The organism is Nocardia cyriacigeorgica (assembly GCF_005863245.1).
Classification (GTDB): Bacteria; Actinomycetota; Actinomycetes; order Mycobacteriales; family Mycobacteriaceae; genus Nocardia; species Nocardia cyriacigeorgica_C.
The window spans coordinates 230,687-346,029 of sequence record NZ_VBUT01000007.1; the positions used below are offsets into that span (position 1 = coordinate 230,687).

Here is a 115,343-nt window from a genome sequence, read left to right on the forward strand (position 1 = left end):
TATCCCCGGCCTGCATGTGCTGCCGATCTACGGCGGTCAGAGCTACGGCGTGCAGCTGTCGGGCCTGCGGCGCGGCGCGCATGTCGTGGTCGGCACGCCCGGGCGCGTGATCGATCATCTGGAAAAGGGCACGCTCGACCTGTCGCAGCTGCAATACCTGGTGCTCGACGAGGCCGACGAGATGCTGAAGATGGGCTTCCAGGAGGACGTCGAGCGCATCCTCGCCGACACTCCCGCCGATAAGCAGGTGGCGCTGTTCTCGGCCACCATGCCCGCGGCGATCCGCAAGATCTCCAAGCAGTACCTCAACGATCCGGTCGAGATCACCGTCAAGGCCAAGACCTCCACCAACGTCAACATCACCCAGCGCTGGGTGCAGGTGTCGCATCAGCGCAAACTCGACGCATTGACCCGCATCCTCGAGGTCGAGTCGTTCGAGGCGATGATCATCTTCGTGCGCACCAAGCAGGCCACCGAGGAGCTGGCCGAGAAGCTGCGCGCCCGCGGTTTCTCCGCCGCCGCCATCAACGGCGATATCGCCCAGGCCCAGCGCGAGCGCACCATCGGCCAGCTCAAGGCAGGCACGCTCGACATCCTCGTCGCCACCGACGTCGCCGCCCGCGGCCTCGACGTGGAACGCATCTCGCATGTGGTCAACTACGACATCCCGCACGACACCGAGTCCTATGTGCACCGCATCGGCCGCACCGGCCGCGCGGGCCGCTCCGGTGAGGCGCTGCTGTTCGTCGCCCCGCGCGAGCGGCATCTGCTCAAGGCCATCGAGCGCGCCACCCGGCACCCGCTCACCGAGATGCAGCTGCCGAGCGTCGACGACGTCAACGCCCAGCGTGTCTCGAAGTTCGGTGACGCCATCACCGAGAACCTCAACTCCGCCAATCTCGCGCTGTTCCGCAAGCTGATCGAGGAGTACGAGCGCGAGCACAACATCCCGCTGGTCGATATCGCGGCCGCGCTGGCCGTCGGCTCCTACGACGGCGACAACTTCTTCATGGAGCCCGAACCGGAGCCGGTGGAGCGGCCGCAGCGCGAACGGTCGCCGCGCCGCTTCGACGACGAGCGTCCCGGCGGCTCCGGCGGACGGCACCGGGCCACCGGCGCGGAACTGGCCACCTACCGGATCAGCGTCGGTAAACGGCATCGGGTGGTGCCGGGCGCGATCGTCGGCGCGATCGCCAACGAGGGCGGCCTGCGGCGCAGCGATTTCGGCCATATCAGCATCCGCCCCGACCACAGCCTGGTGGAGCTGCCGGCGAATCTGCCGCAGGAGACGCTGGAAGCGTTGCGGCGCACCAGGATCAGCGGCCAGCTCATTCAGTTGCAGCTCGATCAGGGCCCGCCGGGACAGCGTTCTTTCACCCGCGGCCCGCGCCGCGATCGCGACCCGGGCAAGCGCTACGAGCGGCGCAAGCCCCGGTCCTGACGCCACGCCGAGCCGGGCAGGCTTCGGCGCGACGCGGACACGCTGGCTAAGGTGTTGCCGTCCGGTCCGCGAGGAAGCGCTGACCGGTGCCGGAGTCCGGGCACAGGAGGGCCGCGTTTGTTCGTGTTCGGTGATCGTGTCGTCAGCACCGCCGCAGACCTCGCCCGCGCCGCGCGGTGCGAATTCGCGATGCTGCACGCCCTCGACGCCGATCTGGGCAGCGCGAGTGCCGAGCCGCTCGGGCGCCCGCCGGGCTCGGCCGACGAGGACCTGCGAGCCGAGCGGGCACGGCTGCTCGCGCAGCTGCGGCACCGGCACGGCGATGAGCTCGTCCAGATCGGCGGCTTCGCCGGGCACACCGATCTGGATCGCGCGGACGCCGATAGTGTCGCCGCACTGACCGCCGCGCACGCCGAAACCCTTGCCGCACTGGAGGCCAGGGCACCGGTCATCGCGGACGCGGTCTTCTTCGACGGCGAATTCGCCTGCCGCGCCGACTTCCTGATTCGCGCCGAGCACCGTGTTCGGTATCGCTGCCACACCATCACCGGCGACGACTTCTCGATCACCTCGGCGCTGGAACTCGCCGGCTGCGCGGCGGCCATCGAGTCGGCCGGTATTCCCGTCGACCCGCTCATCGCGCACACCCACCGCGGCCGGACCCGGACTCTGCCGCTGGCCGAACTGCTTCCGGTGTACCGCGCGCGCCGCGACCGAGTCCGCCACATCGTGGAAGAGCAACTCGGCGAACTGCTGCCCGCCCAGTGGGGCGACCCGCGCTACCTGGCCTGCGGTCGCTGCGCGGTGTGTGTGGATGCGCTCACCGCCGCCCGCGATCTGCTGCTGGTGGCCGGGATGAGCGGCACCGCGCGGGCCCGGCTGCGCGAAGCCGGGATCGGCACCATCGACCGGCTGGCCACGACGACGGGACCGCTGCCATCTCTGCCCGAGGTGGGACCGCGCACCCTGCTTCGACTGCGCAGGCAGGCCGAGATCCAGCTGCGCCGAGACGATTCCGGCCGCCCCGCCTACACCGTCATCGATCCGACAGCGCTCGGCGCGCTGCCGATCCGCAGCCCCGGCGATCTCGCACTCACCGTCGACACCGCACCCGTCGGCGAAGGTGACGCGACCGGCCGGCGCCCCGACCTGGCGAATCAACTGCACGTCGAGCTGGCCGACGCCGACGGCGTCCAATTGTCGCTCCTGATTCCGGCGGAACTCGACAGTGCCGACGCCCAGACCCGGGCACAGCAGCGCGCCGCGCTCGACGAAGTGCTCGATGCCATCGCACAGCGACGCCGCACCCATCCCGAGCTGCACGTATTCCACTACACCTCCACGGCCCGCTCGGCGCTGCTGTGCGCAGGCGGCCGGTTCGGCACGGGTGAAGACCTCATCGATGAGCTGCTGCGCGGCGGCGTCTTCGTCGACCTGTATCCGATCGTGCGCAGCGCCTTGCTGATCGGCGTCGATTCGTATGCGCCGGACCGGCTGCGCTCGCTGCTGCCGGATGCGGAGCCCGCCCCGGATGCCGACCACGAGTGCGTCACCGTGCTGCGGTTGCGCGACTGGCTGCTCGACCGAGCCGCCGAACAACACATCGCACCGACCGCGGGTGCGGCCGAGCGCCACCGGAGCGTCTCGGCGGAACCGCTCGCCCGGCCGACTCCCTTGGAAGCCGCGCTCGCCGAATTCGCCGAGCGCGTCCCGCCGGCCGCGCACACCACCGCGAGCGCGGTCGCGACACCTGCTGTTGCGGCAAGGCCCGGCGAGCATGTCCCGACGGCTACCACCTCACCCACACGGGCACGCGCTGCGGCGGGAACTCCGAACGACACCGAAACAGCCATGCCGGTCGGCGGCAACGGCGGTGCGGCAGCGGCCGGTTCCCCCGGCTTCGCGGCCGCCGAGAACATCGGCACCGAGGCCATCGAGAACACCGCCGCCGCTGCCGTCGTCAACACCAGCTCCGCGGCCGGCGAGAACATCGGCACCGCGGCCATCGAGAACACCGCCGCCACGGCCATCGTCGACACCAGCTCCGCGGCCGTCGTGAACACTGGCACCGCTGCCATAGTCAACACCAGCTCCGCGGCCATCGAGAACACCGCTGCCGTCGTCGACACCAGCTCCGCGGCTGTCGAGAGCACTGGCTCAGCGACCGCCGTGAACACTGGTACCGCTGCCATCGTCGACACCGGCACCGCGGCTGTCGAGTACACCGCTGACACGTCGGGCGCGGTGCCCGACCTGCGGCGCGGTTCAGCCGAGTACGAGGCGCTGGCGACCGGCTCGGCAGGGCAGCGGACGGACGCCGAATCCGGTGCACGCCAAGTCGCTTCGCTGATGGCGGCGGCGCTGGGATACCGGCGGCGGGAACGACAGCCGCTGTGGTGGGCGCATGCCGACCGGCTCACCCATCCGGTGGACGAATGGCCGGAGGCGCCTGGCGTACTCGTCGCCGATTGGGGCACCGTCGACACCAAATGGCATATCGGCCCGCGCGGGGACAGCATGCGCCGGTTCATCACACTGACCGGGCGGATGGGCGCGGGCAGCGGGCTGGCGCCGGGCACGACGGTCTACACCTTCTACGACCGCCCGGTGGCCGAGGGCATGGTCGCGGCCGCCGGGCACCGCGCGACGGCGACCGCCACGGTGCTCGGCTGCTCGGTGGACGCCGAATTCGACGACACCGTCCGGCTCGAGGAGCGCCTGCCCGCGGGCTGCGCTCCGTTCGACGATCTGCCCGCCGCCATCGCCCCCGGCCTGCCCGCACCCGACGACCACGTCGACGCCGCGATCGAACACCACGCCCAGCAGCTGCTGATGACATTGCCGCAGATCCCGGCGGGCGCGATCTTCGACATCATCGCCCGTCGCCCGCCCCGGCTGCACGGCGGTGGGCCGCTGCCCCGGGTGCACGGTGATTACGCCGCCGCCATCACCGCGGCGGTGCGGGAACTCGACGATTCCTACGTGGCGGTGCAGGGCCCGCCCGGCACCGGGAAGACGGCGACCGCGGCCCGGGTGATCGAGCGCATGGTCGCCCGATATCGGTGGCGGGTCGGTGTGGTGGCGCCGACGCCGGCGATCGTGGAGAACCTGCTGGACGCGGTGGTCGAGGTCGGCGTGCTGCCGCAGTTGGTGGCCAAGAAGGATGTCACGATCCCGGCGCCCGAATGGGCGGTCATCGACGCCGGCCGGTACCGGCGTTTCCTGGACAACGCGATCAACGGCTGCGTGATCGGCGGCGCCCCGGCCGATTTCGCCGACCCGCAGCTGGTGCCGTATCAGGGCCTGGATCTGCTGGTGATCGCCGACGCCGGACGGTTCCCGCTGGCGGATGCGGTCGCGGCCGCGGTGAGCGCGCGCAACCTGCTGGTGATCGGCGATCCGGTGCCCGCACCGTCGTCCACCACGAGTGTGCCGTTCGCATCCGCCGAGCGCGCAGGCGCCGCCCATCCGGAACCGGTCGGCGAATCGGTGCTCGCCCGGCTGACCGACGGCCGCGACACCCTGCCCACCGAGCGCGGCTATTTCCTGGACCGCACCTGGCGAATGCATCCTCGCGTGGCCAAACCGATCTCGCGGCTCTACTACGACGGCAGGTTGCGGGCCAGCGACACCGTCACGCTGGCGCGCCGCCTCGCCGATACCGAACCCGGCATCGACACCGTCCTGGTGGACCACCATGGCAATGCGACCGAATCGGTGGCCGAGGCCCGCGAAGTGGTGCGCCGGGTGCGCACGTTGCTCGGCCTGACGTGGACGATCGGCGCGACCACCCGGCGGCTGCATCCGCATGACATCTTCGTCGTCACCCCGTATCGCGCTCAGGTGGCGCGGATCTCGACGCTGCTGGCCCGGGCGAAGATCGACGATGTGCTGGTGGGCACGCCGGAGTTGTTCCGCGGCCGGGAGGCGGCCGTCGTCATCGTGTCATTGGCGACGTCGAGTCCGGCCGATGCGCCGCACGGGTTGTCGACGCTGTTCTCGCGCGCGCTCGTCCAGGGCGCGCTGTGCCGGGCGCTGTGGAAGGCCATCATCGTCCGCTCGCCGCTGCTGACCGAGTACCTGCCGAGCACACCGGCGGAATTGACCGAGTTGTCGCGTTTTCTGCGTCTGGGCTGAGCCGGCGCGCGGCGCCGGAATTCACCGGCGGATACCGGTTGGGAGTACCCGTATATCGGCGCGGCGTTCGCTCGCACCCCGCTCGGCAACCGGTCGGCGAAATGGTGGCAATGCCCGATCAATTATTCAAACCAGTCGGTTTCGTATTGCGACGGTCGAATTGCCGACTACTACAGCCGGTAATTCTCGACCTTATTTCGCGGTATATGCCCCGCTCAGCCGAAGCATTTTCCTTCGCCACGATAGGTCGGCACGGCGGTGCGCCTACCATCGCCGTCGACCAGGTGCAGGCGGTCGAACCGCTCACACAACTCGCCCGCTTTGGCGTGGCGCATCCACACCCGGTCGCCGATGCGCAGATGGTCCGCGCCGGTCAGCGGAGTCTGCACTTCGCCCGCACCCTCGGTGCCGATCAGCCGTAAACCGATGGGCCACACCGGCTTCGGCACCCGCGACGCACCGGCCGGGCCGGAGGCGATATAACCGCCGCCGAAGAGCGTGGCGATCCGGTCGGTGGGCTTACGCACCACCGGCAGCGCGAAGAACAGCGACGGCGTGGCGCGGAACGCGCGATAGTCGTCGAACAGCGTCGGCGCGTAGAGCCCGGACCCGGCGGTCACCTCGGTGACGACGGCGTCGGCCGTGCTGACCTCGATCGATCCGGTGCCACCGCTGTTGACGATCCGCAGCGGCCCGGCCACCGACCGCACCGCCTCCACCACCGCGCCACGCCGACGGCCGATCTCGGCGGCCGAGGCCTTCTTCACCAGCCGCACCGCGATATTGCTGTCGGGCAGGCCCGCGATCTGCGCCTCGTAGGTCATCACGCCGACGACCTCGAAGCCGCGTCGCCGGGCCGTCTCGGTCAGCGCGGCGGCCTGCTCGGGACTGCGGATCGGTGAGCGCCGCACCCCCAGATGCAGCGGTCCGATGCGCAGGGAGGCATCGACATCGAGACAAACTCGTGGATGCACGTTCTCGCTGCCGACCGCCGCCCGGATGAGTTCGAGCTGGTCGGCATGGTCGATCATCAAGGTGATGGCATCGTGCAGCATCGGGTCGGCGCCGAGTTCGGCCAGCGCGGCGCGGTCGGTCACGGGATAGCCGAGCAGCACATCGCGCGCGCCGAGCCGGACCAGCCAGATGGCCTCGGCCAGCGAATACGACATGATTCCGGCGAATCCACCGTCGGCGGTCAGCCCGGTGCCGAGCACCTCTTCGAGGACCGCGCGGCAGCGCACGGACTTACTGGCGACGCGGATGGGAACACCAGCGGCACGGCGCACCAGATCGGCGGCATTGGCTCGCAGGGCGGTCAGGTCGAGGGCGGCGAGGGGCGGCTCGAGGTCGGCGGTGGCAGCGTGCAGCCCCGCGATCGGCGACGTTTCGGTCACCCACCCACTCAACCATGCAACTGGTCAGGCGTCCAGTACCGTGCGGAGACGGTTTACGCGTCCGCGGCGCGGGTGGCCAGGCTCGAGACCAGATCGTCGAGCACCACCAGGATCGTCTCGTCGTCGCGGTCGGCCAGCCAGCGCAGCACCGCGCCTTGCAGCACCGAGACGACGTAGGCGGCGATGGCCTCGACGGGCTCGAGCCACTGCGCGCCGGCATGCCTGGCACACAACTCCAGGAAGACGACGGCCTCGGCATCCATGTCACGGAACAGGGTGGCACCGGCGGCGGAATCGGTGTCGGTCTCGCCGTCCCAATGCTCACGCAAGCGCTGGACGGCCTCTTCGTAGGCCCGCAGCTGCTTGGCCGGGGTGGCCTTCACCAACGGCCAGTACGCGCTGAAACCGGCGTGCAGCAGCACTCGCAGTGCGCGCACACCGTGCATATCGAGCGAAGCAGCCGCATTCTCGACTGCCTCGCAGACGGTCGGCCGCAATCGGGCCTCCACCAATTCTCCACGTGCGATCAACGACGACTCCCTCGGCGAACAACTCTCGCGCACCTCGTCGGCCGCGATTCACCACCTGGCGGGCACTTGTCGGGAAAGTGCAGCCCATCCAGGCAGCGTTCATCAATGGTAGAAGGTTTTCAGGGTTTAAGAACTAGTTCCATGGGTAAATTCAGACTAAAAGATTGTTTTGTTACCTAAACGGAACGCTGTCGAACTCTTCCGCACTGCGCTGGAATCGCTTCCGCGAACATCACTCTCGCCCCTCCCCGTGTACGGCACAAAGCATCGATCAGCGTACGACATGATCGACTCCGCGACCTTCGCGCTGTGGCCGATCACACAGTCGGACCTCGCAAAACGGACATCTGGCCGCGCGCGTCCCCCGACCGTTAGCCTGGGCAAGTGACTCTCTCGCCCCTGGCCGGCCACCTGCGGATCCCCGGCACCTTCAACTTCCGCGACCTCGGCGGCCTGCCCACCGCGGGCGGCGGCACCATCCGGCCCGGTGTCCTGCTGCGCTCGGCCCAGCTCAGCAGCCTGGACGAGGCCGGCCACGCGGTGCTGCGCGAACTCGGCGTGCGCGCGGTGCACGATCTGCGCGGCCAGCCGGAAATCGCCAAACACGGCGCCGACCAGCTGCCCGACGGCATCCGCCTCACCGTCACCCCGTTCGACTCCGATATGGGCGAGGCGCCGCCGCACGATCCGGCGACGGGCGCGGCCATGGCGCACATGATCGAGGTCTACCGGATGTTCCCGGCGCGTCCGGAGGCACACGCGGCCATCGTCGCCCTCGCCGAATCGATCGTGCGCGGCGACGGCGCCGTCCTCGTGCACTGCGCGGCGGGCAAGGACCGCACCGGCTGGGCCGTCGCGACGTTGCTGCGCGCGGTGGGCGTCGGCGAGCAGGACGTGCTGGCCGACTATCTGCTCAGCAACTCCGCGGTCCCGGTGCTGAAGGCGATGCTGACCGAGAACCTCGGCGCGGATCACGTCTTCTCCGACGATCTGCTCGGCGTGCGGGAGGAGTACCTGCGCAGCGGGCTGGACGCGGTGCGCGACCTGCACGGCGATATCGAGCGGTACCTGGACGCCATCGGCCTGACCGCCGAACTGCGCGCACGCCTGCGCGAACGCCTGGTCGACTGATCGGCTCGGTTACGCGCTGCGCCGCACCAGGCCGTCGGCACCGATGGTGACCTGATCGCCGGTGTGGAACCAAGTGCCGGTGAACCGGTCCGCGGTGGCCTTCGGATCATTCCAGTAGCGGCGGGTGACGTTCGGCCCACGGCACAGCAGTTCGCCGTGACCGTGCCCGGCGCGCGGACCCCACAGCGCCAATTCGGTGCCGCCGAAAGGCAATCCGAGCACCGCCGGATCGGCGGGCGAATCGTCGACGGCGAGCCCGATGCCGCTGGTCTCGGTGGCGCCCCACACCGCCCACTGGCGCGCGTCGGGGAACACCGCGCGCACCTCGTCGGCATCGAGCCCGGCCGTCGCGCGCTCGGCGCGATGGCCCGCGGTGCTGATGCGCGCCACCCCTTCGGTACGCAGGCCGTCCGCACGGTCGGCGGCCAGCTCCGGCAGCAGGGCGCCGAGGATGCGCGGGGTCGCCGCGATCATGTCGATGCGTTCGGCGGCAAGGGTTTCGGCGAGTCTGCCGGTATCGGGTGCGAGCACCACTGTGCCGCCGACGGCGAAGGTGGGCAGCAACTGGTCGACGCAGCCGCTGGCGTGCGCCAAGGGCAGCAGCACCAGGTTGCGTAAACCGTCGGTGGGCAGGTCGAGGGCGGCTACCACCGAACGGATCGCCGAGAGCAGGTTCTCGTTGGTGAGCTCGACCCCCTTGGGCAGCATCGGGCCCGGGGCGGTGCCGCTGGTGTAACAGAGCAGGGCGAGATCGTCGAGCGCGGCGCCGTCATCGATGAAGGCCGCGCCATCGGGGAATTCGGCCTCGGCGGCACCGCCGGACCTGGTCGAACCGCAGCCGCGGCCACCGGAACCGAGCACGAAATCGGCGCCGCTGTCGGCGATCACGCGCTCGGCGACAGCGGCGGGCAGCCCGTCGTGCACCAGCACCGGCACGGCGCCGCTGAGCAGTGCGCCGAGGAATGCCTGCACCCAGCGCGCGCCGACCGGCAGATGGACCGCGACCCGGTCGCCGTAACCGATGCCGTGCTCCTGGAGTCCGCCCGCGATCCGCGAGGCCGAATGCCACAGCTCGCGGTAGGTCAGCCGGGGCCCGCCCACCTCGACCACGGCCTCGCGATTGGTGAAGGCATGCACCTGGAGGTCGAGCAGTTCGGTGAGGGCGGGGGTGAGGTTGCCGTAGCGCAGCACGCCATCGGCGCCGCGGGCCAGCGGATCGCCTGCCCGCTCCCCGGCCGGATACTCGACCAGCAGACCGGCCGCGGCGTCGTCGTCCACACTCGGCCCGATGAGCCTCGTCGTACCGTCTCTCATCGGACCTCCGCGTGCTTCGAACCGTCAGGCACTGTGACTATATGACGCAGATCACAAATTCGCGGTCGGAGTCGGCGAATGTTTCCGTGTCGTCATCCACAAACGCCCGGGAGCTGGGCGGATCAGCGTCCGGTATAGGTCGCCTTACCCGGACCGAGCTCCAGGAAGCTGCGGACGGCTCCCCGCAGGTCCTCGGTGGCGAACAGCTCGCCGGACACCTCGGGAGTCACCGAATCGGCATGCGCCACACCGCCCGAACGCCAGGCCTCGACGATCTTCTTGGTCGCGGCGTGCGCACGGGTCGGGCCCTGCGCCAGCCGGTGCACCAACGCCGTGGCGGCGGCGTCGAGATCCACGTGCACCGCGTTCACCACACCCCATTCGGCCATGGTCGCCGCGTCGTAGAGGTCGCCGGTCATCACCAGCTCACGGGCCCGGCCCGAGCCGGCGCGCTCGGCCAGCCGCTGCGGGCCGCCCATCGACGGCGTCAAACCGACCACGATCTCCACCAGGCCGAACTTCGCCTTGGGCGCGGCCAGGATCAGGTCGCAGGCCAGCGCGATCTCGAACGCGGCGGTGAGGGTGAGCCCGTGCGCGGCGAACACCACCGGGCACGGCAGCGCCTCGAGCGGATGGCAGATCCGGGCGAACAGATCACGCCAGAGCTCGGCGCCCTGCTCGACGGTCAGGCCCTCGAAGGTATGCACGTCGACCCCACCGGAGACGACCTTGCCTTCCGCCCGCAGCAGCAGCGCGCGCGGCGGGTTCGCGGTCAAGTCGGCGATATCGGCGACGAGGGCATCGAACATGGCCTGGTCGAACAGATTCAGCGGCGGACTCGCCAGGGTCAGTGTCGCGACCTCGGCGCCGTCGCCGACGATCTCGCGTTCCAGTCTGGTGGGTTTGGTGTCACTCATTCGGCCAGAGTAAAGCCCTCGCCTCGCCCCGGATCTGCGAGACTGTCGGTGTGACCAAGGCGGAATCGGAGGCAGGCAGCTACGTCGAGCCGGGCGAGTTCAAGCGCGACACCAACTACATCACCACCCGGATCACCGCGGACGGCCGAGACGGCTATCCGGTGACGCCGGATCGATACCGCCTGGTCGCTGCGCGCGCCTGCCCCTGGGCCAATCGCACCCTCATCGTGCGCCGCCTGCTCGGGCTCGAACAGGTCATTTCGCTCGGGCTGTGCGGACCCACCCACGACAAGCTCAGCTGGACCTTCGATCTCGACCCCGGCGAGGTCGATCCGGTGCTCGGCATCCACCGCCTGCGCGACGCCTACCTGGCCCGCTTCCCCGACTATCCGCGCGGCATCACCGTGCCCGCCATCGTCGACGTGCCGACCGGCCAGGTGGTCACCAACGACTACGCCCAGATCACCCTCGATTTCTCCACCGAGTGGACCGAATTCCACCGGCCCGGCGCACCGCAGCTGTATCCGCCGCAGCTGCGCGCCGAAATCGACGAGGTGAACCGCCGGGTGTTCACCGAAGTGAACAACGGGGTCTACCGCTGCGGATTCGCCGGCGCCCAGGACGCCTACGACGCCGCCTACGACCGGCTCTTCATCGCCCTCGACTGGCTCAGCGACCGGCTCGCCGGACAGCGCTACCTGGTCGGCGACACCATCACCGAGGCCGACGTGCGGCTGTTCACCACGCTGGTCCGGTTCGACGCCGTCTACCACGGCCATTTCAAATGCAACCGCAGCAAACTCACCGAGGTGCCGGTGCTGTGGGCCTACGCCCGCGACCTCTACCAGACCCCCGGATTCGGCGACACCATCGATTTCGGGCAGATCAAAACCCACTACTACGTGGTGCACACCGACATCAATCCCACCCGCATCGTGCCGAAGGGGCCCGATCTGTCGAATTGGCTGACCCCACACGGCCGCGAAGCGCTGGGCGGCAGGCCCTTCGGCGACGGCACCCCGCCGCCCCCGCCACCGCTGAGCGAGCGCGTACCCGCACTGCTCGAGCCGCAGTAGGCCGGGCTTCTCCCGATCGCGGTGGTGACCCGGCCCACCGTGCGGATCCGCGCGCGGTGGGGTCGGAACCTTATACAGCGGGTAATCCGTTGTCAGGACGAGCTGACGGCGCAGGTGCCCTACAGTTGCGCAGCAGAGGCCGAAGAGGAGGATGAGGCCGTGTTCACCAAGGCGTTCGAGAAAGCGGTGGTCGAGCTACTCGATACCGGATCCCGCCTGCAAGCCCCCGCGGTCGCCAAGTACGTGGCGCGGCTGCGGCGCGCGCATCCGGACGAGAGCCCGGCGCAGATCATCGAGCGGCTGGAAAAGCAGTACCTGCTCGCGGTCACCGGCAGCGGCAGCGCGGTCGGCGCGACCGCCGCGGTACCGGGCGTCGGCACGGTCGCCGCACTGGCCGCGGTCAGCGCCGAAACCACCTTCTTCATGGAGGCCTCCGCGGTGTTCACCCTCGCGGTCGCCTCGGTGCACGGCGTGCGACCGCAGGACAAGGAGCAGCGGCGGGCGCTGGTGCTCGCGGTCGTGCTCGGCGACACCGGCATGGAGATCGTGCAGAAGAGCATCGGCCATTCCGCCAAGAACTGGGGCACGGCATTCGCGACCCGCATCCCGGGGCTATCCGGCATGAACGATTCGCTGCTCAAGCGGTTCATCGTCCGGTTCATCACCAAACGCGCCGCCCTGATGGCGGGCAAGGTGCTGCCCGCGGGTATCGGCGCGGTGATCGGCGGCGCGGGCAACCGCACCCTCGGCAAGGCCACGATCAACAACGCGCGCAAGGCCTTCGGTCCCGCACCGGCCCGCTTCCCGGCCGATCAGCCGCTGATCATCGACGCCGATCCGCTCACCGCGCTGGAATCCGCGCCGATGGCCTCCGCCTACCCGCCGCCCCCGGCCGCCTCCCGGTGAGCGCCGCACGACCGCAGGCCTTCGCCGTCCGCGGATTGACCAAGCGCTACGACCTGACCGAGGCCGTGCGCGAGGTGAGCTTCACCGTCGCGCCCGGCACCGTCGCGGCGCTGGTCGGCCCGGAAGACGCGGGCAAGACGACGGTGGTCGGCGTGCTGCTCGGGCTGCTCGAACCCACCGCCGGTGCGGTGCAGGCGGGCGGATTCGACGTCGATAACCGGCCCGACTACGCCCCCGTGGTCGGCGGCGTGCTCGACCCGCGTGGGCTCCATCCGGGCCGCACCATCCGCGATCACCTGCGGATCTACGCCGCCGCGGCCGGTCTGCCGGACCGGCGGGTGCGCGAGGTTCTGGATGTGACCGGGCTGAGCGACTTCGCGGGTACCAAACCCGACGGGCTCAGCCCAGGACGTCAGCTGCGCGCGGCGATCGCGACCGCGTTGCTACCGAATCCGCAACTGCTGGTTCTCGACGATCCGACCCTCGAACTCGACAGCGTCGAGCACGCCTGGCTGACCGACTTCCTGCGCGGCTACGCGGGTCGTGGCGGGAGCGCGCTGGTCACCGCGCGCAGCCTGGCCGCGGTGCTGCCGTTCACCGACAACATCGTCGTGCTGAGCGAGGGCTCGGTGGTGTACCAGGGCAGCCCGTCGCGGTTGCGGCGCAACAACCCCGACCGGCTGGTGGTGGCGACGTCGTCGGCGATCGCGCTGGCAACGGCGCTGGCGGTGGCCGGATACACCGACGCCGTCATCCGCCAGGACGGCAGGCTCGCCGTCGCCGAGGCGAGCCAGGACCAGATCCTGGCGGTGGCCGGTGCGGCGGGCGTGCGCGTCGACAGCATCGTCGCCGATCTCATCCACCCCGACCGGGTGCTGGCCTCGCTCACCGCCGCGTCCCGGCATCGGCCGGTGGTCACCGGCACCGCGGCCCCGCCGCACCCCGCTCGACCTCCGCAACCGTCTCCGATGCCGTACGGGATTCCACGATGATCGACGTCCTGCCCGCGGACCTGCTGCCTGCGCTCAACTCCGAACTACGCAAGACCGCGACGCTGCGCTGGCCGCGGCTGCTCGCCGCGCTGGTGGTGGCCATTGCCGTGGTGACCAGTTCGGTCACCGCGATCCTGTCCGGCCCGGCCGACCCCGAGGGCGAACCGGCCACCGGCGCCGCCACCATCGGGCTGTACCTGGCGTTGATCGCGGTCGTGCTGGCGGTCGGCGGGTACGGCGCGGCCGCCGCCGGTGGCGAATTCCGCCACGACACCATGGCCATCACCGCCATGTTCACGCCGGACCGCGATCGACTGGTCGGCGCCAAAATGCTCATCACGGCGGCTTTCGCGCTGGCGGCGGCGGTGGCGGTCGAGCTCGTCGCGCTCGGCTGCCTGTTCGCGTTCGGCAACGGGAAATTCGAGATCACCGCGCAATTGTTCGCGGTGCTCGGCGGCGGGCTGGTCGCGGCCGTGTGCTGGTCGGTGATCGGCACGGGCGTGGGGCTGTGGCTGCGCTCGCCCGGCACCGGCGTCGCGCTGGTGGTCGGCTGGCTGCTGGTGATCGAGCCGCTGATCTGGCTGGTCACCACCGGTCTCGGCATCGCAGGAGTGGCGACACTGCTGCCCGGATCGTCGACGGTGAGCACCCTGATGGTCGGCTCGTTCGCCGGCGCCGACCTGCTCGCGCCGACACCGGCCGCGATCGTGGTACTGCTGCTGTGGACCATCGGCGTCGGCGGGCTCGGCTGGTGGTCGGTGCGTTCGCGCGACCTGTGATGCTGGCTGTTCCGCCTCTCCGGGTTTCTTGGCCAGACTTAGTCGCGACTCCCGTTGCGTTGGCGGCCGGCGGGATGGGCTGTGGTCGGCTCTTGGGCGTACCCGGTGAGTTACCCGGATCGTGCGAGATCAGGTGTTGCGTTGGCATCGGTCGACTGCTGAGCTCCCGTTGGTAGGGACGATGGGTCGGGGAACAAATTTCCTGTCGGTGGGTGTCGTTATGGTCGATGGCACGAAGTGAGGGGTGGCTGACGGGGGGCTTGTTGTGGATGGATCGGCGCGGGTGAGCACAGAAGTCGTCGGGGGATCAGAGGGCGCGGGGCAGGCTCCCGGCTGGATTCGGCGGCTGTGGTGGGAGAGCACGCGGCATCGGCGGACCGTTCTCGGGATCACGGCTGCGGTGCTGGCGGGGGCTGCTGCCGAGATCGTCGCGCCGCTGCTGACCAAACGCGCCGTCGATGCGGCGGGCATCGGCGATACCGGGGTGATCGGGACCGTTGCCGCGCTGCTGGTGTTGCTCGCCCTCGGCCGGTTCCTCGCCTCCTTCGGGCGGCGGCTGCTCGCCGGACGGCTGTCGCTGGATGTCCAGCATGCGCTGCGGGTGAACCTGCTCGGCTCACTGCAACGGCTCGACGGTGCGGGGCAGGACGCGATCCGGACCGGGCAGGTGGTGTCGCGGTCCATCACCGACCTGCAATTGGTGCAGGGATTGCTGGCGATGGCGCCGCTGTCGGGGATGTCGCTGCTGCAATTCGTGCTCGCCGCGGCGGTGATGATGTGGCTGTCGCCGCTGCTGGCCACCGTGGCGCTGCTGGTGGTGCCCGCCATCGCGGTGGTGGTGTACCGGATCCGGCCCAAGCTGTACGCCGCCACCTGGTCGGCGCAGCAACGCGCGGCCGACCTCGCCCAGCACGTCGAGGAAACGGTCACCGGCGTCCGGGTGGTGAAGGGCTTCGGCCAGGAAGCGCGGATGGTCGACCGGCTGGAACGGCACGGTCGCAGGCTTTTCGCCGAACGCATGCGCGCCGCGGCCATCAACTCCCGCTTCGCGCCGACCCTGGCGGCCATCCCCCAGGCGGGCCTGGTCGGTGTGGTCGCCCTCGGCGGCGTGCTGGCCATGCGCGGCAGCATCGGCCTCGGTACTTTTCTGGCGTTCACCGCCTACGTCGCCACCATGACCACCACCGCACGCACCATGGCCTCGGTGGTGATCATGGCCCAGCTGACCAGGGCCGCCGCCGAACGGGTCTACCAGGTCATCGACGCCGCACCCACCGTCGCCGATCCGGAGCACCCGCGGGACCTGCCCGACGGTCCGCTCGGCGTCGAGATCGACGCGGTCACCTTCGGGTTCGACCCGGACCGGCCGGTACTGCGCGACCTCGAGCTCACCGTCCGGCCGGGCGAAACAGTGGCGATCATCGGGCCCGCCGGCTCCGGCAAGACCACCCTGTCGCTGCTGCTGCCCCGCTTCTACGCACCGGACTCCGGCGCGATCCGGTTGTTCTCCGCACCGGACACGGCAGCGTCCGAAGCCGTGATCGACGCCGGCGCTCCCGTCCTGGACCACGTGCCGACGGCGAAGGGCGCCGACCGCCACACCGGACCGCCCACGCCGACCGGCCATCCCGCGCGGGCGGGCACCGGCCGCGAGGGGCCCACCGCCCTCGCCCACCAGCGCGGTGACGGCCGAAGCGACCGCCCGACAGCTGGATCGACGACCGGCGCGTCGGGCCGCATCCGCCCGGCCGATCTGCCACCGGGCAACCGTGTCGACATCGCCCAGCTCAGGGCAAGTGACCTGCGCGCTGCTATCGGTGTGGTCTTCGACGACCCGTTCCTGTTCTCCGACACGATCGCCGCGAACATCGCCCTGGGTAGCCCCGAGGCCACCGACGCCGAGATCCGGCACGCGGCGAAAATGGCCGCGGCCGACGAATTCATCGGCGAACTGCCCGACGGCTACGACACCGTGGTGGGCGAACGCGGGCTCACCCTGTCCGGCGGGCAGCGCCAGCGCATCGCCCTGGCGCGGGCACTGCTGGCCCGCCCGCGCATCCTGGTCCTCGACGACGCCACCTCCGCCGTCGACGCCGTCACCGAGGCGGCCATCTTCGACGCACTGCCCGATCGCGGCGAGCGCACCACGATCATCCTGGCGCACCGCGAATCGACCCTCGCACACGCCGACCGGGTGATCCGGCTACCCGCCCCGGCCCACGCCCTGCCGGTCGCCGAGCCGCTGATTCCGGAACCGCCCCGCCGGACGCCGCGCGGCGCGGGCCGGGCCGCGGCCGCCGACCTGAGCGAGACGCCGGAACTGCGGCGGACCATCGAACGGCTGCCACCGGCCACCGAAGAACCCCGGCTGGACGCCGAACGCCTACGGCAACCCGATCCAGGTTTCCGGCTGATCCGATTGTTGTGGCCGGTGCGCGCCCTGGTGCTGACGGTCATGATCTTGCTGGCGGTGGAGGCGCTGATCGGGATCGGATTCCCGCCGATCGTCCGCTACGCCATCGACGCCGGTGTCGGCGGCGACGATATGAGCGCGCTGGCGCGCGCGGCGCTCCTCGGAACGGTGCTGGTGCTGGCGGGCTGGATCGTGGCCTCAGCGACCACCATCCTCACCGCCCGCACCGGTGAGCGCGTGCTCTACGGGCTACGGGTGCGCAGCTACGCCCACCTCCAGCGGCTGGGCCTGGACTACTACGAGCGAGAACTGTCCGGCCGGATCATGACCCGGATGACCACGGACGTGGACGCCCTGTCGACTTTCCTGCAAACCGGCGTCTCGACCGCGCTGGTGAGCGCGCTCTCGCTGGTGGCCATCGCGGTGGCACTGCTGGTCATCGACACCTCGCTGGCGCTGGTGGTGCTGCTCGGCGTGCTACCGCCACTGGTGATCGCGACGGTGATCTTCCGGCGGGTCTCCTCCGCGGCCTACACCATCTCGCGCGAACACGTCTCCACCGTCAACGCCGACTTCCAAGAGAACATCAGCGGGCTGCGCGCGGTGCAGGCCTACCGGCACGAACCGCTCGCGGCGCGGCGCTTCGCCGAATACTCCGAGCGCTACCGGCACAGCCGGATGCGCGCCCAGCGGGCGATCGCGCTGTACTTCGCGTTCATCTCGGCCTGGTCGGACCTGGCGCTGGCCATGGTGGTGTTCGTCGGCGCCCGCGAAATCGCCGGCGGCACCACCAGCGCGGGCACCCTCGTCGCGTTCGTGCTCTACCTGGAACTGCTGTTCGGGCCGGTGCAGCACCTGTCCCAGGTCTTCGACGGATATCAGCAGGCCAAGGTGGGTCTGCGCCGGATCGGCGCGCTGCTGCGCACCGAATCCTCCATCGCCCCAGACTCCCCCGATGCCGTACCCATCACCGACCGGCTCGACGGCGCCGTCCGCCTGGACCGGGTGCGCTTCGGCTACCCGGGCACGGACAACCTCGCCCTCGACGATGTCTGCCTCGACATCCCGGCCGGCTCCACACTGGCGCTGGTCGGCGCCACCGGCGCCGGCAAATCGACCATCGTCAAACTGCTGGCCCGCCTCTACGACCTACCGGCCGACGGCGCGGGGTCGGTCCGCGTCGACGAGGTCGACCTGCGCGACTACCGGCTCGCCGACTACCGAGCCCGCCTCGGCATCGTCCCGCAAGAACCTCACCTGTTCACCGGCGACGTCGCCAGCAACATTGCATTCGGGAAACCATCGGCGACCGCCCAACAGATCGCCGATGCCGCCGCGGCGGTGGGCGCGACCGCGATGATCGACTCACTCCCGCTCGGCATGGCCCAGCCGGTGGGAGAACGCGGCCGCGGCCTGTCGGCCGGACAGCGGCAGCTGATCGCGCTCGCCCGCGCCGAACTGGTCGACCCCGACCTCCTGCTACTGGACGAGGCGACGGCCACCCTCGACCCCGATGCCGAGCAATCAGTGCTGGTAGCGACGAAATCGCTGGCTCGCGACCGAACCACGGTGGTGGTCGCGCACCGGCTGGCGACGGCCGCACGCGCCGATCGGATCGCCGTCGTCGACCACGGCAGGATCGTGGAAATCGGCGCGCACGAGGAATTGCTGGCCGCGGATGGGGCGTATGCCCGACTCTGGGCAGCGGCCGGAGAACGGGAGGGAATATTCTCAGCGGAAGACAGGTCGTCACCATCGAGGAGCGGCCTGTCCGCCGGTCGGTAGCACCGCCGATTCGGGGCTGGGCCTATCCTCGACAGAGGGCGCATCGGCGCGTATCCGCCGATCCCCGTGCCGGGCACGTCACAAACGTCGCAGCGCGAAGAACGAAATGAGGCGAACACCTGCTGTGAGCAGCTCAACTTCCCAGTTCGGACAGAACCAGTGGCTAGTCGACGAGATGTATCAGAAGTTCAAGAACGATCCATCATCGGTCGACGCAAGTTGGCACGAGTTCCTCGCCGATTACACCCCCGACGCGTCCGGTGAGTCTCAGGCCGGTCAGCCGACGCCAGCGCAGGCACCCGCCCCGGCACCCGCGCAGGCAGCGACGGCCGCGCCGGTGAACTCGGCTCCGGCTCCCGCGCCAACGGCCGCCGCGCCCAAGGCTGCCGCCGCACCGCAGGCTCCGGCTCCGGCGCCGAAGCCCGCGGCCACGGCTCCGGCCGCCGCCGCGCCCGCCCCGCAGCAGGCGCGCGCCCCCAAGACCACCCCGGCGCCGACGTCCAACGCCGCGCCGACCGGCGGACCCAAGGCTGCCGCCCCGGCAGCCGACCAGACGAAGGTGCTGCGTGGTGCGGCAGCCGCGGTCGCCAAGAACATGTCCGCCTCGCTCAGCATCCCCACCGCGACCAGCGTCCGGGCCATCCCGGCCAAGCTGATGATCGACAACCGGCTGGTCATCAACAACCATCTGGCGCGCACCCGCGGTGGCAAGATCTCCTTCACCCACCTGCTCGGGTACGCCATCGTGCAGGCGGTCAAGGCGTTCCCGAACATGAACCGGCACTTCGCCGAGATCGACGGGAAGCCGCACTCGGTCACCCCCGCGCACACCAACCTCGGCCTCGCCATCGACCTGCCGGGCAAGGACGGCAACCGTTCGCTGGTCGTGGCCGCGATCAAGGGCTGCGAGGAGATGACCTTCGCGCAGTTCCACACCGCCTACGAAGACATCGTGCGCCGCGCCCGCGAGGGCAAGCTGACCGCCGAGGACTTCAGCGGCGTCACCATCTCGCTCACCAACCCCGGCACCATCGGCACCGTGCACTCGGTGCCGCGACTGATGTCGGGCCAGGGCGCGATCATCGGTGCGGGTGCCATGGAGTACCCGGCCGAGTTCCAGGGCATGAGCGATGAGCGCATCGCCGAGATCGGCGTCGGCAAGCTGATGACGCTGACCTCGACCTACGACCACCGCATCATCCAGGGCGCGGAATCCGGCGACTTCCTGCGCACCATCCACCAGCTGCTGATCTCCGACGAGTTCTACGACGAGATCTTCCACGGCCTCGGTGTGCCGTACGAGCCGGTGCGCTGGCGCAAGGACGTCAAGGAACGCGGCGTCGACAAGAGCACCCGCGTGCTCGAGATGATCGCCGCCTACCGCAACCGCGGCCACCTGATGGCCGACACCGACCCGCTGCGCCTGGTCAAGGACAAGTTCCGCAGCCACCCCGACCTCGACGTCACCCAGCACGGGCTGACCCTGTGGGACCTCGACCGCGAGTTCAACGTCGGCGGCTTCCACGGCCAGGAGCGGATGAAGCTGCGCGATGTGCTGTCGGTGCTGCGCGACTCCTACTGCCGCCACGTCGGCGTCGAGTACACCCACATCCTGGAGACCGACCAGCTCGAGTGGATCCAGGAGCGGGTCGAGCAGAAGCACGTCAAGCCGACCGTCGCCCAGCAGAAGTACATCCTGAACCGGCTGAACGCGGCCGAGGCATTCGAGACGTTCCTGCAGACCAAGTATGTCGGCCAGAAGCGGTTCTCGCTGGAAGGCGCCGAATCGGTCATCCCGATGATGGACGCGGTGATCGACCAGTGCGCCGAGCACAGCCTCGACGAGGTCGTCATCGGTATGCCGCACCGTGGCCGGCTCAACGTGCTGGCCAATATCGTCGGCAAGCCGTACTCGAAGATCTTCACCGAGTTCGAGGGCAACATGAACCCGGCGGCCACCCACGGCTCCGGCGACGTGAAGTACCACCTCGGTGCGCGCGGCACCTACCTGCAGATGTTCGGCGACAACGAGATCGAGGTCTCGCTCACCGCGAACCCCTCGCACCTCGAGGCCGTCGACCCGGTGCTCGAGGGCCTGGTCCGCGCCAAGCAGGACCTGCTGGACAAGGGCGACGGCCCCGAAGGCTTCTCGGTCATGCCGCTGATGCTGCACGGTGACGCCGCGTTCGCCGGCCAGGGCGTGGTCGCCGAGACGCTGAACCTGTCGGGTCTGCGCGGTTACCGCGTGGGCGGCACCATCCACATCGTGGTGAACAACCAGATCGGCTTCACCACCGCGCCGGAGAACAGCCGCTCCACCGAATACTCCACCGACATCGCGAAGTTCATCGGTGCGCCGATCTTCCACGTCAACGGTGACGACCCGGAGGCTTGCGACTGGGTCGCGCGCCTGGCGGTCGACTTCCGGCAGAAGTTCCGCAAGGACGTGGTCATCGACCTGATCTGCTACCGCCGTCGCGGCCACAACGAGGGCGACGACCCGTCGATGACCCAGCCGTACATGTACGACGTCATCGACACCAAGCGCTCGGTGCGCAAGAGCTACACCGAGAGCCTGATCGGCCGTGGCGATATCTCCATGAAAGAGGCCGAGGACGCGCTGCGCGACTACCAGGGCCAGCTGGAGCGCGTGTTCAACGAGGTCCGCGAACTGGAGAAATACTCGCCGGAGCCCAGCGAATCGGTCGAGGACGATCAGAAGGTGCCCGCGACGGTGCAGACCGCCGTGGACAAGTCGGTGCTGCAACGCATCGGCGACGCGTTCCTCAATGTGCCCGAGGGCTTCAACGTGCACCCGCGCGTCAAGCCGGTGCTGGAGAAGCGGCGCGAGATGGCCTACGAAGGCAAGGTCGACTGGGCCTTCGCCGAGCTGCTGGCCTTCGGCACGCTCATCGACGAGGGTCGCGCGGTCCGGTTGACCGGTCAGGACTCCCGTCGTGGCACGTTCACCCAGCGTCACGCGGTGATCATCGACCGCAAGACCGCCGAGGAGTACACCCCGCTGCACAACATCGGGTCCGCCAACCCGGGGTGGTTCGCCGTGCACGACTCGGCGCTGAGCGAATTCGCGGCCGTCGGCTTCGAATACGGCTACTCGCTGGGCAACCCGGACGCGCTGGTGCTGTGGGAGGCGCAGTTCGGTGACTTCGTCAACGGCGCGCAGTCCATCATCGACGAGTTCATCTCCTCCGGTGAGGCCAAGTGGGGTCAGCTGTCGGAGGTCGTGCTGCTGCTGCCGCACGGTCACGAGGGTCAGGGCCCGGACCACACCTCCGGTCGTATCGAACGCTTCCTGCAGCTGTGCGCGGAGGGTTCGATGACGGTGGCGGTGCCGTCCACCCCGGCGAACTACTTCCACCTGCTGCGCCGCCACGCCCTCGACGGCATCCGCCGTCCGCTGATCGTCTTCACCCCGAAGTCGATGCTGCGCAACAAGGCCGTGGTCAGCGATCTGAAGGACTTCACCGAGAGCAAGTTCCACTCGGTGTTCGACGAGCCCACCTACGAGCAGGGCATCGGCGATCGCGGCAAGGTCAAGCGGATCCTGCTGACCAGCGGCAAGCTCTACTACGAGCTGGCCGCAGCCAAGGCCAAGCAGAAGCGCGAGGATGTCGCCATCGTGCGCATCGAGCAGCTCTACCCGATGCCGAAGTTCCGCCTGAACGAGGCGCTGGCCGGTTACCCGAATGCCACCGACATCGCGTGGGTGCAGGAGGAGCCGGCCAACCAGGGTGCCTGGCCGTTCTTCGGCCTGAACCTGCCCGAGCTGCTGCCGGAGCGTTTCGGCAAGCTGCGCCGGATCTCGCGGCGTGCCATGTCGGCGCCGTCCTCGGGTTCGAGCAAGGTGCACGCGGTCGAGCAGGCCGAGATCATCGCCGAGGCGTTCGAGCCGATCGCCTGATCACCGGTCCGTCACCGACGCCGGGTCCGGAATCGCTCTCTCACCGAGTGATTCGGGCCCGGCGTCGGGCGTTTTCCGTCGGGATTCGCAGGTACGTGCCGCCCGGCCCGGACCTCGTGCCCGTCTCGACCGTGGTCGGCGGGTCGTGCCGGCACCGAAGCCGCCCATTCGCCCGTCCGAACCGTAGCCGTGCGGTTGGATGGGTTGGTGCTGCTCGATCTTCAACTGGATGCGCGCCCGGACCGATCGGGCGAACGCGCCCGCGCGCTCGTCGACGCCGGTGCCGCCGGCTTGTTCACCTTCGAGGGCCCACACGATGTCATGCTGCCGCTGGCCGCTGTGGCCGGACAGGTCGAGACCGATCTGATGACGAATGTCGCGATCGCCATCCCGCGCAGCCCGATGCATCTGGCGCATGCGGCCTGGGATCTACAGCTGATGTCGCGTGGGCGTTTCCGCCTCGGTCTCGGGTCACAGATCCGGCCGCATATCGAGAACCGTTACGGCGCAACGTGGTCGGCGCCCGCCGCGCGGATGCGCGAGATCGTGCTCGCCGTCCGTGCCATCCTGAACTCCTGGCAGGACGGCACCCGGCTCGACTTCCGCGGCGAACACACCCGCCACACCCTCATGCCGAAGACCTTCGTCCCCGGCCCGAATCCCTACGGTCCGCCGCCGGTGTTGCTCGGCGCCCTCGGCCCGCTGATGACCCGCACCGCCGCCGAGGTCGCCGACGGTCTGCTGGTCATGCCGTTCAATACGCACCGCCACTTCCGCGAACGCACCCTGCCTGCCGTCGCCGAGGGCCTGAAACGCGCGGGCCGCACCGAGTTTCCGATCTACCCGCAAGCCATCGTCGCCATGGGCCGCACCGACGAGGAATTGGCCGCCGCCTCCCGCGGCGTGCGCGGCCTACTCGCCTTCTACGGTTCCACCCCCGCCTATCGCCCCGTCCTCGACGTCGAAGGCTGGGGTGAGCTCCAACCCGAACTCAACGCCCTCTCCAAATCCGGCGACATCATGCAGATGTTCGACCGCATCTCCGACGACATGCTCGACACATTGGCAGTCCGCGGCACGCCGGAATCCTGTGCCGAAGAGATCTTGCGCCGTTTCGGCGATGTCGCGGAACGCGTGTGCTGCTACTTTCCCGGCTACGACCCGCCCATCGCCCACGTCAGCGCTCTCGCGCACGCGCTACGACGGGCGGAATCCGGACCGGAATCGGTGTCCGGATCCACCCGGCGGTGATCGCGAACCGGCTTACGCCGCAGGCAGGTAGCAGGTAGGTGGCGAGGTCTCATGCGAGCCGGTGACGCCCCCGCTGAGCGCGCACAGCAGCGCCTTCAGCAGCGGGGTGGCCGAACCGGAACTCGACCCCGTCGACTCCGAGACGGGAGCAGCCGAACCGGGCCGAACCGACGGCTCGGCCGCGGACTGCCCGGCGGCACCCGCCAGCACGACCACGGAAACCGCGGCCACGGCGGCGGAATTGACGATGATGCGCATTCTTCGACAGGTCCTTTCACCAAAGGCCTCCACCGTCCGCCGTGCTGACAGGCGGATCGGTGCTCCTGTGCGGAGTACGAGACCGGACCCAAGCTAATCGCGACCGGCCCACCGCGAACGCCCCAGCTTCTACTGGCAGGGTTTCCCCGGGCGGGTACCTGGCCGCCTCAGGACCGCAACGCCGCGGCGAGGGCGGGGTTGACGGCCATGGACAACGCCAGCAGCGATTCGACCAGCAGCTCGATCAGCTCGTCGCGGGTGATCGTCTCGTTGCGCAGCCACGACAGCGTCGATTCCTCGGTGAAGGCGATCCAGCCGCGCACCGCCAGCACCAAGCGGGGGTGGTCGCGTTCCTCGGGGGACATCGGAACCTGGGTGAGGATGATGTCGACGATGGCGTTGCGGGTTTGTTCGACCAGAGCGACGAGGTCGGGGCTGGAGCTGGCGGGGCCGCGCAGCAGCGCCAGGTACGAGGTGCGGTTCTCGCTGACGTAGTCGATGTAGCGGCTCACCGAATCGCGGAGCATGTCGAACAGGCCGAGGTCGGGGTCCGGGGCGACGCGCATCAGGAGTTCGGCGTTGGCGTGGCGTACGACCTCGAGCTGGAAGTCCTGCTTGGTGGGGAAATAGTGGAAGAGCAGACCACGCGAAATGCCTGCCTGAGCGGCGATTTCGCTGACCGAAATATCCTCGATGGCGCGCTCGCCCAGCATCTTGACGCCGAGCTCGATCAACTGCGCGCGCCGCTGGTCCGGGCTCAGCCGGACACGCTTGGCGGTTTCTCCCGGACTCGTGCTCACGCGACCATCCTACTGAACAAGGGTCAATACTATTGACTACGATTCAACAGAGCTGTTGACTGCTACTCAATAGGGCTCTAGTCTGAGTATATGAGTCGCAAGGTTACAGACAAAGCTGTCGCTAACCAGCCCACCCGCCATCTGCGGACGATCATCATCGGCAGCGGTTTCGCCGGCCTCGGCCTGGCCATCCGGCTGAGCCAACAGGGACGCCAGGATTTCCTGGTCCTGGAACGCGGCAACGACGTGGGCGGCACCTGGCGCGACAACACCTACCCGGGCGCCGCGTGCGATGTGCCCTCGCACCTGTACTCGTACTCCTTCGCGCTCAACCCGAACTGGTCGCGCTCGTTCTCCCGGCAGGGCGAGATCCAGGCCTACATCCAGGGCGTGGCCAAGAAGTACAACGTGCTCGACAAGCACATCTTCGACTGCGATGTCACCGGCGCTCGCTGGAACAACGACACCGCGCGCTGGGAGATCACCTCCTCGCAGGGCAACTTCACCGCCGACACCGTGGTCTCCGCGGTGGGCGCGCTGTGTGAGCCGAACCTGCCCGACATCAAGGGCATCAACAGCTTCGAGGGCGAGATCTTCCACTCCGCCCGCTGGAACCACGACGCCGACCTGACCGGCAAGCGCGTCGCCATCATCGGCACCGGCGCCTCGGCGATCCAGATCGTGCCCGCCATCGCGCCGAAGGTCGGCCACCTCGACGTCTACCAGCGCACCGCGCCGTGGCTGCTGCCCCGGCTGGACCGGCCGTATCTGAAGGCCGAGCAGTTGGCGTTCAAGTACATCCCCGGCGTGCAGAAGCTGTCCAGGGCCGCGATCTACGCCGCGCGCGAGACCCAGGTCGTCGGCTTGGCCAAGTTCCCCGCGCTGATGCAGGGCTTCGAGCTGCTGGCCAAGGCCAAGCTGCGCTACGAGATCCGCGATCCCGAGCTGCGTGCCAAGGTCACCCCGGACTTCCGGATCGGCTGCAAGCGCATGCTGATCTCCAACGACTACTACCCGGCGCTGGACCGCGACAACGTCGACGTGGTCACCGACGGTATCGCCGAGATCCGGCCGAACTCGATCGTCACCAAGGACGGCACCGAACGCGAGATCGACGCGCTGATCGTGGCCACCGGCTTCCACGTCACCGATTCGCCGACCTACGAGACCATTTTCGGCCGCGACGGCCGCAGCCTGACCGAGGTCTTCGACGAGATCGGCCAGCAGGGCTACAAGGGCTCCTCGATCGCGAACTTCCCGAATATGTTCTTCCTGCTCGGCCCGAATGTCGGGCTCGGTCACACCTCGATGGTGTACATGATCGAATCGCAGATCAACTACGTCGCCGACGCGCTGGCCACCTTCGACAAGCGGGATCTGCGTACCGTGGAGGTGCGCCGCGAGGTGCAGGACCGCTACAACGCCGAGTTGCAGAAGAAGCTGGCCAAGAGCGTCTGGATGACCGGCGGCTGCTCCAGCTGGTACCTGGACAAGCACGGCAACAACACCACGCTGTGGCCCGACTTCACCTTCGAATTCCGTAGGCTGACCAAGCAATTCGACGTCGAGGCCTACAACACGACGACCGACGACAACTCCACTCGCCCCGACCTGAAAGTGGTGGCAGCCCAGTGAGCAAGGACGCTTACTTCCGTAACAAGGTATGTGTGATCACCGGTGCCGGTTCCGGTATCGGACGTGCGCTGGCCCTCGATCTGGCCCGCCGCGGCGCCAAGCTGGCGCTGTCGGACATCGACACCGACGGGCTCGCCGAGACCGTCCGCCTGGTCGAACAGCTGGGCGCGCAGGTGAAGTCGGACCGGCTCAATGTGGCCGAGCGTGAAGCGGTGCTGCTCTACGCCGACGCGGTCAAGGAGCATTTCGGCGTCGTGCACCAGGTGTACAACAACGCCGGTATCGCCCACCACGGCGATGTGGTCAAGACCGAGTTCAAGGACTTCGACCGGGTCATGGACGTCGACTTCTGGGGTGTCGTCAACGGCACCAAGGCGTTCCTGCCGTACCTGATCGAGTCCGGCGAGGGCCACGTGGTGAACGTGTCCAGCCTGTTCGGCCTGATCTCGGTGCCCGGCCAGAGTGCCTACAACGCGGCGAAGTTCGCCGTCCGTGGCTTCACCGAGGCGCTGCGCCAGGAGATGATCGTGGCCAAGACGCCGGTCGAGGTGACCTGTGTGCATCCCGGCGGCATCAAGACCGCCGTGGCCCGCAACGCCACCTACGCCGAGGGCATCGACGGCAAGAACGCCAGCACGATGTTCGACAAGTACCTCGCCATTCACTCCCCGGAAATGGCCGCCAAGACCATCACCGAGGGTGTGCGCCGCAAGCACGGCCGGGTGCTGATCGGCTGGGAAGCGAAGTTCCTCGACCTGTACGTGCGGGTCCTGGCCTCGGGCTACCAGCGCATCTCGGCCACGGTCGAGCGCCGGTTCCTGCCCTGAACCGGGGACAACGATGCGTGATATCGCCATTCCGCTCCCGGTGGCGCGTACGATCCTGAGCCCGGTCTATCGGGCCACGCTCAACGATCGGCTGCCCTGGAAACTGCAACGACTCCTGCTGGACGCCGGATCGCGCTTGCAGCCCGCACCCGCGGGCACCCGGATCGAACGGATCCAGCTCGCCGGGCGGCCCGCGGACCGCTTCACCACGGCCACCCCCGGTGACGGCGCCGTGCTCTACCTGCACGGCGGCGGCTACGCGGTCGGTTCGCTGGCCACTCACCGGTCGCTGACGGCCCGGCTGGCACATGAAACCGAGTGCGCGGTCTACTCGCTGGACTACCGGCTCGCGCCCGAGCATCCGTTCCCGGCCGGCCTCGACGACGCCGAGGCCGCGTTCCTGGAACTCGTCGACGCGCACGGCTACTCCCCCGGCCAGATCGCCATCTCCGGCGATTCGGCCGGCGGCGGACTGGCCATGGCCACCGCCCAGCGGCTGATCGCGCGGCACGGCTACACCCCGGCCGCGCTCGGGCTGATCGCACCGTGGACCGATCCGAACGAAATCCCGGAACGGCACCGCGATCTGGTGATCAGCAAGCCGTGGTCGCGCGCCTGCGCGGCGGCCTATCTGGGCGGCGGCGACAACAACGATCCGGGCTATGCACCGCTGCTCGGTGAGCTGCGCGGGCTGCCGCCGACCTACGTCCAGGTCGACGTCAGCGAGCTGCTGCACCCGCAGTGCGTGCGGTTGGCGGCGGCGCTGCGGGAAGCCGGCGTCACGGTCGCCTTCACCGAGAGCCGCGGCCTCTGGCATGTGGCACAGCTGCAGGCCGCGCTGGTCGGTCCGGCCTCGGCCGTGCTGCGCGAAATGGCGGAGTTCTTGGCCGAAGCCATACGCCCGGCGCATATCCGCGATCTAGGATGATCCCGCTTCGGTCCGTATCCGCTCGTCATCGAGCGGATACGGACCTATTTGCGGTGGTCGACGTCACGGCCGCGGTGCAGGTGCCGTAAATTACTGATGAGTTAACCCACGTGGAAGGGCCATGATGCGAGAGTTCGAAGCCCCGGCTTCCTACACCATCCCGGAAGACGCCAACAATTCCGATAATGTGTTCCGCCATGCGGAGCAGTCGCCGAACGCGGTGCTGTTCCAGGTGCCGAACGGCAGCGGCGGCCTGCGGGATGTGACCGCGACGGAATTCGCGAAGACCGTCACCGGGGTGGCCAAGGGCATCATCGCCTCCGGCATCGAACTCGGTGACCGCGTCGCCATCATGTCGGCCACCCGCTACGAGTGGGCCGTGCTCGACTTCGCGATCTGGGCGGCCGGTGCGTGCACCGTCGCCATCTACGACAGCTCGGCCGCCGAGCAGGCCAAGTGGATCCTGCAGGATTCGGCCACCAAGCTGCTGGTTGTCGAGAACGACAAGCACCGCGCCACCATCGACGAGATCGAATCCGGTTCGCTGCCGGAGCTGAAGGAGATCTCCCAGATCGACAAGGGCGCCATCGACGAGCTGATCAGCCGCGGCGCCGACCTCGACGACCAGGTGGTGCACGAGCGTCGCGCGCAGGTCGGCGCGTCCTCGCCGGCCACCCTGATCTACACCTCGGGCACCACCGGCCGCCCCAAGGGCGTCATGCTCACCCACGCGAACCTGTGGGCGGAGTCGAAGTCCGACCGCATCGCGCTGGGCAAGTTCATCGTCGAGGGCAAGAAGACCCTGCTGTTCCTGCCGCTGGCGCACGTGTTCGCCCGCGCGGTGGCACTGGCCGCCTTCGACGCGAAGGTGATCGTCGCGCACACCTCGGACTGGACCACCCTGGTCGACCAGTTCGCCAGCTTCAAGCCGCACTTCATCCTCTCGGTGCCGCGCGTGTTCGAGAAGGTGTTCAACAGCGCCAAGCAGAAGGCGCACGACGGCGGCAAGGGCAAGATCTTCGACGCGGCCGCCGAGACCGCCATCGCCTACAGCGAGGGCCTCGACTCCGGTGGTCCCGACCTGGTCACCAAGATCAAGCACTTCGTCTTCGACAAGCTGGTCTACAGCAAGCTGCGGGTGGCCCTCGGCGGTCAGTGTGAGGCCGCGGTCTCCGGCGGCGGCCCGCTGGGTGCGCGCCTGGGCCACTTCTTCCGTGGCGTCGGCGTCACCATCTACGAGGGCTACGGCCTGACCGAGACCACCGCGGCCATCACGGTGAACACCCCCGAGCACATCCGCGTCGGCTCGGTCGGGCGCCCGATCGAGGGCCATGCGGCCAAGATCGCCGAGGACGGCGAGCTGCTGCTCAAGGGTTCGGTCGTGTTCGACGGCTACTGGGGCAACGCCGAGGCCACCGAGGAGGCCTTCGAGGACGGCTGGTTCAAGACCGGCGACCTCGGCGCCATCGACGCCGACGGCTTCGTCACCATCACCGGCCGCAAGAAGGAAATCATCGTCACCGCGGGCGGCAAGAACGTCTCCCCCGCGCTGCTCGAGGATTCGCTGCGCGCGCATCCGCTGATCAGCCAGGTGATGGTGGTCGGTGACGGCCAGCCGTTCGTCGGCGCGCTGATCACCCTCGATCCCGAGGCGCTGCCGGGCTGGAAGGAACGCAACGGCGTTGCCGCCGACACTCCGATCGAGAAGCTGGTGGAGAACCCGGCGCTGGTCGCCGAGATCGACGCGGCGGTCGCCGAGACCAACAAGAAGGTCTCCAAGGCCGAGCAGATCAAGAAGACCCGCATCCTGACCGTCGACTGGACCCAGGAGACCGGCGAGCTGACCCCGAAGATGTCGCTCAAGCGCGCCGTGGTGATGAAGCAGTACGCCTCCGAGGTCGAGAAGATCTACAGCTGACTCCTTCTGACACACAACAGGCGCCGGCAGCTTTCGCTGCCGGCGCCTTTGTCGTAGCTACTCGAATCCGATTCAGGGAGTGAGTGATTCGGCCTTGGCCCGTTCGGTGGGCGGCTGCGGCGGGGCGGCGACGCCCGGTCGCAGGAACAGCACCGAGGCAAGCACACCGATCAGCAGGATCGCCGCGGGCAGGTAGGTCGAATCCGCCAGCGCCGAGCTGAACGCCTCCTTGACCGGTTCCGGGATCGGGCCCGCGGTGCCTTCACCGGCGGGCGCGTCGCCCAGCCCGTTGGCCGCCATGCGTGCCGCGATCAGCGCGCTGATCGCCGCGCTACCGAGCACCGCGCCCACCTGACGGGTGGTGTTGTAGATGCCGGCGCCCGCGCCGGCCTTCTGCACGGGCAGGTTGTGCGTCGCGGTGGTGGCCAGCGGCGCCCAGATGAACGCGTTGGCGAAACCGGCCAGACCAGCGGCGACCAGGAACCAGATGATGTCGGAATCCGGGGTCATCAGCTGCGCGAACCAGGCCACCGAGATCGCGAACAAGGTGAAGCCGATGGTCGGCACCACCCGCGGATGCAGCCGACCCGCGAACTTGCCGACGAACGGCGCCATCACGCCGGTGATGATCGCCATCGGCGCGAACACCAGCGCCGATTCCGTCGGTGACATCTCCCGGACGGCTTGCAGATAGAAGTAGGACGGCACCATCACCGCCGTCGTCGCCGCGCCCATGGCGGCGATGGCCAGGTTGGACAGGCCGAAGTTGCGGTCGCGGAACAGGCTCAACGGCACCAGCGGTTCACCGGTATTGCGCGCCTGATTGACGATGAACAGCGCGAGCACCACCACGCCCGCGCCGATCAGCAGCCAGATCCGCAGCGACCAGTCGTAGGTGTTGCCTTCCTGGATGCCGAACACCAGCAGCGCCATGCCGATGCCGCTGAGCACCACACCGGGGATGTCGAACTTGTGCGCATGCGTCTCCAGCGCCGGCACCAGCTTCCAGGCCAGCACGAACGCGACGATGCCGACCGGAACGTTGACGAAGAAGATCCACTCCCAGCCGAGGTTGTCGACCAGCACTCCGCCGAGGATCGGCCCGACCAGCGTGGCCAGGCCCGCCACACCGCCCCACAGGCCCATGGCCGCGCCGCGCTTGTCCGGCGGGAAGGTGCGGGTGATGACGGCCATGGTCTGCGGCGTCATCAGCGCCGCGCCCAGACCCTGCACCGCGCGGGCCGCGATCAGCATCTCGATGGTCCCCGACAGCCCGCACCACAGCGAGGCGAGGGTGAACACCGACAGGCCGATCAGATAGATGTTCTTGGGCCCGAAGCGGTCGCCGAGGCGCCCGGTGATCAGCAGCGGCACCGCGTAGGTCAGCAGGTAGGCGCTGGTCACCCAGATGACCTGGGAGATGTCGGCGTGCAGGCTGTCGAGGATGGCCGGGTTGGCGACCGCGACGATCGTGACATCCAGCAGGATCATGAAGAACCCGACGACCAGCGCCGACAGCGCTAACCACGGATTACGTTGAGTGGACATCGGTTTCGTTCCTAACTCGGATGTGGATGACGAGCGACGGCGTTGTCGGAGTCGGTGTGGATGGTTCAGGAGGCGGTCGGCTCGTCGATGTCGCCGGCCTCGGGCAGCCATGGCTGGAAATCGCAGGCCTCGGCACGTTCGCCGGTGACGGGATCGAATTCCTCCCACGGCAGTGCGCCGCTGTCGAGTTCGCCGACCAGCTGCTCGACCCATTCGATCTCGGTGCGCAGCGTGGCCCGCAGGTACGGCAGCACGATCCAGTAGCGGCGTGGCACCTGTTTGCGTTCGGCGGCGGCGATCATCGTCTCGATCTCGGCCGATTGCCCGGCGAGGTGGTCGATGCGTTCCCGCAGCAAGGCCAGGACCTCGGGTTTGGGCAGGTTGTGCGCCTCACCGAGGGCGACCGGGAACAGTGGATACTCCGGCAGCGGCGTGCGCAGCAGCTCAGCGACCCGGGCGCGCAGGGTCGCGCGCCCCTCGGCGGTGATCCGGTAGGTGGTGCGTTCGGGCCGGTTGCCGGCCCGGTCGATCCCCTCGGCGCGCACCAGTTCCTGCTCGGCCAGCCGGGTGACCACGTGGTAGAGCGAGCCGGGCCGCACCTTGACCAGTTTGTCCTCATGCCGCAGGACCAGCATTTGGTACATCTCGTACGGGTGCATGGGCCGCTCTTCGAGCAGGGCGAGCACAGCGATGGCCAGCGGGGTGACCGTTGCGCCGACGCGCTGCCCCATGGTGTCCCCTTTCCGGGCGTGCGCCCATGACTCGCGGGATTCCGGCGAGCGTCACGCACCCTATCGGCGAGCAACGACATATTCCGTGTGAAATATTCCAGCTGGAATATACGGCGCGGAAGTCAGAGGAAGCAAGGGGCGAACCCTAGCGAGACCACACGATGGCGCGCGGTGGCTGCCCCGGGCCCGGTCCGATGCGCTGGGCGGTCGAGGCGACGACGGTCGAAGCCGAGGGCGCGGCGCAGGCGGCGCGGCAGGGGACCTATCCGTCAGAGACCGTGGTCGTCGAGCCAGGTGCGGGCCAGCTCAGCGGGGCTGGCCTGCTCATCGCGTACCGCGGCGATCATCGCGGTCAATCGGTCGGTGGTGAGCTCACCGGCGACGTAGTTCAGCTTCTCCCACTCGCGATCGTCCAGCGCGCCCTTGCGCACCACAGCGACCGGGTTTTCCGAGCGCAGGGCGTTGTCGTCGTCGGACAGCACGCGCAGGCCCTCGGTCGCACGGGGTGCGAGTTCGACGGGACCAGCCAGCAGCCCGATCTGGATCCTGCCTTCTATCAGCGCTTTTCGCAGTTCGTCAGGATCGGCGAAGGTCTGGGTCGACGCGAAGTCGCAGCCATCGATCCGCAGCGCGGGCGGCGGCGCGCTCAGCAGGCCCGGCACCGGCGCCACACCCGCGGACGACGACGGGCAGCGCGGCGTGAGGTCCGCGACGGACTCGATCGGCGCGTTCGCGTTCACCAGCACACCCGCGCGCAGATCCGCACCATCGGCGGCGTCGGTGACGACCAGCCCCTCCGGCAGCGATCGATTCAGCTCGCGGGTCACCTCATCGGTGTTCCACGCCGTCGCGTTGCTCGCCAGCTCGCCCAGCAACGCGCCGTTGTGCTCGCCGACCAACGTCACCGTGCCCGCGTCGAGGGCCGCCATCCGGTCCGCGCGACTACCGAGGCCGGGTGCGACCACGACACGAGCGCCGGTGCGGGCCAGCGCCTGGGCGTAGATCTCGGCCAGCAGCACCGACTCCGCGCTGTCGCCCGCGCCGACCACCAGCGGTTCGGGCGCGGAATCATCGCCGCAGGACACCGCCACCGTCGCCAGTGCGACGACCACGATCCGGGCCAGCACCCGCAGCGGCGCGGCAAGCACCATCGGCGCGACACCAACTTTCCGAAGCCGAGGACTGGCCCACATCGACGGCGTCGGCGGGCACTATGGTCAGTGGAGAATGTACCGGTGGCCACCGGGCACCGGGATCGCGCACTGCCGGCCTGCGGAAGGACCCACGTGACACCGACTCCCGCCCCCGACGGCGCCCGGGTGGGGCGCACCGCCCTGCGGCTCACGCGCACCGCCGCCCGCCTCGTGTTCGCCGCCGCCGCACTGGCCGCCGCGATGATCGTGTCGTCGTGCGGTAACTCCGATCCGCTGGCAGGCCAGGGCAGCTGCGAGGGCGACACGCTCATCGCCGGCTCGGCGAACTTCCCCGAATCCGAGACCCTGGCGAACGTGTACGCGGAGACGTTGCGGGTCAACGGGTTCAGTGTGGATACCAAGCTGAACATCGGCAGCCGCGAGGCCTATATCCCGGCTCTGCGCCAGTGCGCCATCTCGCTCATCCCGGAATACACCGGCAACCTGCTGCAATACCTGGAGCCCGACAGCACGGCCACCCAGCCCGCCGAGATCGATCGCGAACTGAACACCGCCATCGGCACCGATCTGGCGCTCGGCGCGCCTGCCCCCGGCCAGAATTCCGACGCCGTGGTGGTCACCCGCGCGACCGCCGAGCGGTGGAACCTGCGCACCATCGCGGATCTGGCACCGCATTCGGCCGAGGTGAAGTTCGGCGCGCCCGCCGAATTCCAGGAGCGTCCGGTCGGGCTGCCCGGTCTGAAGCAGAACTACGGCCTCGATATCAGCCCCGGCAATTTCGTGCCGATCGCCGACGGCGGCGGCCCGGCCACCGTGCGCGCCCTGGTGGACGGCCAGGTCACCGCGGCCAATATCTTCACCACCTCGCCCGCCATCGCCGCCAACGACCTGGTGGTGCTGGAGGATCCGAAGTCGAATTTCCCGGCGCAGAACGTGATTCCGCTGGTGAACGCGGCCGAGCGCACCGACGCGCTGATCGCGGTGCTGAACGCGGTCTCGGCCAAACTGACGACCGACCAGTTGATCGCGCTCAACGAGTCGGTCTCCGGTGACACCAAGACCGAGCCCGCCGCCGCGGCGAAGAATTGGGTCGTGGCCCAGGGCCTGAACCGGCCGATCGGATAGCCGCCGGTGTCCGATATCGAGTTCCGATCCGTCAGCAAGACCTATCCCGGCGGCACTCACGCGGTCAGCGATCTGGACCTGCACATTCCGTCCGGCACCTTCACCGTGTTCGTCGGGCCGTCCGGGTGCGGCAAGACCACGTCGATGCGGATGATCAACCGGATGATCACCCCCAGCGCGGGCAGTATCACCATCGACGGGCGCGATATCGCGACCGTCGACCCGGTGAAACTGCGGCTCGGCATCGGGTACGTCATCCAGAGCGGCGGGCTGCTGCCGCACCGCACCGTCCTCGACAATGTCGCCACCGTCCCGGTGCTGCGCGGCGACTCCCGCCGGGCCGCTCGCGCCGCAGCGCTGGAGGTGCTCGACCGGGTCGGCCTCGATCGCGGGCTGGCCTCGCGGTATCCGGCACAGCTGTCGGGCGGGCAGCAGCAGCGGGTGGGCGTCGCGCGGGCCTTGGCGGCGGACCCGCCGATTCTGCTGATGGATGAGCCGTTCAGCGCCGTCGACCCGGTCGTGCGCGCCGAATTGCAGGTCGAAATGCAAAGGCTGCAAGCGCAATTGCGCAAGACCATCGTGTTCGTCACCCACGACATCGACGAGGCCATCACCCTCGGCGATCGGGTCGCGGTCTTCGGTCGCGGCGCCGTGCTCCAGCAATACGATCCGCCGCAGCGGGTACTGGCGCAGCCTGCCACCGATTTCGTCGCCGACTTCGTCGGACGCGACCGCGGCTATCGCGGACTGTCCTTCCGTGCCGCCGATACCGTGCCGCTGCACGAGATCCGCACCGTGACCGAAGCCGAGATCAGCGGGCTACGGCTGGCGCCGGGCGAATGGGCGCTACTCACCGACGCCGACGGACGGCCCGGCGGCTGGATCGATATCACCGGCGTGGAATCGGTGCGCGCGGGAAAGTCACCGGCCGACAGCATCTCCGCGGGCGGTTCGCTGTTCACCCCGTCCGGTGATCTGCGCCAGGCGCTGGACGCGGCGATCTCCTCACCCTCGGGAATCGGGGTGGCCGTGGACGATTCGGGTGCGGTGCGCGGCGGCATCCTCGCCACCGAGGTAGTGGCACAACTGGCCGAGCAGCGCGCCGCCGAGGACGCCGCCCGCAACCGCGCCTTCCTGGACGAGGAGCGGGTGCGGTGACGGCGCGGACCCGCCGATGAGGTACCTCGTCGACAACTTCGGTGAAATCATGGGTTTCACCCGCACCCACCTGTATCTGGCGCTGCTGCCGCTGCTGATCGGCCTGGTCATCGCGATCCCGGTCGGCGCGCTGGTACGGCGGGTGCGATGGTTGCGCCGGGCGACGGTGACCGTGGCAGGGCTGGCGTATACGGTGCCGTCGCTGGCCTTGTTCGTGATCATTCCGCCGCTGGCCGGGATTTCCACGATCGATCCGCTCAACGTCGTCATCGCGCTCGCGGTGTATTCGACGGCGCTGCTGGTGATCGCGGTGCCCGCGGCGCTGGATTCGGTGCCGGCCCATATCGTCGACGCGGCCGAGGCGGTGGGGTTCAGCCCGCTGCGGCGCACGCTGACCGTCGAGATGCCGCTGGCCGTCCCGGTGTTCGTCTCCAGCCTGCGGGTCGTGGTGGTCACCAATATCGCCATGGTGTCGGTGGGAGCGCTGATCGGAGCCGGTGGTCTCGGCAAGCTGTTCACGCAGGGCTACCAGCGTGACTATCCGGACGAGATCGTCGCGGGCATCATCGTGACGCTGGTGCTCGCGCTGATCTTCGACCGCCTGGTGTACGCGCTCGGCCGCTGGGCCACACCGTGGCTGCGCGCGGACTCCCGGCGCGCACACCGGAAAGGCGCTGCCGCATGAACCTTTTCCTGGACGCCTGGGCCTATTTCACCGATGGCGCGAACTGGGGCGGGCCCACCGGCATCGAACACCGTCTCGCCGAACACCTCTGGTACAGCTTCCTGGCAGTAGCGTTGTCGGCGGTGATCGCGGTGCCGGTGGGCCTGGTCATCGGGCATACCCGGCGGGGTTCGGCACTGGTGGTCGGGTTCGCCAATGCCATGCGGGCGCTGCCGACGCTCGGCCTGCTCACCTTCATGGTGCTGCTGCTCGGCCTCGGCCTGATCCCGCCGCTGCTGGCGCTGATCACCGTCGGGATCCCGCCACTGCTGGCTGGGGCATATGCCGGGGTCGCCAATGTCGCCGACGATGTGGTCGACGCCTCCCGCGCCATGGGAATGACCGAACGCCAGATCCTGCTGCGGGTGGAAGTCCCGAATGCCCTGCCCATCCTGATCACCGGCCTGCGCGGCGCCACCCTCCAGGTGGTCGCCACCGCCACCATCGCCGCCTACGTCAACCTGGGCGGACTCGGCCGCTACATCTTCGACGGCATCGGCCTCTACCGCTACGACCGCGTGCTGGTGGGCGCGGTGCTGGTCGCGCTGCTCGCCATGGTCCTCGACGGGCTGCTGGCCTTCACCGCTTGGGCGACCACACCGGGCACACATCGCCTGCGGCGCGGCCGGAACCTCCGCACGTCGTAAGCCGGCACGCATTCACAACCAGTGGTTGCGGTGGAAAATCACATACAAGCTGCCGCAGACGGACAGAATCACCGCCCATACCGCCGGATATCCCCACACCGTCTTCAACTCCGGCATGTGCTCGAAATTCATGCCGTAGATACCGGCGATCATCGTCGGCACCGCCGCGATGGCGACCCACGCGGAAATCTTGCGCATATCGGTGTTCTGCTGCACGGCGATCTTGGCCAGCGCGGCATTGATCAGCGAGCCGAGCGATTCGTCGAAATCGACGATGCGGTCGGAAACGGTGGTGTGATGGTCGGCCACATCGCGGAAATACCGCCGGATCTCCTTCGGCAGCGGCAGATCGGTGTTCTGGCTGAGGATCTGCAAGGGCACACCCAACGGGCTGACCGCTCGCCGCAGCTCCACCACCTCACGTTTGAGCTGATAGATCGACTCGACGCCGACCCGGCTGCGCGGGGTGAAGACCTCTTCTTCCATCTCGTCGATATCGTCTTCGATCGACTGCACCACTTCGAGATAGTTGTCGACGACGTAATCGGCGATGGCGTGCAGAACCGCCCCCGGCCCCAGCCGCAGCCGGTCCGGATCGGCCTCCAATTCCCGGCGCAGGGCGGCGAGACCGGAATGCTCGCCGTGCCGCACCGCGACCACGAAATCGGGTCCGGTGAAAATCATCAGCTCGCCGGTCTCGACGATTTCGCTGACCGAATTCATATCGTGTTCGTGATAGGCGACCGGGCGCAGCACCAGCACCAATGTGTCGTCGTAGCGTTCGAGCTTGGGCCGCTGGTGGGCGTGCACGGCGTCTTCGACGGCCAGGGCGTGCAATCCGAAGGTGTGCGCGATATCGGTCATCTGCGCCTCGTCGGGATCGTGCACACCCAGCCAGACGAAGCCTTCCCCCCTGCCGCGCACCTCCGCCAAGGCCGCCTCATGTGTGAAATGCCCTGGCAGCCGCACACCGTCGACGTACACCGCGCAGTCCACGATCGCCCGTGCGGTCGGAACCGGGATGCGTGGCAGCGGAGCCGGGGTCTTGGCCGGACCACGAAAGTACGGCAGTGGCGGAATAGATGGCACCGGTCGATGCTACGTCCGCGACGGGACGGGCACGGCGCACCGGCCGGACATGGGCACAGCCCGCCGATCACGCACTGACACACTGGAGGGCGTGCGCATCGACCTGCATACCCATTCGACCGCGTCCGACGGCACCGACACCCCGGCCGAGCTGGTACGGAACGCGGCGGCCGCCGGCCTCGACGTCGTCGCGATCACCGATCACGACACGACCGCGGGCTGGGCCGAGGCCGTGGCGGCGCGGCCCGACGGGCTGACCCTGATCCGCGGCATGGAGATGTCGTGCGTGGGTCTCGGTGAGGACGGCTGGCCCGTGCCGGTGCACCTGCTGGCCTACCTGTTCGATCCGTCCGATCGTGGTTTCGCCGATGAGCGTGAGCGGCTACGGGCCGAGCGGGTGGAGCGGCTGCGCGCGATGGCCGAGCGGATGGCCGCCGACGGACTGCCCGTCGACCCCGACGAGGTGCTGGCCTCGGCGGGTCCGTCGGCGGGACGGCCGCATCTGGCCAGGGCACTGGTCGCCGCGGGCGTGGTGCCGACCGTCGACGCCGCCTTTACCGATCTACTGGCCCCGCACGGGCGCTATTACGCCGAGAAGGCCGACACCCCGCTGCGCCGGGCGGTGGAGATGATCGCGGCCGCGGGCGGGGTCAGCGTGCTCGCGCACACCAGGGCGCGCAAGCGCGGCAGGTTGCTGGCGATCGACACTATTCGCGAACTGGCCGAACTCGGCCTCGGCGGTCTCGAGGTCGATCACCCGGACCACAGCGCGGCCGACCGCGCCCTGCTGACCGAACTGTCCGCCGAACTGGGGCTGCTCACCACCGGCTCCTCGGACTATCACGGCAGCAACAAGACCATCCGGCTCGGCGAGTTCACCACCGATCCCGCCCAGCTCGAGGTTCTGGTCGGGAAGGCGACCGGGGTGCCGGTGATCGGCTCGTGAAACTCGCGCGCGGAATCAGCGGCCTGATCGCCGCGGGCACCTTCGCGCTCGCCGTCGTGGTGGTCGCCGCGGCGATCATCGGTGCGCGACGGGGCTTTCCCGGACCGGGCGGTGAATCGGTGGCCTGGCATGTGGTGTCGGCGGCGATCGTCGTTGCGGCACAGGTGTATTCGGATCGGCATAGGGGTTTGGCCGCGTTTTCCGGATCGCTGGTCGTTTTCGCGACAGCCGGTGTGTTGCTGTGGACACAGTGGTGGAGCTGATAGTGCGGAATCGGTTGCGGGTGAGTGAAATGTGGCCGAATATTTGATCTCGTGAGTGAGTGGGAAACCGACGTTCTGATTCTCGGCGGTGGTCCCGCCGGAATCTGGGCGGCCCTCTCCGCCGCCGCGGCCGGTGCGCGCGTGATCCTCGCCGACAAGGCGCGCTGCGGTGCCGCCGGTCCGAGCGCCGTCGGCCTCACCTCGCTGTGGAATATCGCACCGGGCCCGGCCCGCGCCGAAACCGTGCGGCGCGTGCTCGGCCACGGCGGCTGGCTGGGCGATCCGGAAACCATTCACCGGGTACTCGCCGAAACCCATGAGCGCATCGCCCAGCTCGCCGACCGGGGACATCGATTCTCCGGCGGGCCGCTCCCGGGACGGATCTGGCTCGACGGCGCGCAGTATCTGCGCCGCTTGCGCCGGGCAGCGCTCGAAGCCGGTGTGCGCGTACTCGATCATCACCCGGCCACCCAGCTGCTGGTGGACAGCGAAGGAATCGTCTCCGGCGCAGCGGGTATGCAGCGGCACAACAAGTTTCGGCCCTGGACGGTACGCGCGTCGGCGGTGGTGGTCGCCACCGGCGGATGCGCGTTCGGGTCCGGACGCGCCGGAACCGACGTCGACACCGGCGACGGACTGCTGTTCGCCGTCGAAGCCGGGGTCGAACTGTCGGGAATGGAATTCTCCAGCGCCTACGGTCTCGCACCGGCCACGCCGGTGAGCGCCGCCGATCGCGGGATGGTTTTCGCCGAACTGCACGACGAGAACGGTGCCGTCATCGACGGCCATCGCGGCGCCGCCTTCGCCGCACTCGCCGAGGGGCGCCGGATCTACGGGATCCCCGCGGCGCTCTCACCCGGACAACGCCGCCGCCTGCGCCGCCACGGCACCGTCGACCCCGAGAAAGGCATCGCCCTGCGCGCGGTCCTGGAGGGCACCGTGCGCGGCACCGGCGGCCTGCACCTCTCCGGCCGCGACTGCGCCACCACCATCCCGGGACTGTTCGCGGCGGGCGACGTCACCAGCCGCGAAGCCGTCACCGGTGCGGTGAGCGGTTTCGGCGGCAGCTGGGCGATCGCCTCGGGCACCTGGTCGGGCGCCGGGGCCGCCCGGTTCGCCCGCGGACGGCCGGTGCCGGACCGGCTCGCGCTCACACCCGCCGGAACAGGGCAGGCAGCGGGCCTGAGCCCTGTGGCCCGGATCGACCCGCGCGCGGTGCTCGGCCTGGTGCAGGAGCACACCCTGCCGCTGCGGCGCAGCTACCGGCGCAGCGCCGGCAGCCTGCGCGACAGCATCGCCGAACTCGATGCCATGTGGCCCGGTGCCCTCTTCGACCTCGGCGGCGCCGGAGCCGAACGGCTGCGCGCCAGGGAAGCCGCGGCCATGCTCGCGGTCGCGCGCTGGACGAAATACAGTGCGCTGGCCAGGACCGAAAGCCGCGGCATCCACCGGCGCACCGACTTCCCCGAGACCGACGCCGGGTGGCGGGTGCGCTTGCGCTCGGGCGGCCTCGATACCGTCTGGGTGCGCACGACGGCACGCAATCCGATCGAGCAGACGACCGCACCGATACAGCCCGGGCAACCCCGGCGTCCGGCTCGGCCCGGACGCACCCGCCGGCGGATCACCGGATTCGATCCGGCCGCACCCGGCTCCAGCTGATGGCGCTACGGGGCCTCGAGCGGCGGGCCTCGACCGTATTTCTCACCGCGCGAGCGGCCGTGACATAGGACAGCTCACGGCATCGGTACCGGCCGGAGCGAGTTTCCGCTTACGTCGGGGTAATTCCGGCGGCATACCCTCGGATGATGGTGCACGATCACGACTGGACCCACCGGTTTGGCAAGTGGTCGGGCAGGCTGGCAGAATGTTGCGGATCCCCGACCCACGCCACCGCCGGGTACGGGAATCACGGTGATCACCGCCTCACGACGCACCGTCGTGTCCGGAGGATCGAACCGCATGATCTGTCCGGGCCCACCCGTCCGGCTTCCGCTCCACGGATCAGTGCCGCGCCACGTCGACAGGGCTGTCGAGAAGTCGAAACGTACCGGTCAGCGCACCCGATGAGCGATACGAAGCACCTAGTACCAAAAAACCCGACGGTAACCGTCCCCCGGTTGTGACCGATCCCAGCAGGAGTGAAATCGTGTCATCTGTGACTGACGCACCGAACGCCACTGCCAGCAAGAATGCCGCCGCCGACCTCGCGGCGATCACCCACGAGGAGATCTTCGCGGGCCACCTCGGCGGCAAGCTCTCGGTAGAGCTGAGTGCGCCCCTGGAAACCCAGCGCGACCTGTCGATCGCTTACACCCCCGGTGTCGCGCAGGTCAGCCGCGCCATCGCAGAGGACGAATCGCTCGCCAAGCGCTACACCTGGACCGACCGGCTGGTCGTCGTCGTCAGCGACGGCACCGCGGTGCTCGGCCTCGGTGACATCGGCCCGCGCGCGTCGCTGCCGGTGATGGAGGGCAAGGCCGCGCTGTTCAAGAAGTTCGCCGGGCTGGACTCGATTCCGATCGTGCTGGACACCAAGGACGTCGACGAGATCGTCGAGACCCTGATCCGGCTGCGTCCGAGCTTCGGCGCAGTCAACCTGGAAGACATCTCCGCGCCGCGCTGCTTCGAGATCGAAAAGCGCGTCATCGAGGCGCTCGACTGCCCCGTCATGCACGACGACCAGCACGGCACCGCCATCGTGGTGCTCGCCGCCCTCAACGGCGCGGCCAAGGTGCAGGGTCGCAGCACCTCCGGGCTGAAGGTCGTGGTGTCCGGTGCCGGCGCCGCGGGCGTGGCGTGCACCAACATCCTGCTCGCCGCGGGCGTCGCCGACGTCACCGTGCTCGACTCCAAGGGCATCGTCAGCCGGGACCGCACCGACCTCAACGACGTCAAGGCCGATCTGGCCCAGCGCACCAACCCGCGCGGCCTGACCGGCAGCGCCGCCGACGCGCTCACCGGCGCCGACGTCTTCCTCGGCCTGTCCGCGGGCAAGATCGGCGAAGACCTCATCGCCTCCATGGCACCGGAGTCGATCGTGTTCGCCATGTCCAACCCGGACCCGGAGATCCACCCCGAGGTCGCCGCGAAGTACGCCGCCATCGTGGCCACCGGCCGCAGCGACTTCCCGAATCAGATCAACAACGTGCTCGCCTTCCCCGGTGTCTTCAAGGGCGCCCTGGACGCGGGCGCCCGCCGGATCACCGAGGGCATGAAGATCGCCGCCGCCGACGCCATCCTCGCCGTCGTCTCCGACGAACTGGCCGTCGACAAGATCGTGCCGAGCCCGCTCGACCCGCGCGTCGCCCCGGCCGTCGCCGAGGCCGTCGCCGCCGCCGCGCGCGCGGAGGGCGTGGCGTAGCAGCATCCCGCAACAACAGCGAGGGCGCCTGTTCCGCACGGAACAGGCGCCCTCGCTGTTGACTTCGACCGTGCCTACAACGAGGCCGCGCCGCGGTTCGGGTCGCGCACGTCGATTCCGGCTTCCGCCCACGCATCTCGCAACGCCTGCGCACCACGCACGCGCACCCAGGCCGCTTCGGTGGCGGTGACGGGGACGACGTCGAGGTAGCGGACCGGCTCGGCCGGATCGGGCAGGGGGATGTCGGGGATGTCGCTGGGGCCGAGCAGAACCGCGGTGAACGGCGAGTTGGTCCACATCGGCTCGCCCAGGTCCAGCAGCGCATCCTCTTGCAGCACAACGCCTTCCACCGCGGGCGCGGCGGCGAGGACGCCGAGGGTGCGAGCCAGGCCGGACGCCGCGCCGAGGCCGGCGTGCAGGGTGAGGATCAGTTCCGCGCGTGGGCCTTTCACCGGATCGGCCAGCAGTTCGGACGGGTCGCCCATCGGATGACGGGAACCGCCGAGCGTGGCGTAGTGCACGAACTCGTCGCCGGGAACGATGCGCAGGATCTCGATCGGTTCGAGCCCGAGGAAGGTCACCGAGGCGGCGTCCACCGCGGACGCGTCGACGCCGAAATGTTTCAGCACGCCGGCGCGCACCGTGCTCACCACGTCCATGCGGTCAGATCGCCAACCGCGCGAGCATGTCCCTGGCCTGCTCGGCCGTCTTGGGATCGCACAGCACGTCGTAGCGGCCCGCGACCAACTGCATGGTGGACGCGAAATCGCGCTGGCCCTTGGTCGCCGCGTACGGGATGGAGGTGGAGATGACGCCGAAGATGATGCCGCCGACCAGACCGACCAGCAGCGGGCCGAGCGCCCCGCCGGTGGTGAACAGGCTCAGCAGCAGACCGAGGAACAGGCCCAGCCACGCACCCGAGACCACACCCCCGCCGATGACCTTGCCCCAATTCAAGCGGTAGAGCACCCGTTCGACCTGCATGAGGTCGACGCCGACGATCGTCACGTCCTGCACCGGGAACTGATTGTCGGCCAGATAGTCGACGGCGCGCTGCGCCTCGGCATAGGTCGGATACGACCCCACCGGCCAGCCCGACGGCGGCGTCGGCAGACCCTGCCTGCCGCGATTCGCGTTCCCCAAGGGATTCGTCATAGGTCCATTCTGCTATTCCATCGAGCCCCGCGCCGTGCTATATACCGCGCGTCACTTTTCCGGTGGGGTGAAACGGGTGGTGCGCGACATGCCCGCGGCCCGGCCCTTGTCGGCGATCACCTGCGCCATCTTGGCGCTGGCCTCATCGATCATCTCCTCGCCGAGCATGACGGCACCGCGCGCCCCACCCTCGGCGGAGGTGTGGAAGGCGTAGGCCTCCAGGATCAATTCGGCGCGGTCGTAATCGGCCTGACGCGGGCTGAAGATCTCGTTGCAGGCCTCGACCTGGCTCGGATGCAACACCCATTTGCCGTCGAAGCCGAGCGCCGCGGTGCGGGCGGCGGCGCGGCGGAATCCGTCGACGTCGCGCACCTGCAGGTACGGCCCGTCGATGGCCTGGAGGCCGTGGGCGCGCGCGGTGAGCAGGATCGTCATCAGGATGTGGTGGTAGGCGTCGCCGGTGTCGTAGCCCTCGGGCTGCTCCCCCACCACCAGGGTGCGCATATTGATGCTGGCCATGAAATCGGCCGGACCGAACACCAGGGCCTGCACGCGCGGGCTCGCGGTGGCGATCTCGTCGATATTGCGCAGCCCGAGCGCGTTCTCCAGCTGCGGTTCGATGCCGATCCGGCCCGGCTCGAGCCCGTTGGTCTGCTCCAGTTGGCTCAGCAGCAGATCCAGTGCCCGCACCTGGCCGGCGTCGGTCACCTTGGGCAGCAGGATCGCATCGATCGCGGTGCCCGCACCGTCGACCACGCTGATCACATCCTGATAGGTCCACGGCGTGGTCCAGTCGTTGACCCGCACCACCCGCAGCTGCGACCCCCACCCGGAATCATTCAGCGCGGCAATGATGTTGGCGCGGGCGGCGGCTTTGGCGGGCGGGGCGACGGCGTCTTCCAGATCGAGGAACACCTCGTCGACCGGCAGCCCCTTGGCCTTCTCGATCATCTTCGGGTTGCTGCCCGGCACAGCCAGAACGGAACGGCGTGGCTTCATCAACACTCCTGTCGTCGGCCGAATTCGGCCCGCAGTGTCATTAGTCTGGCAGTCATGGCAGCTACCAGGGTCTACGTCGCCAGGCTGGCCGGCCTGGCGGTGCTGGGACCGGACGGCGAGTCTATCGGCCGCATCCGCGACGTGGTCGTGGCAGTCCGCTACGACCGCCAACAGCCGCGGGTACACGGCCTGGTCGTCGAATTGCCGACCAGGCGGCGGATCTTCGTGCCGATGCTGCGGGTGACCTCGATCGAACCGGGCAACGTCACCCTCAATACCGGCACCGTCAGCCTGCGCCGCTTCGCCCAGCGGCCCGGCGAACTGCTGGCATTGGCGCAGATCGTGGATTCGGCGGTGCGCGTGCACGACCCGGACCTGCCCGAGCTGGCCGGCGTGGATGTGTTCGTGGTCGATCTCGGCCTGGAACAGACCAGGACCCGGGATTGGCGGGTATCCCGGGTCGCGGTGCGCGGGCACCGGCGGCTGGGCCGCAGGCGCACGGTGCACGTGGTGGACTGGGTGCACGTCAGCGGGCTGACGCCGTACGAGATCGGCAGGCCGGGCCAGGAGGTCACCAGTCTGCTCGAACAGTTCGAGGGATTGCGCGCCGCCGACGTCGCGCATCTGCTGCGGGAACTGCCCGAGAAACGCCGCCTCGAGGTCGCGGTGGCGCTCGACGACGAACGCCTCGCCGACGTCGTCCAGGAGCTACCCGATGACGATCAGGTCGATCTGCTCGGCCATCTCGAGGTGCGCCGGGCCGCCGACGTGCTCGAGGCGATGGACCCCGACGATGCCGCCGACCTGCTCGGCGAGTTGCCCGAGAACGAGGCCGAGTCGTTGCTGGCGCTGATGGACCCGGAGGAATCCGAGCCGGTGCGCAGGCTGCTGGCCCATTCCCCGGATACCGCGGGCGGCCTGATGACACCGCGCCCGGTGGTGCTGACCCCGGCCACGACGGTGGCCGAGGCGCTGGCCCGGGTGCGCAATCCGGATCTGACGCCGGCCCTGGCCTCGATGGTGTTCGTGGTCCGCCCGCCGACCTCCACCCCGACCGGCCGCTATATGGGCTGTGTCCATCTGCAACAGCTACTGCGCGAACCGCCGGCACACCTGGTCGGCGGCCTGCTCGACACGGATCTGGCCACGCTGCGGCCGCAGGCGCCGCTGGCCGCGGTCACCCGCTACTTCGCCACCTACAACCTGGTCTGCGGGCCGGTGGTGGACGAGGAGGATCATCTGCTCGGCGCCGTCACCGTCGACGACGTCCTCGATCACCTGCTGCCGGAGGACTGGCGCGAAGACGAGGAGCTACACGAAGGGGTGACCGGCCGTGACTGACAAGACTCCCGCTGGACGCGTCCTGAGCCCGGCACGACAGCGGCTGGAGACACCGGTCGGGTCGCGATTCCGGTTCGACTGGGATGCCGAGGCGCTGGCCCGCACCAGCGAGCGGATCGCACGGTTCCTCGGCACCGGCCGCTATCTGGCCATCCAGACGGTGATCGTGATCGTCTGGATCCTGCTGAACGTCTTCGTGGTGACGCTGCGCTGGGACCCGTACCCGTTCATCCTGCTCAATCTGGCCTTCTCCACCCAGGCCGCCTATGCCGCGCCGCTGATCCTGCTGGCGCAGAACCGGCAGGACAATCGCGACCGGGTCTCGCTCGAGGAAGACCGGATGCGGGCCGCGCAGACCAAGGCCGATACCGAATTCCTGGCCCGCGAGCTGGCCGCGCTGCGCCTGGCCGTCGGCGAGGTCGCAACGCGGGACTACTTGCGCCGGGAACTCGACGAGATGCGGGATGTGCTGGACCGACTCGCCGAGGCCACTCTGCCGGAGCACGAATCTCGCTCAGACAAGACCGGAAAGGTCACGCGCAAGAAAAGCTCCGGTAGAAAGCCGGGAACGGCCCCGGTTTCACCACCCCCTTCCGATGATTGACCGGAAATACGCAACACTCTTCTGACCGATGGGTAACCTGGATCACGTTGTCCAGAGCGAGCCGGCCCGGATGTCCGGGACGGTCGCCTCCCGCGACGTAGAGGATTGGTGCGGCCGAATGCGAATATCTGCCCCGATAACCGTCTCGGCACTCGTCGTCGCCGGCTTGGTCGCTACCGGATCCGCCACCCATACCACCACCTCCACCACCCCGCCGAAAGCACCGGAAGCCCTGCTCGCGGCATCCTCGCGCAATACCGACACGGTCGGCGACGACACGTCCTCGAAGCTGTCCCAGACGATCGGGCTGCTCCCCGTGGCGCCCGAGCCACCTCGCAAGCTGCGCGCGATGACCCCGCCCGCCGACGGGGCACCGCCGCCCTTCGGTGGCACGGTCCCACTTCAGAGCATCTCGCTGCCCATCGGCGGCGGCACCCTCGGCATCCCCGAGGTGGTGCTCGCCGCCTACCGCAATGCCGAACTGGCCCTGGAGTCGTCGATGCCCGGTTGCGGGCTGTCCTGGAATCTGCTCGCCGGCATCGGCCGGATCGAATCCGGCCACGCGGGCAACGGCCGCACCGACGCCGCGGGCACCTCGGTGACGCCCATCTTCGGCCCGGCGCTGGACGGCACCCTGCCCGGCAACGAGATCATCAAGGCCGCCGACGGCGGCTACGTGCGTGCCATCGGCCCGATGCAGTTCCTGCCGGGCACCTGGAGCCTGTATGCCGCCGACGGCAACGGTGACGGCGTGTCGGACCCGCACAACGTCTTCGACGCCACCCTGGCCGCGGGCAAATACCTCTGCTCCGGCGGGTTGAACCTGCGCGATCCGGCCCAGGAACTACGCGCGGTCCTGCGCTACAACAACTCGATGTCGTATGCGGCCAACGTGCTGAGCTGGTCGGCGGCCTACCGCACCGGCGGCACCCCGGCCCCGGTCACCATCTCCCCCGAACTGATCCCGCCGGGCAGCGCGCCGATCGAGATGGGTCCGGACATGACCGCCGTCGACACCACAACGGCGACCACCACTCCCGAAGCTCCGCCGCCGGGAACCCAGACCGTCCCGCCCACCACACCGCAGGGCGAGCCGATGATCATCATTCCCGGCCTGCCGCCCATCCCGTGCGGCATCTTCTGCCCGCCGCCTCCGCCGCCGGCCCCCGGCCAGGTGGTTCCCGCGCCGATGCCCAAGCCCGGCGCGCCCGCCGAACCGGCGCCTGCCGCACCGCCTGCCGATCCGGCCCAGCCAGGTCAGCCAGGTCAGCCCGCGCCCGCCCAGCAGGCGCCGGGCGATCCGGCTCAGCCCGCGCCGGCGGATCCGAACGCGCAGCCTCCCGTCCAACCGTCCACGACCCCGGAGGCGGGTCCGCCGCCCGCTCCCACCGCCACGCCGACACCGCAGCCGGCGGTGACGCTGCCGTTCGGCATCGTGGTCCCACTTCCCGCTCCCCCGCAGTGATTTCAAACGGAAACACAGATCACGAAGCAGTAACAAAAAGGTCTCGGATGCTGTAGCCTTCCTTCGTAGGTCACGAAGGGCTCACGGCTGGGACAACGGCTCGTAACGGAGTCGGCGCCTCGACCGTGGGCTCGGCTCATTGAGTCGATGGAGGGTCACAGCACCGTGGGGCGTCACCGCAAACAACCGCCGCCTACCGTTCGGCGAAGCTCCGTACTCGCATTGACCGGGCTCGTTCCCGCCGGATTGGTCGCCGTCAACACCGCATCGGCCGTCGGCACCGATCCCACCGCCGCCTCGATCCAGGCGCACCTCCCCGGCGAGGAGGGCGCCGACGCCACCGCGAGCTTCGCGGCCGACGCGCAGACCGTCGTCGACCTGGAAAGCCTCACCCACGCGATGGCCAAGCAGTCGCGCGCGGTCCCGCCGACGGTGAAAACCGTTGCGCTGCCCGAAGATCGGGTACCCGCCGACCTACCCGCCGCGCAGATGGGCATCCCCGGCATCGCGCACGCCGCCTACGTGGCCGCCGAACAGGCCCTCGCCGTCGAGAACCCCACCTGCCATATGCCGTGGACGGTGCTCGCGGGCATCGGCCGCGTCGAATCGACCCACATCTACAACGGCAAGGCCGACGCCGACGGCAACGCCCTCGACCCGGTCTACGGCCCCGTACTCGACGGCAGCCTCGCGGGCAACAACGTCATCCACGACTCCGACGGCGGCGCCCTCGACGGCCTCGACGGCTACGACCGCGCCGTCGGCCCCATGCAGTTCCTGCCCGAGACCTGGACCCACTACGCCGCCGACGGCAACGGCGACGGCATCGCCGACCCGCAGAACTACTACGACGCCACCTTGACGGCGGGCAAATACCTCTGTGACGGCGGCCTGGACATGCGCGATCTGGCCCAGCAGTCCAAGGCGATCCTGCGCTACAACAACTCCATGGCCTACGTCGCCAACGTCATGGCATGGGCCAATTCCTACGGCACCGGCATCGCACCACAGCCCGCACAGCTGCCCCGTATCTGAGACGCCTAAAATCGGCGGCATGCCAGTGGTAACGGAAGCGGACGTGCGGGGCGCCCTCGCAAAGGTCGACGACCCGGAAATTCGCAAACCGATCACCGAACTGGGCATGGTGAAAAGCGTCAGCATCGGCGCCGACAGCGATGTCCATATCGAGGTCTACCTGACGACGGCGGGCTGCCCGCTGCGCACCGAGATCACCCAGCGGGTGACCAAGGCGGTCGCCGACGTGCCCGGCGTCGGCGCGGTCACCGTCGACCTGGATGTGATGAACGATGAGCAGCGCACCGAACTGCGCAAGCAGTTGCGCGGCGACTCCGCCGAACCGGTCATCCCCTTCGCCCAGCCCGGCTCGCTGACCCGGGTGTACGCGGTGGCCTCCGGTAAGGGCGGGGTCGGAAAGTCCAGTGTCACCGTCAATCTCGCCGCCGCCATGGCCGCGCGCGGGCTCTCCGTCGGTGTGCTCGACGCCGACATCTACGGCCACTCCATTCCGCGCATGCTCGGCACCGACGCCCGGCCCACCCAGGTCGAGCGGATGATCATGCCGCCCATCGCGCACGACGTGAAGATGATCTCCATCGCCCAGTTCACCCAGGGCAATACGCCGGTGGTGTGGCGCGGCCCGATGCTGCACCGCGCGCTGCAGCAGTTCCTGGCCGACGTGTTCTGGGGCGATCTGGACGTGCTGCTGCTCGATCTGCCGCCCGGCACCGGCGACGTGGCGATCTCGATCGCCCAGCTGATCCCGAACGCCGAGATCCTGGTCGTCACCACCCCGCAGCCGGCCGCCGCCGAGGTGGCCGAGCGCGCGGGCGCGATCGCCTTGCAGACCCGTCAGCGGATCGCGGGCGTGGTGGAGAACATGTCCTGGCTGGATCTGCCCGACGGCACCCGGATGGACCTCTACGGCTCCGGCGGCGGCCAGGCGGTGGCCGAGCGCCTCACCCGCGCCGTCGGCGCCGACGTGCCGCTGCTCGGCCAGATCCCGATCGAGCAGTCGCTGCGCGAGGCGGGCGACGAAGGCACCCCGATCGTGCTGCGCGATCCGGAGAACCCGGCCGCGGTGGCGCTGCGCGAGGTCGCCGACAAGCTCGCGGTGCGCAGGCGCGGACTGGCGGGTATGTCGCTGGGCATCGACACCACACGCCACCTGTAGGAGACCAGCCGTGGCGTCGTATCGAATCCGACAGTGACAACTGATTTCGCACCGACATGGGTAACTCGCCGGGTACGGGCTAACCCAGCCACTCAGCGACCGCCGGCCGCCGACGCCGCTGGTGCCGCGCCTGAGTCCGGCCAAAAAACGCGGAGAGGCGGAACAGCCTGTCGGTCCCACCCCATAAGCTCAACCCATGCTCACGCTGCTGTTGTATGTGCTGATCGTCGGGTTGGTGGCCGCGGTGCTGTTCCTGCTCGCGGGGGCGGTCTTCGGGCGGTCGGAGGAGCTGGGGCCGCTACCGGAGGGCACCACCGCGACGGTGCTGCCGGTCGAGGGGATTTCCGGCGCCGACGTGCGATCGCTGCGGTTCCAGCAGGTGCTGCGCGGCTACAAGGCCGGTGAGGTGGATTGGGCGCTGGCCCGGCTCGCCGCCCGGATCGACGAACTCCAGGGGCAGCTGGCCCAGGCGCGCGCCGAGGCCGCCGGTGGGCACGCGGGGGCGTCCGCACAGCCCGGCCCGGTCCAGCCGCCCGTCGGCCCGGACCCGCGATGACGGCCGTCGAGCCGGTCCGCTGTCCGTGGTCGCTGGAATCGCAGCTCTACCGCGACTACCACGACACCGAGTGGGGCCGTCCGCTGCACGGTGACGACGCGATGTTCGAACGGCTGTGCCTCGAGGCCTTCCAATCGGGTCTGGCCTGGATCACCATCCTGCGCAAACGCCCGGCGTTCCGGGCCGCCTTCGCGGGGTTCGCCATCGAGAAGGTGGCCCGTTTCGACGACACCGACCGCGAACGCCTGCTCGCCGACGCCGGCATCGTGCGCAACCGCGCCAAGATCGACGCGGCCATCGCCAATGCCAAGGTGGCGCGCGACCTCGATACCAGCCTGAGTGAGCTGATCTGGTCGTTCGCTCCGCCCCCGCGCCCGCGTCCGCGCACCCTGGCCGACGTGCCCGCCGTCACACCCGAATCCACCGCTCTGGCAAAGGAATTGAAGCGTCGCGGATTCAGATTCGTCGGCCCGACCACGGCCTACGCACTCATGCAGGCGACCGGCCTGGTCGACGATCACCTGGCCGATTGCTGGGTCGGCGGCGACCCGGCCTAGACCTACCGAGCGGTCACATTTCGAACTCAGGTATCCGTCCGCTCCGGCGATAAGGAAGAATAGACCGAGTGCAGCTCGCCACATGCCGGCGAGCTGCCCAGTTGGCGACAACTGGAGTTCCAAGCAAGTGCGCAGCACACCGCGCAGATCTGGAGGGAGCAGAGGATGGCGGCCATGAAGCCCCGCACCGGGGACGGTCCCCTCGAGGCAACCAAGGAAGGGCGTGGGATCGTCATGCGGGTTCCACTCGAGGGTGGCGGGCGTCTGGTCGTAGAGCTCACGCCGGATGAAGCCGCAGCGCTCGGTGACGAACTGAAGAGTGTCACCAGCTAGTCACCCGACTACGCACTCGGCACTGACGCTGGTGACGAGTGCGCTGGCCTGCCCGGAATGTCAGGCCGGATTGGCGATGTCGGAGCGGTCGCTGCGCTGCGGCGCAGGGCACAGCTTCGATATCGCCAAGCAGGGCTATATCACCCTGTTGACCGGTGCCTCGACCAAGATGACCGGCGATAGCGCGGACATGCTCGACGCCAGAGCGGCTTTCCAGGGCGGCGGGCATTTCGCGCCCATCGCCGATGCCACCGTCGCGGCCGTCGCCGGGGACGGGCCCGCCGCGCACCCCGGCGCGTCCGCGCTCGTACTGGAGATCGGCGCGGGCACCGGCTACTACCTGGCCCGGGTACTCGACGCGCTGCCGCATGCGCTCGGCATCGCACTCGACGTGGCCAAACCCGCCGGACGACGCAGCGCCCGAGCCCATCCACGGGCCGCGGCGGTGGTCGCCGACGCCTGGCGCGGACTGCCGCTGGGTGAGGGCACCGTCGACGCCGCGCTGTCGGTGTTCGCCCCGCGCAATCCCGGCGAGGCGGCGCGGGTGCTGCACCCGGACGGCAGATTCGTCGTCGTCACCCCCACCGACCGGCATCTGGCCGAGCTGATCGAACCGCTCGGCATGGTGAGCGTCGACCCGGACAAGCAGGATCGGCTCACCGCCACCATGTCCGGGCATTTCGCGCTGTGTGCCCGCGATGCGGTCGAGTACCCGATGAAGCTCTCGCGCGCCGACATCGCGCACGTGGTCGCCATGGGTCCGTCGGCTCATCACACCGATGCCGTCGAGTCCCGTCTCGCGGCGCTGCCGGACACCATGGAGGTCACCGCCTCGGTGCTGGTGGACACCTATCGGCCCACCGCGACCTGACCGCTCAGGGTTTGCGGACGTGGTCGTAGACCTCGAGGGTCTGCGCGGCGATCCGCGACCAATCGAATTCGGCCACCGCCCTGGCCCGGCCGGCCGCCCCGTATTCGGCCGCGAGTACCGGATCGGCGGCCAGCTCGTTCACCGCCTCGGCCAGGCCTCGCTCGTAGTCGCCGGGCGCTGCCGGGTCGTAGTGCAGCAGCCGTCCGGTGTTGCGGTCGGCGACCACCTCGGGGATGCCGCCCACATCGGAGGCGACGACGGCGGTGCCACAGGCCATGGCCTCCAGGTTCACGATGCCGAGCGGCTCGTACACCGACGGGCAGACGAAGACCGTCGCGGCGGCGAGCACCTGCCGGATCTGCTCGGTGGGCAACATGTCCTGCACCCAGAACACATTGCCGCGGCGACGGCTCAACTCGTCCACCGCTGCGGCGACCTCGGCGGCCAGCTCCGGCGTATCGGCGGCACCGGCGCACAACACCACCTGGATCTCCGGATCGAAATCGCGGGCGGCGGCCAGCAGATGCGCGACGCCCTTCTGCCGGGTGATCCGCCCGACGAAGGCCGCGATCGGCCGGTCCGTGCGCACCCCCAGCTCCCACAGGAAGGGGTCGGCGCCCGGCTCGGGTGGGCCGGGACGCCAGACCGAGGCGTCGATGCCGTTGTGCACCACATGCACCCGCGCGGGATCCACGGCCGGGTAGGCGTCGAGCACATCGCGGCGCATGCCCGCGCTGACGGCGATGATGGCGTCGGCGTGTTCGACGGCATTGCGTTCCGACCACGACGACAGCCGGTAGCCGCCGCCGAGCTGCTCGGCCTTCCACGGCCGCCGCGGTTCCAGCGAATGCGCGGTCAGCACGTGCGGAATGCCGTACAGGGCCGACGACAGATGCCCGGCCAGGCCGGTGTACCAGGTGTGCGAATGCACCACGTCGACCGCGCCGGTGGCGTCGGCCATCCGCAACTGGGCCGACATCATCTGGATGGCCGGATTGGCGGCGTAGAGGTGGGTGTCGGGCTGATGCACCACCGCGTCGTCGCGCGGGACGCCCATGCAGTGCACGGTGACGTCGGCGAGGGCGCGCAGCTCGGCCACCAGCTCGGTGACGTGCACGCCCGCACCGCCGTAGACCTCCGGCGGGTATTCGCGGGTCAGCATGGCGACCCGCAGCCGATCGGCCGGCCCCGTCATCGCCGCCGCGTGCGCGAAACTCACGGATTCAACGTAGACGCTCGGCCCGGCCCGGGCCACTCGCACGCCGCCCCACCTCCCGGCGTGAGGTTCGGTAGTTTGACAGTGTGAGGAGCCAGCCGCACGTACTCGGAATCGTGCTCGCCGGTGGCGAGGGCAAGCGACTCTTTCCACTCACCGCCGACCGCGCCAAGCCGGCGGTCCCGTTCGGCGGTGCCTACCGCCTCATCGACTTCGTCCTCAGCAACCTCGTCAACGCCGGATATCTGCGGCTGTGCGTGCTCACCCAGTACAAATCGCATTCGCTGGACCGGCATATCTCGCAGACCTGGCGGCTGTCGGGTTTCGCGGGCGAATACATCACGCCGGTGCCCGCGCAGCAGCGGCTGGGACCGCGCTGGTACACCGGCAGCGCCGACGCGATCATGCAGTCGCTGAACCTGATCTACGACGAGGACCCCGATTACATCGTGGTTTTCGGCGCCGACCACGTCTACCGGATGGACCCCGAGCAGATGGTGGCCCATCACATCGAGTCCGGCGCCGGGGTGACGGTGGCCGGTATCCGGGTGCCGCGCAGCCAGGCCAGTGCCTTCGGCTGTATCGATTCCGACGAGTCCGGGCGCATCACCCAGTTCCTGGAAAAGCCCGCCCATCCACCCGGCACCCCGGACGATCCGAATTCGACCTTCGCGTCGATGGGAAATTACGTGTTCACCACCAGGGTGCTGGTCGATTCGATCCGCGCCGATGCCGACAATTCCGATTCCGACCACGATATGGGCGGCGACATCATCCCGAAGCTGGTCGCCGCCGGTCAGGCCGCCGTCTACGATTTCGCCGACAACGACGTCCCCGGCGCCACCGACCGCGACCGCGGCTACTGGCGCGATGTCGGCACCATCGACGCCTTCTACGAGGCGCATATGGACCTGGTGTCGGTGCATCCGGTGTTCAACCTCTACAACAAGCACTGGCCGATCCGCGGCGCCGCGGAGAATCTGCCGCCCGCCAAGTTCGCCCAGGGCGGGCTGGCGCAGGAATCCATCGTCGGCGCCGGCTCCATCCTGTCCGCCGCCACAGTGCGCAATTCGGTGCTCAGTGCCAATGTGGTGGTCGACGACGGCGCCACCGTCGAGGGCAGCGTGCTGATGCCCGGGGTCCGCATCGGCAAGGGCGCGGTGGTGCGGCGCGCGATCCTGGACAAGAACGTGGTGGTCTCCGAGGGCGAGATCATCGGCGTCGATCTCGACCGCGACCGCGACCGCTTCGCCATCAGCAACGGCGGCGTCGTCACCGTCGGCAAGGGCACCTGGGTCTGACCCCGGGCAGTGGCCCCCTGGCGTCGTTTCCAGGGGGCCACTGCTGCCGGTTCAGCGCAGGTCGCGCCCGCGCCAGCCGACCAGACCCAGGGCCAGCAGAACCACCGCCATCAGGGTCACCACCAGCACCGGGGTCGCGGTGAACTCCGATCCCGGCACCTTCGGGGCATGGCTGAACGGTTCGAGATCGCGCAGCCATTGGGGTGCGCCCGACACCGAGCCCAGCAGGAAGACCGCGATCGCCGCCGTCAGCACACCCCACGCCACCGGCGTCCAGCGCGGCGCGAGCCCGAACAGGGCAACGGTGATCGCGACGAACAACCAGATCGCGGGCAGCTGCACCAGCGCGGCGGCCAGCACACCGGGCAACTTGCCGCCGATATCGTCGGCCGCCAGGCCGTATACCAGCCCGCCGAGCAGGCCCGCGGTCAGCATGGCCAGCACCGGGCCGCCGAGCGCGAACAGCAGATGCGACAGCGCCCACCGGACCCGGCCGACGGCGCCGGTGACGACGGTTTCGGCGTGCCCGCTGGTCTCCTCACCGAACATGCGCAGCGTCGCCGAGATGGCGTAGGCCGAGCCCGCGACACCGAGCATGGTGAACGCGTAGGTGACCATGGAGTCCTCGAGCGATTCGGTGCCGCCCATCCGGGTGATCAGATCGCGAATGGTCTCGTTGGAGCCGAGTTCGTCGCCGATGCCGTGCACCACGCTGCCGATCAGCAGCCCGTACAGGCCCAAGCCGATCGTCCAGGCCAGCAAGGTGCCTCGTTGCAGGCGCCAGGCCAGCCCCAGCGGACCGGACAGCCCGGCACCGGCAGCGGGCGGGCCGAGCCGTTCGGCGATCAGCCCCGCACCCACGTCGCGGCGCATCAGCAGCAGATAGGCCGCGCCGACGCACACCAGCACGGTCACCAGGTGCAGCGCAAGGACCCACCAGCGGTCCCCGGCGAAGGCCCGCACCTGCAACGACCAGCCCTGCGGCGAGAGCCAGGTCAACGGGCTCACCGGCCCGTTCCCGGCCTGGGCGTCGCCCACCGCGCGCAACGTGTAGGCGAGCGCCAGCACACCGAACGCGATGCCGCGCGCCAGCCGGGCGCTGGTGGACAGCTGCGCGGCGACCGCGGCCACCGCCGCGAACACCATGCCGGAGCCGGCCAGCGCCGCCCCGAACGCCAGCGATCCGCCGGCCGGGACGTCGGTGGCGGCCAGGCTCAGCGCGCCGATCACGCCGGTGGCCAGCGCGCCGCCGAGTCCGAGCACCAGCGCCGCGGTGAGACCGGCGAAGCGCCCCACCGAGGTGGAGGCGACCAGCTCCGTACGCCCGGTCTCCTCCTCGGCCCTGGTGTGCCGGATGACGGTGAGGATGGTCGCCACCGCGACCAGGGTGAAGAACATCCCCGCTTTCCAGATGCCGACCGCGCCGATGCTGGTGTTGTAGATCGGCCCGTACATGGCCAGCTGCGAGGGGCTGGCCAGGATGGAGTCGGCGAAGGAGGCGCGGTCGGCCTCGGTCGGATAGACGGTTTCGATACTCGCGACGTAGACGCTGCCCAATGGCACCGACAGCAGTAATACCCAGGCGGGCAACACGATTCGGTCGCGGCGCAGCGCCAGGAGGAGCATCCGGCCGGTGCCGGCGAAACCGGACGCGGTGCGGTAGCGGGTGGCGGCGCGATGCTCGCCTGTCCTCGGAAGCGTTGCGGTGGTCATTTGCGCACCTGCACCAGCTCGGAGCCGGACGCGGCGTCATCGGATGCTGCGTCTTCGCCGTTGACCGAATAGTGCCGCATGAACAGCTCTTCCAGCGTCGGCGGCTGGCTCACCAGACTGCGCACCCCGGTATCGCCGAGGATGCGGATCAGTTCACCCAGATGCTCGCTGTCCACCTGGCAGCGCAGCGTGCGGTCGTCCAGCTGCACATCTTCCACACCCGGCAGCGCACTGAGATCGCCTGGGTCACCGGTCAATTCGGCGGTGATGGAGGTGCGGCTAAGGTGCCGCATCGAGTCCAGCGTTCCGCTCTCCACGGTGCGGCCGGAACGGATGATGGTCACCCGCTCACACAGCACCTCTACTTCCGACAGGATGTGGCTCGACAGCAGGACCGTGACACCGCGTTCGGCCGCCTCCGCCACACAGTCACGGAACACCTGCTCCATCAACGGATCCAGGCCCGAGGTCGGTTCATCGAGTAGCAGCAGTTCCGCATTCGACGAAAACGCCGACACCAGTGCGACTTTCTGCCGGTTGCCCTTCGAATAGGTGCGGGCCTTCTTACGCGGATCGAGTTCGAAGCGCTCGATCAGCTCCGCCCGTCGCGCGGGATCGATGCCGCCGCGCATCCGGGCCAGCAGATCGATGGTCTCACCGCCCGACAGTGACGGCCACAGCGTGACATCGCCTGGCACATAAGCGATCCGGCGATGCAGCTCGACCGCGTCCACCCACGGGTCGCGACGCAGTAGCCGCACTTCGCCGGAGGTGCGCGCCAGCACACCGAGCAGAATGCGGATGGTGGTGGATTTGCCCGCACCGTTGGGGCCGAGGAAGCCGTGCACCTCGCCCTGGTTCACGTCCAGGTCAAGGCCGTCGAGGGCGCGGACCTGACCGAAGTGTTTGTGCAGATCCCGGACGTGGATTGCCGATGTCATGGGAACTCCTTCTGCGGAGATCTAGGTATCTGGACTCGGTTGATCGAGAAGGGCGTCGAGCATCATCGGGCTGGTCAGCAGCCCGTTGGTGAACAGCTCGACACCGGGGAGAAGCATCTGGTCGGCGTAGGCGCGCAAGGCCTTGCCGAAATCGAGTGGGCCGTCGTGCTCGGCGGCATACAGTTGCAGGAACAGCATCAGGCCGCCGCCGTTGTTCAATGCCAGATAGCGAGCCGTGGCGCGCAGATCGCGCGGTGCGCGGATCGTGCCCGCAGCGATGCCCGCGCGCAGATACTGCTCGACATCGGACACCATGTGCTCGAACAACGTGCCCGCCAGTGCGCCGCCCGCTTGAAAACTGCGCACGATATAGGCGATGACCGGTGCGAAGCTCTCGATCTCGGCGAGCTGGCCGAGGATGTTCGACGGCGACGGATGCTCGACCGAATCCAGCTTGGAATCGCGGATGACCTTGCGTACGTAATCGTCACATTCCTCGCGCAACCCGTCTTTCGACCCGAAATGGTGATTGACGAGGCCCGGCGAGACGCCGGCGGCGGTGGCGATGGCGCGGACTCCGACGTTGAACCCCTGCTCACCGAAGACGGTGATGGCGGCGTCGCGGATGCGCGCACGAGTGCTCAGATCCGGGGCGGATCCTTCCGGTACGGCTGATCGGTTAAACACATGTTCAATATACTAAACACTCGTTCAACCGGTCGTCAATGGGTCAGCCGCGGGAAGCGCAGAGCAGCCCGTCACCCACCGGAATCAACACGCTGGTCAGGTTCGGATCCTCCGCGATGGCCCTGGTCGCCGCGCGCACGGCCTGCGTGGCGGCGTCACGTTGCGCGGGATCGGGCACCCGGCCGCCCAACAGCGCGTTGTGCAGCAGGATCGCGCCGCCGTCACGTAACAACCGCACCCCTTCGGCGACGTACTGCGGATGCTCGATCGGCGCGGCATCGATGAACACCAGGTCATAGGCGCCGTCGGCCAGGCGCGGGAGCACATCCAGGGCGCGGCCGTTGATCAGCCGGGTGCGCGCGAGCGGAATATCGGCGGCGCGGAACGCCTCTTTGGCCGCACGCTGGTGCTCCGGCTCGGAATCGATCGTGGTCAGCGTGCCGTCCTCGCGCATGCCGTCCAGCAGCCACAGGCCACTGATCCCCGCGCCGGTCCCCACCTCGACGACGGCGCGCGCGCCGAGCATCTGGGCGTACATGCTCAGCAACGCACCCACCGACGGAGCCACCGGGGCGGCGCCCAGCTCGGTGGCCCGTTCACGGGCGCTGACGAGGATCTCGTCCTCCACGACGGATTCCTCCACGTAGGCGAGATTTCGCTCCAGATTCGATGCCACGCCCATGAGGCTATGCCAAACCGTGACCAGCGGGCCGAAACATTCTCAGGTGTCCCTCAGGATCTCCATACACAGGCCATATCGCGACAGGAAAGAGTAGGCAGCACGCAAGACCAGCCGACCGGCAGGCATCAGAGCCAGAGCACCGGGTCGGGAACAACCGGGCACCTTCTATCGGTTGTACCCGACAGCGACGGTCCGTGGACCCGGACCGCTGCTCGAACTCCGACGCCTCGGTCCCGAGTAGGAGGTATTTCCCATCCACATGGTCGATGCGGCGCGCGAGTACGCCACCCTGCCCGAGCTGCCGATGCAGCGTGAAATCACCGCACTGGAACTCGCCGAGGTGGCCGAGGACGAACTGACCGGCACCGCGGCCTTCGATGCCACCGGTGACCGTTCGGTCATGCCCACCTGGGACGAGCTGGTCCGCGAACACGCCGACCGGGTCTACCGGCTGGCCTACCGTCTCTCCGGCGACGCCCAGGACGCCGAGGATCTCACCCAGGAGACCTTCATCCGGGTCTTCCGCTCACTGTCGAACTATCAACCGGGCACCTTCGAGGGCTGGCTGCACCGCATCACCACCAACCTGTTCCTCGACATGGTCCGCCGCCGCAGCCGCATCCGGATGGAAGCGCTGCCCGAGGACTACGACCGGGTGCCCGCCCAGGGCCCTGGACCCGAGCAGGTCTACCACGACGCCCGCCTCGACCCCGACCTGCAATCGGCGCTGGACGCGCTGGCGCCGGAGTTCCGCGCCGCGGTCGTGCTGTGCGATATCGAGGGGCTGTCCTACGAGGAGATCGGCGCCACGCTCGGGGTGAAACTGGGCACCGTCCGCAGCCGGATCCATCGCGGCCGTCAGGCACTGCGCGAGCACCTTGCGCATAATGGAACTCAGGACCGGTTCGCCGACGCGGCGACCAAGTCCTGAACCAGCAAGAACGGGTGATCTCCGGCCGTGGCGCCGCGCCCGGCCGTGATCGAGTCGGTTGGAAGGATGAGCACCGAATGGTTGGCGACTCCGGTACGTCAGGTCGTTCACCGCGTTTCCGTTCCACCGAGCATCTGGCGAGCGAGGCCGTCGCCGCCTATGTGGACGGCGAACTGCGGATGAACGCCTATCTGCGTGCCGCGCAGCACATTTCCGTCTGCCCCGAATGCGCGGCCGAGGTCGAAGCCCAGCAGCAGGCGCGCATCGCGCTGCGCCGGGCCGCCCAGATCTCCATCCCGCACGGACTGCACGACAGCCTCACCCGCATTCCGCTCGGCGAACTTCCCGGCACCGATCGTTCCGCCACAGCGGCGCACAAGTCCCGTGACGAGGCCGTTTCCGGTTTCCTCGGTGCGTCTTTCGCGGCGAGCTTCGACAGTAGGCGGTGGACGACGTGGTGGCGCAAGTAGAGTTTGGCGCGTGACCACCGAATCGACGAACACCGGATCGGCCGACACCTCGGATTCGGCGGCCAACAGGGGGAACCTGCGGCCGCCGGACGCGCCCGTGCTCGGGCCGCGCCCGGTATACCGCCCGCACGTGGATACCCACACCGCTCGCGCCTTCCGCCGCCCCAACGGGCAGGCCGGATCCTTCGCACCGCGCCCCGGCTCGGCCACCGCCGCCCAGGGCCCCGACCAGGTGCAGAACCGGCCGCCGGACGCCGTGCTGGCCGAGGCGTTCGGCCGGCCGGAAGGTTCCGACGAACTCCTCCAGCGTGATCCCGACGCCGTCACCGGCGAGACCGAGGTCGCAGGCCCCGCCGATCCGTGGCGCGACCCGGAATCGGGGGCCCGCCTCGGTGCGCCCGCCCTGCCCACCCCCGCGGCCCAGACGCACGCCGAAGCCACCAAGCTGTCGGCGCGCGAGGTGCTGTTCGGTTCCCGGGTGGCGCCGCGCGCGCTGGCGCTGCTGGCGGCCATCGCCTTGGTCATCGGCCTGGTCGGCGGCCTCGTCGGCCGGTTGACCGCGGAGACCGCCTCCACTCTGACCTCGCGCAAGGTCGCCCTCGAGCAGACCGGAGATCCGGAGCAGTCGCACGGCCAGATCGCTCAGGTCGCCGATGCGGTGCTGCCTTCGGTGGTCTCGATCCGCACCACCGTCGGCGACAACGGCGCGACCGGTTCGGGCGTGGTCATCGACGGCAACGGCTATATCGCCACCAACAACCACGTCATCTCCATGGCCGCCCAAGACGGTTCCGGCAACGCCAAGATCCAGGTGATGTTCTCCGACGGCACCCGTGTGCCCGCGAACATCGTCGGCCGCGACACCAAAACCGACCTCGCGGTCCTGAAGGTCGATGTGAAAAATCTCACTGTCGCGCAGCTCGGCAAGTCCGAGGACGTCCGCGTCGGCGATGCCGTGCTCGCCATCGGTTCCCCACTGGGACTGAGCAAAACGGTGACCTCCGGCATCGTCAGCGCGCTGCATCGTCCGGTGAAGCTCGAGGGCGAGGGCAGCGACACCAAGGCCGTCATCGACGCGGTGCAGACCGACGCCTCGATCAACCCGGGTAACTCCGGTGGCGCGCTGGTGGACATGGAGGGCCGGGTCATCGGCATCAACACCGCCATCCGCAGCGAGACCGGCGGTTCGGTCGGCCTCGGCTTCGCCGTCCCGGTGGACGTGGTCACCGACGTCGCGCAGACCCTGATCCGCGACGGCGTCAAGCACCATCCGGTGATCGGCCTGAGCGCCCGCACCAAGGCCGTCGCCAACGAGGCGATGAGCGGCGCCGAGGTGGCCGATGTGGCGCCGGGCGGGCCCGCCGCCCGGGCAGGGATCGTGGAGGGCGACGTGATCGTCAAGGTCGGCGATCGTGAGGTCACCAACCCGGACGAGCTGGTCGTGGCTGTTCAGCGCAACAAGATCGGTGAGACGGTGACGGTGCGGTTGATCCGGGAAGGCCGGCAGGTGGACGTTCCGGTCACCCTGGAATCCGACTGATCCGGCGGCCCCGGCGCGCGGTAGCCTGGTCTGGTGTTCAGCAACATCGGGTGGAGCGAGATGGTGATCCTCCTCGTGGCCGCCCTCGTCATCCTCGGACCGGAGCGTCTGCCCGGTGCCGTGCGCTGGACCACGCGCAGCCTGCGGCAGGTGCGCGATTACGCCAGTGGCGCGACCGCGCAGTTGAAGCAGGAGCTCGGCCCCGAATTCGAGGACTTGCGTAAGCCGCTCGCCGATCTGAACGAGCTGCGCGGCATGACCCCCAAGTCGATGGTGACCAAACACCTTCTGAACGGCGACGATTCGCTGTTCAGCGATATCGGCAAGGCCATGCCGGACAAGCAGGATCTCTACGGCACCAATAGCGGTATGCCGGGTTACCCAGTGCCGAAGCCGGAGAAACCGTTGGAGCGCAACGAACGTCCGCCGATCGACACCGACGCCACCTGATCTGTCAAGCGAACTAGACACCCGTCCGGCTTACGCTGTCTACACTTCGCACATGTCGGCCGATGACGTGGCGCGGGTGTTCGCGATCGAGGACAAGGTCGAGCGCCTCAAGGCAGCCACTGACGGTGTCGCGGCGGCGCAGCAGACCATCAACGAGCTCACGCGGATTCGTCGCGCGGTTATTCGTGAGTTACATGCCGAGGGCTGGACGTTCGCCAGAATCGGTGCGGCAGCCGGACTTTCCCGGGCCCGCATCCATCAGGTGAGCACGCAGGGCCCGGCGCCGGAAGGCTTGTTCTTCGGGCACGGCGCGCTCACCGTCCTCACGCCCCGGGTGCGGACCGGTCGGTTGATCGGCGCCCCCGATCCGGCCGCGGCGCCGCGATTGGCGGATCTGCTGCGGGAACTGGGATTCGCGGTCACCGTCGAACAATTCCCGCCCGGACATCCGATCGACCTCAACCGCGACGGGCTGATCGTGCTCGGCGGGCCCGAACTCTCGCCGAGCCTGCGTCAGCTCATCGCCGCCGATCCCCGGCTGCGGCGCTCGGTGGCCCGTGCCGGTGACGGTCGTCGCGGCATCGAGGATCGGGCCGCGCGGCGGGTGTACCGGCCCTCCGGCCCCGACCCGCACGACATCGCCTATCTGGCCCGGCTACCGCGCCCCGACGGGCAGGGCTCGATCCTGGTGATCGACGGCCTGCACCCGCCCGGCTCGCTCGGCGCGGTCCGCCTGCTGGCGACCCGGCTCGCCGGGCTGCACGAACGCGCGGGCACCCGACGGTTCTCGGTGCTGATCGCGGTGCGTTTCGACCGCGCGAGCGGTGAACCGCTGGAGGCCGAACTGCTGACGCCGGTGTATCGCCATGAGCCGGCCGAGGTGCGGCCCCCGGTGCTGCGCACCCGGCGTTGAAGCCCCGTCGCTTTCCGAACCCGGCGCGACGGTGAAGCCTTCCCGCCGCTGATCCCGGCACGACGGCGAATCGGGCCCGCCGCCGCGACGGCTGGGCGCCCGGCGACACCTGTGGTTGAACGCTCACCCTCGAACTCACTTCTCACCGCCACATGCTTAGATAGCCAGGAAGTAACCGTTGCACGGCGCCGACCCTGCTCGGTCCCGGTTTTCCGGCAATCACATGACGCGGAGGCACAGGTGAATGTGATGACGATCATTGCGATCGCACTGATCGCAATCGGATTGCTGGTGACCGTCGTCATCTTCATCCGCAAGCCCGCCGAGCACCGCCGCGCCCACGTCACGGTGGCCGAACTCCAGGCCAGGCTCGCCGACGAATCCGGGCCGGAGCACGCCCGCGCGGAGGAGCCGGAGGCTGCCGAGGAGTCCGGCGCGGCGGCAACGGATTCCGAGCCGGACGCGCAGGATGAGCGTGATCCGACAACCACGGATGCGATCGGGCAGCCCCGCACGGACGAGGAGACGGCCGACGCGGACCAGCAGGCGCGAGCCGACGCCGCCGAGCAGGAACCGGTCGACACCGGCCGGCGGGCGCTGGGCGATACGGCACCGGTCCAGCAGCCGGCCTCTGAGCAGCCGGCCACAGAACCGTCGGCCGACGACCACCACCTGTCCGATACGCAACCTGCCGAAGACAAGGCCCACAAGCCCGACGCAGACTGAGGCGACATAGGCCGCCCTCAGCTGGTCGGGCACCGCGTTCGGTCAACCCGGACCGGCAGGGCGCACCGGCCGGTCGCGGCCCCGGCCGAGCGGCGGCCCGATGCACCCCTCAGGCCGCGACGCTCTCCGGCCGCACCGTGTTCATCGGCGGACGGTCGGTCAGGCACACCTCGGTGCTGTGGGCGGTGAACTCGTCGCCGATCAGCGGGAACTGGGTCAGCGCCGCGCCGGAATCGCGGACGCCGCTGCGGCCGAGGACGGTGCCGAGGATCTGCCTGCTCATCACGCCGAGGTCGGCCAGCGGGCGGTTGCGGTGGGTGCGCACGCCCAGGTTGACCTGGCCGATGGCGTCGAGGCCGAGCCGGTCGTAGGTGTCGAGCAGCAGACCGATCTCCACGCCGTAGCCGGGGGCGAACGGCACCGAGGTGAGCAATTCCCTGGTGCCTGCGTACTCGCCGCCGAGCGGTTGCAGGACCTCCGACAGGTCGGGCCGAAGGGCCGCCAGCAGCGGACGGGCCACCAATTCGGTGACGCGGCCGCCGCCGTGCGCCTCGACCGCGTCGCCGTGGCGCAGCGGTCTGCGGTAGTAGGCCTTGACCAGGTGCAGGTCGTCCACTGTCAGCAGCGGGCCGAGCAGTTTGGGCACGAAGGCCGGGTCGGGGTCGATCAGATCCGAGTCCACGAAGGCCACCAGGTCGCCGCTGGTCACCGCCAGCGAACGCCACAGCACCTCGCCCTTGCCCGGGACCGGATCGAGTTCGGGGACGGCTTGTTCCCGGCTGACCACCCTGGCACCGGCGGCGCGGGCCCGCTCCGCGGTGGCGTCGGTGGATCCGGAATCGAGCACCACCAGTTCGTCCACCAGGCTGCCGAGCAGCGGCCGGATGCTGGCCACCACCGCGGCGACGGTGTCCTGCTCGTTCAGGGCGGGCAGCACCACCGAGACGGTGCGGCCGGCCTTGGCGGCGACGAGTTCGTCGACCGGCCAGTCCGGGGTATCCCAGGTATTCGTCATCGCCCAGCTGGGCTCACGGTGTTGGATGTTCATACCAGACCTCGCAGGGTTCGTGCGGGGGGCCGGATACCCTGTATCGCGGCGATCATGTCCACTACGCGCCGGGTCGCGGCGACTTCGTGGACGCGGAAGACTCGAGCGCCTGCCGCCGCCGACCATGCCGTTGCTGCCAATGTGCCCTCCAGCCGCTCGGTGAGATCGACACCAAGAGTCTCTCCGATGAAATCCTTGTTGGAGAGCGCCATCAAGACCGGCCATCCGGTATTTACAAGATCGTCGGCTGCGCGCAACAGTTCGAGCCCGTGGTAGGTGTTCTTGCCGAAATCGTGGGTGGGGTCGATCAGGATCGAGTCGCGCCGCACCCCGGCGGCCAGCGCCGCCTCCGCCGCCCGCACCACCGTCGCGGTGACCTCGGCGACCACATCGGTGTAGCGGACCCGATGCGGCCGGGTGCGCGGCACCGCGCCGCCGGTATGGCTGCACACGATGCCCGCACCCAGTTCGGCGGCGACGGCGACCAGATCGGGGTCGGCGCCCGCCCAGGTGTCGTTGATCAGATCGGCGCCCTCCCCGATCGCCTTGCGTCCCACCTCGGCACGCCAGGTGTCGACACTGATCAGCAGATCCGGGTACGCGGCGCGGATGGCGGCGACGAACGGGACCACCCTGCGGGTTTCCTCGGCGGCGTCGACCACCTCACCGGGCCCGGCTTTCACACCGCCGATATCGACCAGGTCGGCGCCCTCGTCGACCGCGCGGGCGACGGCGTCCATGGCGGCGGCATCGGTGAAGGTGGCGCCCCGGTCGTAGAACGAGTCGGGGGTGCGGTTCACGATCGCCATGACCAGCGCCCGATCCGTCGCCACCGGGCGTCCGCACAGGGTCGGCGACGGCGCGTCGGGGCGGAACATGGGGTCGACTGTACCGACTCGTGTAATAGCCGCTGCCGGGCGAGGACCCCGGTCAGCCTCGCGGCGCGCGCCCGGCCGCCACTTCCGCGGCGTATCCCGGGTAGGCCGGGATATAGCCGTCGGCGCGGCCGGCGAGGACGAACAGGTCGGTGTCATCGTCGGGCGAATACCCTTGTTTGCGCAGTTCTACCTTGCGGCTTTTGAACGTCGAGGTGGTCTCGAGTTCGTCCACTACCCGGATGAACAGCGGCACCGCGTAGCCGGGTAGCCGCTCATACACCAGTGCGGCCAGCGCTTTTCCGTCGAATTCGGCGCCGGGCGCGAGCGTCACCGCCGCCATCCCGGCCTTGCCGTCGGCGCCGGGAACGTCCACGCCGAACACTACGGCCTGGGAGATCGCCGCCGAGGCGCTCAACGCCGCCTCGACCTCGGTGGTGGCCACGTTCTCGCCCTTCCAGCGGAAGGTGTCGCCGAGCCGGTCGACGAAGGCGATGTGGAACCAGCCTTGATCGCGCACCAGATCGCCGGTGTCGAACCAGACATCGCCCTGACGGAAGCCGTCGCGCACGAGTTTGGCCTCTGAGGCCGCCTGGTCTGTATAGCCGTCGAACGGCGCGCGGCCGGTGACCTTGGCCAGCAGCAGTCCGACACCGCCCGAGCGCACCCGGCGCAGTCGCCCGTCCGGGCCGCGTTTCGGCTTTCCGGTGTCTTCGTCGTATTCGACGATGGCGTAGGGCAGCGGCCCGAAACCGGCGGTGCGATCGACCCCGAAGGCGTTGACGAAGGCGATATTGGCTTCGCTGGCGCCGTAGAACTCCACGATCCGCCCGATGCCGAAGCGGCGCCGAAACTCGTCCCACAACTCGGGCCGCAAGCCGTTGCCGACGGCCAGGCGCACGCGGTGGGTACGGTCGGTCGGCCTGGCCGGCTGGTTGAGCAGATACCGGCACAGTTCGCCGATGTAGATGAAGGCGGTAGCGCGTTCCCGGATCACCTCGTCCCAGAACCGGGACGCCGAGAACTGCCGCCCCAGCGCGAAGGTCGCACCGGCCGCCAGCACCGACGACAACGCCACCGTGAGCGCGTTGTTGTGATACAGCGGCAGGCAGCAGTACATGGTGTCGTCGCCGCGCAACCGGACCCCGAGCCCACCGAGCCCGGACAGGCTCTTGGTCCAGCGCAGATGCGTCATCACGCTGGCCTTGGGCAGGCCGGTGGTGCCCGAGGTGAAGATCAGGAACGCCCGTTCGCGCGCGGTCACCTCGGCGCAGGCCCGCGGATCCGACGGATCACCGAGCTGCGCTTCGGCGTGCAGATCCTTGGCGTAGAGCACATTTGCGGGCGGCTCGGCCAGCGAATCGAGCGCCTCCTGGCATTCCTCACCGACCACGTTCAGCACACTGCCGAGCAGCCCGAAGCTGTGCGCGAGCACCTGATCGCGCTGATGGTGGTTGAGCAGGCCGACGGTGGCGCCGAGCTTGACCGTGGCCAGCACCGTGAACAGGGTTTCCGGGCGGTTGGTCATCAGCACGCCGACCACGTCACCGCGGCCGACACCGCGCGCGGCCAGCACGCTCGCGTAGCGGTTCACCAGCGAATTCGCTGCGCCGTAGGTGTATTCGTCGCCCTCGAAGCGCAGGAACGCCCGATGCGGATGCCGGTGCGCCGCCCGCTGGAAATACAGGCCGACCGACGCCTTGTCATCGGGGCCGACCAGCATGCCGAGGGCGTTGCGCACCATGCCTGGCGCGTCCAACGCCATCCCGGGCAGGCTCTTGGCCAGGTCGAACACGCTGACGGTGGCGTCGTTGCTCACGGCGATCAGTACTCCTCGATCGGATGCTGCTGTGCGGCAGTGGGATTGCGCACCGGTTCCGGCGCGGTGCCCGATGGGCGCAGCGCCGCGAAGGCTTCGTCGAAATCGGTGACCACGCGCACCCGATCCAAAGCCGGCTGCGGCACGAAACCGCGGGCATGCAGTTCGTCCACCCAGGCGAACAGCCCGCGGTAGTGCCCGTCCGGATCCAGTACGACGACCGGTTTGTCGTGCACGCCGAGATAGGCGCCGGTCCAGGTCTCGAAGAACTCCTCGAGGGTGCCGATGCCGCCGGGCAGGGTGAGGAAGGCGTCGGCGCGATCCTCCATCACCTGCTTGCGTTGGCGCATGGTGTCGGTGACGACGAGTTCGTCGGCGTCCACATCGGCCACCTCGCGGTGCACCAGATGCTTCGGGATGACGCCGATGGTGTTCGCACCGCCGGCGCGCGCGGCCGTGGCCACCGCGCCCATCATCGACACGTGGCCGCCGCCGGAAACCAATTGCCAGCCGCGCCGGGCGATTTCGGTGCCGACCCGCGCCGCCAATTCCAGCTGAGCGCGGTCGATGGTGCTGGCCGAACAGTAGACGCAGACGGCGTAGGCGCGCCCGGCATCGCTCACCACTTGTCCTCCGTGCCCATCGTTTCCAGATTCTCCCGCTCGGCGGTCGCCTGCTCCAGGATGCGCACCACGTCCTCGACGCTGTCGGTGACATACAGCAGGTCCACATCGCCCGGCGAGATCTTGCCCGCCCCCAGCAGCGAATCGCGGATCCAGTCCACCAGCCCGCCCCAGAACCTGGTGCCGAACAAGATGATCGGGAACCGGGTGATCTTGCGGGTCTGCACCAGCGTCAGCGCCTCGAACAGTTCGTCCATGGTGCCGAAACCGCCCGGCAGGCAGATGAACGCCTGCGAGTACTTGACGAACATGGTCTTGCGGACGAAGAAGTAGCGGAAATTGATGCCGAGATCGACCCATTCGTTGAGCCCCTGCTCGAACGGCAACTCGATGCCGAGGCCGATCGAATAACCACCCGCCTCACACGCACCCCGGTTGGCGGCCTCCATCGCACCCGGCCCGCCGCCGGTGATCACCGCGAACCCGGCGTGCGCCAACGCCGAACCGATGGCGCGGGCGGCCTCGTACTCGGGATGATCGACCGGCGTCCGCGCCGAACCGAACACCGACACCGCGCGCGGCACCTCGGCCAGCGCCCCGAAACCCTCCACGAATTCGGCCTGGATGCGCAGCACCCGCCACGGGTCGGTATGCACCCATTCGCTGTCACCGCGCCGGTCCAGCAGATTCCGGTCGGCGGTGCCGACGCCGGGCTTGCGATCCCGGCGGAACATGATCGGCCCGCGGAATCTGGCTGTCGACTTCGGCTTGCTGTTGGTGGGTTCGGCGGCGTCGGTGGACATGCCAGCCAAACTACCGGGCCGCGACCTGCGGTTGCGGCCGGATCGGTTTTCCCGGCGCCGGCCATCGCGCGGTTGCCCGCAGTTCACTCGCAGGCCATCGCGGACAGCGGTTTTCAGCTGGACGAGCCGGTGAGGTAGCTCCGCAGCATCGCCGTGACCTGGGTGATCTGGGCCAGCGGGACCCGTTCGTCGCGCTTGTGGGCCAGGTTCGGGTCGCCGGGGCCGAAGTTCACCGCCGGGACGCCGCGGGCGGCGAAACGGGAGACGTCGGTCCAGCCGTACTTGGCGCGCACCCCGGCCGCGCCGTGCGCGTGCACCGTGGTGATCAGGTCCTTGGCGGCGGGTGCGGTGAGGCCGGGCAGGGCGCCGGGGGCCGCGTCGGTGACCTGGAAGTCGAGGTCGAGACCGGCGAACACCTCGCGGACGTGCTCGGTGGCCTGGGCGACGCTGCGGTCGGGCGCGAAGCGGAAGTTCACGTCCACCTCGGCCGCGTCGGGCACCACATTGCCCGCCACCCCACCGGCCACCCGTACCGCCGAGAGGCCCTCGCGGTACACGCAGCCGTCGATATCGACCTCACGCGCGCGATACTCCGACAGCCGCTGCAAGACCGGCGCCAGCCGGTGGATGGCGTTGTCGCCGAGCCAGGCCCGCGCCGAATGCGCCCTGGTGCCGGAGGTGGTGAGCCGGACCCGCAAGGTGCCCTGGCAGCCGGCCTCGATCCAGCCGCCGGACGGTTCGCCGAGGATCGCCAGATCCCCGTCCAGCCATTCCGGGCGTTCCCGTTCGATCCGGGCCAGGCCGTTGAACTCGGCGGCGATCTCCTCGCAGTCGTAGAAGATCAGCGTCAGGTCGTGCGCGGGTTCGGCTATGGTCGCGGCCAGATGCAGGAACACCGCGTCACCGGACTTCATGTCGACGGTGCCGCAGCCGTACATCACCGGCTCGCCGTCTTCGGTGTCCATCCGGCTCGGCACGTTGTCGGCGATCGGCACGGTATCCAGATGCCCGGCCAGCACCACCCGGGTCGGCAGCCCGCGATCGGTGCGCGCCAGCACCACATTGCCGTCGCGCACGATCTCGAAACCGCTGGTCTGGGTCCGCAACGCGGTCTCTACCGCGTCGGTGACGGCCAGCTCGTCCCTTGACACACTCGGGATATCGACGAGGGCGGCGGTGAGGGCAATCGGGTCGGCGCGCAGATCGAGGGTCACCGGTCCAGCGTAGTCAGCGGCCACCGGGCGGCCGGGAACGCCGCGGGCACCGGCCGTGATCTGCGCGGCAGCCGGTGACGTGGCTGCACCACCGGTCGCGGGCGGTCGGTAGGCTCTGCTGACGTGAGCATTCAGGGAGCAACTGCAGTCGGTATCGCCAATGTGACCGCGGACGGCACCGTCCTCGACACCTGGTTCCCGAATCCCCAGCTGGGTGCATTCGCCGAAACCGCGACCAAGCGGCTCGACGAGGTGCCTACGGAGTTCGCCGCGCTGGTCGGTCCCGACGAGGCCCGCGGCGTCGAGGTGATCGCGGTGCAGACCACCATCGCCGACCTGTCCGCCGCGCCCGTGGACGCCCACGACGTCTACCTGCGGCTGCATCTGCTCTCGCACCGGCTGGTTCGCCCGCACGAGGTGAGCCTGGAAGGCCAGTTCGGCCTGCTCAGCAATGTCGTGTGGACCAACCACGGCCCCGCCGCCGTGGAGGGCTTCGAAACCACCCGCGCCAAGCTGCGCGCCCGCGGTCCGGTGACCGTCTACAGCGTCGACAAGTTCCCGCGCATGGTCGACTACGTAGTGCCCTCCGGTGTGCGCATCGGTGACGCCGACCGCGTGCGCCTCGGCGCGCACCTGGCCTCGGGCACCACCGTCATGCACGAAGGCTTCGTCAACTTCAACGCGGGCACCCTCGGCGCCTCCATGGTCGAAGGCCGCATCTCCGCCGGCGTCGTGGTGGGCGACGGCTCCGATATCGGTGGCGGCGCCTCGACCATGGGCACCCTCTCCGGCGGCGGCACCACCGTCATCTCCATCGGTGAGCGCTCCCTGCTCGGCGCCAACTCCGGCCTCGGCATCCCGCTCGGCGACGACTGTGTCCTCGAGGCGGGCCTCTACCTCACCGCGGGCACCAAGGTCACCACGCCCGACGGGACCACCGTCAAAGCCGCCCAGCTGAGCGGCCAGAACAACCTGCTGTTCCGCCGCAACTCCGTCACCGGCGCCGTCGAGGTGGTGCACCGCAAGGGCACCGGCATCGAACTCAACGCGGATCTGCACGCCAACGACTGATCGCCGTCGCGGGGGTAGCCGGTACCAGGCGCCTGCCGAGGGCACCGGCATTGCCGGCCACACCCGCTGAGGGCGACGGGATGGTCCGCCCCCGCTCGGCCAACGATTGAACACCCAGTTCGGGTGGGTTACCGTGCCCCCATGCACGCACTCCGGCCCGGTGCCGACTTCGCCGGGTACCGGATCGAGCGGGTGCTCGGTGTGGGCGGGATGGGCAGTGTGTACGCGGCGCGGCATCCGCGGCTGCCCCGGCTGGTGGCGTTGAAGCTGCTGCATTCGTCGTTCGCCGAGGATCCGGTGTTCCGGGGGCGGTTCGAGCGCGAGGCCGAGCTCGCCGGGCGGCTGGATCATCCGAATATCGTGACGATCCACGATCGCGGCCGGGAAGGGTTGCAGCTGTGGATCAGCATGCAGTACGTCGAGGGCACCGACGCCGAGACGGCCTTGCGCACCGGGCAGATGCCGCCGCTGCGGGCACTGTATGTGGCGGCCGCGACCGCCGACGCGCTCGATTACGCGCATCGTCAGGGCATGCTGCACCGGGATGTGAAGCCCGCCAACATCCTGATCCGCAGCGAGGCGAACACCCAGGAACGGGTGCTGCTCACCGATTTCGGCATCGCGAAGGCCCGCGACGAGTCCACCTCGCTCACCCAGACCGGCACCCTGCTCGCCACCCTGCGCTACGCCTCGCCGGAGCAGTTGGAGGGCAAGCCGCTGGATCCGCGCTCGGATCAGTATTCGCTGGGCTGCACGCTGTTTCATCTGCTGGCCGGGCAGCCGCCGTATCCCACCGAGAGCGCGGCGGCGTTGATCAGCGCGCATCTGGTGCAGCCGGTGCCGCGGATCAGCGCGGTGCGGCCCGATCTGCCGCCCGCACTCGATGACGTCTTCGCCCGCGCGCTGGCCAAGGATCCGCAGCAGCGGTTCGGCAGTTGCGCGGAGATGGTGGAGGCGGCGCGGCGGGCGTTCACCGAGCCGGCGTCCGCACCGCCGCCGGCCGCGCCATCGTCCGCGCCGAATCGCCGGACGCGGTGGGTGCTCGCGGTGGCGGCACTGGCAGTGGTGGCCACGGCCGTGACGGCCACTGTCGTCGCCGCCCGATCCGGCGAGGAGGACCCGACTCCGCCGACGACCACCGTCGCCCAGCCGACCACCACCGGCGCCGCATCGACCACCGCACCGCCCGACCCCTGGGGGGCGGGCCGCGAGACCGTCGCCCTGTTCCCGGACCTGCTGCCCTCCGGCCCCGACAGCGCCGGATTCCGCGAGCTGCGCTGCAGTTTCGCCACCAAGAACCCGAATGCGGTGTGGACGTACGGCTTCAACTGCCTCGACGCCGACAAGCTCGAACTGCAGGTCCTCACCCACGACGACGCCGCCACCGTCGACTCCTACATCGCCACCCTGCCCGCGGGCACCACCGAGCAGTTGCGTTCGCGCTACGGACAACCGCTGATCGTGCGAAAGTTCAATAGTTCGACCGGTCCGTGGGTGCTGGTCCAGTTCGCGGAGGGTCCGCGCGCCGCCATCACCTTTCAGGTCTTCCGGAAAGGCCGCACGCACCAGGAGGTGATCGACGAATGGGTGCGTACCGCTCCGTTCTGATCCGGCTCGCCGCGGCGGGCGCGCTCGCGACGCTGACGGCTTGTTCGACCGTCACCGGAACGCCGGTTGCCGCCGAGATCGACGTGCGCACCCTCGATGTCGGCGATTATTCGATCGAGCCGCTCGACGTGAACGGGGCGCGGTTGCCCTCCGACGGCCCGATCCTGGAAGGTCTGCGGATGGCGGGCGCGATCGCGGTGCCGCACGAGATCGACGCGGACCTCGTGCACAACTGGGGCACCGATGTGATCGACAGCCCCAAGAAGGCCGCCGACGCCTCCGCCATCTCCAACGTCAACCTGCCCACGCTGGAACGGCACGGGTTCCTGGTGGCCTTCGATATCGCCGAGGCCGACGAGCCGTTCCCCACCGAGGTCCGCCCGACCGAGACCGATGCCACCGTCACCCGAGTGGTGCTCATGCGCTTTCCGGACGCGGCCCGCGCGAGCACGGCGGCGCGTGAACTGGAGAGCACCGACTTCGCGGTGAGCCCCGACAACCGCCCGGTCACCGTACCGGGACACGCGGCGGCGCACGCACATTGGCGCCCCGGCATCAAGACCGTGAGCGCCCTGATGGCGCACGACGAGATCGTCATCAGCGTCTTCCTGCAGCATCCGACACCCGATCTGGACGCGATGACGGCCCGCCTGCGCGAGATCTTCGACGCTCAGCTGCCCCTGCTCGACGAGTTCGAGCCCACCCCGCCCGGCGAATTCGCCGATCTGCCCCGCGATCCCGACGGCATGCTGCGCCGCACGCTCACGCCAGGGCCCCGCGATCAACGCGTCCCGATTTCCGCGCTCGACTACTCCGCCTGGAGCGGCCGCGCCGTCATCCATTTCCGGCCGGCCGACGCACCGGAGCTGCGCGCGGCCTGGGATGCCGGCGGCGTCGACGTGGTAGCCCAGTCGGGCTCGACGACGGTCTTCCGCTTCCGCGACAACGCGGCGGCGAATGCGTTCGGCACCGCCTGGTCGGACAACCAGAGCGCGAACACCGAAACCATCGACCCACCCGCCGACGTCCCCGGCACCCGCTGCGTCCAACGCCCCGCCACCACCGACGAACCCGCCGTAGCCCGCTGCTACCTCACCTACCGCCGCTACGCCGCCTTCGTCACCGGCGACGACCCCACCGACGTCCGCCAACAGGCGGCAGCCCAATACGCCCTGCTGGTCAACACTCAGTAGAGATCGAGCGACCTCAGGCGACCCGCCAACTCCGATCACCGAGCGTGACGACGACATCGACAGTCCCGCCCAGCGCGGATACATACGCCCGGATTGTGTCGATGCCGGAGACCTCGCCGCTCTCGATCTTCGACACCCGTGCCTGGGACAGCCCGAGCAGTTCCGCCAACTCCACCTGAGTCAGGCCTGCGGCCTGCCGCATTTCCGCCAGTTGGTGGCCGCGAACATAGGCTTCCCTGCGGTCACGAGCCCGGGCTTTGCCTTCGGTGCGCTCGGCCTCTGTACGAGAATCCAGAGCGCGTGCCTTGGCTTTCGTGTCGGACCATTTCACGAATTCCGAGCTCATCGTTCCTCCATTGCCGCTAGGTGCTCAGCAAACCGCTTGTCGGCTAATCGGATCGCCTCGCGGTACCAGCCTTGCCAATTGCCGGATTTGTCGCCCGCCACGAGCACGATCGCCTGCCGCGCCGGATCGAAGGCGAACAACATCCGAACCTCACTCGACCCGGTCGACGGTGGCCGCAGTTCTTTCATGTTGTGAAACTCGCTGCCTTTGATCCGATCGACCAGCGGCCGACCTGCCGCCGGCCCTTCGGCCGCTAGCTGGTCTAGCGCATCCTCGATCAAATCGCCCGTCTCCGGGTCGCTCACGCATACTGCCAGGTACCACGACTCCACCTCCGAATGAAGCACGACCTCCCAGTTCACGCCGCAACTATAACGTAATTGTCATATCACCCGCCGCGCTACACAAGGGCTCTACCCGGACGACCCTCAGCCGAGCTGCTTCTTCTGCACCTTGCCCATCGCGTTGCGGGGCAGGGTGTCGACGAGGCGGACTTCGCGGGGGCGTTTGTGGATGGAAAGTTGCTGGGCCACATGGTCGATCAGGTCGGATTCCGTGGGCAGGTCCATACCGGCGCGTGGCACGACGAAGGCGACGATGCGCTGGCCGAGGTCGGGGTCGGGGAGGCCGACGACGGCGGCTTCGGCGACGGCGGGGTGGCCGAGGAGGGTGGTTTCGACTTCGCCGGCGCCGACGCGGAAGCCGCCGGATTTGATGAGGTCGACCGATTCGCGGCCGACGATGCGGTGGAAGCCGTCCGGGTCGATGACGGCGACGTCGCCGGTGCAGAACCAACCGTCGTCGGTCCAGCAGTCGGAAGTCGCATCCGGCCGGTTGAGATACCCGTCGAACAGCATCGGCCCGCGCACCTGCAACCCGCCGATGCTCTCACCGTCGTGCGCAACGGGCGCACCGGATTCGTCGCGCAGCCGGGTTTCCACACCGCGCACGGGCAGGCCGACCCAGCCGGGGCGGCGTTCGCCGTCGGCGCGGGTGGACAGGGTGATCATGGTTTCGCTCATGCCGTAGCGCTCGACGGGCGCGTGGCCGGTGAGTTCGGCGAGGCGTTCGAAGACCGGCACGGGCAGTGGTGCGCTGCCGGACACGAGCAGGCGCGCGTCGGCCAACCGCCTGGCGGCGTCGGGGTTTTCGGCGATGCGGGACCAGACGGTCGGCACACCGAAGTACAGCGTGCCGGGCGCCTCGGCGTAGGCCTCGGGGGTGGGTTTGCCGGTGTGGATCAGCGGGCTGCCGACGCGCAGCGCACCGAGCACACCGAGGATCAGACCGTGCACGTGGAACAGCGGGAGTCCGTGCACCAGAACGTCGTCGGCGGTCCAGGACCACGCCTCGGCGAGCGCGTCGAGCCCGGCGGCGATGGCGCCGCGGCTGAGCATCACGCCCTTGGGCAGGCCGGTGGTGCCGGAGGTGTAGAGCACGAAAGCCGTTGTCGCCGGGTCGGGTTCGGGATAGGTGTGCCACGACCTGGCATGCAGCCGGACCGGGACCACCGGCAGGTCGGTGCCCTCCGGGGCCTCACCCAGCCAGGCCTGCGCCCCGGAATCGGCCAGGATGTGGGCGGATTCGGCCGCCCCGGCGTCCGGTGGCACGGGCACGACGGTCACCCCGGCGATCAGGCAGCCGACCACGGCGAGCACGGTGGTCGCGGTCGGCCGCGCCAGCACCGCCACCCGATCGGCGCGGGCGATGCGCTCGGCCACCGACGTGGCGGCGCCGAGCAGATCGCTGCGCGAGAACCGCGTTCCGTCGATGGTGATGGCATCAGGAATATCGGCACCCGCCGCGACGGCGAGCGGATCCAGGGAGCGGAGCAGCAGCGGCGGACCGTAGGGCATTCGCTCACGCTACCGCGACGCGGGCGATGGGCCAGGAGCAGGCAGCGAGCGCCACCACGCAGGACGCGCCGCCGCGCGACCGGCCGCGCACCGTTGACACCCGCGATGACGCGGTGAGAAAGTAGTTGTACAACCTTCTCAACGGTGAGATGGGGTCCACGATGACCAGCACTTCCCACGCGAGCACCGCCTCACGCACCGGCGAATTCGATATCCGCCGGCATATCGACGGTTCCGCCGCGCTCTTCGGCGCCGCCGCCAACGTCATCATGCAGCTGAGCCATCCGGCCGTCGGCTACGGCGTGCTGGAGAGCCCGGTGGACAGCGGAAAGATCCTGCTGCATCCGGTCAAACGCACCCGCACCACCCTCACCTATCTGGCGGTGGCCATGCTCGGCAGCGAGGACGAACGCGCCGCCTACCGCGAGGCCGTCAACGGCTCGCATCGCCCGGTGCGGTCGACCGGGTCGAGCCCGGTGCAGTACAACGCCTTCGACCCGCGCCTGCAACTGTGGGTGGCGGCCTGCCTGTACTGGGGCGGGCGCGATCTGCACGACCGCCTGCACGGCCCGATGAACGACGCCGACGCCGACGCCTTCTACCGCCACGCCGCCCGTTTCGGCACCACCCTCCAGATGCCGGAACACCTGTGGCCCGCCGACCGCGCCGCCTTCGAGCGGTACTGGACCGAGAACCTGGCGCGCACCTTCATCGATCCGCCGGTGCGCGACATGCTCAACGCCATCGTCGACCTGAAGATGTTCCCGCGGCCGATGCGGCGACCCGCACTGCTGCGTTTCCACCGTTTCGTCACCGCGGGACTCCTGCCGCCGCACCTGCGCGAACAGATGGGCATGTCCTGGAGCGAGGAGGACGAGCGCAAGCTGAGCCGTTTCCTACGCGGAGTCGGTGCGATCGAGGCCCGGCTACCGGTGGTGGTGAAAACCTTCCCGGTCAACGCTTTTCTCGCCGATATGCGGCTGCGTCGCCGACTGGGCAGGCCACTGGTCTGAGCGTTCAGGGAATGCGGAACGACACCACGACGTGGTCGCGCGCGAATTCCCGCGCCGCCGCGTCGTCGTCGAGCGGGATCACCGTCTGCGGGGTCAGCGCCAGCGACAGCGCGGTCCTGGCGATCATCTCCGCCAGCGGCAGCGGGTCGTAGTCGGGCAGCTTGCCCTCCCGCTGCAAGCGGGTGATGAACTCCGCGACGTAATCGCGCCCGAGTTCGATCACCGGCGCGCCCTTGACCGTCAGGTACGGCAACACGACCTCGGGTTCGGTCTGCAACAGCCGATCCAGCAGCTTGTTGCTGCGCAGGCCGGCGAGGAAGGCCACGAACAATTCGACGATCTGGTCCTCGGCGCCGGCGTCGCGCTCGATCTGGCGCTGCACCGCGGCGTCGACGCCGTCGATGAACTCGCGGGTCTGCTGCAATCCGACGGCCTGGATGAGATCGGTCTTGCCCGCGAACCGCCGGTACAGCGTGGCCAGCGACAGTCCGCCGCGCCGGGCCACCTCGCCCATGCTGGTGCGTTTGATGCCGAAGTCCAGGAAGGCCAGCAGGGCCGCGGACAGCACGGTTTGATCCTGATCCTTGCGCTGGGTTCGTACCAGCGGCAGCAGATCGGCCAGCGCCGCCATATCGGCACCTCCGCGAGAGTCGGCGAAACAATGACTGACCAAGCATTGCACAGTTTCATCGTCGATTGACACACAGCGTGAGCAAGTGAGAAGGTTTCCGCGCAATCTTCTCATCGAAATGAGGTCAACGATGACCGCTGTCGCGCCCGCCACCACCGGCGGACCCGTACCGGCGCCACCGGCGGACTTCGTCGTCGAGGACTACATCGACGGCGTCTCCGCCTTCCTCGGCGGCACCGCCAACGTCATCATGCAGCTGGGCCTGCGTCCGGTCGCCTACGGCGTGCTGGAAAGCGACGTCGACAGCGGCAAGGTGATGGTGCATCCGCTCAAGCGGCTGCGCACCACGCTCACCTATCTCGCGGTGGCGATGATGGGCAGTGCGGACGAACGAGCCGCCTACCGCGAGGCCGTCAACGGCTCGCACCGCAGCATCCGGTCCAAGCCGTCGAGCCCGGTGAAGTACAACGCTTTCGACCCGAACCTGCAACTGTGGGTGGCGGCCTGCCTGTACTGGGGTTTCGCCGACATGCTCGACAAGCTGCGCGGCGGCATCGACGAGGACGCCGCGAACGCCTTCTACCAGCACAGTGTGCGCCTGGGCGCCACCCTTCAGATGCGGCCGGAGATGTGGCCGGCCGATCGCGCGGCCTTCGCCGAGTACTGGGAGACCAATCTGGCCGCCACCGCGATCGACCCGGTGGTCCGCGACTACTTCAACGACCTCATCGACCTGAAGATGATGCCGCGCGCGGTGCAGGTGCTGTTCGCGCGGTTCCAGCGGTTCGTCGTCACCGGGGTGTTGCCGTGGCATCTGCGCCGGGAGATGGGCATGCGCTGGTCGGCGCGCGATCAGCGGCGTTTCGAGCGGCTGATGCGGCTCATCGGCGCGGTCGTCACCCGGCTGCCCGCGCCGGCCAGGATGTTCCCGCTGAACTTCTACCTGTGGGATCTGCGCCGCCGCATGCGTAAGGGCTTGCCGCTGGTGTGATCAGCGCCCGGCCAGAGCACGCAGGAAGAAGCCCAGGTTGGCCGGCCGCTCGGCCAGCCTGCGCATGAGATAGCCGTACCACTGGTCGCCGTAGGGCACATACACCCGCATGGTGTTCCCGGCGGCGGCGATCCTGGCCTGCTCGTCCTCGCGGATGCCGTAGAGCATCTGGTACTCGACATCGCCCGGACCGCGCCCGGTGTCGGCCAGCAGCCAGTCGGCGGCGGCGATCATCTCCGGATCGTGCGAGGCCACCATCGGATAGCCCTCGCCGCGCATGAGCACGTCCAGACAGCGGCGGTAGGAGGCGTCGACCTCGTCGCGGTGCTGATAGGCCACCTGCTCCGGTTCCCGATAGGCGCCCTTGCACAACCGGATCCGGGAGCCGGGGCCGGCGAAATCCCGGCAGTCGGCCTCGGTGCGGCGCAGGTAGGCCTGCAAGACCGTGCCGAGCCACGGGAACTCCTCACGCAGCTCGGACACCGTCGCGAGGGTGGCGTCGGTGGTGGTGTGGTCCTCGGCGTCGACGGTGACCCAGATGCCCGCCTGCACCGCCTTGGTGCACAGCGTGCGCAGATTCTCGGTGGCGATGGCGGGCCCGTCGCCGGGCAGCGCCTGCCCGAGCGCCGACAGCTTCACCGAGACCTCGAGCGGCGCCGCACCCGCCGGTCCGAGCGAAACATCCAGCGCCGACAGATCATTGAGCAGCGACAGATACTCGGCGACCGCCGCGTCGGCCTGCGCGCGATCGGTGGTGTTCTCGCCGAGATAGTCGACGCTCACCGCGCGCCCGCCGGCCAGCAGTTGCCTGGCCACCGGGATCAACTCCGCCCTGGTCTCGCCCGCCACGAATCGCCGCACGATGTCGGCGGTCACCGGTGTGCCGGTCACCAGCCGTTTCAGCCGCGGCGACCCGGCCGCGGCGAGGATGGCGGGCCGTAGCGGGTTCACGCCTGCTGTCCCATATGCGGGTACCGGTAGTCGTCCGGCGGGACGAAGGTCTCCTTGATTACGCGCGGCGCCACCCAGCGCAGCAGATTCAGCGGCGAACCGGCCTTGTCGTCGGTACCGGAGGCGCGGGCCCCGCCGAAGGGCTGCTGCCCGACGACCGCGCCGGTGGGCTTGTCGTTGACGTAGAAGTTGCCCGCCGCGAACCGCAATGCCGCCGAGGCCTGCTCGATGGCGTGCCGGTCCTGGGCGAATACCGCGCCGGTCAGCGCGTAGGGCGCCGCCGACTCCACCTCCGACAGGATCGACGAATAGGCACCCGGTTCACTGTCGTCGTAGACGTGCACCGACAGGATCGGGCCGAAATACTCGGTGGTGAAGGCTTCGTCGCGTGGATCGTCGGCCAGCAGCACCGTCGGCCGGACGAACCAGCCCTCGCTGTCGTCGTAGCTGCCGCCGACCGGGATGCTCAGCCCGGCCGAGCGGGCGCGTTCGATGGCCGCCACGCTCTTGTCGTAGGCGCGCCGATCGATCAGTGCGCCACCGAAATTGGTCAGATCGGCGACGTCACCGTAGGCGAGGTTCCGGGTCAGATCGAGGAAGTCGTCGCCCATCTGCCGCCACAGCGAACGCGGCAGATACGCGCGGGAGGCCGCCGAACACTTCTGGCCCTGATATTCGTAGGCGCCGCGGACGAGCGCGGTGGTCAGCGCCTCGGGATCGGCGGAGGTGTGCGCGACGATGAAATCCTTACCGCCGGTCTCCCCCACCAACCGCGGATAGCCGTGGTAATTGCCGATATTCGCGCCGACCTGACGCCACAGGAACTGGAAGGTCTTGGTGGAGCCGGTGAAATGGATGCCCGCCAGCCGCGGATCGGCCAGCGCCACCTCCGACAGGTCGACGCCGTCACCGGTGACCATATTGATCACCCCGGGTGGCAGGCCCGCCGCTTCCAGCAGCCGCATCGTGTAATAGGCGGCCAGCGTCTGCGTCGGTGAGGGCTTCCACACCACGGTATTGCCCATGAGCGCGGGCGCGGTGGGCAGATTGCCGGCGATGGCGGTGAAGTTGAACGGGGTGATGGCGTAGACGAAACCCTCGAGCGGGCGGTAGTCCATCCGGTTCCACACACCGGCGCTGGACCGTGGCTGCTGTTCGAGGATCTCGCGGGCGAAGGCGACATTGAACCGCCAGAAGTCGATCAACTCGCAGGGAGCGTCGATCTCGGCCTGCTGCACCGACTTCGACTGACCGAGCATGGTGGCCGCGGCGATCGTCTCCCGCCACGGACCCGACAGCAGGTCGGCCGCACGCAGCAGCACCGCCGCGCGTTCGTCGAAGGGCAGCGCGCGCCAGCCGGGTGCGGCGGCAATGGCGGCGTCGATGGCGCCGCTCGCTTCGGAATGGGTGATATCGGTGTAGGTGCCCAAGACGTGGCGATGCCGGTGCGGGGCGACGATCTCGTGCCTCGCGCCGACGCCCGGCCGGTGTTTACCGCCGATCACCAGCGGTATCTCGACTCGCTCGGCGGAGATCGCGGCCAGCCTGCTCGCCAGCCGCTCCCGCTCGGGACTACCCGGTGCGTAGCTGTGCACCGGCACGTTCGCAGGGGCAGGGACAACCGTGACAGCGTCCATAACCCAGGCTAACTCGGGTGTGCCGCGCAGCGCAGAAACCACGCCCACCTGCGGTGAAGCAGTTTGCCGGTGATGCTGTCGGCGGCGGCGCAGCCGACCCCGCTCGGACTCGTGGTGACCCGGGAAGCCGCTTCACCTCGACCTGCGGTGAGATGAGGCGGCAGCTTCGGCTCAACCGCGGCCGGGCCGGACAGCCGCATCGCCTCAGCCAACGGTTGGGCCAGGGCGGTTCGCCGCAGTCCACGGCGATCGGGACAGCCGCTGTGCCTCAGCCAGCGTTGAGCCGGGCGGCCGTTCGCTCGCCTCAACCCGCGATGAGCCGGGCCTCTTCGACTCAGCCCGCGGCGAGCCGCGCGGCCGCTTCGCCGATCCGCTCGTCGGTGGCGGTCAATGCGATCCGCACATGCTTCGCCCCGGCCGGGCCGTAGAAATCGCCGGGGGCGGCGAGGATGCCGCGTTCGGCCAGCCAGTCGAGGGTGGTGCGGCACGGTTCGTCGCGGCTGGACCACAGGTACAGGCCCGCCTCGGAATGGTCGATGCGGAATCCGGCGGCCAGCAGTGCGGCGCGCAGCGTGTCGCGGCGGGCGCGGTACCGCTCACGCTGCTGGTTCTCGTGGGTGTCGTCGCCGAGCGCGGCCGTCATGGCGGCCTGGATCGGCAGCGGCACCATCATCCCGGAGTGCTTGCGCACCTCGAGCAGTTCGGCGATGAGTTCCGGGTCGCCGGTCACGAAACCCGCACGGTAGCTGGCCAGATTCGACGTCTTCGACAGCGAATGCACCGCGAGCAGACCGGTGTGGTCACCGTCGCAGACCTCGGGGTCGAGCACCGAGACGGCCCGGCCTTCCCAGCTCAAACCGAGGTAGCACTCGTCGGAGGCGACGATGGCGCCGCGTTCGCGGGCGAACGCGACGACCTTGCGCAGATGCTCGACTCCGAGCACCTTGCCGGTCGGGTTCGACGGCGAGTTGAGGTAGATCAGCGCGGGCGACTGCGGGCCCAGCTGGGTCAGCCCGTCGGCACGGGCGATCCGGGTACCGGCCAGCAGCGCGCCCACCTCGTAGGTCGGGTAGGCGACCTCGGGAATCACCACCAGATCACCGGCGCCGAGGCCGAGCAGCCGCGGCAGCCCGGCGATCAGCTCCTTGGTGCCGATCACCGGCAGCACCGCCGCCTGATCGATCCCGGTGATCCCGAACCGGCGCCGCAACGCCGCCACCGCGGCTTCACGCAGTTCGGTGGTGCCGTGCGTGGTCGGGTAGCCCGGGACCTCGGCGACCGAATTCAGCGCCGCGCGGATCAGCGGGTCGACCGGATCGACCGGCGTACCGACCGACAGGTCGACGATCCCACCCGGATGCGCGGCGGCCTTCGCCTTCGCGCCCGCGATGGTGTCCCACGGGAAATCGGGAAGCAGCGAGCTGACCCGCACCCGGGCCGCGTGACCGGTACTCGACAACCCAGCGCTCACTCAGCGGCCATGGGCGGCAGTTCCTTGATGAACGGCGGGTCGTAGTCGACCTTGCCCACCTTGGTCGCACCGCCGGGCGAACCCAGCTCGTCGAAGAAGTCGACGTTGGCGTTGATGTAGCCGCTCCACTGATCCGGGGTGTCGTCCTCGTAGAAGATCGCTTCGACGGGGCAGACCGGCTCACACGCACCACAGTCCACGCACTCGTCGGGTTGGATGTACAGCATGCGAGCGCCCTCGTAGATGCAATCCACGGGGCATTCCTCGATGCACGCCTTGTCCTTCACGTCAACGCACGGTTCAGCGATGATGTACGGCACTGCCGTTCTCCTAGTCTGTCCTCACCTCGGGGGTACTGCGCCCGGCACAAGTATCCCTGGCGCCTCACACGTTACCCTCGGTCAGCCTGCCCTAACTTCGGGCGGTGGCTCAGTGGATGGATAGTTCGAGTCCCGCCACGGGTCCGCGACCCGCCGGAACACCATAGGTGGTGGTGCGTTCGCGGACCGGACGGCCGATGCCCGCGGCGATCTCGGTGAGTTCGGCCACGGTCTTGGCCGACCCGTGCTGCGATCCCGCCATCCGGGAGATGGTCTCCTCCATCAACGTGCCACCGAGATCGTTGGCCCCGCTTTCCAGCATCACCCTGGTGCCGGTGGTGCCCAGTTTCACCCAGCTGGTCTGGATGTTGTCGATGCGCCCGTGCAGCATGATCCTGGCCAGCGCGTGCACCGCCCGGTTGTCCCGGTTGGTCGGCCCCGGACGTGCCGCGCCCGCCAGGTACAGCGGGGCGCTCTGATGCACGAACGGCAGCGGCACGAATTCGGTGAAGCCGCCGGTGCGGTCCTGGATATCGCGTAGCACCCGCAGGTGCCCGACCCAATGCTTCGGGTTGTCGACGTGCCCGTACATCATGGTCGAACTCGACCGTACTCCCACTTCGTGCGCGGTGGTGATGACGTCGATCCAGGCCGAGGCGGGCAGTTTGCCCTTGGTGAGCACCCAGCGCACCTCGTCGTCGAGGATTTCCGCGGCGGTGCCGGGAATGGTGTCGAGCCCGGCTTCTTTCAACGCCAGCAGCCAGTCGCGCACGCTCTGCCCGCCGCGCGAGGCCCCGTTGACGATCTCCATCGGCGAGAAGGCGTGCACATGCATCGACGGCACCCGCGCCTTCACCGCCCGCACCAGATCCGCGTACCCGGTGACCGGCAGATCGGGGTCGATGCCGCCCTGCATACAGACCTCGGTGGCGCCGTCGACGTGCGCCTCCCAGGCCCGGTCGGCGACCTCGTCGGTGCTCAGGGTGAACGCGTCGGCGTCACCCTTGCGCTGGGCGAACGCGCAGAACCGGCAGCCGGTGTAGCAGATATTGGTGAAGTTGATATTGCGGTTCACCACGTAGGTGACCTCGTCGCCGCAGACCTCGCGGCGCAGGCCGTCGGCCAGGGCGGCGACCGCCTCCAGGTCGGCGCCGTCAGCGGTGGCCAGCGCCAGGTACTGCGCGTCGGACAAGCCCGCCGGGTCGCGTTCGGCGGCGCGCAGGGCGTCGAGCACGTCGGCGTCGAGTCGTTCGGGCGCCACGGCCAGGTCGCGAGCCTGCTCCCGCACCGTGTCCCAGTCGCCGAAGGCGCTGTTGAGATCGCTGCGGGTGTCGGTATTGCGGCCGTCGGTGTCGATGGCGGTATTGAGGTCGACGCGACCGGCGGACTCCCAGGATTCGTCGGGCTCCTGCCAGGGCAGCCCCACCGGAATCGTGTCCGGCCTGGCCAGGCCGGTCTCCGGATCGGTCAGCGCCGCCACATGCGCCCCGATGCGCGGATCCACCCACGGATTGCCCGCGAGCACGTACTTCGGGTGCGCGGAAGTGCGTTCGACCAGCTCGAACCCGGCGGCCGCGGTGAGTTCGGCGAGGGTGTCGAGATTGGGCCACGGACGTTCGGGATTGACGTGATCGGGCGTCACCGGCGACACCCCGCCCCAGTCGTCGATGCCCGCGCCGAGCAGCGCGGTGCATTCGGCCTGCGAGACGAGGTTCGGCGGCGCCTGCACCGGGACGTCGGGGCCCAGCAGCAGTCTGGTCACCGCGATAGTGGCCAGGAATTCGTCGATGTTCGCGTCGGGTGCGTCGCGCATGGCGGTGTCGTCCTTGGCGCGGAAGTTCTGCACGATGACTTCCTGGATATGCCCGAACGCCTTGTGCTGCTTGCGGATCGCCATGATCGACTCGGCTCGCTCGGCCATCGTCTCACCGATGCCGACCAGGATGCCGGTGGTGTAGGGCACCGAGAGCCTGCCCGCGTCGGTGATGGCGCGCAGCCGCACCGCCGGATCCTTGTCCGGGCTGCCGTAATGGCAGTTGCCCTTCTCGGTGAACAGCCTGGTAGAGGTGGTCTCCAGCATCATGCCCATGGACTGGGCCACCGGCTTGAGCCGCGAGATCTCCTCCCAGCTCATCACCCCCGGATTCAGGTGCGGCAGCAGCCCGGTCTCCTCCAGCACCAGGATCGACACCGCCCGCAGATAGTCGAGGGTGGAGTCGTAGCCGCGTTCGTCGAGCCACTGCGCGGCCTCCGGCCAGCGGTCCTCCGGCCGGTCGCCGAGGGTGAACAGCGCCTCCTTGCAACCAAGCTCCGCTCCGCGACGGGCGATGTCGAGCACCTCGTCCGGCTCCAGGAACATGCCGCGGCCCTCGGCGCGCAGCTTGCCCGGCACCGTCACGAAGGTGCAGTAATGGCATTTGTCCCGGCACAGGTGGGTCAGCGGGATGAAGACATTGCGGGAATAGGTGATCGTCTTGGGCCTGCCCGCCGATTCCAGGCCGGCATCACGCACCCTGGCCGCGCTACGACACAGATCCACCAGGTCATCGCCGGTGGCGTGCAGCAAGACCGTGGCCTCATCGACATTCAGGGTCACCCCGTCGCGGGCCCGGCGCAGGGCCCGGCGCATGGCCGATGGGCTCGGCGGTGGGGGCGGAACGGTCGGCTCGGGTAGGTCGATCACGCCCTCGATCATGCGCCACACATCCGGAACTGTCTCCCTCCAGGCTTGTGAGCGTTGACAACCCCACGGCCTCGCGGGCTATTCCACCCGCGGCATGCCACGATGGCAATCATGTCGCAGCCGCGCACGATCATGGCCGAGCCGGCCTGGCGTCCCAGTCCCAAAGCGAAACTGCTGTGGACCCTGCAATCGGTGCTGGCCTGGATCATTCCGCTGGTGGCGCTGCTGATCTGGGCGGCCTTCGACGCGAGCCATCGCTCGCTGCAAGGCGCGATGACGATCATCGTTCTCGTGGTGGCGGCGATCAGCATCGCCGTGGTGCCGTGGTGGCGCTACCGGGTGCACCGCTGGGAAGTCACCGATCAAGCGGTGTACACGCGGGTGGGCTGGCTGACCCAGGAGAGCCGGGTCGCGCCGATCTCGCGCATCCAGACCGTCGACATCGAGCGCGGGCCACTGGAGCGGATGCTCGGGCTGGCGACGGTCACCGTCACCACGGCGTCGTCCGCGGGTGCGGTGGAGATCAGCGGACTCGAACTGCCGGTGGCCGAGCAGACCGTGACCAGGCTGACCGAGATCGCGGCGCTGCACCGCGGAGACGCGACATGAGCGCACCACCCGCATCCGGCGACGGCGGCTCCGGCGCCGAGCAGTCCCGGACACCAACCGAGCAGTCCGGGCCGCACGCCGAGCAGTCCCGGCCGCAAACAGAGCAGTCCTGGCCACAAGCAGACCAGCCCTGGCTACGGCTGGACAAGCGGATGTTGCTGGTGCATCCGGTCAACGAGGTCATCCGGTTCATCCCGGTCCTGCTCGGCACCCTGATCCTGGGCACGAGCAGCGGCAATCACGGCTGGAGCGTCATCCCGTTCGTCGCCATCGTCGGCTACGCGCTCACCCGCTGGTTCACCACCACCTACCGGATCGGGCCGACCCATATCGAGCTGCGCACCGGGTTGATCCAGCGCAAGAAGCTGTCGGTGCCGCGCTCGCGGATCCGCTCGGTGGATATCGAGGCCGATCTGCTGCACCGGATCCTCGGACTCGCGGTGCTGGCCATCGGCACCGGACAGCACGCCGACTCCGGCGAGAAATTCCAGCTCAACGCCCTCGACGCGGATATGGTGCCGTCGCTGCGCACCGAACTGCTCGCGCACACAAGGGATCCGCACGTCGACGCCGACCAGCCGGACGGGCCCCCACCGAAACCGCAGGCCGAACTCGACGCCACCGGGCTCGCCGCGAACGGTTCGCAGATGGAGCGCGGCCGCGAGATCGGGCACTGGCGCGCGGGGTGGGTGCGCTACGCGCCGCTGTCGCTCACCGGGTTCGCCATCGTCGCGCCGATCGTCGGCGTCGGGTTCCAATACGGCCTCGGCGAGGTGGTGTTCCGGTCGGAGGCGGTGCATTCGGTGGAGGGCCGCGGCACGCTGCTGCTGGTCCTGTTCGGGCTCGCGCTGCTGGTCGCGGTGGTGCTGGTGACCAGTCTGGCGGCCTGCGCGCACTATCTGGCGACGTATTTCGGGCTGCGCGTCACCGATAACGGCACCACCCTGCATCTGCGCTACGGCCTGTTCACCACCCGGCAGGTCACCCTCGATCTCGCGCGGTTCCGCGGCGCCACCGTCAACGAACCGCTGCTGTTGCGGCTGGCCGGAGGTGCGGCGCTGGAGGCCATCATGACCGGCCAGAATCCGCGTCAGAAGATCCTGCCGCAGGCGCCGCGCGCCGCCGTCGACCACACCCTCGCGCATCTGCTGAGCCCGCACGCAGCGAAGTATCCGAACGGGACCGCGCAGGCCCGCGTCGCCGGCATGAGCGCCCCCGCGATCACCGCGGCCGCGGCGCCCGGCCGAGTGACACTGATCCCGCACGGTCCGGCCGCGCGACGCCGCCGCTACACCCACACCATGTGGCCGGTTCCCATGGTCGCGGCCGCGCTGCTGCTGCCCACCCCGGCCGGAGAACCCGTCTCGCCGTGGTGGTGGCTGCTGCCCATCGCGTTGATCCCGCTGACCGCCGCCCTGGCCGAGGATCGCTACCGCGGCCTCGGCCACGCCGTCCTCCCCGCCACCCCGACCTCCCCCACCTGGCTGATCACCCGCTCCGGCTCCCTCGACCGCGACCGCGACTGCCTGGAAGCCCCCGGCATCATCGGCTGGACCGTCCGCCAAACCTTCTGGCAACGCCGCTCCGGCCTCGCCACCGTCACCGCCGCCACCGCCGCGGGCAAAAAGCGCTACCACGTCTTCGACCTGCCACTGGACCAGGCGTGGGCACTCATCGAGGCGGTGACACCCGGACGGCTGGGAACGAAATAGCCCGCCGCCCAACAAGACCCACCCACCATGTGAGTAGCCGACGCCGGTACAGCTGGCTACGATGTGAGGGGCGACACAGCACACCGGAGGGGAAGTGGCTGTATTCATCAGTTATCACAGCAGTAAGCGGGCTGTTGTCGAACATATGGCGACGTACTTCGCACGCCACGACATCTCGACCTGGTATGCACCACGCGACGTTCCGCCCGGTTCCAGCTGGGATGAGGCGATTTCTCATGCCATCAAAGAGTCGACAGCCCTCGTCCTCCTGTTCTGCTCTTCCGCCGACTCCAGTGTCCACGTCAAGCGGGAAATCCATCTGGCCGACAAAGCGAAGATCCCGATCTACTGGGTGCGATTGGAGAAGGTGCAGCCGGAAAGACTTGGGTACTACCTCGCGCCGACCCAGTGGGTCGACTGGCTCGACCAGCGCGATAGCACACTCGATTCGCTGGTCAGCGACCTCAAGCGTCCGACGATGCACGGCCGGCCACTCGAGCCCGAGCAGACACCGTCAACGGTCGCAGAAGTAGCCGTTGCCAGGTGGCCCTCCGCCACCATTGCGTTCGATAACGATCGACTGGCGGCCGAGGCCGCCGCGCATGTCTACTTTCGGATCGCCCGCGCTTCTCCTGACCGGAGCGTGGTTTTACCGACCGGCCGAACCGCCACCCAACTCTTTCGCGCTATGCACCGCACCGCAGAAAGGTACGCGCCGCAGCCGTTCGGTGAGGCCCGAATCATCTCGGACACCGAAACATTCGGCGTGTACGAACGTCATCACACATCGCGCACCAGGCACGTTCTGGAGACCTTGATCGAACCACTCACAGAGCGCGGGCTCGGCCCACTCCCGACCCAATTACATCTGCTGTCAGGGCAGATCACCGATCGTGATCCGCTCGTACAGGCTCAGCGGGTGCTCAGACTGTGGCCGCCCGCCGTGCACGGCATCTCCGTCTCACCCACTGGAGAGGTCCTCGGGTACGAGGTCGGGATGTACACCGACCCCGAGCAGATCGTCGGAGATGGCTGCCGCATCGTCGAATTGACCGAACACGGACGCCGATACATCGATCCCAATCAACCCTCGAAATCGGTCCTGACGATCGGGCTGGCGGCCGCATTGGAATGCCCTGGTCTGATGGTACTGGCTCTCGATATGAGCAAGTCCCGGATTCTGCACCAGATGACGCATCATCCGGAAACGGCTGGTGTTCCCGCAACCCTACTGCGCCGCAACCGAACCGCGACGATCGTGACTACCCGATCGATTGCCGAGGCAGCAGGCATTCACGACTTCCAGACCCCGAACTCCGCGGAAGAAGGCAGCGAATGGATTCTCAGCCGATTCACCTGAAGCAATCCCCCAGAGTGGTGGTCATCGGAATGGCCACCATCGACTACCTCTATGTGTTGGACAGCCATCCGCTGGAGGACACCGAGAACCCGGTGCGCCGGCACTCGGTGGTTATCGGTGGACCGGCCGGACGTGGTGCCATCGCAGCTGCCCGGCTCGGCATGGGCAACGTGGCGCTGAGCGCGATGTGCGGGGTGGGCGTGCACGCGGAAGTGTTGCAGCAACTGCTCGCCGATGAGCCGATCGCCGCCACCTTTCACGAGGCCGACCAGCCGAGCCAGCATTCGAGCGTCATCCTGGCCGCCGACACCGGAAGTCGCACCACCATCTGGACCGCGCAACCACGAGCCGACGGGGCGATGCTCGATTCACTCCCAGATCTGCTTCGGGACGCGGACATCGCGCTGCTCGACTGCACTGATCCGGCCCTGACCAAGGCCGCGATCGCCGCATGCCGTGAGCTCGGAATCGCGACGGTTATCGACACCGGCGGCTACAAGGAATCCAGCGAAGAGTTCCTGGCCGACGTGGACTACATCGTCTCGCCCGAGAAGTTCTTCGCGCGCAGACATCCCGACGACGATCTGCCGAACAGTATGGCCAAGGCATTCGCGGACTATCAGCCGAAGGTCCTGGTGGCGACCAGGGGCGCTGAGGGCGGTGTCTATCTCGATGGAACGGGAACGTACGGCTACAACGCGCTGCCCGTGGAGCCGGTCGATACCTGCGGAGCGGGCGACACGTTCCACGGATCGTTCGCATGGGCTGTGGGAGCGGGCGCTGAGACTGATCAGGCTCTGCGAATCGCGGCTTGGTCGGCCGGTCGCAAGTGTTCGGTTTTCGGCAACGACGGAATACCCGGCCGGGCGGAGCTCGTCGAATGGCTGACCGAATCTCACGTCGAGGACCGAGAGCCATGACCACAGACGATGATCCGGTCTGGGTGCGGCTGACCGACCAGATCCGCTGGTACAGCTCGAAGAGTTCCGAGGCGCAGCGTGCCTATCGCCGGGTGAAGTTCGGGCAGATCGTGATCGGCTCGACCGTGCCGGTCCTCGCCGGCCTGTCGGCACCGGCGGCAGTCACCGCGGCCGTCGCGGTGACCGTAGTTGTCGCCGAGGGTGCCCAGCAGCTTTTTCAGTGGCATACCAACTGGATGCTCTATCGAGCCACCGCCGAAGCGCTCAAGCGAGAAAAATTCCTCTACCTTGCGGGGGCAGGCCCCTATACCGGTACAGATGCTCGCGCTACTCTCGCCGCCCGGGTCGAGACGTTGGTGTCGAATACGAACAACACCTGGGCCGCCGAGCATGAGCGCCAGTCGACCAGCGCCGCGAGCACGCCTGTGGCATTGCCCGGCGGCTTGTAAACACAGCAGCTACCGCCGAGTCGCGGGCCGCACCACCTTCGCCCGGTTGGCCTGCAAGTAGACGTAGATCAGTGGTGGTGCGAGCCCGAAGAGCATCAGGAGGAGCGTGCGGGCGTCGCTGCCGAGGGGGACGTCGCCGCCCGGGCCGGAACTCGCGGCGGCGAGGAACGACAGGGTCCACGCGACGATGGGGGTGAGCATGACGATCGGGCGCGGCGACACCGTACGGGCGCCGAGGACCAGTAGGACGTTCACCACGCCGGCGATGGGAGCGGCGATCGGGAAGGCGACGCTGCCCAGGTACAGGGGCAGGTAGAGCACTTCCAGGATCAGGGTGATCACCGCGTCGACGACAAGCGCGAGCATGATCAGCGCGCCGAACGCGGCGTAGACGGGGCGGGGCAGGCGGGACCGGGACGGGGCCGGCTTGCCCGTCTGGTCGTCCACGGTGGCCGTCACGCGACCGGTGGGTAGCCGAGCAGCGTCAGCAGATGGCTCTGCATGTCGGCGAACGCGTAGAGCACCGACATGTAGAGCTCGTGCTGGTGTTGCGCGCCGGGACGCAGGCTTTCCACGAATGCCACGATGGCGTTCTGGAGCTCCCAGTTGTACATGTGATCGAGTTTAGGCGGGCGCGGCGAACAGATCGTGCTCGCGTCCGTCCGGGCCGAGCGGCCCGCGAACACCGCGGACCAGCACGAAATGCTCCTCCGGCAGCACCGGCTGGGCGATGTTGTTCGACAGCGCGAATTCGCGCCCGGACGGCGCCACCGTCACTTGAGTGGCGTGCGCGCGCAAGGCTTCTCGTTTGGCCGCCAGCACATCCGACACATCGACGGTGGTGGTGACGCTGCTGCTCGGCACACACGCCAGCTCGCCGTCGGCAGGCAGCCGCCACCCGGCGGGCAGCGCACCGGGCAAGCCGTCCACCGTCCGGCGGGCCAGCGCCTCGGTGTGCAGCTTCAGCAGGTCGGCGTCGGTCACCGTCCAGTAGAACTTCGGTGTGTCCCAGCCACGTTCGGCCGCCGCGTGCACGGCGGCGGTGGTGATCTCGTGGGCGCGCACATGGTCAGGATGCCCGTAACCGCCCTTGGGGTCGTAGCCGACCACCACCCGGGGCCGCAGCTCGAGCACGATCTCGGTCAGCGCGTCGACCGCTTCCCGGCCCGATCGGACGAACGCGCGCGGATGCTCGGCACTCGGCGTGCCCGCCATGCCGGAATCACGCCAGCGTCCGGCGCCGCCGAGGAAACGCGGCGGCGCGGCGTCGAGAGCGGCCAGCGCCCTGGTGAGTTCGAGGATGCGGTAGCCGCCGAGCTGATCGGCGTGCTCGGCGGTCAACTGCGCCCACTGCTCACCGATCACCTCGCCCTCCTCACCGAGGGTGCAGGTGACCACGGTGACCGGAATGCCGCGACGGCGATAGTGGGCGATGGTGCCGCCGGTGGTGATGGATTCGTCGTCGGGGTGCGCGTGCACCAGCAGCAGGCCGCCGGTGCCGGTGGCGGGGCCGCTCATCCGACCCGCCGCCAGTTGGCCGCGTCGCCGAAGATGCCGACCTGGATGGCGCCGCTGAGCGAAGCGCCGTCCACCGACGGACCCGAGGCCGCGACCACGTTGTCCTGCACGATCGGCAGCACCGTCGCCGCCGCCCACAGCCGCGGTTCGGCCTCGGCGAGCACGCGCGCGGTGTCGATGCCGACCAGCGCGCCGTCGATGGCGGGCTGGGCGCCGGGATCGCAGACACCGGACAGGTTGCTCGGCGCCAACCGCACCACTTCGGCGTCGGGTTCGGGATCGCCGTCCGGGCCGGGCGGCGCCACCGGCGGGCAGCCGTACCGGGAGGCGAGCACGGTGGCCGGGTCCGAGCCCGCCACTTCCCAGCCGACGATGGCGTCGATGGTGCCCTCGACCAGTTCCTTGCCGTACAGCTCGTCACCGGCGACGCTGCGCACACTGGCGTCGATGCCCGCGCTGCGCAGCTGATCGGCGGCGGTATGGGCGACGGCGAGCGCGGTGGGATCGTTGGCGACGGCGCCGATGCGGATGGTCAGCGATTTGCCGTCCTTGGCCACCGGACGCGGTCGCGGTGCGGGTGAGGTCGCCGAGACCACCGGCGGCGGCTCGGGGGCGCGCCCGTACCCGGATTCGGCGAGCAGGGCGAAGGCCTCGTCCTGGCTGGGCCGCGGTGGCGCGGTCGGCACATAGCCGGGATCCGACGGTGAGAGCACCTGCGCGCGCACCGGTTCCACCCAGCCGCCGGTCTGCGCGCCCACGGTGGCCAGCAGCGCCGGATCGAGCAGCGCGAGCACAGCGGTCCGCACCCGCGGGTCGACCAGCGCGCCGCTGCGTCCGTTGAGGACGAATTGCAGTTCCCGCGACTGCGGCATGATCGCCGTGCGCACCGACGGAATCGCCGCCAGCTGCGCCTGGGTCGCCACGCCGCCGTGCACCAGCGCCATCTGCGCGTCACCGGTGCGCAGCGAATCGGCCACCTGGGCGGGAGTTCCGCCGCGGCGCAACAGGATCTGATCCGGCACCGCGGGCTTGCCCCAGTAGCGGTCGTTGCGTTCGAGCAGGATCTCGTCGCGGCCCTGATCGGCGGATTTGATCTTGAAACTGCCGCCGGACACCGCGATGCCCTCGGTCAGCGTGCGCTGGAAACCGCCCGGCGAATCCTTCACCAGATGCGAGGGCAGCAGATTCGCGAACAACTGCCGCCACGCCGGATACGGCGCCGCCATGGTGACGGTGACGGTCTTGCCGCCCGCCGTGGACGCGACGTCGGAGATCAGCCGGTAGCCCGCCGGATCCACCACGCCGGGCTGGGTGATCATCTGCCGCCACAGGAACCGGAAGTCCTCGGCGGCGATCGGCGCACCGTCGGACCAGTTGGCCTGATTGCGCAGCTTGTAGGTGATGGTGAACGGCTCATGCGAGGTCACCTCGGCCTGCTCGACCAGCGCCGAATCCGGCACCCACAGCGTGGCGCCGGGCACCGCGGGATCGGGCACCGGACGGAACGGGCTCGGCAGCACCATCGAACTGACCGCCGCCGTCGCCGGCGACTGATCCGAGCGCAGATGCGGATTGAAGCCGATGCCGATGTCGTCGATGGCCACCACGACGGTGTTCTTGCCCGGCTCGGCCGGCGTCGTCTTCGGGCTGTCGGTGCTCTCGATCGGCGGCGGCGGGTTCGCGGTGCACCCGGCGACCACCGGCAGCAACGCCGTCATCACAACCAGCATCGCGCGCCACACAGCGCGCCGTCGCGCCCCCGAATTCACCCTCGGCACTCTACCTCGCCATGTCGCGCTCGGCCGTGCACGCGAAACCGCCGAGCACTCGGCTCGGCGGTTCCGGTTCACAGCGTGTGATTTCGCCTGGTCGTCGGCCTACTGCGCGGCCGCCCGGTCGCGGGCCTTACGACGCGAGGTCTCCCTGGCACGGTCGTTGGCGGACAGGGTCACCTTGCGCACCCGCACCACCTCCGGGGTGACCTCGACGCATTCGTCGGCGGCACAGAACTCCATGGCGCCTTCGAGGTCGAGCTGCAACGGCTTGGCCAGCGTCTCCATCACATCGGCGGTGGAGGAGCGCATGTTGGTGAGCTTCTTTTCCCTGGTGACGTTGATGTCGAGGTCCTCGGCGCGCGGGTTGATGCCGACGACCATGCCCTCGTAGGTGTCCGCGCCCGGCTCCACGAAGAACTGGCCGCGGTCGGCGAGCTGGATCATGGCGAACGGGGTGACGGTGCCCGCGCGGTCGGAGACCAGCGAACCGGTGTGGCGCGCGCGGATCTCACCGGCCCACGGCGCGTAACCGTGGAAGACGGCGTTGGCGATGCCGGTGCCGCGGGTCTCGGTGAGGAAGTCGGTGCGGAAACCGATCAGGCCACGCGAGGGCACGATGAACTCCATGCGCACCCAGCCGGCGGCGTGGTTGTTCATCTGCACCATCTTGCCCTTGCGGGCGGCCAGGAGCTGGGTGATGGCACCGAGGTACTCGTCGGGGCAGTCGATGGTGAGCTCTTCGTAGGGCTCGTGCACCTTGCCGTCGACGGTCTTGGTGACCACCTGCGGCTTGCCGACGGTCAGCTCGAAGCCCTCGCGGCGCATCTGCTCGACCAGGATGGCCAGCGCCAGCTCACCGCGGCCCTGCACCTCCCAGGCGTCCGGACGGCCGATGTCGAGCACCCGCAGCGAGACGTTGCCGACCAGTTCCTGATCCAGCCGCGACTTGACCATGCGGGCGGTCAGCTTGTGGCCCTGGACCCGGCCGACCAGCGGCGAGGTGTTGGTGCCGATGGTCACCGAGATGGCGGGCTCGTCGACGCTGATGCGCGGCAGCGCCACCGGATTGTCCGGATCGGCGAGGGTGTCGCCGATCATGATGTCCGGGATGCCTGCGACGGCGACGATATCGCCGGCCACGGCCACCTCACCGGGCTGACGCTCGACGCCGATGGTTTGCAGCAGCTCGGTGATCTTGACGTTCTTGACGCCGTCGGCGTGCATCCAGGCCACGTTCTGGCCCTTGCGCAGCTCGCCGTTGTGGATGCGCACCAGCGCCAGCCGGCCGAGGAAGGCCGAGGCGTCGAGGTTGGTGACGTGCGCCTGCAGCGGCGCGGTCGGATCGCCCTTGGGCGCGGGGATGTTCTCGAGCAGCACCTCGAACAGGGCGTCGAGGTTCTCCGCGTCGGGGGCCTGCCCGTTCTCGGGCGCCACCTTCGACGCCTTGCCCTCACGGCCGGAGGCGTAGAGGACGGGCAGATCGAGGGCGAGCTCGGCGGCCTCGGCGGCGTCGTCGTCGAGGTCGGAGGCCAGGTCGAGCAGCAGATCGTGGCTTTCCTCGACGACCTCGGCGATGCGGGCGTCGGGACGGTCGGTCTTGTTGACGACCAGGATCACCGGCAGCGAGGCGGCCAGCGCCTTGCGCAGCACGAACCGGGTCTGCGGCAGCGGGCCCTCGGAGGCGTCGACCAGCAGCACGACGCCGTCGACCATGGACAGGCCGCGCTCGACCTCACCGCCGAAGTCGGCGTGGCCGGGGGTATCGATGACGTTGATGACGGTCACGGAGCCGTCGGCATTGTGCCGGTGCACCGCGGTGTTCTTGGCGAGAATGGTGATGCCCTTCTCGCGTTCCAGGTCGCCGGAGTCCATGACCCGGTCGACCAGCTCGGCCCGTTCGGCGAAGGCGCCGGATTGGCGCAGCATGGCGTCGACCAACGTCGTTTTACCGTGGTCGACGTGGGCCACGATGGCGACGTTGCGAAAATCGCGTGCAGACGACACGCTTGTTCCTCCTGCTGTTGGGTAGATGGTGGCGACGGTGCTCAATGTCCGGCGCCTCGGGTTCCTGACGCTCGCGCTGTACTCGATGCCGGCGCGAGCGGGACCCTACGTGGTAACGCAAGCTGCCGCCTACGGGTCCTGACCCTCGCGCCGGGGCTCCCTGTACAAACAGGTGGAGAATGGAACTCACCGGGCATCGCGGCCAGATACACCCTACCGGCACCCAGGTGCACCTGGGACTCCACATTCGACTAAGGGTAGGCTTACTCGCCATGGGCAAGGTCAAGGCAAAGAAGGTTTCCAGCCTCAAGCCGAAGAAGAAGTGCTGCCGCAAGAAGACGCGGTGCATCAAGTGCCCTGTGGTCATCATGCGGATGAAACGCCTGGAAGCGGCCGGTGTGACGGGGAAAGAACTGAAGAAGGGCTTGAAGAAGGCGCGCGCTGCTTGAGGTTTGAGCGACTGCGCTCATGATCGTGCGCAACAGGGGTACAACGAGACAATGACCACTACCCCATTGCTGTCCGACGACAAAATATCGTCCGCCCTGACCTCACTGCCGGAGTGGAGCCGCTCCGGGGATTCGATCACCCGCACCATCAAGGCGGCGACATTCCCCGCGGGCATCGAATTGGTGCGCCGGGTCGCCGTCGCGGCCGAGGCGGCCAACCATCATCCCGATATCGATATCCGCTGGCGCAATGTCACCTTCACGCTGTCCACGCACAGCGAGGGCGGGCTCACCGCGCTGGATGTGGCGCTGGCGCACGAGATAGATCGGCTGGCCGCGCAGTCCGAGTGAGCAGCCGCGGCGCGCAGATGATCCACACCAGCATCGCCAGCACGCCGGCGACGTCGACCGTCCCCAGCCAGGACAGCACCCACGGCCGGGGAATGGTCCAGATCGAATCCTGGAAGAACGACAGCACCCACGGCGCGCCCACCAGCGCGGTCACCAGCCAGTAGCCGGCGAAGATCCGCGCGCCCGGCACCTCGCGCAGCGGCCCGTACAGCAGCCACAGGATGGCCGGCAGCAGCCACACCCAGTGGTGCGACCACGAGATCGGCGAGATGAGCAGGCCGAACAGCTGCACCATCAGCAGGGTGCCGAGCCGGTCGTCGGGCCCGAGCGCGCGCCAGGCCAGCACTGCCAGCACCGCGACGAGCACGACGGAGGCCAGCCACCACGGGCCGGTCTCCACGTCGTAGCCGAGCAGCCGGCTCAGCGCACCGCGCAGCGACTGGTTCCACACCGATCCCACCGGGCCGATCCGGTCGGCGTCGCCGAGCAGGGTGCCGAAGTAGTGCCTGGTCTGCCCGGCCGAGATGAGGAAGCTGAGCCCGACCGTCGCGCCGAAGACCGCCGCCGACCACGCCACCGTGGCCCAGCGTCTGCGCGCCAGGAAATACAGGCCGCTGATCGCGGGCGTCAGCTTGATGCCCGCGACGACGCCGACCAGCGTGCCGGAGATCCACCACCGGGTGCTGCGCACGGCGAGCATCACCGCGAGCACCAGGAAGACGTTGACCTGCCCGTAGTCCATCGTGGTTCGCACCGGCTCGAGCCAGAGCCCGATCGCGGTCCAGGTGATCGAGGCCGTGCGCCAGCCCTGTTGCCGCGCGGTCTCGGCGCCGAGCATCAGCTCCAGCGCGATCCGCACGATCCCGTACAGCGCCGCGGCGATGGCGAGCAGCCAGGCGATCGCGACGACGGTGAAGGGCAGATAGTGCAGCGGGAAGAACACCACCGCGGCGAACGGCGGATAGGTGAACGGCAGCGGGAAATCCGGGGTCTTCTCCGCGTAGGTGAAGTCGTAGAGCTTGTCGGTGAGCAGGGCCGCCGAGCCGTCGACGTAGACGTGCAGGTCGACCAGGTTCATGCCGTTGGGCGCGAACAGCATCCACAGCAGCCGGGCCAGCACGCTGGCGGCCAGCGCGGCCACGGCCCAGCGGGTGTGCGTGGCCCAGCGGTGCGGTTCGGCCGATCGGGTGGGCACGACCGGCGGGCATGCGTCCGTCCGAGCGCTCTGCTGGTTCAAATGCGGGACTTTCGAGTCGGGCCGGGGCCGGCCGGATCACGGTGTTCGGGCGATTCGGCGGCCTGGAGTGGAAGGCTCCGACTACATTAACCGCAGTGCGGGCCGCGACGACGCTGCCCTGGCACACCCAACCCCCGAACCACAAGTAACATTTGCATCAACTTTCACACCAGTAACACTGAACGGCGCTACCTTCTGATAACACGTTCGTCCACGGCGCGCATTTCCGGCACCGCTGCTGTACAACATGCGGCGTTGTCCTTAGAGTGACCCCCGAAACGACGGCTTTTCAGCGTCGACCAGATGTACCCGAGGTAAGGACGGCAAGACCAGTGCTTCGCACCCGAGGATCGCGGATCGCCTTGTCCGCGCTCGCCATTGCGGCGAGCGCCATGCTCGCCGCGCCCGCGACAACCGTCGCGGCTCCGGCCCCGGCGCCCGCTGCGGCGCCGAACAGCGTCCCGATGGTTCCCGAGGGCGTTCCGGTGGACGCGCTCGCCGCCCTGACGCCTGCCATCGTGGGCCAGATCGCGGCCGCTGAGATCGCGAGCCCACAGGCCGCCCTGTTGGACCAGGCCAAAGCCCTGTTGGCCACCCTGAATCTGCCGCCGCAGATCAAGTCGACGCTGGAACGCATCATCAAGTTCCTCGACGGCAGCGGCGGCGGTGGCCCCGACCTACCGGAGCAGGGTCCGGCCATCGCGCAGTTCCTGTACCCGACCATCGGTAAAGGCTGCATCTCCGACTCCGCCGACTCGGTCGGTACCGCTCTCGCGGTGCCCGGCCCGGCCCAGCTGCCCCCGCCCGGGCCGCAGGCAGGCCAGACCGGGTTCGTGTTCACCGCGCTCGGCACCAAGTCGCCGACCGATGTGCAGAACCCGCCGATGACGGTGCAGTGGCTCAACCTCGACACCCGTCAGTCCGGTGTGCAGGCGCTGACCAACGAGGCCAAGATCAACCCGGACGGCCCGGCCACCCTGTCGGCCATCGCGAACACCGGCTCCGGCCGCGTCGTCGCGGTGATCGGCGGTTCGCTGACCACCCAGGCCGCCGATGCCGCCCCGCGCACCTGCAACTTCCTGCCGACCCTGGGCTTCTTCACGGTCGCTTGATACAGGCACTTCGGAAACCCCGGCAGCATCGCGCTGCCGGGGTTTCGTCGCTGTCGAGGACGATCGCAGACCATGGTGCTGTGAATGGTGTGCGAATCGCGCGCAGAGTCTCCCGCAGCGCACCGCGGCTGTGGTAGACCGAACCCATGGCGACTGTCGAACGTGCGATGAAGTCCCGCGATTCGGTCCGCAGCCGGCATTCCCGCCGGTCGATTCTGTCCATCCGGTCCGAAGGTTCGATCCTGTCCATCGGCTCGGCGTATTCGATCCTGTCCATCGGCAGCGTCGGATCGATCCTGTCGATCGGCTCGGTGGGATCGTTCGCCTCGGTGATCTCCTCGGGGTCCTTCGCCAGCCTCGGTTCGGCGCTGTCGGGACTGTCGCGGTGGTCGCTGCTGTCCTGGATGGGCAACCACCAGGCGCCGGAGTCCAGGCCGATGTTGCGGGTGGTCCCCGACGACGAGCCGGATCTGCGGGTCGACCCCGCCTGCCACTGCCAGACCTGAGGTCTACCAGGCCCCGTATTCGGCGGTGAGGATGTTGTTGAGGTCGACGCCGACACCGTCGATGGTGCGGTCGTCGATCTCGAACTGGTGCAGGTGCGCCGCCGGGTTCACATAGCCCTCCGGCGTGCCCCAGTCGTGCTGCCAATACCAGGATCCGAGTCCCGCGGCGACGGCGAGATCGATGGTGGGCGAGTTCGCGTAGACGCCGGTGTTCTCCTTACCCAGGACCGCGTGCCAGCCGAGCAGGTAGGGCGCGATCATGGTGGCGAAATCGGCCGCTGACGGGTTGTCGTCGATCGAGGCGTAAATCGGCACGCCTTCGGGTCCGCCGGCCGCCAGATGCAGTTCCAGGCCGCGTTCGGCGTGCCGCTTGCCCGCTTCCAGGCCGCCGCGCCAGTCGGCGGTGGGACCCTTGCCGAACTGGTAGCAGGACACGATCTTCAACCCGGCCGCGTTGAGATCCTCGACCTCGGAGGCGAGCAGTGGTTTGCCTTCCATCCATTCGGCGCCGGGCCTGCGATCGGAGACGTAACGGATGACGCCGGTATGGCCGGCATCGCGGATAGCGGCGGCCGACGGCACTCCGGCGGCGTAATCGACGAGCGTGCCCAGCGATTCGGCGCGCGCCCGCGGCAGGTTCACGGTGGCGCCGATCGAGCCGACCACGGCCGCGGCAGCCGCGTAGCCGAACAGATCACGCCGGGACAGAGACGAACGCATCACTGGACTCCTTCGCCACCCCCGACGACACCGACCACTGAGTAGCGGCCCGGCGCACCTTCCCCAAGTGTCACTCGTGCGCCGGGAGCCTCGAACGTGAACTCATTCCACCACATTCACATGGGAACCGCCAGACCCACTGGGCACTCTGATCACTCATGCCACAGCGGGCTCTTCACACCGTTCCGTCGATGCGGGCGCCCACGTCGATGGTGCGCCCGGCCGGGTCGGCCAGTTCCTTGCGCACCACCTGCGCGACCTGCGCGATCACCTGTTTCCGGATGCCCGCGAGCACGCCGAGGGTGGCGGCCCGCAGGCCGACGGCGCTGAACTCGAGCTGGATGTGCTCGCGGTCCGGAGGCGGCACATCGATGACGATGAGCAGTGGATCGGCGGCCCGCGCGGTGAGCACCAGCGGTATGCGGACGTCGGCGCGGTAGTGGTTGGCCTTGAGGACGTCGACGGTGATGTCCAGCCAGACCGGCAACAGCAGGTCGAAGCTGACATCCGAGTGGTCGGGGTCGGGGCGCGGGCGTTCGGTGAGCTCGGGCAGCCGCACCGCCCCGCGCACCGTCACCGTCGCCGAGTCGCGCGGTCCGGTGCGGAACGGGCCCACCTCGATCGCACGCCCGGCGAGACCCTTGACCACCTCGAAGACCCGGTCCCGGGTGACGATGAGCGGAAAGAACCGGTGACCGAATTCGTCGTAGCCGATCCAGTCGAACTCGCCGTCGCCGCGATGCGGGGACGGCGTGCCCGCGACCATCGCTTCCACGTCGAAGATCCGCGAACGGCGCGCCTGTGGATCGGCGAGCATGGTGTTGACCCGCTGGGCGACCTCGCGTTGCACCACCCCGGCCACCGGATCCAGCAGCCATTCACCGGCGGTGTCCACGGCCTGCGCGCGCAGCACGACGCTGACGTCGGCGGGTTTGATCGGCGGGATATCGATGACGATGAGCAGCGGCGCAGCCGTGCGCGCGTGCAGTGTCATGTCGATGGCGACGACCGTCTCCAGCCGCAATTTCTTGCCGCCGAGCAGCACTTTCACCGCCAGCGAGACCGGCACCCGCATCTCGAAGGTGACGTGCGGGCCGCTGCGGACCACCACCGGGCGGCCCACTTTGCCCTCGGCCACCAGCCCGGCCAATCCGGCAGGCCCCACCGAGAAGGGACCGAATTTCATTCCCTTGCCCGCGATTCCGGCGACCGCCGCCTCGATCCGGTCGGTCGTCACCGCGTGGGTGACGAAACGTTCGCCGAACTCGGCGTATTCGATCCACTGCGGATCGTGGTGCGCTTGCTCTATCGGCTGCATCAGACGTTCCGAGACCCTCACCTCCAACGGACTGTTCGACACGGTACGCGATCCGGGTGTCGATCAGACGGCATGACGGTGACGGCCATGTCATGTCATGAAAAGAGTGATCCCTGTCCTGCCGATGAGGGGACAGCAGGACAGGGATCGGCGGCGGCGCTGCCGGGCGCCTCCGAGGTACATGCTAGGCGTCGACACCCCGTCCGACGAGCCCTTTGTTCGCTCGCCGGAACATTCACCCCGTCGGGTGCGGCTCAGATCCGGCCGAACCCGACAACACCCGGCACCTCGCCGAGGGCGAACCGATGGATCCGCACGGTGCCGAATTCGTTGCCACCGATCGTGGTGACGGTGCCGTTGTCGGCGCTGAGCACGATGTTGGTGTGCTGGGTGAACGGACTGTTGTCGCTGTAGAGCAGCACATCTCCGGTGCGCGGCTGGTATCCGGCGTCGATCGGCACGAATCGGCCGGCGGATTCGTAGTACTCCTGCAAGGTGTACACGCCCGGGATCCGCCACGATCCCGAGTTAGGGTTCGACAGCGGCAGGCCGGCTTCGCGCATGACCCAGCTGACGAAGTCGGCGCACCACGGCTCGGTGACGCCCTCGGCATATTTCGGCCCGTCGCCGGGATCGGCGAATTCACGTTCCAGCACGGCAACGACCGCGGCCTGTTCGGAGCCGAGGGCGGCGGTGTCGATATCCGGGAACTGCCGCAGCGATTCACCCACCACTGCCGGGTAGCTGTCGCGCTCCTGCCACCAGCGCACACCCACCACGCCCGCGACCACCACCGCGATGATCAGCAGTCCCGCGATCAACCATCCACCGGGCCCGACCCCGCGCCCATCCGCTCGCATCGTCGTCGATGCGGCTCCCCGCTCCGCCATGGCGGCTCCGTTCGTCCGTGGGCTCCCCGTGGTGCCCTACTTCATTGGACGTTCGGCACGGCTCAGCGGTTCCCGGCAGGTCGCCCGAATCAGCCCCGGAGCCGGCTCGCGCACCTCGGGCGGTCGAGCGCCTCAGGCCGGTACCGCCGCCGGCTCCTTCTTCCCCATCGGGATCAGGCTGGTGAGCACGATCGCCGCGAGGGCGGCGGCCACCGAGATGAGGAACGCGGTGTGGAAGCCGTCGCGGGAGGGCAGCGCGTGCCCGGCCAGCGAGATGGTCATGTGCGCGAGCACCACGCTCATCACCGCCGCCGAGGTGGACGTGCCGATGGAGCGCATCAGCGAGTTGAGGCCGTTGGCCGCCGCGGTTTCGCTGAGCGGCACCGCACCCATGATGAGCGCGGGCATCGCCGCGTAGGCCAGGCCGACGCCGCCTGCGACGATGATGCCCGCCAGCGCGATCTGCCAGACGCTGTTCATCAGCACCAGCGCGCACAGGTAGCCGACGGCGATCACGCCGGAGCCGACCGCGAGGGTGAACTTGGGCCCGCGCGCCGCGGACAACCGCGCCGACACCGGCGAGAGCAGCATCATCACCAGCCCGCCCGGCGCCATCACCAGACCGGCCTGCACCATCGACAATCCGAAGCCGTAGCCCGTCGCCTCCGGCGCCATGAGCAGCTGCGGGAAGGTCAGCGACATGCCGTAGAGCGCGAATCCGACGGCCACCGAGGCGATATTGGTGAACAGCACCCGCGGCCGCGCCGACACCCGCAGATCCACCAGCGGCGAACGCTGCCGCAATTCGAAGTAGCCCCAGCCGAGGAAGGTCAGCACCGAGACCGCGAACAGGGTCAGGATCGACGCACTGCCCCATCCCCAGTCCGCGCCCTTGCTGATCGCGATCAGCAGCGCCAGCAGCGCGATCGAGAGTCCGACCGCACCACCGAAATCGAAGCGGCCGGGAGTGCGCACCGGCGATTCCGGCACGAACGTGACGACGGCAAGCAGGCAGAGCAGGCCGAGACCGCCCGAGATCCAGAACAGCATGTGCCAGTCGGCGTTCTGCGCGATGAAGGCCGCGAACGGCATGCCGATCGCACCGCCCACACCGAGGGTCGCGCTGATCGTCGCCATCGCCGCACCCACCCGCTCGGGCGGCAGCTCATCGCGAATGATGCTGATACCCAGCGGAATCGCGCCGACGGCCATGCCCTGTAGCGAGCGGCCGACGATCGCGGGCAGCAGCGCCGTGGACAGCGCGCAGATGACCGAGCCGGTGATCATCGCACCCAGGTTCACCAGCAGCACCCGTCGCTTGCCGAACATATCGCCGAGCCTGCCGCTGATCGGGGTGGACACGGCACCGGCGAGCAGCGTCGCGGTGACCACCCAGGCCGCGTTGGACGCGGAGGTGTTCAGGTAGCCGGGCAGCGACGGAATGATCGGGATGACCAGCGTCTGCATCAGCGAGACGACGACACCCACCGTCGAGAGCGTCGCAATGAGGACGGCGGGCGCGGGGGTGCGCCGGTTGTCGGTCGTGTTCGAGGACACGTCGGCTACAGCGGTCATGAATGTGTACGATACATATCGTGTGTATGGTGCACAATTTGGATTTCGAGTGACACGCGCGACATAGTGATGGCCATGTCCGATTCGGGTGATTTCGGTTCGGCGGCCGACAAGCCGCTGACGCGGCTGTCGTTCGAGCTCACGCTGTTGTCCCGGCATACCCCCGCAGCCAGCCGTCATCCCCGTTTTCAGCTGGACCGTTCGGCGTTTCTGATCCTCACCCGGCTCGACGTCGGCTCGCCGCTGAGCCTGCGGGAACTGGCCGAAGCGCTGCGGCTGGACATCTCCACGGTCAACCGTCAGGTCGGGGCCATGCTCGATCAGGGTTTGGTGGAGCGGGTGCCCGATCCGGAGGGCGGGCTCGCGCGCAAGGTCCGTCCCAGCGACAAAGGCATGGAGCTGCTCGCCGCCGACCGCACCGTCGGGCGCGACGGCATCGGACGCGTCGTCGCCGATTGGCCCGCCGAGGACGTCGATCAGTTGCACCGGCTCATCACGAAGTTCAACCAGTCGGTCGAACGGCTCGAGGGCAATCCCTGGCCGCGGCCCGGCGACTGACCGAATCACCCACCGGCACCGCCGAAAACGGCGTGTCGCGCCGTCCGCTCGATACACTGACCCGCGACGGGCGAGGGAAGCGGGGAGGCGGAAACTCTGGACACGCTGTGGACTTTCGTCGTGAACCGGCGCCACCAACTGCTCACCGACTCCTATCTGCACGTGTCGGCGGTGGTCCAATCGGTGGTACTCGGCGCGTTGGTCGCCGTTGCCATCGGCGTGCTGGTCTACCGCAGTCCGCTCGGCTCCTCGGTGGCGACCGCCGCGGCGAGCACCATCCTGACCATTCCGTCATTCGCCCTGCTGGGCTTGCTGATTCCGCTGCTCGGGCTCGGCGTCGCACCCACCATCACCGCGATGGTGCTGTACGCGCTGCTGCCGATCCTGCGCAACACCATCGTCGGGCTCGCGGCGGTCGATCCGGCGATCACCGACGCGGCGCGCGGCGTGGGGATGAACCGGCTGCGGGTGCTGGCGCGCATCGAACTTCCGCTGGCCTGGCCCGCGATCCTGACCGGTATCCGGGTCAGCACCCAGATGCTGATGGGCATCCTCGCCATCGCCGCCTACGCCAAGGGGCCCGGCCTCGGCAACCTGATCCTGACCGGCCTCACCAGGCTCGGCACCCCGAATGCCGTGCCGCAGGCCCTGACCGGCACCGTGCTCATCGTCGTGCTGGCGCTCACGCTGGACGAACTGCTGCTGCTCCTGGGCCGAATCACCACGTCGAAAGGGATCCGTGTCTGATTCCGAATCCGTGTCCGGCGTCGAGATCGTCCTCGACTCGGTCACCAAACGCTATGGCGACCAGCGGCAACCGGCGGTCGACAATGTCAGCCTGACGATTCCGGCCGGCGAGATCGTGGTGCTGGTCGGGCCGTCGGGCTGCGGCAAGACCACCACCATGCGGATGATCAACCGGTTGATCGAACCGACGTCGGGCACCATCACCATCGGCGGCAAGGACGCGCTGTCGATCGACCCCGACGAGTTGCGCCGCGGCATCGGCTATTCCATCCAGCAGGCCGGACTCTTCCCGCATATGACCGTCGCCAAGAACGTCGCGACGGTGCCGGGCCTGATCGGCTGGGACCGCAAACGGATCGCGGCCCGCACCGACGAGATGCTCGAGCTGGTCGGCCTCGATCCCGGCACCTACCGGCACCGGTATCCGCGCCAGCTCTCCGGTGGCCAGCAGCAGCGCGTCGGCGTCGCGCGGGCGCTGGCGGCGGACCCGCCGGTGCTGCTGATGGACGAGCCGTTCGGCGCCGTCGACCCGATCACCCGCGGGCTGCTCCAAGACGAACTGATGCGGTTGCAGGCCGAGCTGCGCAAGACCATCGTGTTCGTCACCCACGATTTCAACGAGGCCGTGAAACTCGGCGATCGAATCGCGGTGCTGGGCAATCAGTCCCGCATCCTCCAGTACGACACTCCGGCCGCGATCCTGGCCGATCCGGCCGATGAGACCGTCGCCGGGTTCGTCGGCGCCGATGCTTCGCTCAAGCAGCTCACTTTGACGCGCGTCCGCGATGTGGAGCTGGGGACCTGTCCGACCGCGCAGGAGGACGACCCGGTCGACCGACTGCGGCAGCAGCTGGACGGCCTCGACTGGCCCTGGGCCCTGATCCTCGACAGCAGGCAGCGACCACTGCGCTGGATCTCGGCACCGCAACTCGCACACGCCGATTCGCTGGCCGATGCGGGAAGCCCGGTGGGCGAACTGGTTTCGATGCAATCGACGTTGCAAGACGCGTTGGAGGCATTGCTGGCCGAGAGCACCGCGACGGCGGTGGTCACCGGGCGACGCGGGGAATACACCGGCCTGATCACCATCGACACGCTCGTCGGGCACCTCGCGCAGTTGCGCACCGAACATGCCGGGGCTTCAGGCGTTGCCGGTTCCCGTGGGCCCGCACCGACCGACGGCGGGGGCTCGAGCGGACCGGCGGCGGTCACCGCGGAAAGTCCAGGAACGCGGCCGAGGGGCGGCGGGCCCGGATCGCCCGACGCGGGCGAGCCCGCATCGACGGCCGACGAGGCGGGCGCGGCCGGCCAGGGCGGTGGCTGATGACGGACTTCTGCCGCGCGCCGGCGTGCTATCGCCTTGCTGCTGTAGGGCTTCGGAAGGCGGCCCCATGACCGCGACGACCACAGCCCGCGCCACCTCTCCCGCCGCCGAACGCCGCGCCGAACGGCTACGCCTGCTGGTCCAGCCCGCGCTCGTGCTGATCCTGGCCGCCGGAGTGCTGATCTGGGCGTTCGATCGCGACCTCACGGTGACGCAGCAGGCGAGCTTGAACGCGTCCAATATCGCGAAGGTGACCTGGCAGCATGTGCTGATCACGGTGACCGTGGTGCTCATCGTGGTCGCGCTGGCGGTGCCGCTCGGGACGTTGCTGTCGCGGCCGCGGTATCGCAGGCTCGCGCCGTTGTTCGTCGGCATCGCCAATATCGGGGCCGCCGCACCCGCCATCGGCCTGATCGTGCTGTTCTATCTGGTCACCGAGACCACCGGCTTCTGGATCGGGGTCGCGCCGATCGCCTTCTATTCGCTGCTTCCGGTGCTGCGCAATACGATTCTCGGCTATCAGCAGGTGGATCCGATGCTCATCGACGCCGGTCGCGGGCAGGGCATGTCGACGTCGACGGTGTTGCGGCGCATCGAGTTCCCGCTCGCGGTGCCCTACATCCTGGCTGGACTGCGCACCTCGCTGGTGCTCGCGGTGGGCACGGCCACGCTGTCGTTCCTGGTCAGTGCGGGCGGGCTCGGCATCCTCATCGACACCGGATACAAACTGCGCGACAACGTCACCCTCGTCGTCGGCGCGGTGCTCGCGGTCGCCTTGGCGCTGCTGGTCGATTGGCTCGGGGCGCTGGCCGAAGAGTTCCTCGGGCCTCGGGGGTTGTCATGAACTCGGCCCGCAGGTGGCGGCAGATTCGCGAGCGGCACGGCCCATCGCCGCGGCTGCGATCCCGCAGCCTCCGAAGCAGAGTAATCCTGCTGACGCTCGCGGGGTTGCTGCTGCTCACCGGCTGTGGATTGGAGGCCGGCAGCGCCGTCCCGCTGCGGGTGGGACCCGGCAGTATTCAACCGGTTCCCGAGCTGGCGGGCGTGCCGATCACGGTGGGCTCCAAGGATTTCACCGAGCAGAACATTCTCGGCTACATCATCGAATTCGCCATGGTTGCCGCCGGCGCCGATGTGCGCGATCTGACCAATATCCAGGGCTCCAACAGTTTGCGCGACGCCCAACTGCACGGCCAGATCGATATCGCCTACGACTACACCGGCACCGGCTGGATGAACTACCTCGGCAACGAGACCCCCGTACCGGACGAGCGCGGCCAATTCGAGGCCGTCCGCGACGCCGACCTGGCCGCCCACGATATGGTCTGGGCCGCCATGGCGCCGATGAACAACACCTATGCCCTGGTCACCAATGCCGCCACCGCCGCCGAAACGGGCGTTCGCACCTTGTCCGACTATGCCCGCCTGATCGCCACCGATCCAGACCGAGCCGCCACCTGCGTAGGCACCGAATTCAATGTCCGCCGCGACGGATTCCCCGGCATGGCAGCCAAATACGGCATCGACGAAGGCGCCGTGCAGAAACGCCTCGTGCAGGACGCCTTGGTCTACACCTCCGTCGCCGACGGCCGTCAATGCAGCTTCGGCTCCGTCGCCGCCACCGACGGCCGCATCCCCTCCCTCGGCCTCCTCCTGCTCGAAGACGACCGGCGCTTCTTCCCGAAATACAACGCCGCCCTCGTCATGCGCCGCGATTTCGCCGAAGCCCATCCCCAGGTCATCACCGTCATGGAGCCCATATCGGCGTTGCTCACCAACGAAACCATCACCGAACTAAACCGGCAGGTGGATGTCGACGGCCGTGAGCCGTCCGAAGTCGCGCGCGACTGGCTGGTGAGCGAAGGGTTCGTCACCGAGGGGTGAGGGCCTGCCCTCACGGCGTCCCGCGAGCGGTTCTCGCTCCGACCCGCCATACGCGCTGGATCATTCCGGGTGAGCGCCGGGAGTGCCTCGGTTCGGCATCGCGGCGACGAAACGGGTGAGTAGGTCGGCGAATCGGGCTCGGTCGGTTTCGGTCCAGTCGTGCATCGCGGAGGCGAAGGCGTCGATGCGGCGCTGGTGGGCGGACCGGAGGACGGCCCGGCCCGCAGGGGTTACCGCCAGCAGGGAACGGCGCCCGTCGGATTGGTCGGCGATGCGTTCGAGGTAGCCGGCGTCGACGGCAGCGGCCACGAGCCTGCTCGCACGAGGGCGGTCCACGGCGAGGGCTTCGGCGACGGTCGAGACGGTGGGGTCGGTCGTGGCGCCGACCACGTCGAGGACATCGAAGGCCTGACCGGCGGGCTCGCCCTCGGGCGCCAGGGCGCGACGGGTCTGGCGGCGACGGATCTCCACCATGGCGCGTTCGACTCGCTCGACGTCGTTCATAGCAGGAATGGTAGCGCTGGACATCTAGTTGTAATATGACAACTAGATTGCCGGACCTCGGAAGGAACCCCATGCGCCACTTGCTCTGCGCTCTCGCAGTACTCGCCGTCACCGCCTGCTCAGCGCCGTCCCCGGCATCGGGCCCGGCCACGGGTACTCCGCCGTCCTCCGGCACGGATTCGGGCGCCGGCCCCCGCTCGGGCTCGGGCTCGGGCTCAGCGTCGGAGTCCGGCGCCGGCACCGACTCCGGCCCCGGCCCCGGACCCGACTCCAGCCTCGACCCCGACCCCGGCCCCGGCCCCGGACCGGCCGCGAGTTCGGGCTCCGACTCGACGCCGGGCTCTGGTCCAGACCCACGGCCGGACTCGAGCGGAGGTCCGGGCTCAGGCGCAGACTCGGATTCCGACTCGGACTCGGGCACGGGCTCGGACTCCGGCTCGGGCGCTGGCTCCAGTTCCGGCGCGGGCTCCAGTTCCGGCGCGGGCTCGGGCTCGGGCTCCAGTTCCGGCGCGGGCTCGGGCTCGGGCTCCAGTTCGGGCTCGGGCTCGGGCTCGGGCTCGGATCAGGACCGCATGATCGGCTACCGGCTCAAACGCCTCGATCAGCTGATCGAGACCACCTTCGACCGGCTGCTGGGCGATGCCGCAATGAACCGACGGGAGTGGCAGACGCTCAACACAATGAGCCGCGGCCCGGTCGACGAAGCCCAGCTCATTGATGCGCTGCGTCCGTTTTGGGAAGGCAACGGCGAGAACGTCTCCGACGTGATTGCCGGGTTGGTAGCTCGCGGCTGGATCCACCGCGACGCCGACGGCCGGTACGCACTGACACCGGCCGGCCAGTCGGCTCACACAGCCGCCATGGCCGAGGTCTCCGGCCTGCGCGAGCGGATGACCGTTGGCATCAGTGCGGAGGAGTTCGCCCAGATGATGGACGTCCTGCGGCGCATGACCGTCAACCTGGAACACTGAAATCGAATCGCCCCCGGTTTCTCCACCAACGACAAGGTCCGCCCACACAGCCCTTCTCGATCGAAGAGAAACCCTGAGCACCCTGGGTCCTGTTGCACTTCAACAGGACCCAGGACGCAGCACCCCGGTTCTCATGAATCGGCCCACGGCCTCTACCTCCTTCCTCTCGGAATGCTCATCGCATAGGTTGTGGCGTTTTCAGGGGGCCATAGCCTGTGCGAAGTGCTCAGAACCTGTGCGAGAACCTCAGCTGTAGAGCCGTCCGATGAACGCGGTCAGGTTCTCGCGGACGCGGTGGATCTTTTCCTCGAGGGTGAGGTCCTCGCGGTAGCGGCTGCCCATCGCGGGGCGCTTCTTGCCGCGCGCGTAGAGCGAACACGCCAGGTCGGTGCACATGTAGGTGCCGACCGAATTGCCGCGGCGGCCGGATTCGCCCGCCTTGTGCGCGGTCAGCAGCGACACACCACCGCCGGTGTGCGTGGTGAGGCAGATCGTGCACATCTGCGCGCGGCCCGAACCGCCGGTTTCGTAGCGGAACGCGACGCCGACGAGTCGATCGTCACCCGGGGCGACGAGATAGCAGCGGCCGGGGAACGACGGATCGCTCCAGCCGAGGAAATCCAGGTCCTCCCATGGGCGTTGGTCCAGGTCGCGCGGGACCGGTAATCGCTTGGCGTCTCCTTTGGAGCAGTTGATGAACGACGACCTGATGTCGCGTTCGGTGACGGGTTGCACGGTGGTGCTCCCTTCGGGTCGTTGATGGACAAACCGAAGGGACGTTAGGGGACCGCGCTGGGACGGACAACCGATTTTCACACCGGGCAGCACCAGTCCGCGCGGTCAACGGTCGACGCCGCGGGGGCCGGTGCGGGCTTGGGCTCGGGGCCGGAGCGGGCTACGGGGCAGGTCACTCCGGTCATCCGGATGCGCCGGTCCGCGTGGGTCACCCGGCTACACCACCCCGGCCCGGTCACCCGATCGCGACCCGCTGCGGTTACTCGGTCACACCTGCGTTGGTTACTCGGTCGCACCCGCGCCGGGTCACACGGCCGGACCAGTCCGCGCGGGTCACCGCCTGGACCGAAGCTCGGCGACTATTCGTCGCGAGCGGCAACCGAGTCCGCGAGCCACGCGAAATCGCCGGGACCAGGCACTGCGCTGGCTACACTCGAGCGGCACGGGTATCCACTGATGAGGCGGTAGCTCATGGCGTTCGCGAGGTCGATATCGGTGTTCGGCGCAGTGCTCGCGCTGACGCTTGCCGGCTGCGGTTCGTCCGACGACGACACCGGCCCCGTCGCCCAGTTGTCCACCACCACCCAGGCCGGTCCGGCGGCCGAGGACCCACCCGCGAACCCGAGCCCGTCGCCGTCCACAACCGCCACCGAGGTGGCCGAGTCCACCGAGGTCGTCGCGCTCACCGCCGTCGACGCCGAGGGCCGGCCCACCGACGGGTTCACCATCACCGATCCGGACCCCTACGGCACTCTCAACTGCCGCAACGCCGCACCCAGCCACTCCGCGACCACCGCGGGCATCTATCACTGCGGCGCCTCCGCCGACGCCGCCGACGTCTGCTGGCCGACGCCGTCGCGCATCGAACTGCTGTGCGCCAACGATCCGTGGAAACGCGAGCTGCGCCGCTACAGCGTTGATCCGCCGCTCGAACCCATCGCCGCCACCGAGTCCCCCGAGCCGTGGGCGCTCGAACTCGCCGACGGACGCCAGTGCCGGATCCGGGTGGGCGGGGCCTGGGGCGGCCGGTCCGACGGCATGGTCGGGGCGTATTCGTGCACCGGCGGTTCCGAGGTCGTGCTCCAGGCCGCGGACGCGCGCACCGCGATCGATAAGTCGTCGGATACCTGGCAGGTGGCGATGGGTGAGCTCGGCGCGGGCGAACCCGATTTCCCGCCGCCCACCATGGTGGATGTGCGCACCGCCTATTTCGCCGCCGCCGCAAACTGAGCCGATCTCGCTGCGTCGAAGTGCGCGGGTTGGGTAACGTCGCCACTCAGCAACGAACGAGCACCACGGATGCACCGACCACGAACAGGCGGGATATCAGTGAAGCTACGAATCCGCACCATCGTCATGACCGGTTGTCTGGCCGCCATGGCGGCGATCGTCCCGGTCGGCGCGCAGGCCGCACCGTCCAACGATCCGATCATCGCCTCGGGCAATCTGCTCGCCAGACCCGTCGCCCCGAACGGGTCACGGATCACCGACGTCCGCATCGCCGACGACCGCAACGTGAAGTTGCAGGTGTTCTCCACCGCGATGGGCCGCGATATCTCGGTCTCGGTGCAGCGCCCGCGCGACGCGTCCCAGCCGCGCCCGGTGCTCTACCTGCTCAACGGCGCCGACGGCGGGGAAGGCACGGCGAACTGGGTGAGCCGGGCGCCGGACGCGCTGGCCTTCCTCGGCGAGAAGGACGTCAATGTCGTGCAGCCGATCGGCGGCGCGTGGAGCTACTACACCGATTGGCGGGCGCCCGACCCGGTGCTCGGGGTCAACAAGTGGAAGACCTTCCTCACCCAGGAACTGCCGCCGTTGATCGACGCCGCCCTCGGCACCAACGGCCTCAACGCCATCGCCGGCCTGTCCACCTCGGGCACCTCGGTGCTCAACCTGCCGATCGCCGCGCCCGGGCTCTACCAGGCGGCCGCCGCCTACAGCGGCTGCGCGCAGACCAGCGACCCGTTCGGGCGGGAGGCCGTGCGGCTGAGTGTGGAGGTGTGGGGCGGCGGCGATGTCGAGAACATGTACGGGCCGCCGAATGATCCGCTGTGGGTCGAGAACGATCCGTACGTCAATGCCGAAGGCCTGCGCGGGCTGGAACTGTTCATCTCCTCCGGCAGCGGCCTGCCCGGTCCGTACGACACCCTCAACGGCCCGTACGCCCTGCCCGGCGCCTACGGGCTGGCCAATCAGGTGGTGATCGGCGGCGTCATCGAAGCGGCCACCAACTACTGCTCGCACAACCTGGCCGCCCGGCTCGATGAGTTGAACATCCCGGCCACCGTCGACTTCCCGCCCGTCGGCACGCATTCGTGGGGTTACTGGCGCGATGCGCTCATCCATTCCTGGCCGGTCATCGCGCGGGGGCTCGAACTGCCGGCGTGAGGCGGTCGACTCTCACTCCCCCGCGAACGACAACCCACGCTCCCCGAGCGCCTCGGCGAGCACCCGCGCAGCTCTCGGGCCGAAACCGTGCAGCGACAGCAGTTCCGCGCGAGTGCGGGTGGTGAGTGCGTCCAGGGTGGTGATGCCCGCGCCGTGCAGAGCCCGGGTGGCCGGCGTGCCGATCGAGGCCGGCAGGTCGCCGGATTCTCCGGGCGCGGCGTTGTCGGCGGCATCGAGGGCGGCCGCGAGACGTTTCGGTGCCCGTGCGAACCAGGCGCGCCGGATCAGATAGTTCGACGTCTGCCCATTGATATCGGCCAACGCGATCCGGAAGCCGATCCGCTTGCCCGCGCGTTCGATCACCGCGCCGCTCGGGTGGTCGGCGAGCACGCCGTCGATCTCGTCGTCGGCCATCTGCACCTGGAGTTCGTCATCGCGGCTGATGGAGGCGAAGCTCTTGCCGCGAACTCGATACGCGACCGCCCCGAAGTGCGTGCCCTCCTCCACCTCCGGCAAGGCGAGTGCGGCTTTGCGCACCTGGGCGCGCGTCGTCACCGCTGCTCCCGCGGCACGATCGGCAACTCGAGCTCGAGTTCGTCGCGGATCGGAATCCCGTCCTGACCGAATTCGGGGATCTGCGGTTTGGTCCGCCGCGAGGCTGTGACGGCGTCTGTGTGCAGGGCGGTCAGGTGGAAACCGGCGCGCTGGTAGAACCGCAACGCCCGGGTGTTGTCATTGGTGGTCGAGACCCGGACCCGCCGCACGTCGGCGGTGCGCACCTCCTCGACCAGGGCTCTGATCAGCGCCGCACCCACCCCACCGGACTCGA

The 115,343-nt window shown here is 68.9% G+C and carries 106 protein-coding genes and 1 pseudogene (2 of these 107 running past the window's edge); 60 read left to right on the top strand and 47 right to left on the bottom strand.

Features of this window, described 5'->3' with window-relative positions; genetic code table 11:
• Both FEK34_RS19410 and FEK34_RS30875 read left to right on the top strand, forming a co-directional pair.
• Positions 1–1,441, top strand: the 3' portion of a protein-coding gene (locus FEK34_RS19410; protein ID WP_138449535.1) for a DEAD/DEAH box helicase. Its footprint begins 362 nt before the window's first position; the window shows 1,441 of its 1,803 coding nt (coding positions 363–1,803); its start codon lies off the left edge, out of view; its stop codon occupies positions 1,439–1,441.
• 117 nt (positions 1,442–1,558) lie between these two features.
• Entirely contained in the window at positions 1,559–5,578 is a 4,020-nt protein-coding gene (locus FEK34_RS30875; protein WP_432760968.1) for an AAA domain-containing protein, read from the top strand.
• Between the two features lie 215 nt (positions 5,579–5,793).
• On the opposite strand, the gene FEK34_RS19425 is transcribed toward FEK34_RS30875, so the two are convergent.
• The gene (locus FEK34_RS19425) at positions 5,794–6,972 is read right to left on the bottom strand and encodes an amino acid deaminase/aldolase (RefSeq protein WP_138449537.1); all 1,179 of its coding nucleotides are present in this window, start codon (positions 6,970–6,972) and stop codon (positions 5,794–5,796) included.
• A 53-nt stretch (positions 6,973–7,025) separates the two neighbouring features.
• Positions 7,026–7,502 carry a TetR family transcriptional regulator gene (locus tag FEK34_RS19430; RefSeq protein WP_249357948.1) on the bottom strand — a complete coding sequence of 159 codons (477 nt, stop codon included), beginning with the start codon at positions 7,500–7,502 and terminating at the stop codon, positions 7,026–7,028.
• 384 nt (positions 7,503–7,886) lie between these two features.
• Between FEK34_RS19430 and FEK34_RS19435 the strand changes: the two genes are divergently transcribed.
• The gene (locus FEK34_RS19435) at positions 7,887–8,633 is read left to right on the top strand and encodes a tyrosine-protein phosphatase (RefSeq protein ID WP_138449539.1); all 747 of its coding nucleotides are present in this window, start codon (positions 7,887–7,889) and stop codon (positions 8,631–8,633) included.
• 9 nt (positions 8,634–8,642) lie between these two features.
• On the opposite strand, the gene FEK34_RS19440 is transcribed toward FEK34_RS19435, so the two are convergent.
• Both FEK34_RS19440 and FEK34_RS19445 read right to left on the bottom strand, forming a co-directional pair.
• Positions 8,643–9,947 carry a class I adenylate-forming enzyme family protein gene (locus FEK34_RS19440; protein WP_249359396.1) on the bottom strand — a complete coding sequence of 435 codons (1,305 nt, stop codon included), beginning with the start codon at positions 9,945–9,947 and terminating at the stop codon, positions 8,643–8,645.
• Between the two features lie 122 nt (positions 9,948–10,069).
• Positions 10,070–10,864: an enoyl-CoA hydratase/isomerase family protein gene (locus FEK34_RS19445; protein WP_138449541.1), complete on the bottom strand. Its 795-nt coding sequence runs from the start codon at positions 10,862–10,864 to the stop codon at positions 10,070–10,072.
• A 50-nt stretch (positions 10,865–10,914) separates the two neighbouring features.
• Between FEK34_RS19445 and FEK34_RS19450 the strand changes: the two genes are divergently transcribed.
• The 7 genes from FEK34_RS19450 to FEK34_RS19480 all read left to right on the top strand — a co-directional run bounded on the left by FEK34_RS19450 (position 10,915) and on the right by FEK34_RS19480 (position 23,988).
• On the top strand, positions 10,915–11,940 hold the full coding sequence (locus FEK34_RS19450; RefSeq protein ID WP_138449543.1) for a glutathione S-transferase family protein: 1,026 nt from the start codon (positions 10,915–10,917) through the stop codon (positions 11,938–11,940).
• A gap of 159 nt (positions 11,941–12,099) precedes the next feature.
• Positions 12,100–12,846, top strand: coding sequence for a hypothetical protein (locus tag FEK34_RS19455; RefSeq protein WP_138449545.1), 747 nt, complete (start codon positions 12,100–12,102; stop codon positions 12,844–12,846).
• Positions 12,843–13,838, top strand: a complete 996-nt coding sequence (locus FEK34_RS19460; RefSeq protein ID WP_138449547.1) for an ATP-binding cassette domain-containing protein — start codon at positions 12,843–12,845, stop codon at positions 13,836–13,838. Before FEK34_RS19455 ends, FEK34_RS19460 begins: the two co-directional genes overlap by 4 nt.
• Complete coding sequence (locus FEK34_RS19465; protein ID WP_138449549.1) at positions 13,835–14,617, top strand: ABC transporter permease; 783 nt, start codon at positions 13,835–13,837, stop codon at positions 14,615–14,617. The genes FEK34_RS19460 and FEK34_RS19465 overlap by 4 nt, the downstream gene beginning before the upstream one ends.
• A 283-nt stretch (positions 14,618–14,900) precedes the next feature.
• Positions 14,901–18,815 (top strand): ABC transporter ATP-binding protein, encoded by a 3,915-nt coding sequence (locus tag FEK34_RS19470; protein WP_171048285.1) that lies wholly within the window; start codon positions 14,901–14,903, stop codon positions 18,813–18,815.
• A gap of 106 nt (positions 18,816–18,921) precedes the next feature.
• A complete protein-coding gene (locus FEK34_RS19475; protein ID WP_171048286.1) occupies positions 18,922–22,737 on the top strand; it encodes a multifunctional oxoglutarate decarboxylase/oxoglutarate dehydrogenase thiamine pyrophosphate-binding subunit/dihydrolipoyllysine-residue succinyltransferase subunit in 3,816 nt (1,271 codons plus the stop codon).
• Positions 22,738–22,944: 207 nt separating this feature from the next.
• Positions 22,945–23,988: a TIGR03617 family F420-dependent LLM class oxidoreductase gene (locus tag FEK34_RS19480; protein WP_138449552.1), complete on the top strand. Its 1,044-nt coding sequence runs from the start codon at positions 22,945–22,947 to the stop codon at positions 23,986–23,988.
• A 12-nt stretch (positions 23,989–24,000) separates the two neighbouring features.
• Here the strand turns inward: FEK34_RS19480 and FEK34_RS19485 are convergent, their stop codons facing one another.
• Positions 24,001–24,246 (bottom strand): hypothetical protein, encoded by a 246-nt coding sequence (locus FEK34_RS19485; protein ID WP_138449554.1) that lies wholly within the window; start codon positions 24,244–24,246, stop codon positions 24,001–24,003.
• A 167-nt stretch (positions 24,247–24,413) separates the two neighbouring features.
• The gene (locus FEK34_RS19490; protein WP_138449557.1) at positions 24,414–25,046 is read right to left on the bottom strand and encodes a TetR/AcrR family transcriptional regulator; all 633 of its coding nucleotides are present in this window, start codon (positions 25,044–25,046) and stop codon (positions 24,414–24,416) included.
• Between the two features lie 90 nt (positions 25,047–25,136).
• Here FEK34_RS19490 and FEK34_RS19495 point away from each other — a divergent pair, with 90 nt between their 5' ends.
• The 4 genes from FEK34_RS19495 (at position 25,137) to FEK34_RS19510 (ending at position 30,354) form a co-directional block, all read left to right on the top strand.
• Positions 25,137–26,681, top strand: coding sequence for a flavin-containing monooxygenase (locus tag FEK34_RS19495; protein WP_138449559.1), 1,545 nt, complete (start codon positions 25,137–25,139; stop codon positions 26,679–26,681).
• Complete coding sequence (locus FEK34_RS19500; protein WP_138449561.1) at positions 26,678–27,508, top strand: SDR family NAD(P)-dependent oxidoreductase; 831 nt, start codon at positions 26,678–26,680, stop codon at positions 27,506–27,508. The genes FEK34_RS19495 and FEK34_RS19500 overlap by 4 nt, the downstream gene beginning before the upstream one ends.
• Positions 27,509–27,521: 13 nt before the next feature.
• A complete protein-coding gene (locus tag FEK34_RS19505) occupies positions 27,522–28,436 on the top strand; it encodes an alpha/beta hydrolase (protein WP_138449564.1) in 915 nt (304 codons plus the stop codon).
• A 124-nt stretch (positions 28,437–28,560) separates the two neighbouring features.
• Complete coding sequence (locus tag FEK34_RS19510; protein WP_138449896.1) at positions 28,561–30,354, top strand: AMP-dependent synthetase/ligase; 1,794 nt, start codon at positions 28,561–28,563, stop codon at positions 30,352–30,354.
• Between the two features lie 72 nt (positions 30,355–30,426).
• On the opposite strand, the gene FEK34_RS19515 is transcribed toward FEK34_RS19510, so the two are convergent.
• From FEK34_RS19515 to FEK34_RS19525, 3 genes are all read right to left on the bottom strand, one after another.
• Positions 30,427–31,902: a DHA2 family efflux MFS transporter permease subunit gene (locus tag FEK34_RS19515; protein ID WP_138449566.1), complete on the bottom strand. Its 1,476-nt coding sequence runs from the start codon at positions 31,900–31,902 to the stop codon at positions 30,427–30,429.
• A 65-nt stretch (positions 31,903–31,967) separates the two neighbouring features.
• Positions 31,968–32,633: a PadR family transcriptional regulator gene (locus FEK34_RS19520; RefSeq protein ID WP_138449568.1), complete on the bottom strand. Its 666-nt coding sequence runs from the start codon at positions 32,631–32,633 to the stop codon at positions 31,968–31,970.
• A 269-nt stretch (positions 32,634–32,902) separates the two neighbouring features.
• On the bottom strand, positions 32,903–33,784 hold the full coding sequence (locus FEK34_RS19525) for a glycine betaine ABC transporter substrate-binding protein (RefSeq protein ID WP_138449570.1): 882 nt from the start codon (positions 33,782–33,784) through the stop codon (positions 32,903–32,905).
• 183 nt (positions 33,785–33,967) lie between these two features.
• Between FEK34_RS19525 and FEK34_RS19530 the strand changes: the two genes are divergently transcribed.
• From FEK34_RS19530 to FEK34_RS19545, 4 genes are read left to right on the top strand one after another with little or no spacing between them, the layout of a single operon-like run.
• Positions 33,968–34,912: an ABC transporter substrate-binding protein gene (locus FEK34_RS19530; RefSeq protein ID WP_432760971.1), complete on the top strand. Its 945-nt coding sequence runs from the start codon at positions 33,968–33,970 to the stop codon at positions 34,910–34,912.
• A 6-nt stretch (positions 34,913–34,918) separates the two neighbouring features.
• The gene (locus FEK34_RS19535; RefSeq protein ID WP_138449572.1) at positions 34,919–36,070 is read left to right on the top strand and encodes an ABC transporter ATP-binding protein; all 1,152 of its coding nucleotides are present in this window, start codon (positions 34,919–34,921) and stop codon (positions 36,068–36,070) included.
• A gap of 16 nt (positions 36,071–36,086) precedes the next feature.
• Positions 36,087–36,755, top strand: coding sequence for an ABC transporter permease (locus FEK34_RS19540; RefSeq protein ID WP_138449573.1), 669 nt, complete (start codon positions 36,087–36,089; stop codon positions 36,753–36,755).
• Positions 36,752–37,441: an ABC transporter permease gene (locus tag FEK34_RS19545; protein WP_138449574.1), complete on the top strand. Its 690-nt coding sequence runs from the start codon at positions 36,752–36,754 to the stop codon at positions 37,439–37,441. The genes FEK34_RS19540 and FEK34_RS19545 overlap by 4 nt, the downstream gene beginning before the upstream one ends.
• Positions 37,442–37,453: 12 nt before the next feature.
• Here the strand turns inward: FEK34_RS19545 and FEK34_RS19550 are convergent, their stop codons facing one another.
• Positions 37,454–38,530 carry a magnesium and cobalt transport protein CorA gene (locus tag FEK34_RS19550; protein ID WP_138449576.1) on the bottom strand — a complete coding sequence of 359 codons (1,077 nt, stop codon included), beginning with the start codon at positions 38,528–38,530 and terminating at the stop codon, positions 37,454–37,456.
• Between the two features lie 91 nt (positions 38,531–38,621).
• Between FEK34_RS19550 and FEK34_RS19555 the strand changes: the two genes are divergently transcribed.
• The 4 genes from FEK34_RS19555 (at position 38,622) to FEK34_RS19570 (ending at position 43,103) form a co-directional block, all read left to right on the top strand.
• Positions 38,622–39,476, top strand: coding sequence for a PHP domain-containing protein (locus tag FEK34_RS19555; protein ID WP_138449578.1), 855 nt, complete (start codon positions 38,622–38,624; stop codon positions 39,474–39,476).
• Entirely contained in the window at positions 39,473–39,739 is a 267-nt protein-coding gene (locus tag FEK34_RS19560; protein ID WP_138449580.1) for a hypothetical protein, read from the top strand. Before FEK34_RS19555 ends, FEK34_RS19560 begins: the two co-directional genes overlap by 4 nt.
• Before the next feature lie 51 nt (positions 39,740–39,790).
• Positions 39,791–41,401 carry an FAD-binding protein gene (locus FEK34_RS19565; RefSeq protein ID WP_249359398.1) on the top strand — a complete coding sequence of 537 codons (1,611 nt, stop codon included), beginning with the start codon at positions 39,791–39,793 and terminating at the stop codon, positions 41,399–41,401.
• A 487-nt stretch (positions 41,402–41,888) separates the two neighbouring features.
• A complete protein-coding gene (locus tag FEK34_RS19570; RefSeq protein ID WP_432760969.1) occupies positions 41,889–43,103 on the top strand; it encodes an NAD(P)-dependent malic enzyme in 1,215 nt (404 codons plus the stop codon).
• Positions 43,104–43,177: 74 nt separating this feature from the next.
• On the opposite strand, the gene FEK34_RS19575 is transcribed toward FEK34_RS19570, so the two are convergent.
• Genes FEK34_RS19575 through FEK34_RS19585 form a run of 3 tightly spaced genes read right to left on the bottom strand, consistent with a single transcriptional unit; the run spans position 43,178 to position 45,257 of the window.
• A complete protein-coding gene (locus tag FEK34_RS19575) occupies positions 43,178–43,762 on the bottom strand; it encodes a suppressor of fused domain protein (RefSeq protein WP_171048287.1) in 585 nt (194 codons plus the stop codon).
• Between the two features lie 4 nt (positions 43,763–43,766).
• Positions 43,767–44,258, bottom strand: a complete 492-nt coding sequence (locus FEK34_RS19580; RefSeq protein ID WP_014352664.1) for a general stress protein — start codon at positions 44,256–44,258, stop codon at positions 43,767–43,769.
• Between the two features lie 51 nt (positions 44,259–44,309).
• Positions 44,310–45,257 carry an HpcH/HpaI aldolase/citrate lyase family protein gene (locus FEK34_RS19585; RefSeq protein WP_138449581.1) on the bottom strand — a complete coding sequence of 316 codons (948 nt, stop codon included), beginning with the start codon at positions 45,255–45,257 and terminating at the stop codon, positions 44,310–44,312.
• A 54-nt stretch (positions 45,258–45,311) separates the two neighbouring features.
• Here FEK34_RS19585 and FEK34_RS19590 point away from each other — a divergent pair, with 54 nt between their 5' ends.
• The 9 genes from FEK34_RS19590 to FEK34_RS19630 all read left to right on the top strand — a co-directional run bounded on the left by FEK34_RS19590 (position 45,312) and on the right by FEK34_RS19630 (position 53,175).
• A complete protein-coding gene (locus FEK34_RS19590; RefSeq protein WP_138449583.1) occupies positions 45,312–46,598 on the top strand; it encodes a magnesium transporter MgtE N-terminal domain-containing protein in 1,287 nt (428 codons plus the stop codon).
• Positions 46,591–47,202 carry a DUF1003 domain-containing protein gene (locus FEK34_RS19595; RefSeq protein ID WP_171048288.1) on the top strand — a complete coding sequence of 204 codons (612 nt, stop codon included), beginning with the start codon at positions 46,591–46,593 and terminating at the stop codon, positions 47,200–47,202. Before FEK34_RS19590 ends, FEK34_RS19595 begins: the two co-directional genes overlap by 8 nt.
• Before the next feature lie 118 nt (positions 47,203–47,320).
• Positions 47,321–48,667, top strand: a complete 1,347-nt coding sequence (locus tag FEK34_RS19600; protein WP_138449585.1) for a lytic transglycosylase domain-containing protein — start codon at positions 47,321–47,323, stop codon at positions 48,665–48,667.
• Positions 48,668–48,832: 165 nt separating this feature from the next.
• Positions 48,833–49,702, top strand: a complete 870-nt coding sequence (locus FEK34_RS19605; RefSeq protein ID WP_138449908.1) for a lytic transglycosylase domain-containing protein — start codon at positions 48,833–48,835, stop codon at positions 49,700–49,702.
• A 19-nt stretch (positions 49,703–49,721) separates the two neighbouring features.
• Positions 49,722–50,858, top strand: coding sequence for an Mrp/NBP35 family ATP-binding protein (locus FEK34_RS19610; RefSeq protein ID WP_138449588.1), 1,137 nt, complete (start codon positions 49,722–49,724; stop codon positions 50,856–50,858).
• A gap of 196 nt (positions 50,859–51,054) precedes the next feature.
• Complete coding sequence (locus tag FEK34_RS19615) at positions 51,055–51,414, top strand: DivIVA domain-containing protein (protein WP_138449590.1); 360 nt, start codon at positions 51,055–51,057, stop codon at positions 51,412–51,414.
• Positions 51,411–51,971, top strand: coding sequence for a DNA-3-methyladenine glycosylase I (locus FEK34_RS19620; RefSeq protein WP_138449592.1), 561 nt, complete (start codon positions 51,411–51,413; stop codon positions 51,969–51,971). The genes FEK34_RS19615 and FEK34_RS19620 overlap by 4 nt, the downstream gene beginning before the upstream one ends.
• A gap of 165 nt (positions 51,972–52,136) precedes the next feature.
• Positions 52,137–52,304 (top strand): DUF3117 domain-containing protein, encoded by a 168-nt coding sequence (locus FEK34_RS19625; protein WP_011211259.1) that lies wholly within the window; start codon positions 52,137–52,139, stop codon positions 52,302–52,304.
• A gap of 31 nt (positions 52,305–52,335) precedes the next feature.
• Positions 52,336–53,175: a putative RNA methyltransferase gene (locus FEK34_RS19630; protein WP_138449594.1), complete on the top strand. Its 840-nt coding sequence runs from the start codon at positions 52,336–52,338 to the stop codon at positions 53,173–53,175.
• Between the two features lie 4 nt (positions 53,176–53,179).
• On the opposite strand, the gene glgA is transcribed toward FEK34_RS19630, so the two are convergent.
• A complete protein-coding gene (gene glgA / locus FEK34_RS19635) occupies positions 53,180–54,349 on the bottom strand; it encodes a glycogen synthase (RefSeq protein ID WP_138449912.1) in 1,170 nt (389 codons plus the stop codon).
• 128 nt (positions 54,350–54,477) lie between these two features.
• On the opposite strand from glgA, the gene glgC reads away from it, so the two are divergent.
• Positions 54,478–55,692 carry a glucose-1-phosphate adenylyltransferase gene (gene glgC, locus FEK34_RS19640; RefSeq protein ID WP_138449596.1) on the top strand — a complete coding sequence of 405 codons (1,215 nt, stop codon included), beginning with the start codon at positions 54,478–54,480 and terminating at the stop codon, positions 55,690–55,692.
• A gap of 51 nt (positions 55,693–55,743) precedes the next feature.
• On the opposite strand, the gene FEK34_RS19645 is transcribed toward glgC, so the two are convergent.
• Genes FEK34_RS19645 through FEK34_RS19660 form a run of 4 tightly spaced genes read right to left on the bottom strand, consistent with a single transcriptional unit; the run spans position 55,744 to position 59,715 of the window.
• Positions 55,744–57,405, bottom strand: a complete 1,662-nt coding sequence (locus FEK34_RS19645) for an ABC transporter permease (protein ID WP_138449598.1) — start codon at positions 57,403–57,405, stop codon at positions 55,744–55,746.
• The gene (locus FEK34_RS19650; protein WP_138449600.1) at positions 57,402–58,346 is read right to left on the bottom strand and encodes an ABC transporter ATP-binding protein; all 945 of its coding nucleotides are present in this window, start codon (positions 58,344–58,346) and stop codon (positions 57,402–57,404) included. The genes FEK34_RS19645 and FEK34_RS19650 overlap by 4 nt, the downstream gene beginning before the upstream one ends.
• A gap of 21 nt (positions 58,347–58,367) precedes the next feature.
• A complete protein-coding gene (locus FEK34_RS19655) occupies positions 58,368–59,033 on the bottom strand; it encodes a TetR/AcrR family transcriptional regulator (protein ID WP_138449603.1) in 666 nt (221 codons plus the stop codon).
• A gap of 43 nt (positions 59,034–59,076) precedes the next feature.
• On the bottom strand, positions 59,077–59,715 hold the full coding sequence (locus FEK34_RS19660; protein ID WP_138449605.1) for an O-methyltransferase: 639 nt from the start codon (positions 59,713–59,715) through the stop codon (positions 59,077–59,079).
• A 304-nt stretch (positions 59,716–60,019) separates the two neighbouring features.
• Here FEK34_RS19660 and sigE point away from each other — a divergent pair, with 304 nt between their 5' ends.
• The 6 genes from sigE to FEK34_RS19690 all read left to right on the top strand — a co-directional run bounded on the left by sigE (position 60,020) and on the right by FEK34_RS19690 (position 64,745).
• The gene (gene sigE / locus FEK34_RS19665) at positions 60,020–60,646 is read left to right on the top strand and encodes an RNA polymerase sigma factor SigE (protein ID WP_138449914.1); all 627 of its coding nucleotides are present in this window, start codon (positions 60,020–60,022) and stop codon (positions 60,644–60,646) included.
• Positions 60,647–60,723: 77 nt separating this feature from the next.
• Positions 60,724–61,116, top strand: a complete 393-nt coding sequence (locus FEK34_RS19670) for a hypothetical protein (RefSeq protein WP_138449607.1) — start codon at positions 60,724–60,726, stop codon at positions 61,114–61,116.
• Between the two features lie 10 nt (positions 61,117–61,126).
• Positions 61,127–62,656: a S1C family serine protease gene (locus FEK34_RS19675; protein WP_138449610.1), complete on the top strand. Its 1,530-nt coding sequence runs from the start codon at positions 61,127–61,129 to the stop codon at positions 62,654–62,656.
• Between the two features lie 33 nt (positions 62,657–62,689).
• A complete protein-coding gene (gene tatB, locus FEK34_RS19680) occupies positions 62,690–63,106 on the top strand; it encodes a Sec-independent protein translocase protein TatB (RefSeq protein WP_138449612.1) in 417 nt (138 codons plus the stop codon).
• 52 nt (positions 63,107–63,158) lie between these two features.
• Positions 63,159–64,019 (top strand): hypothetical protein, encoded by an 861-nt coding sequence (locus tag FEK34_RS19685; RefSeq protein ID WP_138449614.1) that lies wholly within the window; start codon positions 63,159–63,161, stop codon positions 64,017–64,019.
• A 249-nt stretch (positions 64,020–64,268) separates the two neighbouring features.
• Complete coding sequence (locus tag FEK34_RS19690) at positions 64,269–64,745, top strand: hypothetical protein (RefSeq protein ID WP_138449616.1); 477 nt, start codon at positions 64,269–64,271, stop codon at positions 64,743–64,745.
• Between the two features lie 109 nt (positions 64,746–64,854).
• On the opposite strand, the gene FEK34_RS19695 is transcribed toward FEK34_RS19690, so the two are convergent.
• From FEK34_RS19695 to dapE, 6 genes are all read right to left on the bottom strand, one after another.
• Complete coding sequence (locus FEK34_RS19695; protein ID WP_138449618.1) at positions 64,855–65,793, bottom strand: glucosyl-3-phosphoglycerate synthase; 939 nt, start codon at positions 65,791–65,793, stop codon at positions 64,855–64,857.
• Positions 65,790–66,671: a dihydropteroate synthase gene (gene folP / locus FEK34_RS19700; RefSeq protein WP_014352687.1), complete on the bottom strand. Its 882-nt coding sequence runs from the start codon at positions 66,669–66,671 to the stop codon at positions 65,790–65,792. Before folP ends, FEK34_RS19695 begins: the two co-directional genes overlap by 4 nt.
• A 52-nt stretch (positions 66,672–66,723) precedes the next feature.
• A complete protein-coding gene (locus tag FEK34_RS19705; protein ID WP_171048289.1) occupies positions 66,724–68,487 on the bottom strand; it encodes a long-chain-acyl-CoA synthetase in 1,764 nt (587 codons plus the stop codon).
• 5 nt (positions 68,488–68,492) lie between these two features.
• Complete coding sequence (locus FEK34_RS19710) at positions 68,493–69,110, bottom strand: TIGR00730 family Rossman fold protein (protein ID WP_138449918.1); 618 nt, start codon at positions 69,108–69,110, stop codon at positions 68,493–68,495.
• Positions 69,107–69,913 carry a TIGR00730 family Rossman fold protein gene (locus FEK34_RS19715; protein WP_138449620.1) on the bottom strand — a complete coding sequence of 269 codons (807 nt, stop codon included), beginning with the start codon at positions 69,911–69,913 and terminating at the stop codon, positions 69,107–69,109. Before FEK34_RS19715 ends, FEK34_RS19710 begins: the two co-directional genes overlap by 4 nt.
• A 113-nt stretch (positions 69,914–70,026) precedes the next feature.
• Positions 70,027–71,127: a succinyl-diaminopimelate desuccinylase gene (dapE, locus tag FEK34_RS19720; protein WP_138449624.1), complete on the bottom strand. Its 1,101-nt coding sequence runs from the start codon at positions 71,125–71,127 to the stop codon at positions 70,027–70,029.
• A 123-nt stretch (positions 71,128–71,250) separates the two neighbouring features.
• On the opposite strand from dapE, the gene dapD reads away from it, so the two are divergent.
• The 3 genes from dapD to FEK34_RS19735 all read left to right on the top strand — a co-directional run bounded on the left by dapD (position 71,251) and on the right by FEK34_RS19735 (position 74,999).
• On the top strand, positions 71,251–72,198 hold the full coding sequence (gene dapD / locus FEK34_RS19725) for a 2,3,4,5-tetrahydropyridine-2,6-dicarboxylate N-succinyltransferase (protein WP_138449627.1): 948 nt from the start codon (positions 71,251–71,253) through the stop codon (positions 72,196–72,198).
• Between the two features lie 141 nt (positions 72,199–72,339).
• Positions 72,340–73,806, top strand: a complete 1,467-nt coding sequence (locus tag FEK34_RS19730) for a serine/threonine-protein kinase (RefSeq protein WP_138449629.1) — start codon at positions 72,340–72,342, stop codon at positions 73,804–73,806.
• Positions 73,782–74,999 (top strand): DUF7373 family lipoprotein, encoded by a 1,218-nt coding sequence (locus FEK34_RS19735; RefSeq protein WP_138449631.1) that lies wholly within the window; start codon positions 73,782–73,784, stop codon positions 74,997–74,999. The genes FEK34_RS19730 and FEK34_RS19735 overlap by 25 nt, the downstream gene beginning before the upstream one ends.
• Positions 75,000–75,012: 13 nt before the next feature.
• Here the strand turns inward: FEK34_RS19735 and FEK34_RS19740 are convergent, their stop codons facing one another.
• From FEK34_RS19740 to FEK34_RS19750, 3 genes are all read right to left on the bottom strand, one after another.
• Positions 75,013–75,345 carry a helix-turn-helix domain-containing protein gene (locus FEK34_RS19740; protein WP_138449635.1) on the bottom strand — a complete coding sequence of 111 codons (333 nt, stop codon included), beginning with the start codon at positions 75,343–75,345 and terminating at the stop codon, positions 75,013–75,015.
• Positions 75,342–75,707, bottom strand: a complete 366-nt coding sequence (locus FEK34_RS19745) for a type II toxin-antitoxin system RelE/ParE family toxin (protein ID WP_138449638.1) — start codon at positions 75,705–75,707, stop codon at positions 75,342–75,344. The genes FEK34_RS19740 and FEK34_RS19745 overlap by 4 nt, the downstream gene beginning before the upstream one ends.
• Positions 75,708–75,773: 66 nt before the next feature.
• On the bottom strand, positions 75,774–77,201 hold the full coding sequence (locus FEK34_RS19750) for an acyl-CoA synthetase (RefSeq protein ID WP_171048290.1): 1,428 nt from the start codon (positions 77,199–77,201) through the stop codon (positions 75,774–75,776).
• 161 nt (positions 77,202–77,362) lie between these two features.
• Between FEK34_RS19750 and FEK34_RS19755 the strand changes: the two genes are divergently transcribed.
• The gene (locus FEK34_RS19755) at positions 77,363–78,214 is read left to right on the top strand and encodes an oxygenase MpaB family protein (RefSeq protein WP_138449641.1); all 852 of its coding nucleotides are present in this window, start codon (positions 77,363–77,365) and stop codon (positions 78,212–78,214) included.
• Between the two features lie 4 nt (positions 78,215–78,218).
• Here the strand turns inward: FEK34_RS19755 and FEK34_RS19760 are convergent, their stop codons facing one another.
• Entirely contained in the window at positions 78,219–78,845 is a 627-nt protein-coding gene (locus tag FEK34_RS19760; RefSeq protein WP_138449644.1) for a TetR/AcrR family transcriptional regulator, read from the bottom strand.
• Positions 78,846–78,975: 130 nt separating this feature from the next.
• On the opposite strand from FEK34_RS19760, the gene FEK34_RS19765 reads away from it, so the two are divergent.
• Entirely contained in the window at positions 78,976–79,836 is an 861-nt protein-coding gene (locus tag FEK34_RS19765; RefSeq protein ID WP_138449646.1) for an oxygenase MpaB family protein, read from the top strand.
• On the opposite strand, the gene FEK34_RS19770 is transcribed toward FEK34_RS19765, so the two are convergent.
• The 5 genes from FEK34_RS19770 to FEK34_RS19790 form a co-directional block, all read right to left on the bottom strand.
• A complete protein-coding gene (locus tag FEK34_RS19770) occupies positions 79,837–80,787 on the bottom strand; it encodes a proline dehydrogenase family protein (protein WP_138449649.1) in 951 nt (316 codons plus the stop codon).
• A complete protein-coding gene (gene pruA / locus FEK34_RS19775) occupies positions 80,784–82,424 on the bottom strand; it encodes an L-glutamate gamma-semialdehyde dehydrogenase (RefSeq protein WP_138449651.1) in 1,641 nt (546 codons plus the stop codon). The genes FEK34_RS19770 and pruA overlap by 4 nt, the downstream gene beginning before the upstream one ends.
• A 334-nt stretch (positions 82,425–82,758) precedes the next feature.
• Positions 82,759–83,856 (bottom strand): succinyldiaminopimelate transaminase, encoded by a 1,098-nt coding sequence (gene dapC / locus FEK34_RS19780; protein WP_171048309.1) that lies wholly within the window; start codon positions 83,854–83,856, stop codon positions 82,759–82,761.
• Between the two features lie 35 nt (positions 83,857–83,891).
• On the bottom strand, positions 83,892–84,215 hold the full coding sequence (gene fdxA / locus FEK34_RS19785) for a ferredoxin (RefSeq protein WP_014352705.1): 324 nt from the start codon (positions 84,213–84,215) through the stop codon (positions 83,892–83,894).
• Positions 84,216–84,324: 109 nt separating this feature from the next.
• Positions 84,325–86,910 carry a bifunctional FO biosynthesis protein CofGH gene (locus FEK34_RS19790; protein WP_138449656.1) on the bottom strand — a complete coding sequence of 862 codons (2,586 nt, stop codon included), beginning with the start codon at positions 86,908–86,910 and terminating at the stop codon, positions 84,325–84,327.
• Positions 86,911–87,009: 99 nt separating this feature from the next.
• Between FEK34_RS19790 and FEK34_RS19795 the strand changes: the two genes are divergently transcribed.
• The 5 genes from FEK34_RS19795 (at position 87,010) to FEK34_RS19815 (ending at position 91,948) form a co-directional block, all read left to right on the top strand.
• On the top strand, positions 87,010–87,507 hold the full coding sequence (locus FEK34_RS19795; protein WP_138449659.1) for a PH domain-containing protein: 498 nt from the start codon (positions 87,010–87,012) through the stop codon (positions 87,505–87,507).
• 152 nt (positions 87,508–87,659) lie between these two features.
• Positions 87,660–89,219 (top strand): PH domain-containing protein, encoded by a 1,560-nt coding sequence (locus FEK34_RS19800; RefSeq protein ID WP_249359425.1) that lies wholly within the window; start codon positions 87,660–87,662, stop codon positions 89,217–89,219.
• 94 nt (positions 89,220–89,313) lie between these two features.
• Entirely contained in the window at positions 89,314–90,579 is a 1,266-nt protein-coding gene (locus FEK34_RS19805; protein ID WP_138449664.1) for a TIR domain-containing protein, read from the top strand.
• Positions 90,555–91,499 (top strand): PfkB family carbohydrate kinase, encoded by a 945-nt coding sequence (locus FEK34_RS19810; protein ID WP_171048291.1) that lies wholly within the window; start codon positions 90,555–90,557, stop codon positions 91,497–91,499. Before FEK34_RS19805 ends, FEK34_RS19810 begins: the two co-directional genes overlap by 25 nt.
• Before the next feature lie 23 nt (positions 91,500–91,522).
• Positions 91,523–91,948, top strand: coding sequence for a DUF4231 domain-containing protein (locus FEK34_RS19815; RefSeq protein ID WP_171048292.1), 426 nt, complete (start codon positions 91,523–91,525; stop codon positions 91,946–91,948).
• Positions 91,949–91,957: 9 nt separating this feature from the next.
• Here FEK34_RS19815 and FEK34_RS19820 read toward each other — a convergent pair whose 3' ends face one another.
• From FEK34_RS19820 to typA, 5 genes are all read right to left on the bottom strand, one after another.
• Complete coding sequence (locus FEK34_RS19820; RefSeq protein WP_138449671.1) at positions 91,958–92,407, bottom strand: hypothetical protein; 450 nt, start codon at positions 92,405–92,407, stop codon at positions 91,958–91,960.
• On the bottom strand, positions 92,404–92,562 hold the full coding sequence (locus tag FEK34_RS30070) for a hypothetical protein (RefSeq protein WP_165448901.1): 159 nt from the start codon (positions 92,560–92,562) through the stop codon (positions 92,404–92,406). Before FEK34_RS30070 ends, FEK34_RS19820 begins: the two co-directional genes overlap by 4 nt.
• 10 nt (positions 92,563–92,572) lie before the next feature.
• On the bottom strand, positions 92,573–93,466 hold the full coding sequence (gene mshB / locus FEK34_RS19825) for an N-acetyl-1-D-myo-inositol-2-amino-2-deoxy-alpha-D-glucopyranoside deacetylase (RefSeq protein WP_138449676.1): 894 nt from the start codon (positions 93,464–93,466) through the stop codon (positions 92,573–92,575).
• Positions 93,463–95,196 (bottom strand): ABC transporter family substrate-binding protein, encoded by a 1,734-nt coding sequence (locus FEK34_RS19830; protein WP_212748793.1) that lies wholly within the window; start codon positions 95,194–95,196, stop codon positions 93,463–93,465. Before FEK34_RS19830 ends, mshB begins: the two co-directional genes overlap by 4 nt.
• 147 nt (positions 95,197–95,343) lie before the next feature.
• Entirely contained in the window at positions 95,344–97,245 is a 1,902-nt protein-coding gene (gene typA / locus FEK34_RS19835; RefSeq protein WP_104897962.1) for a translational GTPase TypA, read from the bottom strand.
• A 272-nt stretch (positions 97,246–97,517) separates the two neighbouring features.
• Here typA and FEK34_RS30075 point away from each other — a divergent pair, with 272 nt between their 5' ends.
• Positions 97,518–97,694, top strand: coding sequence for a hypothetical protein (locus FEK34_RS30075; protein ID WP_085996247.1), 177 nt, complete (start codon positions 97,518–97,520; stop codon positions 97,692–97,694).
• Between the two features lie 51 nt (positions 97,695–97,745).
• The gene (locus tag FEK34_RS19840) at positions 97,746–98,045 is read left to right on the top strand and encodes a 4a-hydroxytetrahydrobiopterin dehydratase (protein WP_138449682.1); all 300 of its coding nucleotides are present in this window, start codon (positions 97,746–97,748) and stop codon (positions 98,043–98,045) included.
• On the opposite strand, the gene FEK34_RS19845 is transcribed toward FEK34_RS19840, so the two are convergent.
• Complete coding sequence (locus FEK34_RS19845) at positions 97,984–99,240, bottom strand: mannosyltransferase (RefSeq protein WP_138449685.1); 1,257 nt, start codon at positions 99,238–99,240, stop codon at positions 97,984–97,986. The two genes, FEK34_RS19840 and FEK34_RS19845, sit on opposite strands and share 62 nt — an antisense overlap.
• A gap of 434 nt (positions 99,241–99,674) precedes the next feature.
• Between FEK34_RS19845 and FEK34_RS19850 the strand changes: the two genes are divergently transcribed.
• On the top strand, positions 99,675–100,394 hold the full coding sequence (locus tag FEK34_RS19850) for an Rv1157c family protein (RefSeq protein WP_249358163.1): 720 nt from the start codon (positions 99,675–99,677) through the stop codon (positions 100,392–100,394).
• A gap of 146 nt (positions 100,395–100,540) precedes the next feature.
• On the top strand, positions 100,541–100,900 hold the full coding sequence (locus FEK34_RS19855; protein ID WP_138449691.1) for a hypothetical protein: 360 nt from the start codon (positions 100,541–100,543) through the stop codon (positions 100,898–100,900).
• A gap of 3 nt (positions 100,901–100,903) precedes the next feature.
• On the opposite strand, the gene FEK34_RS19860 is transcribed toward FEK34_RS19855, so the two are convergent.
• The 4 genes from FEK34_RS19860 to FEK34_RS19875 form a co-directional block, all read right to left on the bottom strand.
• A complete protein-coding gene (locus FEK34_RS19860; protein WP_138449694.1) occupies positions 100,904–101,620 on the bottom strand; it encodes a DUF1906 domain-containing protein in 717 nt (238 codons plus the stop codon).
• A gap of 175 nt (positions 101,621–101,795) precedes the next feature.
• Positions 101,796–102,938, bottom strand: a complete 1,143-nt coding sequence (locus FEK34_RS19865) for a hypothetical protein (RefSeq protein ID WP_138449698.1) — start codon at positions 102,936–102,938, stop codon at positions 101,796–101,798.
• Positions 102,939–103,192: 254 nt separating this feature from the next.
• Positions 103,193–103,798 carry a CHAP domain-containing protein gene (locus tag FEK34_RS19870; protein ID WP_249359428.1) on the bottom strand — a complete coding sequence of 202 codons (606 nt, stop codon included), beginning with the start codon at positions 103,796–103,798 and terminating at the stop codon, positions 103,193–103,195.
• A gap of 162 nt (positions 103,799–103,960) precedes the next feature.
• Positions 103,961–105,403 carry an MFS transporter gene (locus FEK34_RS19875; RefSeq protein ID WP_138457237.1) on the bottom strand — a complete coding sequence of 481 codons (1,443 nt, stop codon included), beginning with the start codon at positions 105,401–105,403 and terminating at the stop codon, positions 103,961–103,963.
• 69 nt (positions 105,404–105,472) lie between these two features.
• Between FEK34_RS19875 and FEK34_RS19880 the strand changes: the two genes are divergently transcribed.
• From FEK34_RS19880 to FEK34_RS19900, 5 genes and pseudogenes are all read left to right on the top strand, one after another.
• Positions 105,473–105,961 carry a MarR family winged helix-turn-helix transcriptional regulator gene (locus FEK34_RS19880; RefSeq protein ID WP_138449704.1) on the top strand — a complete coding sequence of 163 codons (489 nt, stop codon included), beginning with the start codon at positions 105,473–105,475 and terminating at the stop codon, positions 105,959–105,961.
• 96 nt (positions 105,962–106,057) lie between these two features.
• On the top strand, positions 106,058–106,708 hold the full coding sequence (locus tag FEK34_RS19885; RefSeq protein ID WP_138449706.1) for an ABC transporter permease: 651 nt from the start codon (positions 106,058–106,060) through the stop codon (positions 106,706–106,708).
• Positions 106,701–107,903: pseudogene (locus FEK34_RS19890) on the top strand (ABC transporter ATP-binding protein); the annotation flags it as partial. The gene FEK34_RS19885 and the pseudogene FEK34_RS19890, both read left to right, overlap by 8 nt.
• Before the next feature lie 196 nt (positions 107,904–108,099).
• The gene (locus FEK34_RS19895) at positions 108,100–108,876 is read left to right on the top strand and encodes an ABC transporter permease (RefSeq protein ID WP_138449708.1); all 777 of its coding nucleotides are present in this window, start codon (positions 108,100–108,102) and stop codon (positions 108,874–108,876) included.
• Between the two features lie 104 nt (positions 108,877–108,980).
• Positions 108,981–109,916, top strand: a complete 936-nt coding sequence (locus FEK34_RS19900; protein ID WP_249359402.1) for a glycine betaine ABC transporter substrate-binding protein — start codon at positions 108,981–108,983, stop codon at positions 109,914–109,916.
• 60 nt (positions 109,917–109,976) lie between these two features.
• Here the strand turns inward: FEK34_RS19900 and FEK34_RS19905 are convergent, their stop codons facing one another.
• Positions 109,977–110,420 (bottom strand): MarR family winged helix-turn-helix transcriptional regulator, encoded by a 444-nt coding sequence (locus FEK34_RS19905; RefSeq protein ID WP_138449710.1) that lies wholly within the window; start codon positions 110,418–110,420, stop codon positions 109,977–109,979.
• Between the two features lie 572 nt (positions 110,421–110,992).
• On the opposite strand from FEK34_RS19905, the gene FEK34_RS19910 reads away from it, so the two are divergent.
• The gene (locus FEK34_RS19910) at positions 110,993–111,391 is read left to right on the top strand and encodes a MarR family winged helix-turn-helix transcriptional regulator (protein WP_138449713.1); all 399 of its coding nucleotides are present in this window, start codon (positions 110,993–110,995) and stop codon (positions 111,389–111,391) included.
• A 246-nt stretch (positions 111,392–111,637) separates the two neighbouring features.
• Here the strand turns inward: FEK34_RS19910 and FEK34_RS19915 are convergent, their stop codons facing one another.
• A complete protein-coding gene (locus FEK34_RS19915; protein WP_138449716.1) occupies positions 111,638–112,126 on the bottom strand; it encodes an FBP domain-containing protein in 489 nt (162 codons plus the stop codon).
• A gap of 471 nt (positions 112,127–112,597) precedes the next feature.
• Between FEK34_RS19915 and FEK34_RS19920 the strand changes: the two genes are divergently transcribed.
• Both FEK34_RS19920 and FEK34_RS19925 read left to right on the top strand, forming a co-directional pair.
• The gene (locus FEK34_RS19920) at positions 112,598–113,356 is read left to right on the top strand and encodes a hypothetical protein (RefSeq protein WP_249359404.1); all 759 of its coding nucleotides are present in this window, start codon (positions 112,598–112,600) and stop codon (positions 113,354–113,356) included.
• Between the two features lie 126 nt (positions 113,357–113,482).
• Complete coding sequence (locus FEK34_RS19925; RefSeq protein WP_138449926.1) at positions 113,483–114,514, top strand: alpha/beta hydrolase; 1,032 nt, start codon at positions 113,483–113,485, stop codon at positions 114,512–114,514.
• 12 nt (positions 114,515–114,526) lie between these two features.
• Here FEK34_RS19925 and FEK34_RS31295 read toward each other — a convergent pair whose 3' ends face one another.
• Positions 114,527–115,069: a hypothetical protein gene (locus tag FEK34_RS31295; protein WP_138449719.1), complete on the bottom strand. Its 543-nt coding sequence runs from the start codon at positions 115,067–115,069 to the stop codon at positions 114,527–114,529.
• A protein-coding gene (locus FEK34_RS19935; RefSeq protein ID WP_138449721.1) for a GNAT family N-acetyltransferase crosses the window boundary here: on the bottom strand, positions 115,066–115,343 show its 3' portion. It continues 235 nt past the right edge of the window; 278 of the gene's 513 nt are visible here — the last part of the coding sequence; its start codon lies off the right edge, out of view; the stop codon is at positions 115,066–115,068. The genes FEK34_RS31295 and FEK34_RS19935 overlap by 4 nt, the downstream gene beginning before the upstream one ends.

Excerpts from the sequence above, each read along its gene's own strand:
- FEK34_RS19670 (WP_138449607.1), top strand. The coding sequence starts at position 60,724 with ATGGTTGGCGACTCCGGTACGTCAGGTCGTTCACCGCGTTTCCGTTCC.
- FEK34_RS19925 (WP_138449926.1), top strand. The coding sequence starts at position 113,483 with ATGACCGGTTGTCTGGCCGCCATGGCGGCGATCGTCCCGGTCGGCGCG.
- FEK34_RS19485 (WP_138449554.1), bottom strand. The coding sequence starts at position 24,246 with ATGCGCATCATCGTCAATTCCGCCGCCGTGGCCGCGGTTTCCGTGGTC.
- FEK34_RS19715 (WP_138449620.1), bottom strand. The coding sequence starts at position 69,913 with ATGTCCACCGACGCCGCCGAACCCACCAACAGCAAGCCGAAGTCGACA.
- sigE (WP_138449914.1), top strand. The coding sequence starts at position 60,020 with ATGCAGCGTGAAATCACCGCACTGGAACTCGCCGAGGTGGCCGAGGAC.
- FEK34_RS19525 (WP_138449570.1), bottom strand. The coding sequence starts at position 33,784 with ATGGTGCTTGCCGCGCCGCTGCGGGTGCTGGCCCGGATCGTGGTCGTC.
- FEK34_RS19755 (WP_138449641.1), top strand. The coding sequence starts at position 77,363 with ATGACCAGCACTTCCCACGCGAGCACCGCCTCACGCACCGGCGAATTC.
- FEK34_RS19495 (WP_138449559.1), top strand. The coding sequence starts at position 25,137 with ATGAGTCGCAAGGTTACAGACAAAGCTGTCGCTAACCAGCCCACCCGC.
- FEK34_RS19515 (WP_138449566.1), bottom strand. The coding sequence starts at position 31,902 with ATGTCCACTCAACGTAATCCGTGGTTAGCGCTGTCGGCGCTGGTCGTC.
- FEK34_RS19880 (WP_138449704.1), top strand. The coding sequence starts at position 105,473 with ATGGCCATGTCCGATTCGGGTGATTTCGGTTCGGCGGCCGACAAGCCG.
- FEK34_RS19545 (WP_138449574.1), top strand. The coding sequence starts at position 36,752 with ATGAACCTTTTCCTGGACGCCTGGGCCTATTTCACCGATGGCGCGAAC.
- FEK34_RS19750 (WP_171048290.1), bottom strand. The coding sequence starts at position 77,201 with ATGCCCTACGGTCCGCCGCTGCTGCTCCGCTCCCTGGATCCGCTCGCC.
- FEK34_RS19870 (WP_249359428.1), bottom strand. The coding sequence starts at position 103,798 with ATGCGAGCGGATGGGCGCGGGGTCGGGCCCGGTGGATGGTTGATCGCG.
- FEK34_RS19765 (WP_138449646.1), top strand. The coding sequence starts at position 78,976 with ATGACCGCTGTCGCGCCCGCCACCACCGGCGGACCCGTACCGGCGCCA.
- FEK34_RS19540 (WP_138449573.1), top strand. The coding sequence starts at position 36,087 with ATGAGGTACCTCGTCGACAACTTCGGTGAAATCATGGGTTTCACCCGC.
- FEK34_RS19855 (WP_138449691.1), top strand. The coding sequence starts at position 100,541 with ATGGCGACTGTCGAACGTGCGATGAAGTCCCGCGATTCGGTCCGCAGC.
- FEK34_RS19620 (WP_138449592.1), top strand. The coding sequence starts at position 51,411 with ATGACGGCCGTCGAGCCGGTCCGCTGTCCGTGGTCGCTGGAATCGCAG.
- FEK34_RS19810 (WP_171048291.1), top strand. The coding sequence starts at position 90,555 with ATGGATTCTCAGCCGATTCACCTGAAGCAATCCCCCAGAGTGGTGGTC.
- FEK34_RS19585 (WP_138449581.1), bottom strand. The coding sequence starts at position 45,257 with ATGAAGCCACGCCGTTCCGTTCTGGCTGTGCCGGGCAGCAACCCGAAG.
- FEK34_RS19760 (WP_138449644.1), bottom strand. The coding sequence starts at position 78,845 with ATGGCGGCGCTGGCCGATCTGCTGCCGCTGGTACGAACCCAGCGCAAG.
- FEK34_RS19695 (WP_138449618.1), bottom strand. The coding sequence starts at position 65,793 with ATGAACATCCAACACCGTGAGCCCAGCTGGGCGATGACGAATACCTGG.
- FEK34_RS19910 (WP_138449713.1), top strand. The coding sequence starts at position 110,993 with ATGATCGGCTACCGGCTCAAACGCCTCGATCAGCTGATCGAGACCACC.
- FEK34_RS19920 (WP_249359404.1), top strand. The coding sequence starts at position 112,598 with ATGGCGTTCGCGAGGTCGATATCGGTGTTCGGCGCAGTGCTCGCGCTG.
- FEK34_RS19685 (WP_138449614.1), top strand. The coding sequence starts at position 63,159 with ATGTCGGCCGATGACGTGGCGCGGGTGTTCGCGATCGAGGACAAGGTC.
- FEK34_RS19800 (WP_249359425.1), top strand. The coding sequence starts at position 87,660 with ATGTTGCTGGTGCATCCGGTCAACGAGGTCATCCGGTTCATCCCGGTC.
- FEK34_RS19690 (WP_138449616.1), top strand. The coding sequence starts at position 64,269 with ATGACGATCATTGCGATCGCACTGATCGCAATCGGATTGCTGGTGACC.
- FEK34_RS19645 (WP_138449598.1), bottom strand. The coding sequence starts at position 57,405 with ATGACCACCGCAACGCTTCCGAGGACAGGCGAGCATCGCGCCGCCACC.
- FEK34_RS19840 (WP_138449682.1), top strand. The coding sequence starts at position 97,746 with ATGACCACTACCCCATTGCTGTCCGACGACAAAATATCGTCCGCCCTG.
- mshB (WP_138449676.1), bottom strand. The coding sequence starts at position 93,466 with ATGAGCGGCCCCGCCACCGGCACCGGCGGCCTGCTGCTGGTGCACGCG.
- FEK34_RS19625 (WP_011211259.1), top strand. The coding sequence starts at position 52,137 with ATGGCGGCCATGAAGCCCCGCACCGGGGACGGTCCCCTCGAGGCAACC.
- FEK34_RS19850 (WP_249358163.1), top strand. The coding sequence starts at position 99,675 with ATGCTCGCCGCGCCCGCGACAACCGTCGCGGCTCCGGCCCCGGCGCCC.
- FEK34_RS19440 (WP_249359396.1), bottom strand. The coding sequence starts at position 9,947 with ATGAGAGACGGTACGACGAGGCTCATCGGGCCGAGTGTGGACGACGAC.
- FEK34_RS19650 (WP_138449600.1), bottom strand. The coding sequence starts at position 58,346 with ATGACATCGGCAATCCACGTCCGGGATCTGCACAAACACTTCGGTCAG.
- FEK34_RS19590 (WP_138449583.1), top strand. The coding sequence starts at position 45,312 with ATGGCAGCTACCAGGGTCTACGTCGCCAGGCTGGCCGGCCTGGCGGTG.
- FEK34_RS30075 (WP_085996247.1), top strand. The coding sequence starts at position 97,518 with ATGGGCAAGGTCAAGGCAAAGAAGGTTTCCAGCCTCAAGCCGAAGAAG.
- FEK34_RS19610 (WP_138449588.1), top strand. The coding sequence starts at position 49,722 with ATGCCAGTGGTAACGGAAGCGGACGTGCGGGGCGCCCTCGCAAAGGTC.
- FEK34_RS19660 (WP_138449605.1), bottom strand. The coding sequence starts at position 59,715 with ATGGGCGTGGCATCGAATCTGGAGCGAAATCTCGCCTACGTGGAGGAA.
- FEK34_RS19860 (WP_138449694.1), bottom strand. The coding sequence starts at position 101,620 with ATGCGTTCGTCTCTGTCCCGGCGTGATCTGTTCGGCTACGCGGCTGCC.
- FEK34_RS19510 (WP_138449896.1), top strand. The coding sequence starts at position 28,561 with ATGCGAGAGTTCGAAGCCCCGGCTTCCTACACCATCCCGGAAGACGCC.
- FEK34_RS19795 (WP_138449659.1), top strand. The coding sequence starts at position 87,010 with ATGTCGCAGCCGCGCACGATCATGGCCGAGCCGGCCTGGCGTCCCAGT.
- FEK34_RS19600 (WP_138449585.1), top strand. The coding sequence starts at position 47,321 with ATGCGAATATCTGCCCCGATAACCGTCTCGGCACTCGTCGTCGCCGGC.
- FEK34_RS19475 (WP_171048286.1), top strand. The coding sequence starts at position 18,922 with ATGAGGCGAACACCTGCTGTGAGCAGCTCAACTTCCCAGTTCGGACAG.
- FEK34_RS30070 (WP_165448901.1), bottom strand. The coding sequence starts at position 92,562 with ATGTACAACTGGGAGCTCCAGAACGCCATCGTGGCATTCGTGGAAAGC.
- FEK34_RS19445 (WP_138449541.1), bottom strand. The coding sequence starts at position 10,864 with ATGAGTGACACCAAACCCACCAGACTGGAACGCGAGATCGTCGGCGAC.
- FEK34_RS19465 (WP_138449549.1), top strand. The coding sequence starts at position 13,835 with ATGATCGACGTCCTGCCCGCGGACCTGCTGCCTGCGCTCAACTCCGAA.
- FEK34_RS19735 (WP_138449631.1), top strand. The coding sequence starts at position 73,782 with ATGGGTGCGTACCGCTCCGTTCTGATCCGGCTCGCCGCGGCGGGCGCG.
- FEK34_RS19520 (WP_138449568.1), bottom strand. The coding sequence starts at position 32,633 with ATGGGGCAGCGCGTCGGCGCAACGGTCACCCCGCTGGCCATCGCTGTG.
- FEK34_RS19895 (WP_138449708.1), top strand. The coding sequence starts at position 108,100 with ATGACCGCGACGACCACAGCCCGCGCCACCTCTCCCGCCGCCGAACGC.
- pruA (WP_138449651.1), bottom strand. The coding sequence starts at position 82,424 with ATGGACGCTGTCACGGTTGTCCCTGCCCCTGCGAACGTGCCGGTGCAC.
- FEK34_RS19730 (WP_138449629.1), top strand. The coding sequence starts at position 72,340 with ATGCACGCACTCCGGCCCGGTGCCGACTTCGCCGGGTACCGGATCGAG.
- FEK34_RS19790 (WP_138449656.1), bottom strand. The coding sequence starts at position 86,910 with ATGATCGAGGGCGTGATCGACCTACCCGAGCCGACCGTTCCGCCCCCA.
- FEK34_RS19580 (WP_014352664.1), bottom strand. The coding sequence starts at position 44,258 with ATGACGAATCCCTTGGGGAACGCGAATCGCGGCAGGCAGGGTCTGCCG.
- FEK34_RS19905 (WP_138449710.1), bottom strand. The coding sequence starts at position 110,420 with ATGAACGACGTCGAGCGAGTCGAACGCGCCATGGTGGAGATCCGTCGC.
- FEK34_RS19830 (WP_212748793.1), bottom strand. The coding sequence starts at position 95,196 with ATGCTGGTTGTGATGACGGCGTTGCTGCCGGTGGTCGCCGGGTGCACC.
- FEK34_RS19740 (WP_138449635.1), bottom strand. The coding sequence starts at position 75,345 with ATGAGCTCGGAATTCGTGAAATGGTCCGACACGAAAGCCAAGGCACGC.
- FEK34_RS19615 (WP_138449590.1), top strand. The coding sequence starts at position 51,055 with ATGCTCACGCTGCTGTTGTATGTGCTGATCGTCGGGTTGGTGGCCGCG.
- FEK34_RS19505 (WP_138449564.1), top strand. The coding sequence starts at position 27,522 with ATGCGTGATATCGCCATTCCGCTCCCGGTGGCGCGTACGATCCTGAGC.
- FEK34_RS19575 (WP_171048287.1), bottom strand. The coding sequence starts at position 43,762 with ATGGACGTGGTGAGCACGGTGCGCGCCGGCGTGCTGAAACATTTCGGC.
- FEK34_RS19875 (WP_138457237.1), bottom strand. The coding sequence starts at position 105,403 with ATGACCGCTGTAGCCGACGTGTCCTCGAACACGACCGACAACCGGCGC.
- folP (WP_014352687.1), bottom strand. The coding sequence starts at position 66,671 with ATGTTCCGCCCCGACGCGCCGTCGCCGACCCTGTGCGGACGCCCGGTG.
- FEK34_RS19865 (WP_138449698.1), bottom strand. The coding sequence starts at position 102,938 with ATGCAGCCGATAGAGCAAGCGCACCACGATCCGCAGTGGATCGAATAC.